The sequence below is a fragment of the Streptomyces sp. NPDC094448 genome, from assembly GCF_044763775.1.
In the GTDB taxonomy this organism is placed as follows: Bacteria; Actinomycetota; Actinomycetes; order Streptomycetales; family Streptomycetaceae; genus Streptomyces.
The window spans coordinates 633427-748019 of record NZ_JBIWGU010000001.1 but is presented as its reverse complement, the minus strand read 5'-3'; the positions used below and the strand labels follow the sequence as shown (position 1 = coordinate 748019).

The 114593-nt window shown below is 72.7% G+C and carries 92 protein-coding genes, 1 tRNA gene and 2 pseudogenes (2 of these 95 only partly in view); 37 read left to right on the top strand and 58 right to left on the bottom strand.

The window, feature by feature from the left end; translation table 11 throughout:
- The 3 genes from ACIQ9E_RS03055 to ACIQ9E_RS03045 all read right to left on the bottom strand — a co-directional run.
- Positions 1-1210, bottom strand: the 5' portion of a protein-coding gene (locus ACIQ9E_RS03055; RefSeq protein ID WP_403701344.1) for an ROK family protein. The gene continues 11 nt to the left of window position 1, outside the view; the window shows 1210 of its 1221 coding nt (coding positions 1-1210); its start codon is at positions 1208-1210; its stop codon lies off the left edge, out of view.
- Between the two features lie 312 nt (positions 1211-1522).
- The gene (locus tag ACIQ9E_RS03050) at positions 1523-2062 is read right to left on the bottom strand and encodes a toxin-antitoxin system, toxin component (RefSeq protein WP_403701341.1); all 540 of its coding nucleotides are present in this window, start codon (positions 2060-2062) and stop codon (positions 1523-1525) included.
- A gap of 127 nt (positions 2063-2189) precedes the next feature.
- Positions 2190-2873 (bottom strand): helix-turn-helix domain-containing protein, encoded by a 684-nt coding sequence (locus ACIQ9E_RS03045; RefSeq protein ID WP_403700974.1) that lies wholly within the window; start codon positions 2871-2873, stop codon positions 2190-2192.
- A 341-nt stretch (positions 2874-3214) separates the two neighbouring features.
- Between ACIQ9E_RS03045 and ACIQ9E_RS03040 the strand changes: the two genes are divergently transcribed.
- Positions 3215-4198, top strand: a complete 984-nt coding sequence (locus ACIQ9E_RS03040; RefSeq protein WP_403700971.1) for a transcriptional regulator — start codon at positions 3215-3217, stop codon at positions 4196-4198.
- A gap of 517 nt (positions 4199-4715) precedes the next feature.
- On the opposite strand, the gene ACIQ9E_RS03035 is transcribed toward ACIQ9E_RS03040, so the two are convergent.
- Positions 4716-5009, bottom strand: a complete 294-nt coding sequence (locus ACIQ9E_RS03035) for a hypothetical protein (protein ID WP_130584730.1) — start codon at positions 5007-5009, stop codon at positions 4716-4718.
- A gap of 263 nt (positions 5010-5272) precedes the next feature.
- Positions 5273-5764, bottom strand: coding sequence for an ATP-binding protein (locus tag ACIQ9E_RS03030; RefSeq protein ID WP_403700968.1), 492 nt, complete (start codon positions 5762-5764; stop codon positions 5273-5275).
- A gap of 126 nt (positions 5765-5890) precedes the next feature.
- Here ACIQ9E_RS03030 and ACIQ9E_RS03025 point away from each other — a divergent pair, with 126 nt between their 5' ends.
- The 7 genes from ACIQ9E_RS03025 to ACIQ9E_RS02995 all read left to right on the top strand — a co-directional run bounded on the left by ACIQ9E_RS03025 (position 5891) and on the right by ACIQ9E_RS02995 (position 13528).
- A complete protein-coding gene (locus ACIQ9E_RS03025) occupies positions 5891-6751 on the top strand; it encodes a helix-turn-helix domain-containing protein (protein ID WP_403700964.1) in 861 nt (286 codons plus the stop codon).
- Complete coding sequence (locus ACIQ9E_RS03020; protein ID WP_006345481.1) at positions 6752-6988, top strand: DUF397 domain-containing protein; 237 nt, start codon at positions 6752-6754, stop codon at positions 6986-6988. It begins immediately after the preceding gene.
- A 254-nt stretch (positions 6989-7242) separates the two neighbouring features.
- Complete coding sequence (locus ACIQ9E_RS03015) at positions 7243-8025, top strand: sulfite exporter TauE/SafE family protein (protein WP_403700961.1); 783 nt, start codon at positions 7243-7245, stop codon at positions 8023-8025.
- Positions 8026-8085: 60 nt separating this feature from the next.
- Positions 8086-8751 (top strand): isochorismatase family protein, encoded by a 666-nt coding sequence (locus ACIQ9E_RS03010; protein ID WP_403700958.1) that lies wholly within the window; start codon positions 8086-8088, stop codon positions 8749-8751.
- A 223-nt stretch (positions 8752-8974) separates the two neighbouring features.
- Positions 8975-9532, top strand: coding sequence for a glycoside hydrolase family 25 protein (locus ACIQ9E_RS03005; protein ID WP_403700956.1), 558 nt, complete (start codon positions 8975-8977; stop codon positions 9530-9532).
- 181 nt (positions 9533-9713) lie between these two features.
- Entirely contained in the window at positions 9714-13058 is a 3345-nt protein-coding gene (locus ACIQ9E_RS03000) for an NACHT domain-containing protein (protein WP_403700953.1), read from the top strand.
- Positions 13059-13090: 32 nt separating this feature from the next.
- Positions 13091-13528 (top strand): YchJ family protein, encoded by a 438-nt coding sequence (locus ACIQ9E_RS02995; protein ID WP_403700951.1) that lies wholly within the window; start codon positions 13091-13093, stop codon positions 13526-13528.
- 18 nt (positions 13529-13546) lie between these two features.
- On the opposite strand, the gene ACIQ9E_RS02990 is transcribed toward ACIQ9E_RS02995, so the two are convergent.
- Both ACIQ9E_RS02990 and ACIQ9E_RS02985 read right to left on the bottom strand, forming a co-directional pair.
- A complete protein-coding gene (locus ACIQ9E_RS02990) occupies positions 13547-13804 on the bottom strand; it encodes a hypothetical protein (RefSeq protein ID WP_403700948.1) in 258 nt (85 codons plus the stop codon).
- 203 nt (positions 13805-14007) lie between these two features.
- Positions 14008-15633 carry an FAD-binding oxidoreductase gene (locus ACIQ9E_RS02985; protein WP_403700945.1) on the bottom strand — a complete coding sequence of 542 codons (1626 nt, stop codon included), beginning with the start codon at positions 15631-15633 and terminating at the stop codon, positions 14008-14010.
- 333 nt (positions 15634-15966) lie between these two features.
- Between ACIQ9E_RS02985 and ACIQ9E_RS02980 the strand changes: the two genes are divergently transcribed.
- Together ACIQ9E_RS02980 and ACIQ9E_RS02975 are read left to right on the top strand one after the other, a co-directional pair.
- A complete protein-coding gene (locus tag ACIQ9E_RS02980) occupies positions 15967-16437 on the top strand; it encodes a cation:proton antiporter regulatory subunit (RefSeq protein WP_403700942.1) in 471 nt (156 codons plus the stop codon).
- Positions 16438-16440: 3 nt separating this feature from the next.
- Complete coding sequence (locus ACIQ9E_RS02975; RefSeq protein WP_403700939.1) at positions 16441-17721, top strand: cation:proton antiporter; 1281 nt, start codon at positions 16441-16443, stop codon at positions 17719-17721.
- A 193-nt stretch (positions 17722-17914) separates the two neighbouring features.
- Here the strand turns inward: ACIQ9E_RS02975 and ACIQ9E_RS02970 are convergent, their stop codons facing one another.
- The 6 genes from ACIQ9E_RS02970 to kdpF all read right to left on the bottom strand — a co-directional run bounded on the left by ACIQ9E_RS02970 (position 17915) and on the right by kdpF (position 26339).
- Complete coding sequence (locus tag ACIQ9E_RS02970; RefSeq protein WP_403700936.1) at positions 17915-19699, bottom strand: ABC transporter ATP-binding protein; 1785 nt, start codon at positions 19697-19699, stop codon at positions 17915-17917.
- Positions 19696-21642 (bottom strand): ABC transporter ATP-binding protein, encoded by a 1947-nt coding sequence (locus ACIQ9E_RS02965; RefSeq protein ID WP_403701338.1) that lies wholly within the window; start codon positions 21640-21642, stop codon positions 19696-19698. Before ACIQ9E_RS02965 ends, ACIQ9E_RS02970 begins: the two co-directional genes overlap by 4 nt.
- A 126-nt stretch (positions 21643-21768) precedes the next feature.
- Positions 21769-22446 carry a potassium-transporting ATPase subunit C gene (locus tag ACIQ9E_RS02960; protein ID WP_403700933.1) on the bottom strand — a complete coding sequence of 226 codons (678 nt, stop codon included), beginning with the start codon at positions 22444-22446 and terminating at the stop codon, positions 21769-21771.
- Positions 22447-22451: 5 nt separating this feature from the next.
- Entirely contained in the window at positions 22452-24557 is a 2106-nt protein-coding gene (kdpB, locus tag ACIQ9E_RS02955; protein WP_403700931.1) for a potassium-transporting ATPase subunit KdpB, read from the bottom strand.
- Positions 24554-26242, bottom strand: a complete 1689-nt coding sequence (kdpA, locus tag ACIQ9E_RS02950) for a potassium-transporting ATPase subunit KdpA (protein ID WP_403700928.1) — start codon at positions 26240-26242, stop codon at positions 24554-24556. Before kdpA ends, kdpB begins: the two co-directional genes overlap by 4 nt.
- A 7-nt stretch (positions 26243-26249) precedes the next feature.
- On the bottom strand, positions 26250-26339 hold the full coding sequence (gene kdpF, locus ACIQ9E_RS02945; RefSeq protein WP_146483195.1) for a K(+)-transporting ATPase subunit F: 90 nt from the start codon (positions 26337-26339) through the stop codon (positions 26250-26252).
- Between the two features lie 21 nt (positions 26340-26360).
- Here kdpF and ACIQ9E_RS02940 point away from each other — a divergent pair, with 21 nt between their 5' ends.
- The 3 genes from ACIQ9E_RS02940 (at position 26361) to ACIQ9E_RS02930 (ending at position 29863) form a co-directional block, all read left to right on the top strand.
- Positions 26361-26504, top strand: a complete 144-nt coding sequence (locus tag ACIQ9E_RS02940) for a hypothetical protein (protein WP_403700925.1) — start codon at positions 26361-26363, stop codon at positions 26502-26504.
- A 149-nt stretch (positions 26505-26653) separates the two neighbouring features.
- Positions 26654-28645: an amino acid transporter gene (locus ACIQ9E_RS02935; RefSeq protein WP_403700923.1), complete on the top strand. Its 1992-nt coding sequence runs from the start codon at positions 26654-26656 to the stop codon at positions 28643-28645.
- Between the two features lie 228 nt (positions 28646-28873).
- Positions 28874-29863, top strand: coding sequence for an endonuclease/exonuclease/phosphatase family protein (locus ACIQ9E_RS02930; RefSeq protein WP_403700920.1), 990 nt, complete (start codon positions 28874-28876; stop codon positions 29861-29863).
- On the opposite strand, the gene ACIQ9E_RS02925 is transcribed toward ACIQ9E_RS02930, so the two are convergent.
- Together ACIQ9E_RS02925 and ACIQ9E_RS02920 are read right to left on the bottom strand one after the other, a co-directional pair.
- Positions 29853-31091: a hypothetical protein gene (locus tag ACIQ9E_RS02925; protein ID WP_403700918.1), complete on the bottom strand. Its 1239-nt coding sequence runs from the start codon at positions 31089-31091 to the stop codon at positions 29853-29855. The genes ACIQ9E_RS02930 and ACIQ9E_RS02925 overlap by 11 nt on opposite strands.
- On the bottom strand, positions 31092-32165 hold the full coding sequence (locus ACIQ9E_RS02920; RefSeq protein ID WP_403700915.1) for a radical SAM protein: 1074 nt from the start codon (positions 32163-32165) through the stop codon (positions 31092-31094).
- Between the two features lie 577 nt (positions 32166-32742).
- Between ACIQ9E_RS02920 and ACIQ9E_RS02915 the strand changes: the two genes are divergently transcribed.
- Positions 32743-33582 (top strand): hypothetical protein, encoded by an 840-nt coding sequence (locus tag ACIQ9E_RS02915; RefSeq protein WP_403700912.1) that lies wholly within the window; start codon positions 32743-32745, stop codon positions 33580-33582.
- 46 nt (positions 33583-33628) lie between these two features.
- Positions 33629-34471 (top strand): hypothetical protein, encoded by an 843-nt coding sequence (locus ACIQ9E_RS02910; protein ID WP_403700909.1) that lies wholly within the window; start codon positions 33629-33631, stop codon positions 34469-34471.
- Positions 34472-34675: 204 nt separating this feature from the next.
- Here the strand turns inward: ACIQ9E_RS02910 and ACIQ9E_RS02905 are convergent, their stop codons facing one another.
- Together ACIQ9E_RS02905 and ACIQ9E_RS02900 are read right to left on the bottom strand one after the other, a co-directional pair.
- Positions 34676-34990 (bottom strand): hypothetical protein, encoded by a 315-nt coding sequence (locus ACIQ9E_RS02905; RefSeq protein WP_403701368.1) that lies wholly within the window; start codon positions 34988-34990, stop codon positions 34676-34678.
- Between the two features lie 125 nt (positions 34991-35115).
- Positions 35116-35382: pseudogene (locus ACIQ9E_RS02900) on the bottom strand (IS5/IS1182 family transposase); the annotation flags it as partial.
- Positions 35383-35432: 50 nt separating this feature from the next.
- Between ACIQ9E_RS02900 and ACIQ9E_RS02895 the strand changes: the two are divergent.
- Together ACIQ9E_RS02895 and ACIQ9E_RS02890 are read left to right on the top strand one after the other, a co-directional pair.
- Complete coding sequence (locus ACIQ9E_RS02895) at positions 35433-35897, top strand: GNAT family N-acetyltransferase (RefSeq protein WP_403700907.1); 465 nt, start codon at positions 35433-35435, stop codon at positions 35895-35897.
- 88 nt (positions 35898-35985) lie between these two features.
- Positions 35986-36188, top strand: a pseudogene (locus ACIQ9E_RS02890) (hypothetical protein); the annotation flags it as partial.
- Between the two features lie 141 nt (positions 36189-36329).
- Here the strand turns inward: ACIQ9E_RS02890 and ACIQ9E_RS02885 are convergent.
- Complete coding sequence (locus tag ACIQ9E_RS02885) at positions 36330-39098, bottom strand: hypothetical protein (protein ID WP_403700905.1); 2769 nt, start codon at positions 39096-39098, stop codon at positions 36330-36332.
- Between the two features lie 503 nt (positions 39099-39601).
- Between ACIQ9E_RS02885 and ACIQ9E_RS02880 the strand changes: the two genes are divergently transcribed.
- Positions 39602-40960, top strand: a complete 1359-nt coding sequence (locus ACIQ9E_RS02880) for a cytochrome P450 (RefSeq protein WP_403700902.1) — start codon at positions 39602-39604, stop codon at positions 40958-40960.
- A 127-nt stretch (positions 40961-41087) separates the two neighbouring features.
- On the opposite strand, the gene ACIQ9E_RS02875 is transcribed toward ACIQ9E_RS02880, so the two are convergent.
- Positions 41088-41771, bottom strand: a complete 684-nt coding sequence (locus ACIQ9E_RS02875; protein WP_403700899.1) for a DsbA family protein — start codon at positions 41769-41771, stop codon at positions 41088-41090.
- Between the two features lie 426 nt (positions 41772-42197).
- Between ACIQ9E_RS02875 and ACIQ9E_RS02870 the strand changes: the two genes are divergently transcribed.
- A complete protein-coding gene (locus ACIQ9E_RS02870; protein ID WP_403700896.1) occupies positions 42198-43268 on the top strand; it encodes a fatty acid desaturase family protein in 1071 nt (356 codons plus the stop codon).
- A 68-nt stretch (positions 43269-43336) separates the two neighbouring features.
- The gene (locus ACIQ9E_RS02865; RefSeq protein ID WP_403700893.1) at positions 43337-44467 is read left to right on the top strand and encodes a glycosyltransferase family 4 protein; all 1131 of its coding nucleotides are present in this window, start codon (positions 43337-43339) and stop codon (positions 44465-44467) included.
- Between the two features lie 257 nt (positions 44468-44724).
- Here the strand turns inward: ACIQ9E_RS02865 and ACIQ9E_RS02860 are convergent.
- The 17 genes from ACIQ9E_RS02860 to ACIQ9E_RS02780 form a co-directional block, all read right to left on the bottom strand.
- Positions 44725-44812, bottom strand: a tRNA-Leu gene (locus tag ACIQ9E_RS02860).
- 227 nt (positions 44813-45039) lie between these two features.
- Entirely contained in the window at positions 45040-46203 is a 1164-nt protein-coding gene (locus tag ACIQ9E_RS02855) for a sugar phosphate isomerase/epimerase family protein (protein ID WP_403700890.1), read from the bottom strand.
- A 2-nt stretch (positions 46204-46205) separates the two neighbouring features.
- Entirely contained in the window at positions 46206-47621 is a 1416-nt protein-coding gene (locus ACIQ9E_RS02850; protein ID WP_403700887.1) for a nucleotide pyrophosphatase/phosphodiesterase family protein, read from the bottom strand.
- Positions 47618-48790, bottom strand: a complete 1173-nt coding sequence (eboE, locus tag ACIQ9E_RS02845; RefSeq protein ID WP_403700884.1) for a metabolite traffic protein EboE — start codon at positions 48788-48790, stop codon at positions 47618-47620. The genes ACIQ9E_RS02850 and eboE overlap by 4 nt, the downstream gene beginning before the upstream one ends.
- Before the next feature lie 19 nt (positions 48791-48809).
- Entirely contained in the window at positions 48810-49658 is an 849-nt protein-coding gene (locus ACIQ9E_RS02840; RefSeq protein ID WP_403700882.1) for a TatD family hydrolase, read from the bottom strand.
- 4 nt (positions 49659-49662) lie between these two features.
- Complete coding sequence (locus ACIQ9E_RS02835; protein ID WP_403700879.1) at positions 49663-50418, bottom strand: EboA domain-containing protein; 756 nt, start codon at positions 50416-50418, stop codon at positions 49663-49665.
- Positions 50412-51269, bottom strand: coding sequence for a sugar phosphate isomerase/epimerase family protein (locus tag ACIQ9E_RS02830; RefSeq protein ID WP_403700876.1), 858 nt, complete (start codon positions 51267-51269; stop codon positions 50412-50414). The genes ACIQ9E_RS02835 and ACIQ9E_RS02830 overlap by 7 nt, the downstream gene beginning before the upstream one ends.
- Positions 51270-51510: 241 nt before the next feature.
- Positions 51511-52776: a UbiA family prenyltransferase gene (locus tag ACIQ9E_RS02825; protein WP_403701335.1), complete on the bottom strand. Its 1266-nt coding sequence runs from the start codon at positions 52774-52776 to the stop codon at positions 51511-51513.
- Positions 52777-52913: 137 nt separating this feature from the next.
- Positions 52914-54116 (bottom strand): inositol-3-phosphate synthase, encoded by a 1203-nt coding sequence (locus tag ACIQ9E_RS02820; RefSeq protein ID WP_403700873.1) that lies wholly within the window; start codon positions 54114-54116, stop codon positions 52914-52916.
- 190 nt (positions 54117-54306) lie between these two features.
- Positions 54307-58029, bottom strand: a complete 3723-nt coding sequence (locus tag ACIQ9E_RS02815; RefSeq protein WP_403700870.1) for a ThuA domain-containing protein — start codon at positions 58027-58029, stop codon at positions 54307-54309.
- A 338-nt stretch (positions 58030-58367) separates the two neighbouring features.
- On the bottom strand, positions 58368-59372 hold the full coding sequence (locus ACIQ9E_RS02810; protein ID WP_403700868.1) for a sugar phosphate isomerase/epimerase family protein: 1005 nt from the start codon (positions 59370-59372) through the stop codon (positions 58368-58370).
- Between the two features lie 140 nt (positions 59373-59512).
- A complete protein-coding gene (locus ACIQ9E_RS02805; RefSeq protein ID WP_403700866.1) occupies positions 59513-60715 on the bottom strand; it encodes a Gfo/Idh/MocA family protein in 1203 nt (400 codons plus the stop codon).
- Positions 60716-60761: 46 nt separating this feature from the next.
- Positions 60762-61811: a substrate-binding domain-containing protein gene (locus ACIQ9E_RS02800; RefSeq protein ID WP_403700864.1), complete on the bottom strand. Its 1050-nt coding sequence runs from the start codon at positions 61809-61811 to the stop codon at positions 60762-60764.
- Between the two features lie 73 nt (positions 61812-61884).
- Positions 61885-62925, bottom strand: coding sequence for an ABC transporter permease (locus ACIQ9E_RS02795; protein WP_403700861.1), 1041 nt, complete (start codon positions 62923-62925; stop codon positions 61885-61887).
- Positions 62922-64445, bottom strand: a complete 1524-nt coding sequence (locus ACIQ9E_RS02790; RefSeq protein ID WP_403700858.1) for a sugar ABC transporter ATP-binding protein — start codon at positions 64443-64445, stop codon at positions 62922-62924. The genes ACIQ9E_RS02795 and ACIQ9E_RS02790 overlap by 4 nt, the downstream gene beginning before the upstream one ends.
- A 546-nt stretch (positions 64446-64991) precedes the next feature.
- The gene (locus ACIQ9E_RS02785; protein WP_403700855.1) at positions 64992-66173 is read right to left on the bottom strand and encodes an ROK family protein; all 1182 of its coding nucleotides are present in this window, start codon (positions 66171-66173) and stop codon (positions 64992-64994) included.
- Between the two features lie 203 nt (positions 66174-66376).
- On the bottom strand, positions 66377-66859 hold the full coding sequence (locus tag ACIQ9E_RS02780) for an NUDIX domain-containing protein (RefSeq protein WP_403700852.1): 483 nt from the start codon (positions 66857-66859) through the stop codon (positions 66377-66379).
- A gap of 170 nt (positions 66860-67029) precedes the next feature.
- Between ACIQ9E_RS02780 and ACIQ9E_RS02775 the strand changes: the two genes are divergently transcribed.
- Positions 67030-67434: a hypothetical protein gene (locus ACIQ9E_RS02775; RefSeq protein WP_403700849.1), complete on the top strand. Its 405-nt coding sequence runs from the start codon at positions 67030-67032 to the stop codon at positions 67432-67434.
- Positions 67435-67471: 37 nt separating this feature from the next.
- Here ACIQ9E_RS02775 and ACIQ9E_RS02770 read toward each other — a convergent pair whose 3' ends face one another.
- On the bottom strand, positions 67472-68434 hold the full coding sequence (locus ACIQ9E_RS02770) for a beta-ketoacyl-ACP synthase III (RefSeq protein WP_403700846.1): 963 nt from the start codon (positions 68432-68434) through the stop codon (positions 67472-67474).
- Positions 68435-68751: 317 nt separating this feature from the next.
- Between ACIQ9E_RS02770 and fdhD the strand changes: the two genes are divergently transcribed.
- The 5 genes from fdhD (at position 68752) to ACIQ9E_RS02745 (ending at position 74613) form a co-directional block, all read left to right on the top strand.
- On the top strand, positions 68752-69612 hold the full coding sequence (fdhD, locus tag ACIQ9E_RS02765) for a formate dehydrogenase accessory sulfurtransferase FdhD (protein WP_403700843.1): 861 nt from the start codon (positions 68752-68754) through the stop codon (positions 69610-69612).
- 343 nt (positions 69613-69955) lie between these two features.
- A complete protein-coding gene (locus ACIQ9E_RS02760; RefSeq protein WP_403700841.1) occupies positions 69956-71779 on the top strand; it encodes an AMP-dependent synthetase/ligase in 1824 nt (607 codons plus the stop codon).
- Between the two features lie 94 nt (positions 71780-71873).
- Entirely contained in the window at positions 71874-72923 is a 1050-nt protein-coding gene (locus ACIQ9E_RS02755) for an LLM class flavin-dependent oxidoreductase (protein WP_403700838.1), read from the top strand.
- Positions 72924-73163: 240 nt separating this feature from the next.
- Entirely contained in the window at positions 73164-73991 is an 828-nt protein-coding gene (locus ACIQ9E_RS02750; protein WP_403700836.1) for an aldo/keto reductase, read from the top strand.
- A gap of 166 nt (positions 73992-74157) precedes the next feature.
- On the top strand, positions 74158-74613 hold the full coding sequence (locus ACIQ9E_RS02745) for an RICIN domain-containing protein (protein ID WP_403700833.1): 456 nt from the start codon (positions 74158-74160) through the stop codon (positions 74611-74613).
- Positions 74614-74661: 48 nt separating this feature from the next.
- Here ACIQ9E_RS02745 and ACIQ9E_RS02740 read toward each other — a convergent pair whose 3' ends face one another.
- Both ACIQ9E_RS02740 and ACIQ9E_RS02735 read right to left on the bottom strand, forming a co-directional pair.
- A complete protein-coding gene (locus ACIQ9E_RS02740) occupies positions 74662-75570 on the bottom strand; it encodes a class I SAM-dependent methyltransferase (RefSeq protein ID WP_403700830.1) in 909 nt (302 codons plus the stop codon).
- Between the two features lie 26 nt (positions 75571-75596).
- Positions 75597-76628, bottom strand: a complete 1032-nt coding sequence (locus ACIQ9E_RS02735; RefSeq protein WP_403700827.1) for a cupin domain-containing protein — start codon at positions 76626-76628, stop codon at positions 75597-75599.
- A gap of 81 nt (positions 76629-76709) precedes the next feature.
- On the opposite strand from ACIQ9E_RS02735, the gene ACIQ9E_RS02730 reads away from it, so the two are divergent.
- A complete protein-coding gene (locus ACIQ9E_RS02730; protein WP_403700824.1) occupies positions 76710-77648 on the top strand; it encodes an NmrA family transcriptional regulator in 939 nt (312 codons plus the stop codon).
- 16 nt (positions 77649-77664) lie between these two features.
- Here the strand turns inward: ACIQ9E_RS02730 and ACIQ9E_RS02725 are convergent, their stop codons facing one another.
- Complete coding sequence (locus ACIQ9E_RS02725) at positions 77665-79230, bottom strand: ATP-dependent DNA ligase (protein WP_403700821.1); 1566 nt, start codon at positions 79228-79230, stop codon at positions 77665-77667.
- A 406-nt stretch (positions 79231-79636) separates the two neighbouring features.
- Between ACIQ9E_RS02725 and ACIQ9E_RS02720 the strand changes: the two genes are divergently transcribed.
- Positions 79637-80266 (top strand): hypothetical protein, encoded by a 630-nt coding sequence (locus ACIQ9E_RS02720; RefSeq protein WP_403700819.1) that lies wholly within the window; start codon positions 79637-79639, stop codon positions 80264-80266.
- Between the two features lie 85 nt (positions 80267-80351).
- The gene (locus ACIQ9E_RS02715; RefSeq protein WP_403700816.1) at positions 80352-81158 is read left to right on the top strand and encodes a helix-turn-helix domain-containing protein; all 807 of its coding nucleotides are present in this window, start codon (positions 80352-80354) and stop codon (positions 81156-81158) included.
- A gap of 92 nt (positions 81159-81250) precedes the next feature.
- Here the strand turns inward: ACIQ9E_RS02715 and ACIQ9E_RS02710 are convergent, their stop codons facing one another.
- From ACIQ9E_RS02710 to ACIQ9E_RS02695, 4 genes are all read right to left on the bottom strand, one after another.
- Positions 81251-81676, bottom strand: a complete 426-nt coding sequence (locus ACIQ9E_RS02710) for a hypothetical protein (RefSeq protein ID WP_403700813.1) — start codon at positions 81674-81676, stop codon at positions 81251-81253.
- A 206-nt stretch (positions 81677-81882) separates the two neighbouring features.
- Positions 81883-82074: a hypothetical protein gene (locus ACIQ9E_RS02705; RefSeq protein ID WP_403700810.1), complete on the bottom strand. Its 192-nt coding sequence runs from the start codon at positions 82072-82074 to the stop codon at positions 81883-81885.
- 121 nt (positions 82075-82195) lie between these two features.
- Complete coding sequence (locus ACIQ9E_RS02700; protein WP_403700807.1) at positions 82196-82555, bottom strand: hypothetical protein; 360 nt, start codon at positions 82553-82555, stop codon at positions 82196-82198.
- A gap of 183 nt (positions 82556-82738) precedes the next feature.
- A complete protein-coding gene (locus ACIQ9E_RS02695) occupies positions 82739-84949 on the bottom strand; it encodes a phage holin family protein (protein ID WP_403700804.1) in 2211 nt (736 codons plus the stop codon).
- A gap of 477 nt (positions 84950-85426) precedes the next feature.
- Here ACIQ9E_RS02695 and ACIQ9E_RS02690 point away from each other — a divergent pair, with 477 nt between their 5' ends.
- Both ACIQ9E_RS02690 and ACIQ9E_RS02685 read left to right on the top strand, forming a co-directional pair.
- A complete protein-coding gene (locus ACIQ9E_RS02690) occupies positions 85427-86197 on the top strand; it encodes an MBL fold metallo-hydrolase (protein WP_403700802.1) in 771 nt (256 codons plus the stop codon).
- Between the two features lie 41 nt (positions 86198-86238).
- Positions 86239-86862, top strand: coding sequence for a DedA family protein (locus tag ACIQ9E_RS02685; RefSeq protein ID WP_403701332.1), 624 nt, complete (start codon positions 86239-86241; stop codon positions 86860-86862).
- A 337-nt stretch (positions 86863-87199) separates the two neighbouring features.
- Here the strand turns inward: ACIQ9E_RS02685 and ACIQ9E_RS02680 are convergent, their stop codons facing one another.
- Positions 87200-88411 (bottom strand): aminotransferase class I/II-fold pyridoxal phosphate-dependent enzyme, encoded by a 1212-nt coding sequence (locus ACIQ9E_RS02680; protein WP_403700799.1) that lies wholly within the window; start codon positions 88409-88411, stop codon positions 87200-87202.
- Between the two features lie 355 nt (positions 88412-88766).
- Here ACIQ9E_RS02680 and ACIQ9E_RS02675 point away from each other — a divergent pair, with 355 nt between their 5' ends.
- The 3 genes from ACIQ9E_RS02675 (at position 88767) to ACIQ9E_RS02665 (ending at position 91668) form a co-directional block, all read left to right on the top strand.
- A complete protein-coding gene (locus ACIQ9E_RS02675) occupies positions 88767-90251 on the top strand; it encodes a bifunctional phosphatase PAP2/diacylglycerol kinase family protein (protein ID WP_403700796.1) in 1485 nt (494 codons plus the stop codon).
- A gap of 179 nt (positions 90252-90430) precedes the next feature.
- Entirely contained in the window at positions 90431-91237 is an 807-nt protein-coding gene (locus ACIQ9E_RS02670) for a methyltransferase domain-containing protein (protein WP_403700793.1), read from the top strand.
- A 74-nt stretch (positions 91238-91311) separates the two neighbouring features.
- A complete protein-coding gene (locus tag ACIQ9E_RS02665) occupies positions 91312-91668 on the top strand; it encodes a VOC family protein (protein ID WP_006345561.1) in 357 nt (118 codons plus the stop codon).
- A gap of 229 nt (positions 91669-91897) precedes the next feature.
- On the opposite strand, the gene ACIQ9E_RS02660 is transcribed toward ACIQ9E_RS02665, so the two are convergent.
- From ACIQ9E_RS02660 to ACIQ9E_RS02650, 3 genes are all read right to left on the bottom strand, one after another.
- Positions 91898-93874, bottom strand: a complete 1977-nt coding sequence (locus tag ACIQ9E_RS02660) for a DUF5107 domain-containing protein (protein ID WP_403700789.1) — start codon at positions 93872-93874, stop codon at positions 91898-91900.
- Between the two features lie 620 nt (positions 93875-94494).
- A complete protein-coding gene (locus tag ACIQ9E_RS02655) occupies positions 94495-95037 on the bottom strand; it encodes a GNAT family N-acetyltransferase (protein ID WP_403700786.1) in 543 nt (180 codons plus the stop codon).
- A gap of 162 nt (positions 95038-95199) precedes the next feature.
- Positions 95200-95460, bottom strand: coding sequence for a LapA family protein (locus tag ACIQ9E_RS02650; RefSeq protein ID WP_403700783.1), 261 nt, complete (start codon positions 95458-95460; stop codon positions 95200-95202).
- Positions 95461-95636: 176 nt separating this feature from the next.
- Here ACIQ9E_RS02650 and ACIQ9E_RS02645 point away from each other — a divergent pair, with 176 nt between their 5' ends.
- Both ACIQ9E_RS02645 and ACIQ9E_RS02640 read left to right on the top strand, forming a co-directional pair.
- Positions 95637-96383, top strand: a complete 747-nt coding sequence (locus ACIQ9E_RS02645; protein WP_403700780.1) for a GntR family transcriptional regulator — start codon at positions 95637-95639, stop codon at positions 96381-96383.
- A 78-nt stretch (positions 96384-96461) separates the two neighbouring features.
- Positions 96462-97532: an adenosine deaminase gene (locus ACIQ9E_RS02640; RefSeq protein WP_403700777.1), complete on the top strand. Its 1071-nt coding sequence runs from the start codon at positions 96462-96464 to the stop codon at positions 97530-97532.
- 321 nt (positions 97533-97853) lie between these two features.
- On the opposite strand, the gene ACIQ9E_RS02635 is transcribed toward ACIQ9E_RS02640, so the two are convergent.
- From ACIQ9E_RS02635 to ACIQ9E_RS02595, 9 genes are all read right to left on the bottom strand, one after another.
- Complete coding sequence (locus tag ACIQ9E_RS02635; RefSeq protein ID WP_403700774.1) at positions 97854-98828, bottom strand: LD-carboxypeptidase; 975 nt, start codon at positions 98826-98828, stop codon at positions 97854-97856.
- On the bottom strand, positions 98825-100834 hold the full coding sequence (locus tag ACIQ9E_RS02630; RefSeq protein WP_403700771.1) for a prolyl oligopeptidase family serine peptidase: 2010 nt from the start codon (positions 100832-100834) through the stop codon (positions 98825-98827). Before ACIQ9E_RS02630 ends, ACIQ9E_RS02635 begins: the two co-directional genes overlap by 4 nt.
- Before the next feature lie 374 nt (positions 100835-101208).
- Positions 101209-102576: a M20/M25/M40 family metallo-hydrolase gene (locus ACIQ9E_RS02625; RefSeq protein WP_403700768.1), complete on the bottom strand. Its 1368-nt coding sequence runs from the start codon at positions 102574-102576 to the stop codon at positions 101209-101211.
- Positions 102569-103411 carry a M55 family metallopeptidase gene (locus tag ACIQ9E_RS02620; RefSeq protein ID WP_403700765.1) on the bottom strand — a complete coding sequence of 281 codons (843 nt, stop codon included), beginning with the start codon at positions 103409-103411 and terminating at the stop codon, positions 102569-102571. Before ACIQ9E_RS02620 ends, ACIQ9E_RS02625 begins: the two co-directional genes overlap by 8 nt.
- Positions 103412-103504: 93 nt before the next feature.
- A complete protein-coding gene (locus ACIQ9E_RS02615; RefSeq protein ID WP_403700762.1) occupies positions 103505-104263 on the bottom strand; it encodes a class I SAM-dependent methyltransferase in 759 nt (252 codons plus the stop codon).
- Between the two features lie 219 nt (positions 104264-104482).
- Positions 104483-105625, bottom strand: coding sequence for a ricin-type beta-trefoil lectin domain protein (locus ACIQ9E_RS02610; protein WP_403700759.1), 1143 nt, complete (start codon positions 105623-105625; stop codon positions 104483-104485).
- Positions 105626-105906: 281 nt separating this feature from the next.
- A complete protein-coding gene (locus ACIQ9E_RS02605; protein ID WP_403700756.1) occupies positions 105907-108399 on the bottom strand; it encodes a SpoIIE family protein phosphatase in 2493 nt (830 codons plus the stop codon).
- A gap of 210 nt (positions 108400-108609) precedes the next feature.
- Complete coding sequence (locus ACIQ9E_RS02600; protein ID WP_403700753.1) at positions 108610-111084, bottom strand: MFS transporter; 2475 nt, start codon at positions 111082-111084, stop codon at positions 108610-108612.
- A gap of 792 nt (positions 111085-111876) precedes the next feature.
- Positions 111877-112323, bottom strand: coding sequence for an SRPBCC family protein (locus tag ACIQ9E_RS02595; RefSeq protein ID WP_006345576.1), 447 nt, complete (start codon positions 112321-112323; stop codon positions 111877-111879).
- 189 nt (positions 112324-112512) lie between these two features.
- On the opposite strand from ACIQ9E_RS02595, the gene ACIQ9E_RS02590 reads away from it, so the two are divergent.
- Positions 112513-113562, top strand: a complete 1050-nt coding sequence (locus tag ACIQ9E_RS02590) for an Rv2578c family radical SAM protein (protein WP_403700750.1) — start codon at positions 112513-112515, stop codon at positions 113560-113562.
- A gap of 39 nt (positions 113563-113601) precedes the next feature.
- Here the strand turns inward: ACIQ9E_RS02590 and ACIQ9E_RS02585 are convergent, their stop codons facing one another.
- Positions 113602-114593, bottom strand: partial view of a helix-turn-helix domain-containing protein gene (locus tag ACIQ9E_RS02585; protein ID WP_403700747.1) — the 3' portion only. It continues 658 nt past the right edge of the window; the window shows 992 of its 1650 coding nt (coding positions 659-1650); its start codon lies beyond the right edge, outside the window; it ends in the stop codon at positions 113602-113604.

The window sequence follows — 114593 nt, the reverse complement described above, 5'->3', positions numbered from 1 at the left end:
ACGCCCGCGGGCCGTAGGCGAGGGGATCCGTCAGAACGTCCTGGACGACCATCGCCGCCGCGCCGCGGACCGCGTCCGTCGCCGGGGACGCCGCGCGCAGCCGGGACGCCGCCGCGGGCCAGAGACCGGACACGACCCGGGCCGAGAGTTCACGGGAGGCGGGCGGCGCGAGCCATGGGCTCAGCGGGCGGTAGATACCGCCGAGGACGACCGCGTCCGGGTCGAAGAGGTTGACCGCTCCCGACAGCACCCGGCCGAGCATGGTGCCGCCGCGGGCCAGGGCGAGCAGGGCCCGTTCGTCGCCCGTCCGGGCCCGGTGGATCAGTTCGGAGACGGCGTTCGCGCCGTCGGACTCGTCCAGGCCGGCGGCCCGCAGCAGCGCCGCCTGGCCCGCGTACTGTTCGAGACAGCCACGGGACCCGCACCGGCATTCGGGGCCGTCCGGTGCCACCACGGCGTGCCCGATCTCCCCGGCGAAACCGTGTGCCCCGCGCAGCAGTTCGCCGCCGAGCACCAGCGCGCCGCCGACCCCGATCTCCCCACTGACGTACAGGAACGTCCGGACGTCCCCGAGACCGCCGAACCAGAGTTCGGCCAGCGCGGCGAGGTTCGCCTCGTTCTCGGCGCGCACCGGCAGCGCGGCCCGCTGCGGGCGCTGGGCGGTGAGGGCCTCGGCGAACAGGTTCTCGGCGAGCACCCGGCTCCAGCCGAGGTTGGGCGCGGAACGGACCGTACCGGACGACACCAGACCGGGCAGGGCGAGCGCCGCGCCGACCGGGCGCAACTCCTGCTCGTCGGCGAAGGCCAGCGCGCGGGCGGCGATCCTGGCGGCCCTGGCCAGCACCCGGGAGGGCGCGCCGCCGCGATTGTCGAGGTGCTCCACGAGCCGGACCCGGTCGGTTCCGGCCAGGTCGACGACGCAGACGGACACATAGTCGATGTTGATCTCGACGCCGAGTCCGGCGACCCCGGTTCTGGCCATTTTGAGGACCGTGCCCGGCCGGCCCGCGTGCCCGCTGAAGGTCTTCCCGGACTCGGAGAGGAATCCGGCCTCCAGCAACTGCTCGACGAGGGAGGAGATGGCGGCCCGGGTCAGGCCGACCCGGGCGGAGATCCCGGCCCGGGTGGTCTCCCCGGCGTCGCGCACCGCGCGCAGTACCAGGCTCAGATTGTGGCGCCGTACGGTGTCCCGGCCCGCTTTCGGCTCCAGCGGATCACGGCCGGGACCCGGCGCCGGACGCCCGGCGGGAGGCCGGGGGCGGGGAGCCGCGGCCGCGTTGAAGGGGTCGGGCGTCTGGGCCGTACCGAGGGCGGCAGGGGGCCGGTCGGGGGCGGACCGCGGCGCCGTGACCGCCGCCGGTCGGAGCGGACCGGCGGACAGTGGATCCCCACAGCACCCGTCCGTGGCCGGGGCCGCCGGAGACGGCTGATGGGTGGGAACAGCCGGAGGGGTCGGCGGACGCTCCTCAGGACGCTCGGCGTGATCGGCCCGCGCGGCGCGCGCGGTTTCGTCCATACGGCGTCAGCCCTGGGGTCCGCGGTAACCGAGGGACGCCTCGATCCGGCCGGCCAGACCGTCCCGGGGCCGCGGGCCGCGGGCCGCGGACCCGGAACCGGCCAGCCAGGTGCGGCAACGGCTGCCGAGGAGGACGCCGAAGCTCTCCGCCTCGTTCTCCTCGGCCTGGTCGAAGCCGGTGCGCGCGGCGACCCGGAGGACGGTGTCCCGCAGGTCCGCTTCGTCCGAGAGCAGACGTGCGGCGACCGCGGCGCCGTCGACGTGGTGGGTACAGTGGCCCGCTTCCATATGCCACAGCTCGTGGCCGAGGATGACGAGTTGGTGCGCCGGGGCGGTGCGCTCCTCGATGACGACCAGATCCTGGTCGGTCATGTCGAGCCAGAGCCCGCTGGCGGTACCCGCGGGAAAGGCTGCCGTACGGTAGCGGACCGGACGGCCGCGGTGGGCGCTCATCGCCTGGCAGAGCGCCGAGTAGAGGTCGTCGGGCCGGGCGGCGGGGGCGGGCAGGTCGATCGCACCGACCAGCTCGCCGCAGAGCCGACGCATCCGCTTGCCAATGCTCACCGTTCTCCTCCCCTCCCGGACGGCTCCCGTCGCCGACGGCCGTGTTCGCACGGCGTCGCCACCGGCTCCGTACTCCCTATCGTCGCGCGGAAGGGGGCCGGGGCTGAAGTCACGTTTCCGTCTGGTTCGCGCCGCCGGGGGCGCCGGAATCGGCCGATTCGCTCGCGCGGGTGGGCTTGACGCTCTCCAGGAGCATGTCGAGCCATTCGGTCACCTTGTCGCGGTGCTTGTCGGTGGGCAACTGGGCGGCGCGCCAGGCGATCCCGCGGACACCGTGGTCGAGGAGGAGCCGTTCCAGCGGATCGCCGTCGCCCGACCAGTCCTTGAGGAGCTTCTGTTCGGTACGGAGCAGGGCGCCGTTGAGCGCCTCGGCGTCCTCGGCCGTCAGAAAGCCCGCATGGACGCCGAAGAACCGCTGGATCGCGTCACAGTGTTCCATCGTCGGGCGGCGGTCGCCGTTGATGAGGGCGCCCGCCTGCTGCCGCGACATCCCGGCGCCGTCCGCGATCTCCTGCTGCGTGTGGCGGCGGCCGTTCGGCTTCAGCCGGGTGGAGCGGAGCAGGTCGAGCCGTTGCAGGAAGCGCGCCTGGAGATCGGGCTCCCCGGCCGGGCGCCCGTCGAGGAGCGCGGCGACCACTTCGGCGGGGACACCGGAGGCCTCCGAGAGCTGCTGGACGTCGAAGACCCCGCCGTGGCTCATTCCCAGGCGGTCCGCGAGTTCGGCGACCCGGGCCACCGACGCCGCCAGAGTGTCAGCGGCTGCCGGACCCGGAACCGAGAAGCCGTCTGTCACCAGTAGGTCTCCTAGATCACGCGAGAGGGCTCCGCACACAGTTGGCTGCCCGGAGATTAACTGTTCCGGAGCCGGGCAACCAGCTTTTGCCACATCTGTGGCGAGAATCCTACGGTCGGGGGCGCGGAATGCCACGATAGTTGACATGATCTGCCGTGCAGGAGCAGGATCGCGGGGCGGGGTGAAGATCAGCAGACGCCGCCGCAGCGGGAAATTCGAGAAGGGTGGCGTTCTCGATGACACATGAGACGGGAGCCGACCGTCCTGGTGTCCACGGGCGTCGGGGGTGCACGGCGGCCGGAGGCCGCGGCACGCTCCGCGCGAGGAGATTCGCCGATCTGGTGCGGGGGCGCCGTGAGGAGCTGGGGCTCAGCGTGGCCGACGTGGCGGCGCGGCTGGAGATCAGCACCCGGACGTACGGCTCCTGGGAGCGCACTCCGGCCAACGAATGGTCCGAGGAGCGGCTCCATGCGCTGGTGAAGGCGCTGGAGATGACGGACCAGCAGGGCGGCTGGCTGTTCCGGCTCGCGGTGGACCGCGAGATGCCCGCGCCGGTGCACGCACCGCCGGCCCGCAAGAAGGACGTCCTTCCGCTGGGTCCCGCGCGGCCCTCGGGCGCCGCCTTCCCGCGCCGGACCCCGGTCGGGCCGCTGCTGCCCTTCCCGCCGTCCACCACCTCGCTGCCGAAGGCCGCCGCGCCGGCACCGCCCGGCGACCCCGCCACCCAGGCCTATCTGCGGGATTACGCGGTCATGATGGACGCGGTGCCGCTGCCGTCGGTGCTCTTCGACCGGCGCTGGGACGTGGCCCATGCCAACCCGGCGTACCAGGAACTCTTCCGCGACGTGAGCCTCCATCCGACGGCCATGCCGGACCAGAACTTCCTGCGGTTCGTGCTCTTCCACCCCGACGCGGGCGCCGTCCTCGGCGACCGGGAGACCGGCTGGTGTCTGCCGCTGCTCGCGCAGTTGGAGACGGCGCTGGAGCGGTACGCCGACGACAGCGTGCTTCAGGCCATTCGCCAGGAGATCGAGGACGACCCGATCATGGACGCCGCCTACCGGTGCGGGCTGCCGCACTGGGTGCGGGCCACCGGTGCCGCCGCGGTCCACCACGACGGTGCCGTCAGGACGGTGTACCACCCCGACCCGCGCTGGGGACGGGCCGAATGCCGGATCGTCGACGAGACCCCGGCGACACTGGAGGACTGCGGCTTCACCCGGATGACGATGGTGCTGCGCGAGCAGCGGACGCCGACGCCCGGCGCCCCGGAGGCCCGGCGCAGGGCGGCCAGGCCCCATCTGCGGGCCGTCGGGGGCGCCTGACCGGATCAGGGGGCGCGCCGAGCAGTCCGGTGCGCCCCCTGATCCGGCGACGGAGGGGCGCATGCACCGGAACGGTTGAAGCGGCCGGCCCGGATGTTCCGCAAGGTGTACGGGAGAGCCCCCGGCCCTGATGGGGCGTCTCCCGGACCGGAGAAAACCGGAATTGGACGTTCCGCAGGGCTCGGGCCTTGTCACGGCCGGGCCCGGCCGCGAACATGACCCGCATGCCTCAGCAGCCCCCCGCCGCAGTGGTGCGCGCCCGCCGGGCGGGGCGGTCCGGACCGGAGTCCACCGGGCGCTCGCCGAGTAGGCGGACCCTTCGGTGCTCGCCGGGCCCTGTGCCGTCCGGCGTCCGCCGCGTGGACAGGGCGCTTGGTTCCCGCTGTTTCTCCGAGGTCCAGGCCCCCGTCTTCCCCAAGCAGGGGCCTGGACCTCTCCCCCTTCCCCATTTCCCCCGTTCCCCCCGTCCGCTGCGGTTCACCGTGTGCCCCCGGGCGCCGTCGTCGCCCGGGACGGTTCATCGCAGCGAAGCCACGGCCCATTCCGCGGCGAGCACCAGGGCGACCCCGGCGCCGAGGACCGCCGTGGCGACTCTGGTCCGTCCGGCCTTGCTGAGTACCAGTGCGCTGCCCGACATGATCAGCGCGACACCGTAGAAGCCCATCGTCAGTACCGAGTGCGTACTGCCGAGACGCAGGGCCAGAACGGCTCCCACCAGAGCCATGATCACCGTGGAGAGGACGATCCGGACCCGGCGTGCCTGGCGTGGTGTGAGCCCCTGTCGTTCCGGGGCCGAATTGGCTTCCGACATGCGCGGAAGCCTATCCGTCCGGCTTTCGGCCGGGGGCTCGTCGGCCGGATCCGTGGCAATCACCGGTGAGATCGCGGGGGCGGCCACGGACCGGGCCCGCATCCCGCCGGCCGGAGCGACCGGGCCGATCCGGCGGGGCGTCCGCAGCGGACCGGCGCCCCGGTTCCGGTCCGGCCCGGGGCCGTGGGGATCATGGTGGCCATGAGTGACGATCCTGCTGCGCAGGCTCCCGTGGCCGTCCGCACGGAGGGCCGTGGAATGCCTCAGCACTGCGCCTCCGAACCCCGCGGGAAGGAGACTCCGTACGGGATGCTCGCATGGGCCAGCTCGGCCCAGACGGTCCGGCCCGAGCCGTACAGGGCCGAGTGCGCGCCCCAGGCGCGGGAGACCGCCTCCACGAGCAGCAGGCCCCGCCCCCGCTCCTCCGCGTCCCGGGCATGGCAGACGTGCGGCCCCGAGGGCGCGCAGCCCTGGTCCCGCACGCTGATCCGCAGATGTTCGACGTCGTTGAGCAGCTCGCAGGCAACGAGATGGCTGCCACTGTGCACCACCGCATTGGTCACCAGCTCGGATATCACCAGCATCGCGGTGTCGTGCGTATCGCCGCCGATACCCCAGCAGCGGAGCCGGTCACGGGTGAGCCTGCGGGCTCTGGAGACGTACTCGACGCGCGCCGGCACCTCGAAGCCGTACCGATGGTGGTCGGCCTCCGAGCACGGATCCAGGAGGGGGACATGGCGCGTGTCGTGGTTCACACCAACACTGTCGCGCTGCAATCGACATTTTGGCAAGGGTCACTGTGAACTTTTCAGAGTGGGCATATTCAGCGACACTGAGTGCGTGGCACACTGCTCGCACCAGCACGTGGGGAGGTCTTCGAAGTGAGTGAACCGCGGTCCGCCCCCACGGTGGGGCAGGTCGTTCTCGGCAAGCGCCTGCAGGATCTGCGCGAGCGCGCCGGTCTCAAGCGCGAGGAGGCCGCCAAGGTCCTTCGCGTCGCCGCGGGCACCATTCGCCGCATGGAGACCGCCGAGGTCGCGCTGAAGATCCCGTACGTCCAGCTGCTCCTGGACGCCTACGGCATCAGCGAGGAGGAGGCGCGCGGGTTCATCGAACTGGCCGAGGAGGCGAACAAGCCCGGCTGGTGGCAGCGCTTCCACGACGTCCTGCCCGGCTGGTTCAGCATGTACGTGAGCCTGGAGGGGGCAGCCAGCCTCATCCGGGCCTACGAGCCGCACTTCGTCCCCGGTCTGCTCCAGACCGAGGACTACGCCCGCGCCATCATGCTCAGCGGCGCCATCGGGCAGACCGACCCCGAGGACATCGAGCGCCATGTGGCGCTGCGGATGGAGCGGCAGTCCCTGCTGCTCCAGCCCGATGCTCCCCGGCTGTGGGTGATCATGGACGAGACCGTGTTCCGCAGGCCCGTCGGCGACCCCGGCGTCATGCGCGAGCAGATCGACAAAGTACTCGAAGGCGCCGAGCTGCCCCATGTGACCCTCCAGATCGCGGAGTTCGCGTCCGGACACCACCCCGGCACCTACGGGCCGTTCGTGCTGTTCCGGTTCGCGGTCCCCGAGCTCCCGGACATGGTGTACAGCGAGTACCTCAGCGGCGCCGTCTATCTCGACGCCCGCCCCGAGGTCGCCTCGCACCTTGAGGTCCTGGACCGCATGGCGGCCCAGGCCGCGACTGCACAACGCACGAAGGAGATCCTCAACGATCTCCGCAAGGAGCTGTGAATGGATCACATATACAACGGCATGCCGGCCACCGAGCTGGGCGAAGCGGGCTGGCACAAGCCGTGGAGCGGCGGGAACGGCGGAAACTGCTTCGAGACGATGAAGCTGGCCGACGGCCGGGTGGCCGTACGGCAGTCCGCGGATCCCGACGGTCCGGCGTTGATCTACACACCCGGGGAGATCGCCGCGTTCATCCAGGGCGCCAAGTCCGGGAAAGCGGACTTCCTGCTGACCTGAGCGGACGCGCCCGTCGACGGTGTACGCGGCCCGTCGACGGCGGCAGCGGCCCTCGGCGAGGGCAGGGGAACAGTGCGGACCGTCCCGTGCGGAACGGGCGGATCAACGGCGTGCGGGCGACAGCCCCGCACGCCGTTCGTCGTGCGTCGTGCGTCGTGCGTCGTGCGTCGTTCCAGGGCGGGGACACCCCCCGGCGCGCGTCCACTCCCCGGGCGGGGCGGATGGCCGGTGCAGCCATCTCTTAGGGTCACTCCGTGCCCGACATATCACTGACCACACTGGTGCTGCTCGCTCTCGCCGCCGCCGCGGCCGGCTGGATCGACGCGGTGGTGGGCGGCGGCGGACTCCTGCTGCTGCCCGCGCTGCTCCTCGGGCTGCCGCAGACCCCGGCCGCCCATGTCCTCGGAACCAACAAGGCCGTGGCCATCGTCGGGACGACCGGCGCAGCGGTGACCTATCTGCGCCGTGCCACGATCGACGTGCGGACGGCGGTACGGATCGGTCTCGCCGCCCTCGCCGGGTCGATGGCCGGGGCCTTCTTCGCCGCCGGGATCAGCAGTGAGGTGCTGCGCCCGGTCATCATGGTGGTCCTGCTCGGTGTCGCCGCGTTCGTCCTGCTGCGGCCCCGCTTCGGCAGTGCGCCCGACGAGCCTCGGCCCGAGGTGACCCGGGCCCGGACAGTGGCCGCGATCGTCCTGGTCGGCGGCGGAATCGGGTTCTACGACGGGCTGATCGGGCCCGGCACCGGGACCTTCCTGGTGCTGGCGCTGACCGCCGTACTCCATCTCGATCTGGTGGGGGCCTCGGCGACGGCCAAGGTGGTCAACGTCTGCACGAATGCGGGCGCGCTGGCGATGTTCGCCTACCAAGGCGCGGTGATCTGGCAGCTCGCGGCGGTCCTGGCGGTGTTCAACCTCCTCGGCGCCACCGTCGGTGCCCGGATGGCCCTCAGCAAAGGCAACGGCTTCGTCCGCGGGGTGCTGCTGACGGTGGTGCTGCTGCTCGTCGCGAGGATGGCGTTCGACCAGTGGGCCTGAGCGGCGGATCCGGAGTTGTCCACAGGCCCGCACCGCCCGCCGGGGTTCCCGTACGGTGGGGTGATCGTCGAACACGAGGTGGTGTCGGACATGGTGGAACCCTCACAACCCGGGCCGTCCGGGAGCGGCTTCGTCCAGGCGGGGGTGTGGCATTCCGTTCCGCGCCGGGACGTACCGACCGCCCCGGCCGAGGCCCTGCTCCTCGTCGACGTCCAGACCGCTTTCCTCACCGGCCCGGACGCCGTGCCGGACGCCCCGGGGCTGACCGCGAGACTGGGCGCGCTGCTGGAGCGGGCGCGAGCGGCGGGCGCCGTCGTGGTCCATCTGCGGAACGACGGTGAGACGGGCGCACCCGACGAGCCGGGCAAGCCCGGCTGGCAGCTCCGTCTCCCGGTGCGCGAATCCGCCCGGGAGACGGTGGTGTCGAAGGAGAGCGACGACGGCTTCGACGGCACCGCCCTCGGCGCGCTGCTGGACGGGCACGGGGTGCGCAGTGTGGTGATCGCCGGGGTGCTGTCGGAGATGTGCGTCGCCGCGACGACCCGCGGCGCACTGGACCACGGCCTGCGCGTCGTGCTGCCTCACGACACCCATACGACCTACGGCCTCGACGAGCTGCCCCCGGCCGTTGTGTCGAAGGTCGCGGAACACACCCTGGGCCCGGACCCCGAGTTCGTGGCCTCGGCCGCCGCGGTGGCCTTCACCGCTCCCGGAGGCGGCCGGTAGCCGGCGGTGCCACCGGACCCGTGTCCCGGTGCCCCCGATGGCGTACGCCGGTGGCACTGAGTGCCGAGCGGACCGGCCCGTACGATCCCGCTCGTCTCCGTGCGCCGGGCGGACGACCGAACCAGCCGCGCCGTCCCCTCGTTTCCCTGTACGGGGTTCCCGAATTCCCCAACGGAACAGGAACCGCGGATCAGGGCAGCGGACCAAGGGCAGAGGAGCGGTCATGACCGTCAGGGGCGTGGATGTGTCGGCGTTTCAGCCGACCTACGACGCGAGCGGGCTGGGCTTTGTGTTCGTCAAGGCCACCGAGGGACACACCTGGACCAGTCCGGTGCAGGCCAAGCAGGCCACCACGGCCCGCGACGCGGGTGCCGTCGTCGGCTTCTACCACTTCCTGTGGCCGGGGCAGATCCCGGCCCAGGCGGCGTACTTCGTCGCACAGGCCGACAGCCGTCCCGGCGACGTCCTCGCCTGCGACTGGGAGACGACCGCGGACGGCACCGCGGCGAGCTGCGCGGAGAAGGACGCCTTCCTCGCCGAGGTGCAGCGGCTGCGGCCCGGACACCGCACGGTGCTGTACTGCAACACCGACTTCTGGCTGCACCGCGACACCACCTCCCGGTGCGGCGACGGGCTGTGGATCGCGGACGTCACCACGGCGGGACAGCCGCGTATCCAACACGCCTGGGTGTTCCACCAGTACGCGATCTCCGGCGGCCTCGACCGCGATGTGGCGAACTTCGCTACCACCGCCGCCCTGAGGACCTGGGCGACCGGCTGACCGGGCGACCGAGGACGTCCGACGGCCTGCTCGCCGAGAACCCGCGGCCACTCGCCGCCCCGCCCGGGTCCGCGTCGTCGGCACCGGCAACGCGGCGGATCCGGGCAGACGTTCGGCGGAGCGCACGGCCTCGTGGTAGACCGGACCCGGACAACGGGGCGGGTAGATCGACGGGGGATCCGTGCGGGGACGACGGCAGCTCAACTACCGGGACGCGGTGGCGATTCTGACCGGGGACGGCGCCGGTCTCGCCGCCGCGGACCGGGCGCTCGGGGGCGTGCTCTCGGTCGCCACGGGCGGCGTCAGCGACGCCGTGCTCAATCTCCTCGACGCCCAGGGGCGCGTGCTGCGGCTCGGCCGCGATCTGACGGCCGGGCTGCGCGGCGGACTCACCGAAGCCGACCGGGCCGGCCGGTCGGACCGGATCGTCGCCGCACACACCGTGATCACCATCACCGCCTGGTTCGAGGCGCTGGGCGAGACCGAACTGCCGTACCGGCTCCAGGATCTGGAGCTGACGGGCCGGGAGCAGGTGGCGATCACCGGCGACGGCGCACCGCCCGGCACCGGCTTCTTCGGCGCCCTGGTGGACTACCCGGTCCGGCCGCCCGCGCCCCATCTGCCGTACGAGGAGAACCTCGTCCGGGTCCGCGCCCGCTACACGGACTTCTCGAACGCCCTCGGTGACTTCGTCCGCGGTCTCGCGCTCTACGAGGCCCTCGACGAAGACGCCAGAAGCCGGGTGGGCGGGGCCGACGCAACGCTGGTCGCGCGCGCCACCGACCGCTATGAGGAGTTGTACGCCCGGCTGGCCCAGGACGTACCCGAATTCGGCTTCTGGTCCGGCCAGATCGACCACCAGGCCACCCGCAGCAGCATCCGCCGGTCCCTGAGCGGTATCGAGTCCGCGCTCACCGGGCTGAGTGCCGCCGCGGCCCCCCGCCATGCCGCCGCCGCCCTCATCACGGGCTACCGGGCCGCCCTCGACCGGCCCATCCTCTCCGAGGGGAACGCCCCCGCCGGGGTGACCCTGCCCAGCCTGGCCGAGGGCTATATCGACCCCCTGTTCCGGCTCCGCGAGGTCGTCCCCGGCCCCTCCGGACCCGCGGACGAGGACTGGTGGTCGGGGATCCCGGTCCGTTCCGATCTCACCGAATGCCTGGCCGCGCTGCTCACCCAGCCCTCCTGCACGCGGACCCCGCTGGTGGTCCTCGGACAGCCCGGCGCGGGCAAATCCGTGCTGGTCAAGATACTCGCGGCCCGGCTGCCGTCCGCCGGATACCTGCCGGTCAGGATCCTGCTGCGCGAGGTGCCCACCGATGTCGACGTCCAGGACCAGATCGAGTACGCGATCCGCGCCGCCACCGGTGAACGCGTCACCTGGCCGGAGCTGGTACGCGCCGCCGGTGACGCCGTACCCGTCCTCCTCTTCGACGGCTACGACGAACTCCTCCAGGCCACCGGCGTCAGCCAGTCCGACTTCCTCACCCGCGTCACCCGCTTCCAGCAGCGCGAGGCCGATCAGGGCCGCCCGGTCTACGCGGTGGTCACCAGCCGTACCGCCGTCGCGGACCGCCCCCGCTATCCGGAGGGCACGCTCGCGCTCCGCCTCGAACCCTTCAGCGCCGGACAGGTCGAGCTGTGGCTCGGCTGGTGGAACCGGATCAACGCCGACTACCTCGCGGCCCGAGGTCTGAGCCCGCTGCCCGCGGAGGTCGCCGTCCGGCACGGGGAGCTGGCTTCCCAGCCGCTGCTCCTGCTGATGCTCGCCCTGTACGACGGCGCCGAAAACGCCCTCCAGCGGGCGACCGACGGCACGGCCCCCTTCGACGAAGCCGCGCTCTACGAGGAGCTGCTGACCTCCTTCGCCACCCGCGAGGTCCTCAAGTCCGCTCCCGGCATCGGCGGGCGCGCCCTGGCGGACCGGGTCGAACAGGAGCTGCAACGGCTCTCCCTGATCTCCTTCGGTATGCTCAACCGCCGCCGCCAGTGGCTCACCGCCCAGGAGGCGGAGGCCGATCTCGCCGCCCTCCTCGGCCGGGTCGCGCCCGCGGGCGACGACTTCCAGGCACCGCTGAACCAGGGCGAGATCGCCCTCGGCCGGTTCTTCTTCGTCCAGCGCGCCCAGGCATACCGCGACGCGGAACGGCTCGCGACGTACGAGTTCCTCCATGCCACCTTCGGCGAGTACCTCGTCGCCCGGCTCGCCGTGCAGCTCCTGGAGGGGCTCCTCGGCCACCGCCCGGCGCTCGCCGTCGGCCGTACCCGAGTCGACGACGACCTGGTGTACGTCCTCCTCTCGTACGCCACCCTCGCCTCCCGGCAGGTCGTCCGCTTCGCCGCATCCCGGATCGCCCTGATCCCCGGGCCGGACCGGGAACGGCTCGGTGAACTGCTGCTGACCGTCCTCACCGACCACCGCACCCGCACCGAGCACCGCTACGCCGACTACCGCCCCGAGGTCCGGGCCACCTCCTCCCGGCACGGCCTCTACTCCGCGAACATCGTCCTGCTGACGGTCCATGTCACCGGCCGGCTCAAGGGCCACGAACTGTTCCCCGGCGCCGACAAGCCCGAGGCGCTCTGGCACCGCAGGGCCCTGCTCTGGCGGGCCGCGTTCCGGGAGGGCGAGTGGACGGACTTCGCGATGGCGCTCCGGCTGCGGCAGTCCTGGCACGGCGACCGGCAGGACCTGGAGATCGAACCGGCGTACGGAGACGGCCCGGAGCCGTCGGCGGTGGACGTGAACTGGCTGTTCAACCGGAACGCCCGTGAAGCGGAAGGGGAAGCCCTCGGGTTCATCCGCTCCCGCCCCGGGCAGATACGGCACAAGATGGTGGTTTCGGGCGGCGCCGGGGACGCCATCGTGCTCCATGCCGCCGATCCGTACTTCGAGATCCTCCCGGAGGCGGTGACCACGTTCATCGGCTCCGGCGGCGGACCCGCGACCTCACTGGCCCACCGGCTGACCAGGCTGGTGCTGCTCGGCGGCCTGGAGGGACACGACGAGGAGCTGGCGGAGGAGTACCGGCGGATCGCCGGATATCTGGACCCCGGCGCCGGAATCTCCGTCGACAGCACGGGCCGGGCAGCAGCCCGCGTCCTCGTCCTGCGCCAGTTGGAGCGGGATGTGGCCCGGATACCGGCGTCGACGGTGCTCCGGCTCACCGACCTCCACAGCATCGGCGCGAACATCGACGACATCCACGGGGCCCGGGTGCTCCTGCGCGGGTTGGAGACCCACCAGCGCCTCCGCCGCTACCGGGCGGCAGTGGCCGAGGCGCTCCTGGACCTGAAGCACAGGGACTGGGCAGAGGTGATGGACTTCTGCGAGGAGCCCCATGCGCCGCAGGCCCGTGCCCTCCTCCGCGACCTGCTGATCCGCAAGCTCGACCTGTACCGTCCGCCCCCGGCACAGGACGGCACGGCGCATCCCTTCACGGCCCGCGCGGAACGCTTCATCGAAGAGAACCGCCTGCTGACCACCCCCGCCGACCAGGCCCCGCCCCGCACCCCCGCCGATTAGTCCCCCGCCCGCCCCCGCCCGACAATGGACCCATGGCCCCACGACCTGCGCGCCCCCGGCGCGCCCCCGCCCCCGGCGCGCTCACCGCCGCCACGCCCTGTCCCTGCGGGCTGCCCGCCGCCTACGGCGAGTGCTGCGGACGGTTCCACGCCGGGAAGGCCCAGGCGCCCACCGCCGAGCTGCTGATGCGCTCCCGCTACAGCGCGTTCGTCGCCGGGGACACCGGGTATCTGCTGCGGACCTGGCATCCGGCCACCCGGCCGCCGGAGCTGGAACTCGACCCCCTGATGGTCTGGGAGGGCCTGGAGATCACCGCGACCACCGACGGCAGCCCCTTCCACACCGACGGCACGGTCACCTTCCGGGCCCGCTACCGCCACCGGGGCCAGCGCGGTGAACTGCACGAGCGCAGCACCTTCGGACGGGTGGACGGTGCCTGGGTGTACATCGACGGGACCTTCATCGAGTAGCGCCGGGACGGCCCGGGGTCAGTAACCGCTGCCCGGCAGGACCATCAACCGCGGGTTGTACGCCGCGAGCACCTTGTTCGCCCGAGCCACCTCCGACAGCAGCCGCTCCCGGTCCGCCGCCTGTTCGCCGTGGAGCGGACTGAGGAGCGTCCCCATCTCCCGGGCCGCGCTGTCCGCCTCCATCTCGGCCATCAGCACCCGTTCGGGCATACAGGAGCCGATCAGTGCCGCGACACGGTCGGGAATCGGTACGGGAACGAGCGGCGACGCGGTCACGGTGTCCAGTCCTTCTTCAGCTCCGGCCGTCACCGGCCGCCCCATGGAATGCCCCCTCGCCCGCGCGTGATCCGGCGCCTGGTGTGTGAGGGAGGGTTGCGTACGGCCGGTGCGCACGGCGGAGCTCGCCGCCCGGGCCCGTGCCATCGGCCGTACCGGCGACATACCTTACGACAATGTGCAGCGCACACCCGAATTGATCATCATACGACGTCGGGGAGTTGACCGCCAAAGCCGCCGCGCCCCGGGGACCGGCGGCCCGGAACCGAGAGAGTGTGGCGGAATACCCCGAGCGGATCCCACCGGGCCTTGACCCGCCGCAACGCGGCGGCGTTGTCCTTGAAATAGAGGGTCTGCCAGTCGATGCCGGAGGTGTTGAGCCCGGGGTCGGCGAGATCGCTGTCCGCGTAGTTGATGAACGCGCCGTCGCTGTCGCCGCCCGGCGCCGGGACTCCGCCGGTGTCCGCGTACACATCGCGGTACAGCGCCCGGATCCAGTCGAGGTGCGCCGCGTCGTCGGCCGGATCGTTCCAGGCGGTGAGGTAGAGGAGCTTGAGGACGGAGTCCCGCTGCGCGGCGGCCGTGGCGGCCGGGCGGACCGCGTTGACCTGCCCGCCGTAGGTGTTGAGGGTGACGCTGCCGTACACCGCGGTGTCGGTACGGCTCAGATGGTGGTGAACGGCAGCGAGCTGACGGGCCGTGAAGCGCCGTCGCAGATAGCCGGACTTGACCTTGATCCGGAGATCGCCGACCGCGTTCTCGCCGGAGCCGCGCAGGGCGGCCGTCAGCCACGGCATCCGGCGGGAGGTGACGGACACCGGCCGTACCGTGCCCTCCGACACCGCGGCCACCAGGCCGTCCAGCAGCCGGCCGGCCTCGGGGCCGTCCAGGGTGACCTGACCGAACAGTGACGGGCCGCCACCGGCGCTGCGGCGCCCCAGCGAGAACTCGGCGTACAGCGCGGCGGCGGGCGAGCCGGGGGCCGCGTTCCGCTCGGCCCAGCGGCCGTAGTTGTCGGCGAGGCGGACGAAGGCGGTCTCGTCGAGCGCGCCCCAGTCCCACTGCGCGCTGAAGGTGAGCGCGGTCGCGGGCGGAACCGGCAGCAGGCGCTCCGGCGGGGTGGCCGCGGTGGTACCGGGTGAGCGGAACCAGTAGCGGGTGGCGATGCCGAACGTACCGCCGCCCCCGCCGGTGTGCGCCCACCACAGATCGCGGGCCGGATCGCCGGGATCCCGGCGGGCGATCACGGCACGGGTCCGTCCGCCGCCGTCGACCACGACCGTCTGCACCGCGTACAGATGGTCGGACAGCAGTCCGTACAGCCGGCACAGCGGGCCGTACGCACCGCCGGGCACATGACCGCCCATCCCCACGTCGGGGCAGTAGCCGCCGGGCACGGTCACACCCCAGCCCAGATACAGCAGGCGGTGCACCTCTTCCAGGGTGGCCCCGGGCTCCACCGCGAAGGCGTGCAGCTCCGGGTCGTACGACACCGAGCGCATCCGCGCGGTGTCGACGAGGACCCGCACCCCCGGGTGGTCGGCGAAGTCCTCGAAGCAGTGGCCCCCGCTGCGGACCGCGATCCGGAGCCCGTCCCGGACCGCCTGCCGGACACAGCGGACCACCTGTGCCGTGGACTCCACCGGGCGCACTTCGCCGGGGGTGCCGCGGAAACGGTTGGCGCCGCGGCTGACGAGATGGCCGTACCGCGGATCGGCGGGGGTGACCCGGGGGGCCTCGGGGGCCGTCGGCGGGTGCGGGCCTGCCGCCCGCGCGGAACCGGACGGGAGGATCGTGCCCGCTGCCGTCAGGGCGGAGGCACCCAGCACACCGCGGCGACCTGGAAGCCCCCGGTCCGCTCCGGTCGCCGTCACGATGTCCGTCCCCGGTACCGCCGGGCCGGGCGCCGTAACGCCCCTTCGACGGCGCACTTCCGCTCGACCGCACCCGGCATCGGGCCTCCCCTCGGCACCCGGCACCATAGACCAACCGGGCAACAGGGGAAAGCACGCGCCCGGCATCCCGCCAGGGCGGGGCCCTTGCCGCACCGCGCCCGTGGTGGCTTGTCACGTACACCGTAAAATGCCGGTGTACAGCACATTTTCCGCCGCTCATCGGCACTCCGGCCGTTGGGCGGCTCGGTCACGCCCCGGGAGGCGACCATGGGCACTCGTCGGACCCCATTGCCGGGAGTCGGTACGCAATTCGACTTCACCACCGAGGCGGGTCGGCACATCTCCGTCGTCGTCCACCACGACGGCCGCCGGTTCCTGGGCTTCTACAAATCGGACGATCCCGACGCCTGTGTGGTGGAAGTCCCCCTCTCCTCGGAGGAGGCCACCGCGCTGGCGCACCTCATCGACCCCGAGCCGATCGACGCCGTCCGGACCGACGGCATCGACCTGGTGACGGAGCACATCCAGGTCGGCACCCGCTCCCCGTACATCGGGAGTCTGCTCGGGGAGACCAGGGCGCGTTCGCGGACGGGCGCCTCGGTCGTCGCCGTACTGCGGCGGACCGGTGCCCACCCGTCGCCCGCGCCGGACTTCCGGCTCGCGCTCGGGGACACCCTCGTCGCCGTCGGCACCCGTGAAGGCGTGGACGCCCTCGCCCAGCTCATCGCGGAAGGCTGATTCGTGCACGAGACCACGACCCTGCTGATAGAACTCGGCGCGATCATCCTCGGGCTGGGGCTGATCGGCCGCTTCGCGGGCCGGATAGGCCTCTCCCCCATCCCGCTGTATCTGCTGGTCGGACTCGCCTTCGGCACCGGCGGACTGCTGCCGATGAGCGCGAGTGAGGACTTCGTCGCCGTGGGCGCGGAGATCGGCGTCATCCTGCTGCTGCTTCTGCTCGGCCTGGAGTACAGCGCCTCCGAGCTGGTCGGCAGCCTCAAAACGCAGTATCCGTCCGGTCTGGTGGACTTCGTCCTCAACGCGCTGCCGGGTGCCGCGGCCGCGCTGCTGCTGGGCTGGGGCCCGGTCGCGGCGGTCGCGCTGGCGGGTGTCACCTGGATCTCGTCGTCCGGTGTGATCGCCAAGGTCCTCACGGATCTGGAGCGGCTCGGCAATCGCGAGACCCCCGTCGTCCTCGGGATCCTGGTGATGGAGGATCTCGCGATGGCGGTGTATCTGCCGCTGCTGACGGCCCTGCTGGCGGGCGTCGGTCTCGCGGGCGGCAGCGTCACCCTCCTCATCGCACTGGGCACCGTCGGCATCGTCCTCTATCTGGCGCTGCGCCACGGACGGATCATCAGCAAGGCGGTGAACTCCGACAATCCGGAGATGCTGCTGCTGGTGGTCCTCGGGCTGACCCTGCTGGTCGCGGGTGTCGCCGCGGAGTTGAAGGTGTCGGCGGCCGTCGGCGCGTTCCTGGTCGGTATCGCGCTCTCCGGGGAGGTCGCGGAGGGGGCCCGGAGGCTGCTGACACCGCTGCGGGACCTCTTCGCGGCCGTGTTCTTCGTCTTCTTCGGGCTGTCGACGGATCCGACCGAGATCCCGCCGGTGCTGCTGCCCGCCCTGCTGCTGGCGATCGTCACCGCGGCGACGAAGATCGCGACCGGCTGGTACGCGGCCCGCCGCGCGGGCATCGGCCCCAAGGGCCGGCTGCGGGCGGGCGGCGCGCTGGTGGCGCGCGGGGAGTTCTCCATCGTGATCGCGGGACTGGCGGTGGCGTCGGAGCCGAGGATCGGGCCGATCGCCACGGCGTACGTCCTGATCCTGGTGATCCTGGGACCGCTGGCCGCGCGCTGGACCGAGCCGCTGCTGCTGCGGTTCACCGAGTCCGGTAAGGCGTCCGTGGTGAAGGAGGTCCCGGTCGCGGCGGCGGAGCCGCACGCGCACCCGGTCGCCGTGGAGGACCCGGTGACGGGCCCGGCGGTGGATCCCGACCCGAAGTCCGCGACCGAACCGGCGTAGTCCGCGGGGCATCCCGGATGCAGACCGCCGTCTCCGGCCGGGGGCGGCGGTCTTCGCACGCCCGGGGCGGCGGGGCCGCCGCTCTCCTCCTGTCGGGACCGGGGGCTGCCGCTCGGGGCCGCCGCTCTCCTGCCGGGACCGGGGGCTGCCGTTCGGGGCCCGCCGTGCCGGGTCTCCCGCCCGCGACCGGGGGCTACCGCTCGGGCCCGCCGTGCCAGGTCTCCCACAGGGCCGCGTAGGCGCCGCCCGCCGCGACGAGTTCGTCGTGGGTGCCGAGTTCGGTCAGCCGGCCGTCCTCCATCACCGCCACCCGGTCGGCGTCGTGGGCGGTCTGAAGGCGGTGGGCGACGGCGATGACGGTACGGCCGCCGAGGACGGCGGCCAGCGCCCGTTCGGTGTGGCGGGCGGTGCGCGGGTCGAGCAGGGCGGTGGCCTCGTCGAGTACCAGGGTGTGGGGGTCGGCGAGCACCACCCGGGCCAGGGAGAGCTGCTGGGACCGGGCGCCGTCGAGGGTGTGCCCGCCGGGGCCGAGTTCGGTTCCGAGGCCGTGGGGCAGGGCGTCGGCCCAGCCCGCGGCGCCCACGGCGGCGAGGGCGGCCCGCAGCTCGTCGTCCCCGGCGCCGGGGGCGGCGATCCGCAGATTGTCGCGGACGGTGCCGAGGAAGATGTGGTGTTCCTGGGTGACGAGCGCGATATGGCGGCGGAGCTGCGCGGGGCCGAGTGCGGAGACCGGTACCCCGCCGACCGTGACCGAGCCGCGGTGCGGCGCGTCCAGACCTGCGAGCAGCCGTCCGAGGGTGGTCTTTCCCGCGCCGGACGGGCCGACGACGGCCAGGTGTTCGCCGGGGCGTACGGTCAGTTCGACGCCCTGTACGACGTCTCCCCCGCCGTCGTACGCGAAGTGGGCTCCCGCCACCACGATCCGCTGCCCGTCGGGATCGGGCGCCTCGCCGTCCCGGTCGGTACGGGGGATCAGGCCGAGGCCCTCGACCCGGGCGAAGGCCACCCCGCCGCTCTGGAGCTGCTCGACCCTCATGAGGAGGGCATCGAGCGGCTGGGCCAGCCGGTGGAGATAGAGGGTGGCGGCCACGGCGGCACCGAGGGTGACGGTCCCCGTTTCGACGAGGACGGTGCCGAGCAGCAGGACGACCGCCACCGGGACGAGGTAGGCGATATCGATACCGGGGAAGAAGACACACCGGAGGTAGAGGGTCCGGAAGCGGGTGCGCAGACAGTCCCGGACCGCGGCCTCGGCCGCTTCGGTGCGCTCCCGCTGGAGCCCGAGGGCCTCGACGGTCCGGGATCCGGCCGCGGTCACGGCGAGTTCCTCCGCGAGTGCCGAGTTCGCCGTGCCCTCCTCGTGATAGGCGGTTCCGGCGCGGCGCAGATACCAGCGGGTGGCCAGCCAGACCCCGATCAGGCTCAACAGGCCGACGGCGCCGAGCAGGGGGTCGAGGGCGAAGACGGCGCCGATGACGAACAGCGACTGGACGCCGTTGACGAGGGCGTCGGGGACGGCGTCGCGCAGGGTGACGCCGACGATCGCGATATCCGTGGTGCCACGGTTGGTGAGATCGCCCGTACCGGCGCGTTCGACAACGGACGCGGGGGCGGCGATGGCGCGTTCCGCGTACTCCTCCCGGACCCGGGCGAGGCTCCGTTCGCCGAAGCGGTGGCCGGCCAGCCCGGCCCAGCGGACCAGCAGGAGCTGTACGGCGGCGAAGCCGACGATGGCGAGGGCCAGCCGGTCGACGGTGGCGACCCCGGCTCCGCCGCGTACCTCGTCGACGATCCGGCCGACCAGCCAGGGGGCGGCGAGACCGGTCCCGGCGGCCAGGAAGTTGAGGAGCAGCACCACGGCGAAGGCGCGCCGGTCGGCATGGATCAGGCGCAGGCCCGCCCGGAGGACTTGGGCGCCGGTGGCGACGGGCAGTGCGGATGTGTCCTCGGGGGCGGCGATCCGGAGGGGGACGCTCATCGGGCGGCCCCGGTCCGCTCCGGGGCGCCGCGTCCGCCGGGCCGGGGCCCGGTTCCTGTCCCTGTCCCTGGTCCCGTTCCTGTCCCTGGTTCCGGTGCTGTCCCTGGTTCCGGTGCTGTCCCTGTCCCTGTCCCTGTCCCTGTCCCGGTTGCTGTCCCTGTCCCTGGTTCCGTTGCTGTCCCGTCGGGTTCTTCCGCTCCCCGGGCCACGAGCGCCCGGTATCCGGCGTGGCGGGCGAGGAGTTCGCGGTGGCTGCCGGTGGCGGCGACCGTGCCGTCGACCAGATAGTGCACGGTGTCGGCCCGGTCGAGCAGCAGCGGGGAGGTGGTGGTGACCACGGTGGTGCGGCCCTGCCGGGCGGCGGCGAGGCCGGTGGCCGCGGCGGCTTCGGTGTGGGCGTCCAGCGCAGAGGTGGGTTCGACGGCGATCAGGACTTCGGGTTCGGCGAGGAGGGCGCGGGCGAGGCGGATCCGCTGGCGCTGGCCGCCCGAGAGGTTACGGCCGCCGGACCGGACCGGGGCGTCCAGTCCGCCGGGCAGCCCGCGGACGATGTCATGGGCGAAGGCAGCCTCCAGCGCCTGGGTGATCCGGTCGTCGGCGCGGTCGTGGCGGCCGGAGAGCACCTTCCGCAGGGGTCCGGCGAAGAGTGCCGCGTCGTTGTCGGCGACGAGGATCCGCTCCCGTACGGCAGCGAGGTCGATCCGGTCGAGCCGGACGCCGCCCCAGGTGGTGGCGGAGCCGGTGAACCCGGCGATACGGTCCGCGACCAGGGCCGTTTCGGCGGGCCGGTCCGAGACGAGTGCGGTGAAGGTGCCGGGGGCGACGGTGGCCCCGGAGTCCGGGTCGTGGAGGGCCGCGGGCCCGTCGGGCGGCGGCAGCGCGGCACCGGGTTCGGCGTGGCGGGTGTCGGGTTCGAGGGCGAGGAAGCCGAGTACGCGGCGGGCCGCGACAAGGCCCCGGCTGATGTCGTCACCGCATTCGATGAGGTACGAGACGGAGATGTTGAGGACCGCGGTGTAGCCGTAGACGGCGACGAGTTCACCGACGGTCAGCCGGCCCTGGGCCGTCATCCGGGCGGCGATCCAGGTGATGACGGCGAGGAAGAGGGTGGGCAGTCCGACCGCGAGGGCGCCGATCCAGCTCGTGACGGCCCCGACGCGGTAGCCCTCGTCGCGCAGGGCGCGGGAGCCGTGCCGGTAGCGGGCGGCGTACTCGTCCTTGCCGCCGATGGCGTTGAGGACGTGCAGTCCGCCCGCGATATCGCCGAAGCGGGCGGCGAGTTCGCCCTGCCGGGTGCGGTAGACGGCTTCGGTGCTCTGGAGGCGGCCGAGGAGGGGGCCGACGCAGAGCGCTATGACCGGAACGCCGAGCAGGACGACGGCGGCGAGCGGCGGGGAGACGGCGAACAGCAGGAAGGCGACGAGGCCCAGGGCAATCAGGCTGCCGATGCCGGGGCCGAGGAAGGTGAGGGTGTTGCCGATGGTGGCCGCGTCCCCGAGGCCGACGGTGACGATCTCCCCGGCGCCGACGCGCCGTTGCAGGGCCGCGCCGAGTGCGGTGGAGTGGCGGACGACGACGCGTACGGTCCGGAAGGCGGCGTCGATCCGGACCCGGGCCATGGTGCGGTGGCGCAGGGTGCCGAAGAGGGCGGTGAGCGCGCCGGCGGCGAGGAGGGCGGCGACCCAGGCCGCGGTGGTGCCGCGGTCGCCGCCCTCCAGTCCGTCGTCGACGGCGCGGGACATCAGATACGGCATCAGGATCAGTCCGCCGAGCCAGAGGGTGGCGAAGAGGGCTCCGGAGGCGATCCGCCGGGGCTGCCGGGCCGCGGTCCAGCGCAGATAGCGTACGGGTCCTTCGCGGTCGCGGGCGCCCGGACTCCCGCCCGTACCGAGCCCCGCCGCGGCCTTCCGCTTTCCGTCCCCGGACCGTCTGCTTCGGCGCATGCGCATGGGGACACAGTAGAAGGCGGGGATATGGGGGTACGAGTCGATTTCACCGCCGTCGGAAACCCGTCACCGGAGGTTGCGGGTGCTGCCGGGCAGCACCCGCAACCGTGCCGGGGGCGCCCGTCAGCCCTGCCCGGCCAGCTTCTTCAGGGCCGTGTTGAGTTCGAGGACGTTGACCCTCGGCTCCCCGACGAACCCGAGGATCCGGCCGCTGGTGTGGTCCTTCACCAGTTTCTCCACCCGGTCGGCGTCGAGCTTGTTGCGTTCCGCGACCCGCTGGACCTGGAGGTCCGCGTACTCGGGAGAGATATGCGGGTCGAGACCCGAACCGGAGGAGGTGACGGCGTCCGGCGGGATGTCCGAGGGCTTCGGGCGGTAGCCGGGGGTGGTGTTGTCCGCGATGACCGCCGCCTTGGCGTCCTTCACCCACTGGAGCAGCTCGGTGTTGTTCCCGGCCCGGTTGGTGGCGCCCGAAAGGATCAGCGAGTACTGGGTGTTGACGCTGTTGCTGCCGAGGCCGTTGGCCGGGCGGGGCTGGAACCAGCGCAGGTCGGGGCGGGGTGCCTCGTCGGGATCGTCGGGGTTCTGCTTCGGCAGGTGGTACTGCTGGCCGATCAGGGACGAGCCGACGACCTTGCCGTCGGACGTTATCTCGGAGCCGTTGGCCTGTTCCTTGAAAAGAGTCTGGGCGACCCCGGTGACGGCGAGCGGGTAGAGGACGCCGCAGACGACGGTCAGGACGAGGAGGGCCCGCAGGCCGGCCGAGAGGAGCCGTCCCGTGTTCCGTACGGAGGTGTTCATGGTCGTCACCCGATGCCAGGGATAGCGGAGATGATGAGGTCGAGGAGTTTGATGCCGATGAAGGGGGCGATCAGTCCGCCGAGCCCGTAGATCCCGAGGTTGCGGCGGAGCATCTTGTCGGCGCTGGTGGGCCGGTAGCGCACCCCGCGCAGGGCGAGGGGCACCAGGGCGATGATGATCAGCGCGTTGAAGACGACGGCCGACAGGATCGCGGACTCCGGCGAGTCGAGCCGCATGATGTTGAGGGTGTCGAGGCCGGGGTAGGCGGCCGTGAAGATGGCCGGGATGATCGCGAAGTACTTGGCGACGTCGTTGGCGATGGAGAAGGTGGTCAGCGCGCCCCGGGTGATCAGCAGTTGTTTGCCGATCTCGACGATCTCGATGAGTTTGGTGGGGTTGGAGTCCAGGTCCACCATGTTCCCGGCCTCCTTGGCGGCCGAGGTTCCGGTGTTCATCGCGACGCCGACGTCGGCCTGGGCGAGTGCCGGGGCGTCGTTGGTGCCGTCGCCGGTCATGGCGACGAGCTTGCCGCCCGCCTGCTCCCGTTTGATGAGGGCCATCTTGTCCTCGGGGGTGGCCTCGGCGAGGAAGTCGTCGACGCCCGCCTCCTCGGCGATGGCCCTGGCCGTCAGCGGGTTGTCGCCCGTGATCATGACGGTTTTGATGCCCATGCGGCGCAGTTCTTCGAACCGGTCGCGCATGCCTTCCTTGACGACGTCCTTGAGGTGGATGACGCCCAGGATCCGGGCGCCCTCCCGGTCCTCGACGGCGACCAGCAGCGGCGTACCGCCCGCGCCGGCGATCTCGTCGGTGAGCCGTTCGGCGTCCTCCGCGACCTCGCCGCCCTGTTCCTGTACCCACTTCACCACCGATCCGGCGGCACCCTTGCGGATCTTGCGGCCGTCGACGTCGACGCCGGACATCCGGGTCTGCGCGGTGAAGGCGATCCACTCGGCGTGGTCGAGTTCGCCCCGGTGGCGCTCGCGCAGTCCGTACTTCTCCTTCGCGAGGACGGTGACGGAGCGGCCTTCGGGGGTTTCGTCCGCCAGCGACGACAGCTGGGCGGCGTCCGCGAGTTCGGCGGCGGTGCAGCCGCGGACCGGGACGAACTCGGCGGCCTGCCGGTTGCCGAGGGTGATGGTGCCGGTCTTGTCGAGGAGCAGGGTCGACACATCGCCCGCGGCCTCGACGGCCCGTCCGGACATGGCGAGGACGTTCCGCTGGACGAGCCGGTCCATGCCGGCGATGCCGATGGCGGAGAGCAGGGCGCCGATGGTGGTCGGGATGAGGCAGACCAGCAGCGCGCTGAGCACGATCATCGACGTCTGCTCGTCGGCGCCCGCGTGGACCGCGAACGGTTTGAGGGTGACGACGGCCAGCAGGAAGACGACGGTCAGCGAGGCCAGCAGGATGTTGAGGGCGATCTCGTTGGGCGTCTTCTGCCGGGAGGCGCCTTCGACGAGGCCGATCATCCGGTCGATGAAGGTCTCGCCCGGCTTGGTGGTGATCCTGACGACGATCCGGTCGGAGAGGACCTTGGTGCCGCCGGTGACCGCGCTGCGGTCGCCGCCGGACTCCCGGATGACGGGCGCGGACTCGCCGGTGATGGCGGATTCGTCGACCGAGGCGACGCCTTCGACGACATCGCCGTCACCGGGGATGACGTCCCCGGCCTCGCAGACGACCAGATCCCCGATGCGCAGGTCGGTGCCGGGTACCTGTTCCTCCGTCGTACCGGTGATCCGGCGTGCGACGGTGTCGGTCTTCGCCTTGCGCAGGGTGTCGGCCTGGGCCTTGCCGCGCCCTTCGGCAACGGCCTCGGCGAGATTGGCGAAGATCACCGTAAGCCAGAGCCAGCCGGTGATCGCCCAGCCGAACCAGTCGCCGGGGTTCGCCAGGGAGAGCCCGGTGGTCAGTACGGAGCCGATCAGCACCACGAACATGACCGGGGCCTTGACCATGGTCCGCGGGTCGAGTTTGCGCAGCGCGACGGGGAGGGAGACGAGGAGCTGCCGGGGGTCGAAGAGGCCGCCGCCGACCCGGCCGCCGGGCGGCTGATGGCCGGTGGGCACGTCCGCGTGGGGCGCCCTGGAGGGAGTTATCGTGCTCATGACGCAAGCCCTTCGGCGAGCGGGCCCAGCGCGAGGGCCGGGAAGTAGGTGAGTCCGGTGAGGATGAGGATCGTGCCGACCAGCAGCCCGGTGAAGAGCGGTTTCTCGGTACGGAGAGTGCCCGCGGTGGCGGGTACGGGCCGCTGCTCGGCCAGCGAGCCGGCCAGGGCGAGGACGAGGACCATCGGCAGGAACCGGCCCAGCAGCATCGCGATGCCGATGGTCGTGTTGAACCATTCGGTGTCGGCGTTGAGTCCGGCGAAGGCCGAGCCGTTGTTGTTGGCGCCCGAGGTGTAGGCGTACAGGATCTCGGAGAATCCGTGCGCGCCCGAGCCCGCGACCGCGTTGGCCGCGGTGTTGGTCATCGAGTCCGGCGGGGTCGGCAGGGCGATCGCGAGGGCGGTGAAGCCGAGGACCAGGACCGGGGTGACGAGGATGTAGCAGGCGGCGAATTTGATCTCGCGGGTGCCGATCTTCTTGCCCAGGTACTCGGGGGTCCGGCCGACCATCAGTCCGGCGATGAAGACCGCGATGATCGCCATGATCAGCATTCCGTACAGTCCCGAGCCGACGCCGCCGGGGGCGATCTCGCCGAGCTGCATGCCCAGCATCGTGATGCCGCCGCCGAAGCCGGTGTAGGAGGAGTGGAAGCTGTTGACCGCTCCGGTGGAGGTGAGGGTGGTGGCCACGGCGAAGATCGCCGAGCCGCCGATGCCGAAGCGGACCTCCTTGCCCTCGTAGGCGCCGCCCGCCTCCTGGAAGGCCGGGCCCTGGTGGGCGAACTCGGTCCACATCATCAGGGCGGTGAAGCCGACCCAGATGAGCGCCATCGTGCCGAGGATCGCGTACCCCTGCTTGACGCTGCCGGTCATCCGGCCGAACGTCCGGGTGAGGGAGAACGGGATCAGCAGGATGAGGAAGATCTCCAGCAGGTTGGAGAGCGGGTTGGGGTTCTCGAAGGGGTGGGCGGAGTTGGCGTTGAAGTAGCCGCCGCCGTTGGTGCCCAGCTCCTTGATGGCTTCCTGGGAGGCGACCGCTCCGCCGTTCCACTGCTGGCTGCCGCCCATGAACTGGCCGACGCCGTGGATTCCGGAGAAGTTCTGGATGGCGCCCAGCGCCACCAGGACGATCGCGCCGACCACGGAGATCGGCAGCAGGATGCGGACCACGCCGCGTACCAGGTCGGACCAGAAGTTGCCCAGTTCACCGGTGCGGCTGCGGGCGAAGCCGCGGACCAGGGCGACCGCGACCGCCATGCCGACGGCTGCGGAGACGAAGTTCTGGACCGCGAGGCCGCCCGTCTGGACGACGTGGCCCATGGCCTGCTCGCCGTAGTAGGACTGCCAGTTGGTGTTGGCGACGAAGGAGGCGGCCGTGTTGAACGCCTGGTCCGGGTCGATCGACTGGAAGCCGAGGGATCCGGGCAGCGAACCCTGCACCCGCTGGAGCAGGTAGAGGAAGAGGACCGATACGGCGGAGAAGGCCAGGATCCCGCGGAGGTAGGCGGTCCAGCGCATCTCCGTGTTCGGGTCGGCGCCTATGCCCTTGTAGATCCACTTCTCGACCCGCAGATGCTTGTCGGAGGAGTAGACCCTGGCCATGTAGTCGCCGAGGGGACGGTGCACCAGCGCGAGCGCGGCGATCAGCGCCAGCAGCTGGAGTACGCCGGCAAGTACGGAACTCATGTCGGGGCTAGAACCTCTCCGGGTACAGGAGGGCGAGGACGAGATAGCCCAGAAGGGCGACGGCGACGATCAGGCCGACGATGTTCTCGGTGGTCACAGCTTCGCCACCCCCTTGGCGATGACGGCCACCAGCGCGAACACCGCGATCGTGGTGACGACGAAGGCCACATCGGCCATCGTGAGCTCCTGTTTTCTGCTCGAACTGCTCGGTTTCGGACTGTTCGAGGAAACCCCGTTTCGGACGGTTCGCGGTCTTCGTTGACACGTCCCTTACGGCGCGGTGACCGCTCTTGACGCGTCCTGTACGGAGTCCGTACGCGCTGCCGGGAACAGAGGGCCGGGTGAGGATGACAGGAACCACACGGCGGGCCGCGGAACGTCACAATCCGGCCGGAGAGTCCTGGAGCACGGATGAGCGGAGCGGGTACGAGCGGACCGGAGGCCCCCGCCGGTGCGCCGGGCGGCAGCGGTACGGCCGCCGCCCGCTGCCGTGCCTGGCTGCTCAGCGGACTCAGCGAGCAGACCGCCCGCCTGCCGGGACCGCACGGCACGCCGCCCGCCGACGGCGGGGGCCACCGCTGGTACCGGGTGATGTGCCTGACCGGTGTCGACTACTTCTCCAGCCTCGGCTACGCCCCCGGCATCGCGGTCCTCGCCGCCGGTCTGGTCTCCCCGCTGGCGACCCTGGTGCTGATCGCCCTGACCCTCTTCGGCGCCCTCCCCGTCTACCGCCGGGTGGCCCGCCGGTCACCGCACGGCGAGGGCTCCATTGCCATGCTGGAGCGGCTGCTGCCCTGGTGGACGGGGAAGCTGCTGGTCCTCGTCCTGCTGGGGTTCGCGGCCACCGACTTCATCATCACCATCACCCTGTCGGCCGCCGACGCCTCGGCGCATATCGTCGAGAACCCGTACGCCCCGTCCTTTCTGCACGGCGAGAACCTCTGGATCACCCTGGGCCTCATCGGTCTCCTCGGCGTGGTCTTCCTGAAGGGCTTCCGCGAGGCCATCGGGGTCGCCGTCCCCCTGGTGGCCGTCTATCTGCTGCTCAATCTGGTGGTGGTCGTCGCATCGGCGGCCCGGATCCTGACCGAACCCGTCGTCGTCGGCGACTGGTGGCACGCGATGCTCGCCGAGCACTCGTCGCCGCTGGCCGCGGTCGGGGTGGCGCTGATCGTCTTCCCGAAGCTGGCGCTGGGGATGTCCGGTTTCGAAACCGGCGTCGCGGTGATGCCGCAGATCAAAGGCGCTCCCGGCGATACGTACGAGAATCCGGCCGGACGGATCCGCGACACCCGCAAGCTGCTCACCACCGCCGCGCTGATCATGAGCAGCTTTCTGCTGCTGTCCAGCCTGAGCACGGTGATGCTGATCCCCGAGCCGGCCTTCGAGTCCGGTGGCCCGGCGAACGGCCGCGCCTTGGCCTACCTCGCCCATCAGGAGCTGGGCGAGGTCTTCGGGACGGTGTACGACGTCTCGACGATCTGCATCCTGTGGTTCGCCGGTGCCTCGGCGCTCGCCGGGCTGCTCAACCTGGTCCCCCGCTTCCTCCCCCGCTACGGCATGGCACCCGAATGGACCAGGGCGGTCCGTCCGCTCGTGCTGGTCTTCATGGCCATCGCCACCGGCATCACGCTCTACTTCGACGCGAACGTCGACAAGCAGAGCGGGGCGTACGCCACCGGGGTGCTGGTGCTGATGCTGTCGGCCGCCCTGGCGGTCACCGTCTTCGCCCATCAGGCCGGGGACCGGCGGGCGGGGATCGGCTTCGGCGCCATCACCGCCGTCTTCCTCTACACCACGGTCACCAATGTCATCGAACGCCCCGACGGCATCAAGATCGCCGGGCTGTTCATCCTGGCCATCCTGGTGACGTCCTTCGCCTCCCGGGTGCACCGGGCGTTCGAGCTGCGGGCGGCGGACGTCGTCTTCGACAGTACGGCGGAGCGCCTGGTCCACGAGGCCGCGGCGAAGGGCCCGCTGCTGATCGTGGCCAGCGACCCGACCGAGCACACCAAGGCGGAGTACCGGGCGAAGGAGTACCGCAAACGCGAGGAGACCCATATCCCCAGCAAACGGCCGCTGCTCTTCCTGGAGGTCGTCATCAGGGACTCGTCGGACTTCACCGAGGAGCTGGTGGTCCACGGCTCCGAGCGGTTCGGGATCCGGCGGCTCCGGGTCGCGGGCCCGACCGTACCGAACACGATCGCGGCGGTCCTGATGCGGCTGCGGGACGAGACCGGGGGGATCCCCCACGCGTACTTCACCTGGACCGAGGGCCATCCGGTGAGCCATCTGCTGAAATTCCTGGTCTTCGGCGAGGGCGAGACGGCCCCGGTGGTCCGCGAGGTCCTCCGCCGCGCGGAACCGGACCCGGCCCGCCGCCCCAGGGTGCACGTGGGCTGAACTCCGCCCCGGCCCCGGATCCGACATGAGCTGAACCCCGCCTCCGGCGCCCCGGGGTCAGGGTTCCGAGGCCGCCCGGCATACGAGGCGGGCCGCTCGTCCCACCCCGCCTGCCGCTCACCGCACCCCGCGGCCCGCGACCACCCCCGCCCGCACCGCCGGGAACCGCACGTTCGTACGATGACGTCGTCCCCGGGGATTCCACACTCCCCCGACAAGGAGCGGCGCATGACACCCGACGGTACGGCCCCGGAAGCCGCCGCCCGGCAGCACCGGCGCCGCCGGCCGGACCCCGGCCGCCGGCGCCCGGCGCGGACCGTCCTGATCCTCGCCGCCCTGCTGGCCTTGGTGTCCCTCTACCCCGACCCGGTCCCGAACGCCGGGCCGCGCCTCGGCAGTCTGCTGGAGACCTTCCAGCCGTGGCTGCCGCTCGCGGCCCTCCCGCTCGCCGCCGTGGCCCTGTGGCGCCGTTCGGTACCGGCCCTGGCCGCCTGCGCCCTGCCGGGCGCGGCTTGGCTCATCGCCCACGGCGGCGCCCTGTTCGCGGACGAGGACACCCCGTACGACCTCACCGCCCTCCAGCACAACGTGAGCGACGTCAACCCGGACCCGGCGGGCACCGCGCGGAAACTCGTCGAGGCGGAACCCGATCTGATCGCCCTGGAGGAGGTCACTCCCGCCGCCCTGCCCGCCTACCGGGAGATCCTCTCCGCCACCCATCCGCACAGCGCGGTCGAAGGCACGGTCGCCCTCTGGTCCCGCCACCCCCTCACCGAGGTCAGCCCGGTCGATATCCGCCCCCAGGACGTGCCCCGGGACTGGCGGCGCGGTCTGCGTGCCACCGCGCACACCCCGAAGGGCGCGATCGCGGTGTACGTGGCGCACCTCCCGTCCGTCCGGATGTCACCGACCGAGGGCTTCGGCACGGCCCGCCGGGACGAGAGCGCCCGCTATCTGGGCCGGGCCATCGAGGCCGAGGAGACGGACCGGGTACTCCTGATGGGCGATCTGAACTCCACCGTCGCCGACCGCGGTCTGTCGCCCGTCACCTCGCAGCTCCACGCCCCGGCGGGTGCCCTGGCGTTCAGCTGGCCGGCGTCGCTGCCGCTGGCCCGGATCGACCAGGTCCTGGCCAGGGACGCGAAGATCGTCCATATCCGTGCCCTGGGCAGGACCGGCAGCGACCATCTGCCGGTCCTGGCCGGGGTCAGGTTCTGACCCGGGTGGCAGTCGTCCGCCCGGGTCCGGCCGCCAGGGTGATGCGCTCGAACCACCAGGTCAGGGCGGAGCCCACCAGACCGATGACACCGAACGCGATCAGCAGGGCGTCCGCGGTGCCCGCCGCGAGGAACAGGGCGCTGATGCCACTGGCCACCGTGAAGCCGACGGCCCCCCACGAGTAGAGCAGGGAGAAGCCCACGGGCCAGTCCTCGGCGGGAAGTACCTCGGTGACCGTGAGGCTCCGTGACGTGGTCGCGGCAGCATGGAAGAAACCGCAGGCGGTGACCAGGACGACGGTGACGACCGGCGAGGAGATCAGGCCCGTGGCGGTGACGATCAGGGCGAACACCACGGACAGCACCAGGGTGTGGTGGTGCGGGCGGCCGCGCCAGCGCCGCAGGCCGTAGAGGAAACTGCCGACGATGCTGGTGACCGCGAGCCCGGAGAGGGCCAGTCCGGCCCAGGCGGGCGGCCCGTCGCGGTCGCCGATGATGCCGGGCAGGGCGACCTCCAGCACGGCTTGGAGCATCAGCACCAGCGTGGCGACGACCAGGGACGGCCAGATCGCCCGGACGACGGCCGAGGTCGGCGGGCGGGCCCGCCCGGGCCGTCCCCCGCCACCCTCCCCGGCGCTGAGGGACTCCGGGAGTTTGACGGCGGATGCGGCGGCGATCAGCAGACCGCCGCAGACGATCAGCAGGGGTACGTCGGCGGTCCAGGCCACGGCCAAGGCGGCGGCCAGCGCGGGACCGGCGATCTGGCAGAGCTGATTGACGATCACATCGAGTGCCAGCGCCTTCTCCCGTGAACCGGGGGCAAGATGGACGATCAGGGTCCGCAGTCCGCCGAAGGTCCCGCTCGCCGCGGCGCCGCCGACGGCCGCGAGAGCCGCGGCGGCGAGGGGGATTCCACGGGACAGCGTGACGACCATGGCGACCAGCGCGACGGCATGGACCACCGAGACGCCCGCCAGCTCCCGGCGGAGCGGCCGGTGCTGGAAGCGGGCGCCCATCCGGGGCGCGCCGATCGCCTCACCGCCCGCGAAGGCGCAGGCGATGACGGCGCCCCAGGCGTAGGAGCCGGTGTGCTCCTCGGCGGCGAAGACGACTCCGAGGGGAATCGTGCAGACGGCGAGCCGGGTGCCGACGGTGGCGACCAGCCACCATCCCACCCGGCTGTTCACCAGCAGGGTCCGGTAGTCCGTCACCTGTCGGTACGGGGGCACTCAGCCGACACCGTCGACGTACCGCACGTCCAGCGTCCCCCGGGCGCTGACGGTCGCCGCGTCCGGCAGCCGGTAGCCCGGATTCCAGTACTGCCGCTCGTCGAGCCGGTACTCGGTGCGTACGGTCAGCAGGCCGTCCCGGTCGTCGAGGATGCTGTCCTCGTAGAGGACGACCTTCCCGACCGCCGTCATCAGCGCGTACATCGGCTTTCCGAGCCCGCTGATCCGGCCGTTGGCGGTGAGCTGCCGGGCCAGGTCCAGCCCCCGGGCGACGGAGGTCCGGAACTCGTCGGTTCCGACCATCGGCACCGCGTGGAAGAGGTAGTGGGGTATCACCCGGAGCGTCCGGAGCTGGTCGTACAGCTCCGTGAGGGTCTCCAGATCGTCGTTGACCCCCTTCAGCAGGACGTTCTGACTGTAGACCCGGACCCCGCAGCGGCTCAGGTTCCGCAGGACGTCGACCGCCTCGGGCTGAAGCTCGAAGGGGTGGTTGATCTGGACCGCGATATCGAAGGAGAAGCGGTCCGCGTGGCGGCGGAAGATGTCATAGGTGTTCTCACGGAAGGCGGCCGGCTGCTGGACGGGCAGCCGGGTGCCGATCCGGATCACCTGGATACCGGGCGCCTCGGCCGCGATCGCGTCCACCAGTTCACCGAGCTTCTTCGGCGAGATCAGCGGGTCCCCGCCGGTGATCAGCACCTCGCGCAGATGCGGGTCACCGGCCAGATAACCGACGATGGCGGAGAGTTCGGATCCGCTGCGGGTGTGCGGATCGTACAGTCCGCGAATGCAGAAGACGCATTCACTGGAGCAGGCGGAGAGCAGGTCGACCACCACGACCCGCCGGTACAACCGCTCCAGCCCCGCCGGTAAGTCCCCCAGCGCGTCGTAGTGCCGCTCGCTGAGCGCGGCACCCGGCACTTGTGCGGGCATCCGGAAGTACTGGTTGTGGATTCCCCGGTACGCCCCCGAGTCCGCACCGTGCAGTGCCTCCGCCTTGGCGAGCAGCTGCCGGATATACGGGTGGACTCGCGGTTTCTGCGTTGCCGTCAGGACATTGAGCAGTCCGGCCATCGCCGACTCCTTCGGGGTGGAAGTGAAGGGTGGGGCAGTCTCGCGGAGCTTCGGATGCGTCCGTGCCGCCTCCACCTTCGAAAGATGCGGACAGCAACGGCGTGATGTCCGACTTCGCCCCACCGTAGATTGTCATGAGCATGAACGTAAGAGGCCGTCCCGAAGTTTTATGAGGTCGACAAAATGCCTGTTCAGAGCGGCATTGAGGGCCTCCTACCCGGCCGGTCGGGCCCTCAGGCCGGTCTCGGCCCAGACGGTCTTGCCGCTGGGCCCGTACGGCTCCCCCTCCCAGCGGTCGGCGAGCGCGACCACCAGCAGCAGCCCGCGCCCGCTCTATCCGTCACCGTCCACACCCTGGGGCGGCACCTCCGGCAGCCGCTCCCCCTGCGCGTCGGTGACCTCGCCCCGGGGCGTCGGGTCTCCGGGGCCTGCACGGCCTGCCGCATACCGCGTTGGCGAACCTCCTTCGACCTCAACTGCCGCTCAGCCGACTGTCGTTGCTCCGATCGCCCTGGAATGATGACGATGGGCGCCGAATGCGTACAGGGCCGCCGGTCGACAGCGAGGGGACGCAGTGATGGGGTGGGTGCCCGACGAGGGGCGATTCGCGGTCTGGTGGTTGCTCGGGTTCGCGACGGTCAATGCGGGGCTGGGCCTCTGGTGCCTGATCCGCGGGTGGGGCGACCGCGTCACCATCCGGCGGATCAAGCGGGAGGGGATCGGGCCGGTCGAGGCGGCGTGGCAGGTGGGCGAGGAGCGGAAGGCCGCGCGGACGGCGGTCGGGCTCCTCGTACTGCAAGGGGCCGTCAGGGTTTCGGACGCGGGCGTGGTCACGGCCGTGGCCGACGCTCCCGAACCGGCCGACCCGGTGCTGTCCGCGCTCTTCCAGGGCATCCGGCGGCGGGGCGCTCAGGGCGCCCGGCTCTACGAGATCCTGGACGACGACGATTTCGCCCCGTACCGGAACCGGCTCGAACCGCGCGTCCCCCCGGTGCGGCGGTACGCGGAGCCCGGTCGGACCGTCGCCGCCTTCGCCGCCTGCGGTATCAGTTTCGGTATGAGCGCGCACGGCCTGGCCGCCGAGGTGCGCCTCCCCTTCCTGGGCGGGGACCCCGCGCTGTGGGTTCTGGTGTGGTGGCCGGTCGCGGGTCTGCTCTGGCTCTGCACACTGGCGTGGCCGGACGAGAACACCCGGCGCTGGCGGAGCTTCAACCGGTACTGCGGGCAGCGGGTGGACGCCGCGCTGGAGGGGCTTCCGGACCGGACCCGCAAGGCGCTGGGCAGGACGGCGTCCCGGGCCCGGCAGGGGCCGAGGCCGGTCCGTCCGGAACGGCGGGGCCGGAGATCCCGTGACGGCGGCTGGGCCGAAGAAATCGGTGCGGAATCCTGCGGAGGCGGCTGCGGGGGCGGCGACTGATGCCGCGGACACCCGGTCGCCGGTCGGGAGCAAGGGGGACGCCCCGATGGGATGGGTGATCGACGAGACGCTCTTCGCAGTCTGGTGGCTGCTGGGCTTTGTCGCGGTCAACATCGCGCTGGGCTGCTGGAGCCGGGCCAGAGGGCGGGCCGACCGTGCCGTCATCCGCCGGATCAGGCGGGAGGGCATCGGGCCGGTGGAGGCGGCGCGGCAGGTGGGTGACGAGCGGCAGACCGCGCGGACGGCCGTGTACCTGCTGCAGCTGCGCGGGGCGGTGGAGGTTTCGGAGGAGGGCGTGCTCACCGCCGTACCGGACGCTCCGGAACCGGCCGATCCGGTGCTGTCCGCGCTCTTCCAGGGCATCCGGCGGCGGGGCGCTCAGGGCGCCCGGCTCTACGAGATCCTGGACGACGACGATTTCGCCCCGTACCGGAACCGGCTCGGCCAAGGGGTTCCCGATGTACGCCGTTACGCCGAGCGCACCCGGGCCGTCGCGCTCTCCGCCGCGTTCGTGGTGAGCGTGGGAATCAACATGCACGGGGTGGCTTCGCAGACGCCGTTCCCGCCGCTGGGCAGCGACCCCGTCTGGTGGATCCTCCTGTGGTTTCCCCTCTGGGCGGTGCTGTCGCTCTCTGCCGCGGCGTGGCCGGGCGAATACTCCCGGCGCTGGCGGAGCTTCAACCGGTACTGCGAGCAGCGGGTGGCGGACGCTTTGGGCGAGGGCCCGCCGTACCCCGTCCGCGCCGCGGTGGACAAGGGCGCATACCGGCCGACGCCCCCGAGCCCGCGCCGGCAGGGCGGCTCGCCCTCGGCGGAACCCGGCGCTCCCGGTGACGGCGGGAGCGGCTGGGCCGACGATGCCGGTGCGTCCTCGTGCGGCGGCGACTGAACGGCCGGGCCTGTTCGGCGGATCGTGCCGGACAGGCCCGGGAGTCCCGGGTCAGGGCTCAGCGTTTGAGCAGGAAGGTGAAGTCCCCGGAGCGCTTGGCGCCCAGCCGGACCGCCGAAACGAGCTTCCCCGTTCCACCGGATGTCGGGTGCCGCGGGAACCGGGCCCCGGCGCCGGATGTCATCCAGGGGACGTCAGCGCAGTTCAGCCCTGTACGGATGTCCTGACGAGGTCGTTTGCGGCGATGAGACCGAGTCCGGGGACGGCCTCGCGCAACGCTTTCACGGCGCGTACCTGGTCGCGGGCCGGGTCGATGTCCGCGTCGCGCAGGGTCCGCCGGACCCATTCCGCCGTCCGCTGCCGGTCCGTCGGCAGCCGGTGCTGTTCCACCCTGCGCAATGCCTCCTGGAGGCCGGGCCGCAACGACGGGTCGTCCGTTTCCAGCGCGGCGAGGAGATCCGCGTGGACGGCGTCGACATCGTGGAGGACCACGACGGGAGGGGTGCGCTTGGTCGCCATGGGGTGATCGGTCCCTTCACCAACGGGTGCGATGAAATCCTGATATTCACCACCCTACGGCTTGTCCCGTAGAGATCTCCTGGTCGATGCGAGCCGGGCCGGCAGGGTCCGGCGTGCCTGCTCGTCCCCACGAGGGCGAGGTTGCGCAGGCCGGCGATCCCCCTCATCGCGTGATGGACGCCGCCGCCCTTCAAGCGGCAGTCGTGGAGGGTCTTCCTGGACTTCACGCGGGCGGTGGCGTTCCCGACGCGAGCGCGGACCCTGCGGTGGGAAGCGTTGTGTTCTTCCTTCCAGGCAGGCAGGTCGCTCTGCCCGCGCTCGCGGCGGTGCGGGACGACCGGGCCGGTGCGGCGGTAGCCGCCGTCAGCGATCACGGTGGTCCGGCCGACGGCCTCCTGGTGCCGCATCAGGCAGGGTCCGACTCGTCTGACAGACTGCCGGGATGATTGTCAGACTCGCGCGAGAGCAGGACTTTCCCGGGATTCTCGGCTTGGCGTCCCAGGTCGAGCACTGGTTCGGCCCCATGGTTGAGGATCCCGGCTTCCACAGCGCCGTGAGAGAGCACCTTCGCCGGTCCACTGCGCTCGTCGCCGTCTCCTCGGGATCTGATGTCCTCGGCGGACTGCTCTTCGGCGCCAAGCCCCCGGACTACCACGTCGACTGGCTCGTCGTCTCCGGGCAGGAACGCGGGAAGGGTATCGGTCAGGCACTGATGGCGGACGCAAGGCGCAGGTTCGTGCTGGGTCCGGGCAGGATTGAGGTGGTCACCTTCGGAGCCGACCACCCCGGCGCCGTTGCCAGTGGTGCCCGCGTCTTCTACGAGCATCTCGGTTTCACCCCGGCCGAGGCCACCGGTCCAGGCCCGGACGGCGGCTCACGGCAGATCTACCGTCAGGCCGTTGCCTGACTCGGGCGACGTCGGCCCTGTTGACGACCTTGCGCAGGTGTTCGTCGGTCGTGGTCGTACTACGGGTACGGGTACGGGTTCAACCTGAGGGCTCTCGTCACAACGGCGTCCCCTCCGGGTCCGGGTCCCCCCTGAGCACGGACGAACCCTGCTCCAGCTCGGCTTCGAGCTGTGCCGGGCCACCCCATGGATGGACGACGCCAATGGGTGGATCGCACCGGCCCCGGGCCTCCGGAACTCCCCTTCGTCGGCGTCGGTGACGCACTGCTCCACAAACGCCCTGACGGAGTCCGGGACAGTCCTTGGACGTGCTCCGGCCGCGGTCGGCTCCGTACGCCGTGCGCAGGGCCCTTGTGCCGATGGCACCGGCCCCCGGGGCGGGGGCCGGTGCCATCGGGCGGAGTGGTGCGTTACTGCACGGAACCCCTGGTGTCAGCGCTGCTGCGGGTCGGTGACCCGACCGGTGACGATCTGGCCGTCCGTCCACGTACCGTCGTGCGGCTGGTAGACACCCAACTGCATCCGGACGGACTCCGCCGGCTCGGTCAGCGCGTCGGTGATCGTGGGCACGGGCACCTCGACGCTGGTCTCACCCGCGGGAACGGAGACCCAGACCCAGGGACCGGCCTCCGACAGGGGCAGCTCCGGATCGGGGCGTGCACCCTGAAGGGCCAGCCACTCCGGGTCGACGTCCTTGGTGGACAGCTCCGGTGCCCCGCCGGTCGGCAGGAAGAGGAACCGGGTCTCGAAGCGGGTGTCGGCGGGTGCGGACAGCTGAACCTTCCACCTCAGCGGCGCGCCCTCGGTGACCGAGTCCGCGACCGGGGCCGCGCTGATCTCCGGCTCGGGGTCGTCGTTCTCGACCAGGACGCCGCCGATGGCGCCGCCGACCGCCCCGCCGCGTACGGCCTTGGCGGTCACTTCGTAGTGGACGTCCTCGGAGAAGCGGGTGTTGCCGTTGACCGTGACCGGCACGGTCACCGGGGCACCGGCCTTCACCTTCACGGTGCGGACCGCGGTCTCGTACGTCTTCAGGTCGAGAACGCCGAGCTTGACCACGCTGCTGCCCTTGCCGCCGGCCCGGAGGGACACCTGGTGGGTACGGGTGCCGGAGTCCCCCTCCTTGACCGTCCGCATGCTGACGTCCAGCCGCGGGAGCGGTACCGGATTCACTGCCGGAGTGCCGGGACGCCAGCCCCAGGCGTCCACCAGCCACAGACTGCCGGTGGTGCTGCGCGGAGTGAGTTCCACCGACCGGATCCGCTTCACGTCGACACCGGCCGCCGTGGCCGCCTTCAGCGGGACGCGGAGTTCACGCGCCCAGTGCGAGGACGTGGCACCGGTACCGGGGACGCCGTCGACGGCGACCCGGCCGAGGCGCACGCGCTTGCCGGAGGTGTCGGTGACGGCGATGTCCAGGCGGGTGCCCGAGCTGTTCGGCGGTACGGCCACCCGGAGCGCGAGTGCCTCGGAGCCCGCCAGGGAGAAGGCGCGCCCCGGCGCCAGCTTCACCGGGGTGCCCGGCCCGGTCCAGTCCGCCCGGACCGCCTTGCGGCCCGGCTCGTCGGCGGCGAACCCCCACTGGGCGAAGTGCGGCGACACACCGGTCTCGGACCGCCGCAGACAGGCTCGGGCGCTGTCCGAGGTGATCTGGTCGCAGACCCGCCCGTTGGTCACCGACAGCGGGGCGTCGGGCAGGATCGCCGCGGTGCGGTTTCCGCCGACGGCGTGGGTCAGCACCCGTGCCGGGTCGGCGGAGGGCGCACGGCGGTCCGAACCGTCGAGGAGCGGGCGGACCCGGTCGTCGCCCGCGAGGAACAGGCGCGCCGCGGCGGCGATATAGGTGCTGCCGGCGGTCTGCTGCTGTCCGGCGGTCAGCCGGGACTTCGCCTGGGCCGAACAGAGCGGGTCCTGGTCGTCCCAGACGTCGTCGTGGGCCGGTGCCTCGGTCTGGCCCGGAGTCCACTCCGAGTTGAAGTAGTTGTGGTTGGCCCCGACCATGTACACCGCGCTGTGCAGCGCCTTGCCGCGGCCGATGCCCCGGGCGGCGTCGAGGTACATCTGCCCCTGAAGATCGGACACATCGCCGTCGCAGCCCGGCAGGATCGTCATGGAGGGCACATCGGGCGCCGGGTTGTGGCCGAAGATCGTAGGGCCGATCAGCACGGTGCCGCGGATCCGCCAGCTCACCGGGCCCCGGTAGCCGTCCTCGGCGGGGGGCGCCGGGGAGACGCTGTCGAAGGCCGCCCGGTTGACGCCCTCGCCACCCCGGGAGTGGCCGACGAGCAGGACCTTCGAGAGATCGGCCGCCTTCGTCGCACGTACCGCGGCGGGCGCCGTCGCAGGCTTCGCACCCCACTCCGCCCAGCGGGCCAGATGCCGGCGTACCAGGGACGAACGGGCCTGCGCCCCGTGGTCGGGCTTCCAGCCGTCCTGCGCGTTGACGCCGTTCGCGGAGATGGAGACCGTCACATAGCCCTGGGAGGCCAGAAGCCTCTGGTCGTGCAGATAGCCGCGGTAGCTCGGTATCTCCTTCTGCCCCGGCGGGCACGGCCATATGAGGTTCGGCATCTCCGAACCGGGCTCGTAGCAGGTGGCGTGGCGGCCGTGGAGGAAGAGCGCCAAGGGGCGCTTGCCGGGAGCGTCCACCGGGCCGACGACCGTGGCGCGCATCTCCACAGGCTCCTGGTAGCCGGGCAGCCCGACCGGCTTCAGGGCATACTCGCCGCTGGTGGTGCGGTACTTGCCCGCGACACCCGGGTCGACCCCGGCGGGCAGCGGGGCCGGGGTGGTGACGGCGTCCGGTGCGCGCCGCCGGTCGGCGGAACGATTCTCCGCAGCGGCGTCCAGCCGCCGTGAACCGGCCTTCACCTGAAGCTCGTCCACCGGCCCGATCGTCGAGGTGTCGATACGGAGCCGGAAGGTCCGGTGGTCGGGGGAGGCGGCCGGAACACCGAGGGTCCGCTCCCCCGACCGGAACTCGACCAGGGCGCCGCCCATGCCCACGGGCACGGGCGAACTCCAGACCAGTTCCCCGCTCCCCATCCGCCAGCCGTCCGGCAGCCGTTGATCCGCTGCGGCGCCCGGAGGCGCCCCGGGTATCGATGCGGCGGTCGGCTGCGCATGCGCCGACCCCGGCGCACCCGCCGCCAGCGCCACGGCCACGGCGGCAGCCGTCAGCGCACGTGAGACCAGTCTCACGATCGTGTCTCCTCGTCGTCGGTGAAACTTCGGCACCCCGGAGTCCCCAGGGGCACCCCCCGTCACGGGAGAGGGTGACGCACCGTCATCGGTTGCCTCACCGGCGCCATTGCGGAGAACCGTCCGGCATGACCGGCCGTTCGGCCGGTTCGGTGGTTCGCACCGAATACGCACGGAAAAACGTGAGGTTCCCGCCATACCGACGGGTAACCGCGCGTCCTTAAGGTGATGCCCCGCGCCCCGGGAAAAAGCTGTCCGGGGCGCGACGCGCCAGGAACGTGCGCCCCATTCCGCTGAACCGGAAACCCCTTGGGGGTGGCATGGCTACAGCCTTTGCTCCCCCGGCCCCACGGCCACAGCGGCCCCGCCCCGCCCCCTCCCCCGGCTCTGCTCCACCGGTCCCGGCTCATTCCGGCCCGCCGCGCTCAAGGACCTCCGGACCCCTCGGGGCAGCCGGTTGCACCCCCGGGCGCGGCGTGGCCGATGACCCTCCAGGAGGCTCCATGTCCACGGCAATCCCCCGTACGCCCGGCAGGAATCCGGCTCCCGGCGCGCTCCCGCTCCTCGGGCACGCAGCGAGCATGCTCAAGGACCCGCTGGGATTCTTCGCCGCGCTGCCCGCCCACGGTGACCTCGTCGATATCAAGATGGGGCCGTTCAGGGCCGTCGTGGTCACCACACCCGAACTGATCCATCAGGTGCTGATGGACGACAGGACCTTCGACAAGGGCGGCCCGGTGTACGAGCGGACCCGCGAGGTCTTGGGCGACGGGGTGGTGACCTGTCCGTACAGCGAACACCGCCGGCTGCGGAGAGTCGCCCAGCCGGCCTTCAGCCCGGCCCGTCACACGGCCTACGCCCGGATCATGTGCGAACAGACGGCCCGGGTGACCGACGCCTGGTCCGACGGGCAGGAGATCGACATCCTGGCCGATATGACGACCGTCGCCGCCCGGACCGGCGTCGCCGCCTTCTTCGCCGGGCATCTGTCGTCGCCCTCGCTCGTGAAAACCCCGAGGGATCTGGCCACCGTCAGCCGCGGCGTCTACCGCCGGATGCTCCTCCCCGCACCGCTCGACCGGATCCCCACCCCCGGCAAACGACGCTACGACCGCAGCAGGGCCCGGCTGCGCAGCACCATCGACGGTGTCATAACCGAGTACCGGCGCACCGGGGAGGACCACGGCGATCTGCTGTCGATGCTGCTGGCCACCACCGGCGAGGGTCTCACCGACACGGAACTCAACGACGCAGCGATCACGTTCTTCTTCGGGGCCACGGACACCATCGCCATCACCATCTCCTGGGCCCTGCACCGCATTTCCACGGACCGGCGGATCGAAAGGGCCTTCCATGCGGAGGTCGACAGCGTCCTGGGCGGCCGGACCGCGGTCGGGTACGGCGATCTGGACCGGCTGGCGCTCACCCGGCGGATCATCACCGAGACCCTGCGCCTGTACCCGCCGATCTGGCTGTTCACCCGCAAGGTCAGTACGGATACCGAGCTGGGCGGCCACCTCGTCCCGGCCGGCACGAATGTGGTGATCAGCCCCTACCTCGTCCACCGCTCCGGTGAACTCCACCCCGATCCCGGGCGTTTCGATCCGTCGCGCTGGGAGAACAAGGGCCTGGAGCCGGTCCGCAGGGGCGTCCTCCCCGCGATCCTCCCGTTCGGCGGGGGCGCCCGTGGCTGCATGGGCGAGACCTTCGCGATCAACGAGATCACCATGGCCCTGGCGAACATCGCGGCCCGCTGGCGCCTGCTGGCCGTGGACCCCTCGGCGGTCCGCCCGGCCTCGGGCGCGATCCTGGGCCCGTCGGGGCTGAGGTTGCGGGCCGCCGCCCGGCACGCGGGGACCTGATGACCGGTCCGTGGGACCCCCCGGCGGGGAGCCGGACCTCATGAACGGGGACTCCCGGCCCGGATCCGTCCGGACCGGGAGATCCGCGGTACGCCACCCGGGACCCGCCGCCGGGAGGCGAGATCGCCTACCCCCGGGTCAGGATGGGGTCGAGCAGGTCCCAGTCGAAGATCGCGTCGAAACGCTCCCCGGAGACCTGCTTTCCGTTGACGGCGACCGTGGGAGTGCCGGGTCCGCCGGGTTCGTCGCGGTAGGCGGACTCGTAGGCCGCCTGGGAGCGTACGACGAAGTCCCGGTGGCTCATGCCGGTGACGGCGGCATCGAACTTCTCGCTGCGCAGACCCGGTACCTGATCGGCCAGTTCCAACAGGTACTCCGTGGTGTACCCGCCCGAGGACTCGGCCTGGGCCCGGTGCCGGAAGACCACCTCGTGGTACTCGGTGAACAGCTTCGCGTCCAGCGCCGCCCGCAGTGCGTTGACCGCCCGCTTCGACCCGTCGCCCCCCAGCCTGTCGTCGCGGAACGACGCCAGGGTGTACTCCGTCTTCACCCGGCGCTCACGGGTCCGGCTCCGCAGCACCTCCGCACCGTCACTCAGCTCGAACCTCTCGACCACCGGGCACCGGGGATCCACATACACCTGGACGGCCACCCCGGCACCGGGATCGCCCACGGTGATGGTCGTACCGTCCGCACCCAGACTCTCCGGCAACTCGTCGTCGAAGACATAGGCAGGCGGCAAGTCCTCGGCCCGTACGGGCTCGACCCGGTCCGCCCGGACACAGCCGACGAGCAGCAGCGCCCCCGTCACAACCGCGACGCCCGTCCGTCTCGCACCCCGAACTCCCATAGTCCCCCACTTCATACGCCGACCGGGCGGACTATATGACCTTCCGGCCTCCTGGTGCCCGGATTTTCGGCCACACGGTGGAAACCCGGATCCGCAGGCCGCGTTGAGAAGAGTTCGGAACTACGGACCCCTGCTCGCCGGAGCGGCGAAACAGCGCCAATCCGGCGCCGCGCACTTGACGCCGGCTCGACGCCGCCCGATACGGTATTGAGTCGCTTTCCCGTACGGGCTCCGAGTGGCGCCAGGGCAGATACCTGCTCATGCGTAAAAGTGGAGCTAGTCATTCCAGGTTTTGGTTCCGCGGTCACGGCGGTCACAGCAGTAACGGCAATCACCGCGATCGCCGTCCGCCGAAGCGTCCACGGAGCCCAGAGGGGGGATGGTGGCATGGCCGGTCCGGACACCGTCGGCGCGGGCACTGCCCGGCACAGCGATTTCACCGAGCTGCACCGGCGGATTGCCGACGCCGGCCTGCTGCGGAAGCGTCCGCTGTACTACGCATGCCGGACCGCCGGGCTGCTCGTCGCCCTGGTCGCGCTGCTGACGGCTTTCGTGGCGGTGGGCGCGAGCTGGTGGCAGCTCTGCCTGGCGCCCCTGTTCGCCCTTCTGCTCGGCCAATGGGCGCTTCTCGGCCATGATGTCGCCCATCGCGCGGTGTTCGCCGACCGGCGCAGGGGAGACCTGGCGGGCATCTTCCTCGGGAACCTGATCGTCGGTATGAGCTACGGGTGGTGGGTGGACGACCACAACCGGCACCACGCTCACCCCAACCGCGAGGGGCACGATCCGGCCGCCGACTCCATCCTCTTCGTCCGGACCGCCGAGCAGGCGAACCGGACCACGGGAGTCAGGCGTCTCGTCGCCAGATACCAGGCGGAGTTGTTCTTTCCGCTGCTGACCTTGCAGGCGCTGGGGCTGGCCGTCGCCACCTGGCTGACCCTGACCCGGGGGTCGGTGCGATATCCCGTCCTGGAGCGGACTCTCGCCGTACTGCACTACCTCCTGGCAGCGGTGCTGCTGCTCGTCGTCCTGTCACCGCTCCAGGCACTGGCCTTCGTCGCGGTGTGCGCAGCCGTACTCGGCGTTTACCTGGGGTGCGTCTTCGCGCCCAACCACAAGGGCATGCCGATGACCGGCCCGGACGCGGTGCCCCCGGACTTCCTGCGCCGGCAGGTCCTGCCGTCGCGGAATCTGCGGGCCGGACGCTTCGTGCACTTCGTGTTCGGCGGCCTCGGCTACCAGATCGAACACCACCTCTTCCCGTCCATGCCGGTGGTGGCCCTGCGTCCCGCGTCGCGCATCGTGCGCGACTACTGCGCGGAGATCGGCGTGGAGTACTGCGAAGCCGACCCGGCCGACTCGTTCCGGGAGATCCTCCGGGATCTGCGTGCCGTCGGCCGGTCGATCGACCCGGGCCCGGCCCGCCCGGCGGCCTCCGAAGCCGGGAGCGCCGGGTGACCCAGGCGCTGCCCGGGGCCGCGGGGCCTGCCTCCGGGGTCCCGGCATCCGGGAACAGGCTTCGTGTCGTGATCGTCGCCGAGTCCTTCGCGCCACAGGTCAACGGTGTCGCCCACAGTGTGCTCCGGGCGGCCGAACATCTCGTGGCCCGCGGCCATGTCCCGCTCGTGGTCGCTCCGGCCGCCCGGCGCCGCGGGGGTACGCGCCCCGAGGAGGTGTCCGGCTACGAGGTGATCCGTGTTCCGTCCGTACCACTGCCCGGTTATCCGGAGGTACGGATCGCACTGCCCGGGCGGCAGGTGGCCGGCGCCATCGCACGGCACCGTCCTCATGTGGTCCACCTGGCCGCCCCGTTCGTGCTCGGGGCGGCCGGCGGGGCCGCGGCCGGGCGGGCCGGAGTCCCCGTCGTGGCGGTGTTCCAGACGGATCTGGCCGCCTACGCCCGGACCTATCTGCCGCTGGCACGCCAAGCCGGAGCACGGCTGGCCTGGTGGCAGCTCCGGCGCGTCCACGCGGCCACCCGGACGCTGGCGCCCTCCCGGGCGTCGCTCCGCGCCCTGGAGGCACACGGTGTTCCCCGGGTCCACCTCTGGCCCCGTGGCGTGGACTGTGTACGGTTCCACCCCCGCCACCGCGACGAGCCCCTGCGCCGCCGCCTCGGCCCCCACGGGGAGGTGCTGGTCGGGTACGTCGGGCGGCTGGCCGCGGAGAAGCAGATCGACCGGCTGGCGGAAGTGTCGCGGATCCCGGGCGTACGGCTGGTGATCGTCGGAGAGGGGCCCTGCCGGTCCCGGCTGGAAGCCGCACTCCCGGAGGCGGTCTTCCTGGGTATCAGGACCGGGCAGCAACTCGCCCGCCTCTACGCCTCGTTCGACGTATTCGTCCACGCGGGCCCGTTCGAGACCTTCGGCCAGACCATCCAGGAGGCCATGGCGAGCGGCCTGCCCGTCGTCGCCCCGGCGGCCGGCGGCCCGCTGGACCTCGTCCGTCCGGAACACACCGGATTACTGGTCCCGCCCGGTGCGGCCGGAGAATTCCGGGACGCGGTGGAAAGGCTCGCCCGGAACCGGGACCTACGGCTGGAGCTGGGCCGGGCGGGCCGCGCCGCGGTGGTGGAACGCAGCTGGGAGGCGATCGGCGACCGGCTCATCGACCACTACCGGCTGGCCATCGCGGAGACGTCGGGGCCCGCGCGATAGCGGATCGGCGGCCGGGCGACGACGGGTCGCGACCCGGTGCAGGGCGTTCCCGTCCGGATCTCTCCCCACACCTGCCCCGACCGTTCCTGAGCGGGCTCGGGCAAGGTACGGCCGCGCCCGGGTGCACCGCTGCCCGTAAGGAACGGCCTGCCGGCAACTGACGGCCGTCTCCCCCTGCCCGCCTTCCCCACGTGGCGGCCATTGCTCACACCTCGGCTGAAAAACGCGAAAAACCCCAGGTCAACTGGGGTTTTTACTGGTGTCCGAGGGGGGACTTGAACCCCCACGCCCGATAAAGGGCACTAGCACCTCAAGCTAGCGCGTCTGCCATTCCGCCACCCGGACTCAGGTGACCGCCCCGGGGGTCTCTCCCCGTGGCGACAGAGACAACAATACCAGGGGTTTGACGTGCTCATCGACCGCGTTTTCCGTGGTCAGTGCGGTGCGGAGACGGGAAGCGGGGGCGGGACGCCGTGTCCAGAGGGCGTCACGGTCGGTGATCGGGTGCGTGCGGGCGGCCGGTCCCGGGCCGGGCGCCCGCACGCGGTGGGGCGGGGGTAAACGCGCGGGCATCAGCGGCGGCGGAGGGCCGCGAGGTTGTCGTAGCCGGTGCGGGCGTAGTCCAGGGACTGGCCGGGGGACGTACCGCTCGGGGCGTTGTCCTGTTCGACCATCGGGTTGTGGTGGTTCATATTGCCGACCCGGGTGAAGAAGGTGCGGTAGTCGATATCGCCCGTGCCGAAGGGGACCATGTCGTAGCCGTTGCCGCTGTTGGTGTTCACCACGCCGTCCTTGGCGTGGAACAGCGGGTACCGCTTGCTGTTGCGGGAGACCAGACGGGCCGGGTCGAAGACGCTGCGGACCGGGGTGCCGTCGTGGGCGGTGTAGGTGTGGAACTTGTAGCGGGCCACATGCGCCCAGAAGATGTCCATCTCCAGCCAGACGTTCTTCGGGTCCGTGCACTTCAGGAAGTACTCCAGCTTGCGGATGCCGGAGCTGCGGGTCGGGCGGCCCTGGGCGTCCGCGGGGCCGCCGTCCAGGAGGAAGTCGTAGGCCGTGTCGTGGTTGTGGGTGTAGAGCTTGATGCCGGCGCGGCGGGCGATCGCGCCCATCGCGTTCCACTTGTCGGCCGCCGCGTCCCACTCGGCCTTGGTGGAGCCCCAGGTCGGGTCGCCGCCGGTGCCCATATGGTCCATGCCGAGGATGTTCGCGACCTCCAGGGCGTGCTTGAAGCGGTCGAGGTCGGGGGTGCTCAGCGGCCAGGAGGCGGGGATGAAGCCGTGGCTGCCCTGGGCCCGCAGGCCGTAGTCGTCCAGCCAGCAGCGGAGCAGACGGGCGCCGGCCACGGTGTCCAGATTGGCGCCGCCGGGGGCGTTGGCGTGCTGGCCGTAGCCCGCGAACTCGACCTGGCGGTAGCCGTAGCGAGAGAGCGTACGGAAGACCTCCCGGAAACCGGAGGGCAGGTCGCTCGCGCCGGGGTCGCGGCCGATGGCGTCGCGCACGGTGTAGAGGATCAGGCCCCGCTTGTGGGACGGGACCAGTTCCTTGCGGCCGTGCCCGTGCCCGTGGTCGTCGTCCCGGCCGCGGCCGTGGGCCAGGGCGGGGGACGCGCCGAAGACGGGTGCGGCTATCGCCGCGGCGCCCACCGCCGTACACGTCGAGAGGAAGCGTCGGCGCTCGACGCCCAGGGCGCGGCGCAGGGAGTCGTCGGATCCGGATGATCTGAAGAAGGACACGGTTACTCGCTTTCGGGCGGGGTGCGGTCGTCGGCGGGCAGGCCGGCGAGCCGCAGCAGCAGGGACTTCACATCGGTGGCCGCGATCCGGTCACCGACGGCGCGGGGGGTGGAGCACAGGAGGAGCGGACCTTCGTCGTCGCTCGCGGGGAGGCGGCCGTGGCTGCCCCGGACCGGGGACGGGTCGAGGGGGACGACCGCCATCCGGTAGCGCATACCGAGCTTCTTGCGGGCCAGCGCGCCCGCCGCCCGGAGGCGTACATACGGATCGTTCGGGTCCATGAAGAGTTCGACCGGGTCGTAGCCGGGCTTGCGGTGGATCTCGACGAGCTGCGCGAAGTCGGGGGCGCGGGCGTCGTCCAGCCAGTAGTAGTAGGTGAACCAGGCGTCCGGCTCGGCGATCGCGACCAGTTCGCCGGAGCGCGGATGGTCGAGGCCGTGTTCCTTCTTGCCCTCGTCGTCGAGGAGGCGTTCGAGCCCGGCGAGGCCGGTGAGGGCCTCCCGTACCGCCGGAAGGTCTTCGGGGCGCTTCACATAGACGTGCGCGATCTGGTGGTCCGCGACGGCGAAGGCGCGGGAGGCCATCGGGTCGAGGTACTCCATACCGTCCTGGGTGTGGACCTCCAGGAGCCCGGCGCGGCGCAGGGCGCGGTTGATGTCGACGGGCCGGGAGACCCGGGTGATGCCGTACTCGGAGAGCGCGACCACGGTCCGGCCCGCGCGGCGGGCGTCGTCGAGGAGCGGGGCCAGCGCCGTGTCGAGTTCGGCGGCGGCCCGGTGGGAGCGGGGGTCGTCGGGGCCGTACCGCTGGAGGTCGTAGTCGAGATGCGGGAGGTAGGAGAGGGTCAGATCGGGCCGGCGGGTGGCCATGATGTGCCGGGTGGCGTCGATGATCCACTGGCTGGAGACCAGGTCCGCGCCCGGGCCCCAGAAGCGGAACAGGGGGAAGGTGCCCAGCTTCGAGGTCAGCTCGTCGTGGAGGCCGGGCGGGCGGGTGTAGCAGTCGGGTTCCTTGCGGCCGTCCGCGTAGTACACCGGACGCGGAGTGACCGTGAAGTCCGTGTCGGCGCCCATCGCGTACCACCAGCAGATGTTGGCGACCGTATAGCCGGGGTGGGCGCGGCGGGCCGCATCCCACAGCTTGTCCCCGGCCACCAGCCCGTTGTGCTGGCGCCAGAGCAGGACGTCGCCCAGTTCGCGGAAGTACCAGCCGTTGCCGACGATGCCGTGTTCGGCGGGGAGCGCTCCGGTGAGGAAGGTGGACTGGGCGGCGCAGGTGACCGCGGGCAGCACCGTCGACAGGGGCGCCCGGGAGCCCTCCTCACCGAGTCGGCGCAGGTGGGGCATGTGCTCCAGGAGGCGCGGGGTGAGGCCGACGACGTCCAGGACGAGGAGCGGGGTGGGCTGCGGGCCGGTCACGGCAGCTCCTTCAGGCCGAGGTCGGTGAGGAGGTCGCGGGCGAGGACGAGTTCGGCGGCGATGCCCTCGGTGAGCTGGGTACGGCTGCGGGGGCGCAGTTCGGGCGGGAGCGCCTGCCAGGTGTACGTCTCGACCTCCAGATGGCGGGTGAGGGGTTCGGCGCCCACGAGGTGGGCGAGTGCCTCGCGCAGGACCGGGAGGGTGGAGGCGAGCGGGGGCGCGGGCGGGCTGTGCAGCGGTACGTGGAAGTGGGAGCGCCAGGGGCCGGTCACGGGCAGCGGGCCGTCCGGCCGTACCGCCTCGTCGAGGTCGTCGGTGCCGTGCAGCAGGCCGTCCGGGGTGCGGGTGCGGGTCTGGTGGAGGAAGCGCGGTTCGGTGAAGGCGGCCAGGGCCTCCCGGACGCCGGGGAGGTGGGGTGATTCGGCGTGCAGGGCGGCGGAGAGCTGGGCCTTGGGGACGGTGATCCCGGCGGCGGCGACGGCGGCGAAGGCGACCGCCGGGTCTTCGAAGGACGTGGCGAGATGACACGTGTCGACGCAGAGGCCGATCCGGGGGGAGCCGATCGCGGCGAGCGGGGCTATCGCGTCGGCGGTGGTCTCCACGGTGCAGCCGGGCTCGGGTTCGAGGGCGATCCGGATCGCCTTTCCGGTCAGCTCCTCCAGCGCGTCGAGCCGCTCCGCGAGGGTGCCGAGGGCCCGGTGGGCGGTGTCGGCGGCGGCGGCGTCGAAACCGGTGCGCCAGGCGAGCGGCAGGGTGGAGATGGTGCCCTCGGTGACGTCGTCCGGCAGCAGCGCGGCCAGCAGCCGGGCGAGGTCGGTGGTGTGGGCGAGGCGTTCGGGCTCGGTCCAGTCGGGCCGGTAGACGCGGTACTTCACCTCCTCGGCGCCGAAGCCCTCGTAGGGGAAGCCGTTGAGGGTGACGACCTCCAGACCGCGCCGGTCCAGTTCCGCGCGGAGTCCGCGCAGCGCGGCGGGGTCGGTGACCAGGGCGCGGGCGGCGTCCCTGGCCAGCCAGAGGCCGATGCCGAGCCGGTCCCGGCCGAGGCGCCGGCGGACCGGTTCGCAGTGGTCGCGGAGCTGGGCGACGACGCCGTCGAGGGTTTCGGCGGGGTGGACGTTGGTGCAGTAGGCGAGGTGGACGGTGGAGCCGTCGGGATGGCGGAAGCGCACGTGACGTCGGCCCCCTTCCCTATTCCCCGCCGCGCAGGACGGAGTTTCCCTCGTGGAGGGCGCCCGGCGCGGGGACGTCCAGCCGGAGCCGGCCGCTGAGTCCGTAGAAGGCGACGGGGTTGCGCCACAGCACTTGGTCGACGTCGGCGGCGGAGAATCCGGCCGCGAGCATCGCCTCTCCCACCCGGCGGGTTTTCAGCGGGTCGCTCCTTCCCCAGTCGGCGGCGGAGTTCACCAGCATCCGGTCGGTTCCGTACGTGGTGAGGACGGCGACCATCCGGTCCTCGTCCATCTTGGTGTCGGGGTAGACGGAGAAGCCCAGCCAGCAGCCGCTGTCCAGGGCCTCCTCGACGGTGTTCTCGTTGAGGTGGTCCAGCAGGACCCGGCCGGGCGGCAGGTGCGACTCCCGGACGACGTCGATCGTGCGGCGCAGTCCGGTGAGTTTGTCCCGGTGCGGGGTGTGGACCAGCGCGGGCAGTCCGTGTTCGGCGGCGAGCTGGAGCTGGGCGGCGAGCGCGGTGTCCTCGGCGGGGGTCATCGCGTCGTAGCCGATCTCGCCGACGGCGACGACGCCGTCCTTGACGAGATAGCGCGGCAGTTCGTCCAGGACGGGGGTGCAGCGCGGGTCGTTGGCCTCTTTGGGGTTGAGGGCGATCGTGCAGTGGTGGGCGATGCCGTACTGGGCGGCGCGATACGGCTCCCAGCCGAGGAGCGCGTCGAAGTAGTCGTAGAAGCTGTCGGGCGAGGTGCGCGGCTGGCCCAGCCAGAACGCGGGCTCGACGAGGCCCCGGACCCCGGCCTCGTACATCGCCTCGTAGTCGTCGGTGGTGCGGGAGGTCATATGGATGTGGGGGTCGAAGATGCGCATGGGGTCAGACCTCCTTCGACGGCACGGCGACGCCGGTCAGGGCGAGCGCGTGCGTCAGGTCGGGGGGTACGGGGCGGCCCGCGGCGGTCCGCTCGGCGGCGTAGTGGTCGAGCATCCGGGCGAGTTCGGTATCGCCGCGGGCGCGGCGGGCCAGCCCGTCGACGGCGGCCAGCGGGACCCCGGTGAACAGGCATTTCAGTACGGCGTGCCGCCAGGCGTGCGGGGTGAGGTGGGCTGCGGCGTACGGGCCGAGGGCGGCGGCGACGAGCCGGGTGTCGTTGGTACGCAAGGCGTCCTCGACCAGCGGCAGGGCGGCGGCGGGCTCCGGGGTGCCGAGACGGGGCAGGGCGAGGAGGACGGCGCGCCGCTCGTCGGCGGTGCCGCGGTGGTAGAGCCGGGTGAGGGTGGTGAGGTCGGCGGCCGCGGCGAGGAGGAGCAGAACGCGGCCGGTGTCGGCGTGTTCGGGGCCGAGGTGCCGTCCGGCGGCGGAGAAGGAGAGTTCCCAGGGGTCGACGGGGCGGGGGCGGCGGCCCGGGGCGGGATCGAGACCGGGCCGGGTGGCGGGGGCGGGCGGCGGTACGGCGGCCGCAGCGGACCTGGCGTGTGCGAGGGCCGTCCTCAGCCAGGCGCGTGCCGTCGCGTCGAGCGCGGCGCCGAGGGCGGCCTCCTGCTGCCTCTGGCTCTGGGCCTGAGTCTGGTCCTGGGTCTGGTCCTGGTTCTGGTCCTGGTTCTGGTCCTGGTTCTGGTGGGAATTCAGCATGCCGCCGCCTCCCGGATCGCGGTGCGCAGGAACTCCAGGGACTTGCGGGCCTGCTCGGGGCCCGCGTGCGAGTGGCGGGGCAGCTCGACGACCGTCAGGCCCGGGTAACCGGTGGCGGCGAGGGCGTCGAGCACGGGCGGGAAGTCGATCTCGCCCTCCCCGAACGGCAGATGCTCGTGCACTCCCCGGCGCATGTCCTCGATCTGTACGTGGCGGAGCCATGGCCCCGCGTCCCTTACGCACTCGGCCGGGCTCCGGTCCTCCAGACACCGGCAGTGTCCGATGTCGAGCGTGAGTCCGAGCGGCTCCGGGTCGCCGAGGAGGCCCCTGAGATGGTGGAAGTCGGCGAGGGTGGCGAGCAGATGGCCCGGTTCCGGTTCGACGGCGAGCGGAATGCCCGCGGCACCGGCGGCCTCGACGACGGGCGCGAGGGAATCGGTGAGCCGCCGCCACGCGGTCGCGCGGTCCGTGCCGGCCGGGGTGATGCCGCTGAAGCAGTGCACCGCCGTCGCCCCGAGGTCGGCGGCGATCCGCACCGCGGTGACCAGCAGTCCGGTGCGGGCGGCCCGGCCCTCGGGCTCGGGGTCGACGAGGGAAGGGCCGTGCTTGCGGCGCGGGTCGAGGACGTACCGTCCGCCGGTCTCGACGGCGACACCGAGCCCGTGCCGCCCGAGGAGCGCGGCGGTCTCCGCGGTACGCGCGGCCAGCCGGGGGCCGAGCGGGTCGAGGTGCATATGGTCGAGGGTCAGCCCGACGCCGTCGTAGCCGAGGTCGGCGAGGACGGCGAGGGCGTCCGGGAGACGGAGGTCGGTCAGTCCGTTGGTGCCGTATCCGAGGTTCAGCCGGGTCATGGGGTGCTCGCCTTCGGTACGGGGGCGGTCGGCGCCGCCGGGGCAGCGGGGCGGGCGGGGCGCATGGCTGGAGGGCCGGGGCGGGCGGAGGCGATGCGGGTAGCCGCGAGGCCGGGGCGGGGAGAGGCGGGGTACGTGCCCACGGGGCCGGGGCGGACAGGCGCGGGGCGCGAGGGCGCGAGGCCGGGGCGGGCGAGAGCCTGGCGCATGGCCGCGGAGCCGGGGCGGGCCGGGGCCGGTGTCATGTCGGGCTCACCTTCCGTGCGAGGGAGCGGGCGAGCGGGACGAAGGCTGTCAGCGCGAGCCCGGTCGCCGTTCCCGCCGGGTGCCCGGCGCGGGCCGCGATCAGCGCCTGGAGCGGGATGACGGCCCTGATCCCGCCGCCCACGGCGCGCTCGGTGAGCGGCGGGGACGGGTTGAGCGCGGCGTGGGCGAAGGGGACGGCGGCGGTACGCAGGTACGCGCCGCCCAGCGCGGTCGTCAGGGCCCGCCCGTCCCGTACGGCCGTACCGCCGACCGCCGTGACCAGGGCGAGGGCGCCGAGCGGGGCGCGTACGGAGCCGCCGTGCACCTCGTGCCGGGAGACGGCGGTGACGGCGTAGGTGTGCGCCCCGAGCACGGCGGCGGCCCGCACCACCCGGGCGGGGCCCGGCGGCACTCCCCCGCGGGCCGGTGCGGAGTGCGGTGTGCGGAGGTTCTGCGCCGGCCGCCGGAGGACCGGGGCTCCCCCGGAGCCGGCCCCGGTCGCCGGGCCCGCGGCGCGCCCCGCCGGGAGAGGCCGCGAAAAGCGCCCGGGATCCGGTACGGCCGGGTGCCGAGGGCTGCGCGCCGGTGCCGGAGACCGCCGGGGACGACCGGCTTCCCATCCGGCGGGGGCCGGACCCACCGCCCCGGCGCGCGCCGCCGTCGCCGTCGCCGTTGCCGTTGCCGTCGCGCCCAGGACGAGGTCCAGGGCGCGGGCCGTGGCCATCGCCGCCGGGCCCAGGGCCGTGTGCTTCAGCCGGAGGTCGTACGCCCACACCGTGGCCGCGAGCGGCACGGCGACCGCGAGCGCCGGGCGCCCGGCGCGGGCGGCGAGGGCGAGTCCGGTCGTGGTCAGGACACCGACCGCGGCCAGGGCGGCGGCGGGGCTGATCCGGCCCGAAGGGATCGGGCGGTGGGGGCGTTCGGCGGCGTCCTCGTCGCGGTCGGCCCAGTCGTTGAGCGCCATCCCCGCCTCGTACAGGCAGAGCGAAGTGCCGATGGCGAGCAGGGTGCCGCGGTTCGGTCGCAGTCCGCGGGCGGCGGCACCCGCGAGGGCGTCGCCGGGGACGGAGAGGACGGCGGAGACGCGCAGCAGCTCGGCCCAGGCGCGCAGGCGCGCCCCGGTGGACGGCCGACCGTCCCGGGAGCGCGCCGACCGCGCCCCCGGGACGGGGCCACCGGCCGCCGGGCGGCCGGGGTCGGGGGGCGCGGCGGCACCTCGCGCCGGGCGGTCCGGGCGTACGGCGACGGCCGCGGGGGCCACCGGTGTCGCCGGGCCCCGGGATGCGGCCGGCAGCAGACGGCGGAGCCCGGCCGTGACCTGCCGGCCAGGGACGAACAGGGCGCGCAGGCGCGGCCGTCCGGCCGGTTCCCCGGCCCGGCCCAGCAGGGTCGCCGGGGTCACCGCGGGTCCCGCAGCGTGTCCGCGAAGGACAGCAGCTCCGTGAACTGCTCGGCCAGCGCGGACGAGCCGCCGTCCGGGTCCTTGAAGTAGAAGCCGAGCTGGGGCAGCGGACCGGACAGGCCCCGTTCATGGGCGCGGGCCACCAGCCGGGCCAGGTCGAGCACCAGCGGTGCGGCGAGCGCCGAATCGCAGCCCTGCCAGATCGTCTGGAGGATCATCCGGGAGCCGAGGAAGCCGTCGAAGGCGATATGGTCCCAGGCCGTCTTCCAGTCGCCGAGCGCGGGCACGTCGTCGATATGGACCTCGCCCTCGGGTGCCGTACCGAGGACATCGGCGAGGACGCGCTCCTTGCCCGCGTTCTTCGCCGCGGCCGCCGCCGGATCGGCCAGGGCCGCCCCGTCCCCGCCGCCGAGCAGATTCGTCCCCGACCAGGCCCGTACGGTCAGGGCGCGCTGGACGAACATGGGGGCGAGTACGGAGCGCAGCAGCGTCTGGCCGGTTTTGCCGTCGCGGCCCGCGTGAGGAAGTCCGCGGGCCGCGACGGCGGCCAGGAGACCGGGGGTGTTCAGCCCGGTGGAGGGGGTGAAGTTCACGAAGGGGCAGCCGGCCCGGATCGCGGCGGTCGCGTAGAGGGAGCTGGGGGCGAGCCGGGCGGCGCCGGGGGCGGGCAGCGGTTCGGTGGAGGAGACGTTGACGACGACGACCCGGGCCAGCCGGTGCCGTTCGCGGAAGGCAACGATGTCGGCGGCGAAGGCGGTGATGAGTTCGTCGTCGCCCCGGATGTCGCCGGGCTGGGGGCCGCCGGGGCGGATCTCCGCGTCGGCGGCGGCCAGATCGGCCCGGACGGCGCGGGCCAGACCCGGCGGGAGCACCCCGGCCGTGGTCAGCTCCTCGGCCCGTTTGGGCAGGGGTACGCAGGCGATGTCGTGGCCCCCGAAGACCAGGGCGCCGGGGGCGGGCAGTCGGGCGGCGGCGAACGGCGGGGTCTCGGTGACCATGCCGGTCGGCGGGTGCAGTCCGGCGGTGACCGCGGCGCAGCCCGCGACGGCCGTCGTGGCGACGGAGCCGCGTGCGCCGATGAACCAGACGCCGGTGCGCGCCGGGGGGTGGGGGCCGTGGCCCGGGTCGCCGTGGGCGGGGGAAGCGGTCGCGAGGGGGTCGGTCGAAGGGGATGCGTGCGGGGCGGATTCCTGCGGCACGGGCTGCCTCCTTGCGTCGTTCCTGGTGCCGGGGCGCTGAGGGGTACCCGCACCGTCGGGCGCGGGTGAAGAGAGGGGCGGGGCGAAGGCGCCGACCGGCCGGAGCCGGTGGTGCGGCGCCTCCCCGTGAGGGACGGCGGGCGGGGGTACGGCGCCTCCCCGCCCGCCGCCGTTCATGGCTGCCGTACGACTACTGCGGCAGTTCCTTGAGGGTGATGTTCCGGAAGGACACCTTGTCCTGCGGGCCGTGGTTCTGGAGCCCGATGTAGCCGTCCTTCAGGCTGCGGGCCGGGTTGGTGTTGGTGAAGTCGTTGATCTTGGCGCCGTTGAGGAAGACCTGGAGCCGCTCCCCCTGGACCTTGATCTCGTAGCTGTTCCACTGGCCGGGCGGCCGCAGGACCCGGTCCCGGGCCTTGAGGTCGGCGGACTTGAAGCCGTAGACCGAGCCGGTCGTCCGCGCCGGGACGTCGGTGGCGTCGATCTGGATCTCGTAGCCCTTGTTCACGGCCGACCAGGGGTCGTCGGAGGCGGGGAAGCCCACGAAGATCCCGGAGTTGTCGTCGCCCGTGAGCTTCCAGTCCAGCTTCAGGGAGTACGAGGACAGCTCCTTGGCCTGGTACCAGAGGAGGCCCATGCCGCCCTCGGAGCGCAGTTCGCCGTCGGTGACGTTGAACTTGCCCGGTCCGGCCTGCTTCCAGCCGTCGAGGGTCTTGCCGTTGAAGATCGGGCGCTCGCCCTTCTGCGGGGTGCAGTCGGCCTTGACCTGGCCGGACGCGGTGCGCAGTCCGCCGAGGAGGTGCTCGCGGAAGGCGGGCTCGGCGTACGACTCCTTGGTGTGGCCGCCGCCGGTGTAGAAGGAGCGTCCGCCCTCGTAGGTCCGGCACCAGGCGATCGGGTGGTCGCCCTTCATGGTGCCGCCCTGGAAGGTGGTCTCGTCGAGGGTGGCGAGGACCCGGACCTTGTCACGCGGGTTGGTGCGGTAGTTGTACCACTCGTCGGTCCGGATCCACTCGGCGCCGAGGTGCTGGGTCGCGGGGTGGGTGCGGTCCTCGGTGCGGACGGTCGCGGACTGGATCTGCGGGTGGCCGGAGAAGTAGGCGCCGACGAGTTCGCCGTAGAACGGCCAGTCGTACTCGGTGTCGGCGGCCGCGTGGACGCCCATGTAGCCGCCGCCGGTGCGGATGTAGTTCTCGAAGGCCTGCTGCTGTTCGGCGTTGAGGACGTCGCCGGTGGTGGAGAGGAAGACGACGGCGTCGTAGCGGGCAAGGTTGCTGGTGGTGAACTGGGCCGCGGACTCGGTGGAGTCGACGGTGATGTTGCTGCCCTTGCCGAGTTCCTTCAGGGCCGCGGTACCGGCGGCGACGGAGTCGTGCCGGAAGCCGGCCGTCTTGGTGAAGACCAGGACCCGCTTGGCGGTGCGGTCCGGCGGGCTGCTGGAGAACTCGAAGTCGTCGAGGTCGTACAGCGCCCCGGCGCCGCCCTTGAAGACGAGGAACAGTTCGGTGGACGCCTTCGGGACGCCCCGCAGCGGGATGTCCACGTCCTGGAAGACCTCCCAGCCGCCGGTCACGGGGATCGGCCCGGAGCCGAGGATCTTGCCCGTGGGGGAGCCGGTGCGGACCTCCAGGAAGCCGCCCGCGCCGCCGGAGGAGATCCGGGCGGTGAGCTTGGTGGACCCGGCGAGGCTGTAGGGCTTGAAGGAGATCCAGTCGTCGTTGTCGATGTCGCCGACGGTCTTGCCGCCGTTGGCGGCGGGCTTGTCGTAGGTACGGATGCCGGACTGGGCGCTGAAGTGCTCGGCCTGCCGGTGGCGGGGCTGGAGCATCAGCTCGTCCTTGGCGGGCAGGGCCTCCTGGCCGCCGCCGCCCTGGTCGGTGTACTCGGCGACGAGGACGCCGTAGATGTTGGCGTTGGGGTCGTGGCCGCCCTCACCGGGGGTCTTGATGGTGCCGGAGCAGCCCTTGGCGCTGGTCAGCTTGTGGGCGTGGCTGTCGTGGCCGAGGAAGTAGCTGACCTCGACCTTGGAGCAGTCGACGCCGCCCGCGGCGTCGTCCTCGGGGTCGGTGACCTTCACCTTGAAGGGGACCTCGTCGCCGAAGGCGAACAGGGCTCCGTCGGCGGGCGCCTCCAGGACGACCTTGGGGGCGGTGTTGCCGACCACGACGCGGACACTGGCGCCGCCGATGCGGCCGGTGGGGTCCTTCACCGTGAGGGTGGCGGTGTAGGTGCCGTTCTTGCGGTAGGTGTACGTCGGGTTGGGCTCGGTGGAGGTGCCACCGTCGCCGAAGGCCCAGGAGTAGGTGAGGGCGTCGCCGTCGGGGTCGGTGGTGCCGGCCGAGGAGAAGGCGACCTTCAGCGGGGCCTTGCCGGAGGTCCGGTTGGCCTTGGCCTCCGCGGAGGGCGACCGGCCGCCGGTGGCGTTCTCGATGCGGTAGAGCGCGGAGTGTTCGTTGCCGCCGAACCAGGCGGTGCCGTAGTCGAGGACGTACAGGGCACCGTCCGGACCGAACTGCATGTCCATGACCTGGGTGCCGCTCCACGGGAACGGGTTGATCTTGGCGACGGTGCCGTCGGCGTTCTGCTCGACGCGCTTGATCCAGCGGCGGCCGAACTCACCGGCGAAGTAGTCGCCGTCGTACGCCTCGGGGAACTTCACCGGGGACGGGTTGTCCTTGTCGTAGCGGTAGACCGGGCCGCCCATCGGGGATTCGCCGCCGGTGCCGAACTCGGGCACCGAGCCGCCGTCGTAGGGGATCCACGCCTTCTGCGCGGGCGGCAGGTCGACGAGTCCGGTGTTGTGCGGCGACTCGTTCTTCGGGGCGTCGCAGTCGAAGGTGGCGCCGGGCTGCTTGGTGGCGAAGTCCCAGTCCACATACGGCTGCTTGAAGGTGTTGCAGTACGGCCAGCCGAAGTTCCCCGGCTTGTCGACCTTGACGAAGCCGACGGCTCCGGCAGGGCCCCGCTTGGGGTCGGCGGTGGCCGCGTCGGGCCCGTAGTCGCCGACGTACGCCGTACCGGTCTTCTGGTCGACGCTGAACCGGAACGGGTTCCGGAAGCCCATCGCGTAGATCTCGGGGCGGGTCTTCGGGGTGCCGGGCGCGAAGAGGTTGCCCTCGGGGACCGAGTAGGAGCCGTCCTCGTTGACCTTGATGCGGAGCAGCTTGCCGCGCAGGTCGTTGGTGTTGCCCGAGGTGCGGCGGGCGTCGTAGGCGGGGTTGCGGCCCGGCCGGTCGTCGACCGGGGTGTAGCCGTCGGAGGCGAAGGGGTTGGAGTCGTCGCCGGTCGACAGATAGAGGTTGCCCTGCGCGTCGAAGTCGATGTCACCGCCGACGTGGCAGCAGATCCCGCGGGTGGCGGGGACGTCGAGGATCTTCTTCTCGCTGGCGTTGTCGAGGGTGCCGTCCGCCTTCAGGACGAACCGGGAGAGCCGGTTGACGCCGTCCCACTTGGCGAACTCCTCCGCGGTGCCCTCGTTGGGGGCGTCACCCGCGGGGGTGCTCATCGGGGGTGCGTAGTAGAGATAGACATAACGGTTCTGCGCGAACTTCGGGTCCAGGCCGATGCCCTGGAGCCCCTCCTCGTCGTGCGAGTAGACGGGGATCCGGCCGACGATCCGGGTGGCCCCGGTGAAGTCGGTCATCCGCAGCTCGCCGTTGCGCGAGGTGTGCAGCACGCTGCGGTCCGGCAGGACCGCCATGGACATCGGCTCGCCGGTTTCGGCGGCGCCCTTGGCGAGGGTGATCTGCTGGAAGGAGTCGGCGGCCGGTTCCGCGGCCGACTGCCGGGACTGTCCGGGCCCGGCCGCGGCGGCGGACTGCGGGGCGCCGAGGGTGAACGAGGTGGCGGCGAGCAGGGCGCCGGTCAGAAGCGCGAGGGCTCTGCGCGCTCGTGGTCTGCTTCGGTTCGGGTGCACGAATCTCCTCCGGTAGGGACCGGTCGAACGGGCGGGACGCCGTAGCGGCGGGGGAACCGGAGTGCGCCGTCACACCGGGGACCACCTGGGTCGCTTCCGGTGGCTCCGGTCCGGCACTGGTCCGGACCCGGGGCCTCGGATGCTCCCCGTGGGCTGTACACATCTGGGACGGTAGTTGCGTTCGTCCCAAACGGAAAGCCCTTGCGCAGAAAGGAAGTTGAACTTTCCCCAGGGACGGGACAAAGCCGGTTGAGGGCAGGTCTGACCGGCTCGTCGACTCCGATCGCCACCGGACCGACGAGACCGTTCCCACCTGCGGCTCCGCCGCCCTGCTGGGGTCAGTCGGCGCTGCCGAAGGCCGCGTCGAAGGAGGCGGCGGGCGGCTCGAAGTCGTACTGCTTCAGCGTGGCAAGCGCTTGTGGCGCTCCGGTGAGCCGGTCCATCCCGGCGTCCTCCCACTCGACCGAGACCGGGCCGGAGTAGCCGATCGACCGGAGCATCCGGAAGACGTCCTCCCACGGCACGTCGCCGTGTCCGGCCGATACGAAGTCCCAGCCGCGCCGCGGGTCGCCCCAGGGCAGATGGGACCCGAGCCGGCCGTTGCGGCCGTCGAGCCGTTTCCGGGCGTCCTTGCAGTCGACGTGGTAGATCCGGTCCCGGAAGTCGTAGAGGAAGCCCACCGGGTCCAGGTCCTGCCAGACGAAGTGGCTGGGGTCGAAGTTGAGCCCGAAGGCCGGGCGGTGGCCCACGGCGTCGAGGGCCCGCCGGGTGGTCCAGTAGTCGTACGCGATCTCGCTGGGGTGGACCTCGTGGGCGAAGCGGACGCCCTCCGCGTCGAAGACGTCGAGGATCGGATTCCAGCGTTCGGCGAAGTCCTCGTACCCCCGGTCGATCATCGCTTCGGGGGCGGGCGGGAACATCGCGTTCAGATACCAGATCGACGAGCCGGTGAAGCCGACGACGGTGTCGACACCGAACGCGGCCGCGGCCCGCGCGGTGTCCTTCAGCTCGGCCGCGGCCCGCTGCCGTACGCCTTCGGGCTCGCCGTCGCCCCAGATCCTGGCCGGGACGATGGCGCGGTGCCGCTCGTCGATGGGATGGTCGCAGACGGCCTGGCCGACCAGATGGTTCGAGATCGCCCAGCACTTGAGGCCGTACTTCTCCAGCAGGGCGTGGCGGCCCTCGACGTACGAGGGGTCCGCCAGCGCCTTGTCCACCTCGAAATGGTCGCCCCAGCAGGCCAGCTCCAGCCCGTCGTAGCCGAAGTCGCGGGCGTGCCGGCACACCTCCTCCAGCGGCAGATCGGCCCACTGGCCGGTGAAGAGCGTGAACGGACGTGGCATGGCGTCTCTCCTGACCTTTCCTGTGCTGTCCTGATCAGCGAGCGGGGTCGGGGGTACGGGGTGCGGGACGGGCCGCCCGGGGCGGACGCGGCGCGGGGGGCGGACGGGTCCGCCGGGGGCCTCCCGAACCTTCTTGCCGGTTACACGGGGGTGTAGACCGCATCCTGCGCGGCGCTGCGCTCCACGGCCGAAAGCACCCGCTGCACCTGGAGTCCGTCGGCGAAGGACGGTGCGGCCGGGGCACCGGCGGCCAGCGCCTCGACCAGGTCCCTGGCCTGGTGGGTGAAGGTGTGCTCGTAGCCGAGGGCATGGCCGGGCGGCCACCAGGCCGCCAGATAGGGGTGGTCGGCCTCGGTGACCAGGATCCGCTTGAAACCGGAGGACGACGCGGGCTCGGTGTGGTCGTGGAAGGAGAGTTCGTTGAGCCGTTCGAGATCGAAGGCGAGGGAGCCGAGTTCGCCGTTGATCTCGAACCGCAGGGCGTTCTTGCGGCCCGCGGCCATCCGGGTCGCCTCGAAGGACGCCAGCGCCCCGGACGGCAGCCGCCCGTTGAACAGGGCCGCGTCGTCGACCGTGACCCGGCCGTAGGCGGGCTCACCGCCGCCGGACCCGCCGCCCGAGAGCCCGGCGGACGCGCCCGCGAGCAGCGGACGCTCGGTGACGAAGGTCTGCGCCAGGGCCGAGACCCCGAGCAGCCTCTCCCCCGCCAGATACTGGGCGAGGTCGACGATATGGGCGCCGAGATCGCCGAGCGCGCCGGAGCCCGCGTGCTCCTTGAGCAGCCGCCAGGTCAGCGGGAACGCGGGGTCGACCAGCCAGTCCTGGAGATAGGTGAAGCGCAGATGGCGCAGGGTGCCGAGGCGGCCGGCGGCGATCAGCTCCCGGGCGTGGGCGACGGCCGGGACCCGGCGGTAGTTGAAGCCCACCATGGCGAGCTGGCCGCGGGCGGCGGCCGCCTCCGCGGCCGCCGCCATGGCCTCGGCCTCCGCCACCGTGTTGGCCAGCGGCTTCTCGCACAGCACGTGCTTGCCCGCCTCCAGAGCGGCGATCGCGATCTCCGCATGGGAGTCGCCCGGGGTGCAGATGTCGACGAGCTGTACGTCGTCCCGGGCGATGAGGTCGCGCCAGTCGGTCTCGGCCGCCGCCCAGCCGTGGCGGTCCGCGGCGGCTCTCACCGCTGACGGATCGCGTCCGGCTATCGCGGCGAGCACCGGCCGGACCGGCAGGTCGAAGACGCGGCTCACATTGCGCCACCCCTGGGAGTGGGCGGCGCCCATGAACGCGTATCCGACCATGCCGACGCCGAGCGTCGGCGCTGCGGCCTCACTTTCCTGCTGTGCCATGCGGAATCCTCCTCGTCGGTCTGCTCGGTGGGGGCGGGCGTGCCGGTCAGATGAAGCCGGTGGGCAGGTACTGGTCGACGTTGTCCTTGGTGACGACGGCCGAGTAGAGGGTGATCGAGGCGGGGATCTCCATCTCGGCCATGCCGCCCACCCCCTTGCCCTGGGCGACGGCGCGCGCGATGTCGATGGCGGATGCGGCCATCGTCGGCGGGTAGAGGACGGTCGCCTTCAGCACGCTGTTGTCGGCTTTGATGGCGTCCATGGCGGATTTGGCGCCGGCGCCGCCGACCATGATGAAGTCCTTGCGGCCCGCCTGGGCGATGGCCCGCAGGGCGCCCACGCCCTGGTCGTCGTCGTGGTTCCAGAGGGCGTCGAACTCCGACTGGGCCTGGAGCAGCTGGGCCATCTTGGCCTGCCCGGACTCGACGGTGAAGTCGGCGGCCTGGCGGGCGACCTTCCGGATGTTGGGGTAGTTCTTCAGGGCGTCGTCGAAGCCCTGGGTGCGCTGTTTGGTCAGTTCGAGGTTGTCCACCCCGGCCAGTTCGACCACCTTGGCGTTCGGCTTGTCCTTCAGCTGTTCGCCGATGTAGTTCCCGGCGTTCAGGCCCATGCCGTAGTTGTCGCCGCCGATCCAGCAGCGGTAGGCCTGGGGCGATGCGAAGATCCGGTCCAGGTTGATCACCGGGATACCGGCCTTCATGGCCTGGAGGCCGACCTGGGTCAGCGCCTTCCCGTCGGCGGGGAGGATGACGAGGACGTCGACCTTCTTGTTGATCAGGGTCTGCACCTGCCCGATCTGGGCGGCGGTGTCATTGGACCCCTCGGTGATCTCCAGGGTGACGTCGGAGTACTTCTTCGCCCGCTGCTTGGCGTTGTCGTTGATGGCGTTGAGCCAGCCGTGGTCGGCCTGCGGTCCGGCGAAGCCGATGGTGACGGCCTTCCCGGGGGAACCGTCGGTGACCGGGGCGTTGGCGGGGGCGGCGGAGTCCTTCTTTTCGGGCTCGTTGCTGGTGCAGCCGGTGATCAGGGCTCCGGCGGAGAGGGCTGCGGTTCCGAAGAGGAGGCCTCTGCGGGAGGTCGATGAGATTTCGGGCATGACGATCGGACCCTTCGGCTCGGCGGATGGTGAGGGTGGGCAGGTCGGTTGGTACGAGGCCGGGCGGGGCCGGTCAGGTCTCCCCGCGGCGGCGCAGCGTGTGGTGCTGCACCAGGACCGCGACGACGATGATCGCGCCCTTGGCGATCTGCTGGACCGCGGTCTCCAGGTTGTTGAGGGCGAAGATATTGGTGATCGTGGTGAAGATCAGGACTCCGAGGACGGAGCCGACGATGGTGCCGCGGCCGCCGCTGAGCAGGGTGCCGCCGATGATGGCCGCGGCGATCGCGTCCAGCTCGTACAGATTGCCGTTGGTGTTCTGGCCGGAGCCGGAGAGCACGACGAGCATGAACGCGGCGATACCGCAGCAGAGTCCGGAGAGGACGTAGAGGTAGAGGCGCTGGCGGCGGACGTCGATCCCGGCGAGCCGGGCGGCCTCCGGGTTGCCGCCGACGGCGAAGGTGCGGCGGCCGAAGGTGGTGCGGTTCAGCACCAGCCAGCCGATGACGACGACCGCGGCGAAGATCAGCACCAGCGGCGGGATACCCAGGACGTAGGCGTCCTTGACCCCGAGGTCGAGCACCGAGTCGACGGTCACGATCTGGGTCTTGCCGTCGGTGATCTGGAGGGCGAGACCGCGGGCGGAGGCGAGCATCGCGATGGTCGCGATGAAGGGGACGAGTCCGCCGTAGGCGATCAGCACCCCGTTGACCAGTCCGCAGCCGACGCCGACGACGATCGCGGTGAACAGGATGCCCGCGAAGCCGTACTCCTGGGTGGCGAGCGTGGTGGCCCATACGGACGCCAGGGCCACCATCGCGCCGACCGACAGGTCGATACCGCCGCTGGTGATGACGAAGGTCATGCCGACGGTGACGACCCCGATGATCGACGCCTGGGTGAGGACCAGCTGGAGATTGCTGACGGCGAGGAACTCGTCCGGTTTGGTGAAGCCGCCGACCACGATCAGGGCGGCGAGCACCCCGAGCAGCGACAGATTGCGGAGGTCGAGCCGGAGCCCGAAGGCGGGGCCCGCCCCCTTCGGTTCCTTCTGCTGCGGTGTCTTCACCAGGCCGGGCGCGTCCTGGCGCGCCGCGGATGCGGGCTGCGTCATGCCGTCGGGTTCCCTTCCATCACAAGGTCGAGGACGCGGTGCTCGTCGAGGTCGCGGGCGTCGGCCGTGTGCACGACGCTGCCCTCGCGCAGCACCAGCACCCGGTCCGCGAGGCCCAGCACCTCGGGCACCTCACTGGAGACGAGGAGCACGGCCAGCCCCTCGTCGGCGAGCCGCCGGATGACGGCGTACAGCTCCGCGCGGGCCCCGACGTCCACACCCCGGGTCGGCTCGTCCAGGAGCAGCACCTTGCAGCCGCGCAGCAGCCAGCGGGCGAGGACCGCCTTCTGCTGGTTGCCGCCGGAGAGGGTGCGCACGGCGGCGTCGGGGTTGTCGGGGCGCAGGGAGAGTTCCCGGGTCGCGGCGCGGGCCGCGGCGCGCTCCGCGGACCGGTCGATCCAGCCCAGGCGGGCGAAGCGGGAGAGCGTGGAGACCGAGACGTTGCGGGTGACGGATTCGGTCAGCAGCAGGCCCTGTGCCTTGCGCTCCTCGGGGGCGAGCCCGATACCGGCGGCGACCGCGGCCCGGACACTGCCGGGCCGCAGCGGCCGGCCCTCGACCAGGACCCGGCCGGAGTCGGGGCGGCGGGCCCCGTAGACCGTCTCCAGGATCTCGGAGCGGCCGGAGCCGACGAGCCCGGCGAGGCCGACGATCTCCCCGGGGCGCAGCTCCAGATCGACGGGGGCGAACTCGCCCGCGCGGCTGAGCCCCTCCACCCGCAGTACCGGTTCTCCGGCCGCCCGGGCGGGTCCGGTGGGCCGCTCGGGGAAGATGTACTCGACCTTCCGGCCGGTCATCAGGGAGACGACCTCGTTCGTCGGGGTCGAATCGGCGGGCAGTCCGCGGGCCACGGCCCGGCCGTCCTTGAGGACGGTGACCCGGTCCCCGATCCGGCGGATTTCCTCCAGCCGGTGCGAGATGTAGACGACGGCGACCCCGTCCCCGGTCAGATCGGCGACGATCCGGAAGAGGTTGTCGACCTCGTCCGGGTCGAGGGCGGCCGACGGTTCGTCCATCACGATCAGCCGTACGTCGTGGGAGAGGGCGCGGGCCATGGAGACGATCTGCTGCTGGGCGGCGGAGAGTTCGCCGACCGTCCTGGCCGGGTCGATCTCGGGGTGGCCGAGCCTTCGCAGCAGCGCGGCGGTGGCGGACCGGGCCGCGGCGGCGCGGACGACGAACCCGGCGGTGGTGGGCTCGTGTCCGAGATGGACGTTCTCGGCCACCGACAGGCCCTCCACCAGGTCGAGTTCCTGGTAGATGGTGGCGATACCGAGCCGCATGGCGGCGATCGGCGAGCGCAGCGCGACGGGTTCGTCGCGCCAGGTGATGGTGCCGTCGTCGGGCTGATGGGCCCCGGCGAGCACCTTGATCAGGGTGGACTTGCCCGCGCCGTTCTGGCCGAGGAGGCAGTGGACCTCACCGGCCGCGACCTCCAGGTCCACGCCGTCGAGCGCGCGGACCCCGGGGAACGACTTGGTGATGCCGGACATGGTGAGCAAGGGAGGTTCTGGTGCCATGGCTGTTCCCCTCGGCGGGTGCGGCCGTCCGGCGGCACGCCGGACGGGGCCCGCGGACTCGGCCGCGGGCGCGCGGAGGCGCGGTGCGGTACGGCAGGCGTCTGTGACGGGTGGGGGGAGCTGATGGTGTGCGCTGAAGGTGTGCTGATGGTGTACGGGGTGGGCGCGGCGCCGGAAGCGGGGCGCGCGGCGGTATGTGCCGGACGGCGAAAAGCCTGGTGGCATCTGCGTGGTGGCACGTGTTACCTACGGCACGGCCGGAGCGTTCCGGTGGTGCGCGCGGGGTGTGCGGCGGGGTGTCGTGGGTGGCGGATCGGTGGGTGAGGGTGGGTGGGTGAGGGTGGAGGAACGGTGCGTCGTGCGTCGTGCGTCGTGCGTCGTGCGTCGTGCGTCGACGATGGTGCGGGTTGGTGTCCGGCGGTGCGGCCGCGCCTCGTACCGGGTGGTGCCGGTGGTACTCGGCGGTGCGGCCGCGCCCTTGCGATGACGAGTGGTGCGGAGGTGCTCGGTGGTGCGTGCGGTGGTGCGGTGGTGCCGCCGGCTCTGTCAGGCCGGCGAGAACAGGTGGTCGCTGATGAGCCGGGCGGCGCCGATGACTCCGGCGACGGCGCCCAGTTCACCCAGGACGATGGGCAGGTTTCCGGTGGCCAGCGGGAGCGACTGGCGGTAGACCTGGGTCCGGACGGCGGCCAGCAGCGTATGACCGAGGCCGGTGACCCCGCCGCCGATCACCACCAGACCCGGATTGAAGAAGCTGACGAGACCGGCGACGACCTGGCCGACGCGGTTTCCGCCCTCGCGGATCAGTTCCAGCGCGGCGGTGTCCCCGGCGGAAGCGGCGGCCGAGACGTCCGCGGCGGTCAGTCTGCCTGCCGCCGCGAGCCGTTCGGCCAGTTCGGGCGAGCGTCCGGAGCGGGCCGCCTCCTCGGCGTCACGGGCCAGTGCCGCACCGCTGAAGTGGGCCTCCAGACAGCCCTTGTTGCCGCAGGCGCAGGCCCGGCCGTAGGGGTCGACCTGGATATGGCCGATGTCCCCGGCGCTGCCGGTCGTACCGCGGTAGACCTCGCTGCCGACGACGATGCCGCAGCCGATCCCCGTACCGATCTTGACGCAGAGGAAGTCGGCGACCGAACGGGCCACTCCGGCGTGCTGTTCGCCCATGGCCATCAGGTTCACGTCGTTGTCGACCATGACCGGGCAGCCGAGGTCCTGGCTGAGCGCCTCCCGGACGGGGAAACCGTCCCAGCCGGGCATGATCGGCGGGGCGACCGGGACGCCCTCGGGATAGCGGACCGGGCCCGGGACGCCGATGCCGGCGCCGTCGAAGCCCTCGGCGAGTCCGGTGGCCTTCAGCTTGGCGGCCATCGCGAGGACCTGCTCGAAGACCGCGACGGGTCCTTCGCGGACGTCCATCGGGTGGTTGAGGTGTCCGAGCACCTCCAGTTCGGCATTGGTGACCGCGACGTCCACGGAGGTGGCGCCGATGTCGACGCCGAGGAAGCGGAGTTCGGGGGCGAGCCGGATGTTGTGGGAGCGCCGTCCGCCGCGGGAGGCGGCCAGACCGTCCGCGACGACCAGCCCGGTCTCCAGCAGTTTGTCGACCTCGACGGCGAGTTTGGAGCGGGAGAGGTCCACGAGATCGCCGAGCTGGGCCCGGGAGCTGGGCCCCCCGTCACGCAGCAGCTTGAGCAGCTTCGCCTGGTGCGCGTTCGCGGGTCGAGCGGTCATGCGTCTCATTTCCCCTCCCTTCCCCCGGCCGTCGGCGTGGGGACCCCGGTGGCTGATCCGGCTTTCGAGGGGAACGTAGCAGCGCTTTCCCCGAGGGGGAAGAACTTGCGCAGAGTTCTATGACAACTTCTTCCACAGTCTGGACAAAGATGGGGCGGTACGAGGACGATCGCCGATGAGAAGGGGCTCAGCCCGGACAGGGCCTACGCGCGGCCCGTGCCGTCCGCCGTCAGCTCGGCCAGCTTGTCGAGGAATGCGATTTGCCCCTTGACCAGCAGCCGCCGGGCCGTCGGCAGGTCCGTCCAGGCCACCCGGTCGAGTTCCGGGAACTCCTGGATCCGGCCGGACCGCGGGGGCCACTCCATGCGGAACAGCCCCGGAACCACCCGATCGGGGTCGAGTTCGCCCGCGAGGGCCCAGAGCGTGACGAGCTTCCCGTTCGGCTGGCGTACCTCGCCCAGGGGCTGCCAGGGGCCCTCGGGCGGGGCGAGACCCAGTTCCTCCTCGAACTCGCGCCGGGCCGCGGCCTCGGGCGTTTCGTCGTCGCCGTACTGCCCCTTCGGGAACGACCAGGCGTGCTCGTCCTTGCCCGCCCAGAGCGGACCGCCCATATGCCCGATGAGGACCTCGGTCCCGCCGTCGCGCTCGCGGTACAGCACCAGCCCCGCGCTCCGAATCGCCGCCATGCGCCCAGTCTGCCCGGCGCCGGTCCGCCCGGCACCCGTTCGAGCGGACCGGACCCGTAGCCCACCGTCGCCGATCGCACGCTCTCCGTGTTGCGCGGTCCGGGGTGCCGTGCTGCGCTGGGCAGCAGGGGCGGGGGCCGGCAAGCCCATCGACCGAGGAGCACCCGCCCGTGAGGACGACGCGCCGAACACGCCCGAGCCGTACCGTCGCCCTGGCCGCCGCAACACTGGCGCTGGCACTGGCCGGACCGGTCGCCGGGGCGCAGACCCTGCGGGCCGCCGACCCGGCCGAGGCAGCGGGGCAGCCCGCCGCAGCGGCTCCGGCTCCGGCGGCACCGGGTGGCTGCGGTGAGGCGGCCGCACGGGCCGGGGTCGCCGCACCGAGGTGCCGGGCCACCAGCTGCCCCGCCTGTCACACCTGCCATCCCCTCAGGGGATGCGTCCTGGTGCGCTGCCCCGCCGGGTCGAAGTGCGACCCCGAGCTCAACCTCTGCCTTCCCGATCGGCTGCTGTCCGACGGCGGGACGCCGCCGTTCGCACCGGCGTCCGCGGCCCTGCTCGCCGCCGGGCCCTGACCGGCCGGGGCCGCGGCCGCTTCTCTCCCGTGCCCCCTCAGGGGCAGCGGACGATCTGGCCCGCGTACGAGAGGTTGCCGCCGAAGCCGAAGAGGAGCACCGGGGCGCCCTTCGGGATCTCGCCGCGCTCGACGAGCTTGGAGAACGCCATCGGGATCGACGCGGCCGAGGTGTTGCCCGATTCGACGACGTCCTGGGCGATCACCGCGTTGACCGCGCCGATCTTCCGGGCCAGCGGCTCGATGATCCGCAGATTGGCCTGGTGCAGGACGACCGCCGCCAGATCGGCCGGGTCGACGCCGCCGCGCTCGCAGACCGAGCGGGCGATGGGCGGCAGCTGGGTGGTGGCCCAGCGGTAGACGGTCTGCCCCTCCTGGGCGAAACGGGGCGGTGTGCCTTCGATCCGTACGGCATGGCCCATCTCGGGCACCGAACCCCAGACCACCGGCCCGATACCGGGAGCCGGCGCCTCGTCGTGGCCCTCGTACCCGGCCGCCTCGACGACCGCCGCGCCCGCGCCGTCACCGGTGAGCACGCAGGTCGTACGGTCGGTCCAGTCCGTGATCGCGGTCATCTCGTCGGCGCCGACGACCAGGGCCCGGCGGGCGGAACCGGCGCGGATGGCATGGTCGGCGGTGGCCAGGGCGTGGGTGAAACCGGCGCAGACCACATTGAGGTCCATCACGGCGGGCGAACCCATGCCGAGCCGGGCCGCGACCCGGGCCGCGGTGTTCGGGGAGCGGTCGATCGCCGTGGAGGTCGCGACCAGGACGAGGTCGATATCGCCGGGGGTCAGCCCGGCTCCGGCCAGGGCCTTCGCCGCGGCGTGCGCCGCCAGCTCGTCCACCGGCTCGTCGGCGGCGGCCCGGTGCCGGGTACGGATGCCGACCCGCGAGCGGATCCACTCGTCGCTGGTGTCCACCAGGGCTTCGAGGTCCGCATTGGTCAGGACGGACGCCGGCTGGTAGTGCCCCAGTGACGTGATACGCGATCCGATCATGGCCGGGTTTCCCTTTCCGCGGACGTACGAACTCCCCAGTGTTCGCGGCTACCCCCTGGTACGGCGGCGGGTGACCCAACAGGATTCGCCCCCTGTTTTCTGTAGCTTTCCGGTGGAGCCGAGGGGGCCGGTGTGGCATGGAGGTACGCGGGGAGGGCGTCCCGCGCCTTCCCGGCGGCCGGGGAACGGGCACGGAACGGGCCCGGCACCGGCACCGCGAGCCTGCGCCGGTACCGGAGAATGGGTCCGCCGCCGTACGGCCCGACCGGGCCGTACGCCACCGGGCGGCGCCGCCGAAGAACGGGATGTGATCACCGATGGGACGGGTGACCGAGCGCCGCCGCACCCTCCGGATCAGGGACGGCGCGGTCTCCGACCGCCCGGACACCCTGGTCGTCGAGGAACCGCTGGAGATCCGGCTCAACGGCGAACCGCTGGCGATCACCATGCGCACCCCGGGCGACGATTTCGCCCTCGCCACCGGTTTCCTGGTCAGCGAGGGCGTGATCGGGGCGGCCGACGACGTCCGGCAGATCCTGTACTGCGCGGGGGCGACCGCCGAGGGTGTGAACACCTACAACGTGGTCGATGTGAAGCTGGCGCCGGGCGTACCCGAACCCGAGACCGATCTGCGGCGCAAGGTGTACACCACGTCCTCGTGCGGGCTCTGCGGCAAGGCCAGCCTCGACGCCGTACGCACCCGGACCCGCTTCCCCGTCGCCGACTCCCCCGGGCTCCGGCTGTCCCCGGAGCTGCTCGCCGGGCTCCCGGACCGGCTGCGCGCCGCGCAGCGGGTGTTCGACCGTACCGGCGGACTGCACGCGGCGGCCCTCTTCTCGGAGGGCGGTGAGCTGCTGGACGTACGGGAGGACGTGGGGCGGCACAACGCGGTCGACAAGCTGATCGGCCGGGCGGTGCAGAACGGCGGTCTGCCGCTGTCGCGTGCCCTGCTCCTGGTCTCCGGCCGGGCCTCCTTCGAGCTGGTCCAGAAGGCCGTGATGGCGGGGATCCCGGTGCTGGCGGCGGTCTCCGCGCCGTCCTCGCTCGCGGTGGACCTGGCGGCGGAGTCGGGGCTGACGCTGGTGGGTTTTCTGCGCGGCCCGAATATGAACGTGTACACGGGCGCGGAGCGCATCACCGCCGCCGGGAGCGCGGCGCCGGACGGCGCGGACGCCTGAGGTCACGGGCTCCGCCCGGAAGCGCCTTTGCGCCGAGCGTGCGCGCTGCTCCGCGCGCCGTCTTATATGCCGTTGTGCGCCCCAACGGGAGGTAAAGTTCGGCAAAGTAGACGTGTCCTGACGGGTCGGATTTGATGGAGATCCGACTCCGCGGGCCGTCCGCCCCGCCCCGGTTCCGGGGGCCGGCCTCCGCCTTTTGTCCCCTCAGCGCCTCTGACCTGTGGCGATGCCGTTCATCGCCCTGCGTGGCCATTCCTCCAATAGTTCTGCAACGGTGTCCCGCGGGGCTTCCCGGTGGGGTAGCGTCGCGCGCGCTGTGCGGAGCGCCACAAGGAGCAGGCCATTGCGCGAGTTCACTGTCCCCCCGCTGGACGCGCCCCCTCTCGTCGGCGGACTGGCCGACGCGGTGTTCCACCGCGCCGGACGGTTCCCGGACCGGGTCGCCCTGAGTCGCAGAGGCGCGAGCGGCGACTGGGAAGAGGTGACCTCGGCGCGCTTCCGGGACGAGGTACTCGCCCTCGCCAAGGGCCTGATAGCCGACGGGGTCCGGTTCGGCGACCGGGTCGCGCTGATGTGCCGTACCCGCTACGAGTGGACCCTCTTCGACTTCGCCCTGTGGACGGTCGGCGCCCACTCCGTACCGGTGTATCCGACGTCCTCGCGGGAGCAGGTGTTCTGGATGCTCCAGGACGCCGAGGTGTCCGCCGCTCTGGTGGAGCACGAGGACCACGCCATGACCGTGGGTTCGCTGATCGGCGGGCTGCCGCTGCTCAAACGCCTGTGGCAGCTCGACGCGGGCGCGGTCGACGGTCTGATGGCGGCCGGTGAGCGGATCGACGACGAGGTGGTGCACCGGCACCGGCGGGCCGTCACCCCCGATTCCACGGCGACCGTCGTCTACACCTCGGGTACCTCCGGCCGCCCCCGGGGCTGCGTTCTGACCCATGCCCATCTGATGTTCGAGTGCGACACGCTGAACGACCACTGGGAGGCGGCGCTGCGCGGCCGGCCCGGCGAGGACGCGTCGACGCTGCTGTTCCTGCCGCTGGCGCATGTGTACGGGCGGACGGTGCAGATCGCGGCGGTGCGGAGCGGGGTGCGGCTCGCCCATCAGCCCGCGGTCGCGGGCGATGAGCTGCTGGCGGATCTGGCGTCTTTCCGGCCCACGTTCGTCCTGGCCGTGCCGTACGTCTTCGAGAAGATCTACGCCGAGGTGCGGCGGACGGCGGAGCGGGACGGGAAGGCGGGGAGCTTCGAGAAGGCGGCGGAGGCGGCCGTACGGTACGCGGAGGCGCTGGAGCAGCGGGCGTTCGGCCGGGGGCCGGGCCCGTCGGCGGCGATGCGGGTGCAGCACCAGCTCTTCGACCGGACGGTCTACTCGCGGGTGCGGGAACTGTTCGGTGGCCGGATGCGGCACGCCATGTCCGGCGGTTCGGCCATGGACCGGCGGCTCGGGCTCTTCTTCGAGGGCGCGGGCATCACCGTCATGGAGGGGTACGGACTGACCGAGACCGCGGGCGCGGCGACCGGCAACCCGCCCGGCCGGACCAAGTTCGGCACGGTCGGACCACCCGTACCGGGCACGACCGTCCATATCGCGGACGACGGCGAGATCTGGCTGCACGGGCCGCAGGTCTTCGCCGGATACCACTCCGACCCGGCGGCCACCGCCGCCGTCCTCCACGACGGCTGGCTGGCCACGGGCGATCTCGGGGCACTGGACGAGGACGGCTATCTCACCATCGTGGGCCGGAAGAAGGAGGTCCTGGTGACCTCCGGCGGCAAGAGCGTCTCGCCGGTGCCGCTGGAGCGGCGGGTGTGTGCGCATCCGCTGGTGGCGCAGTGTCTGGTGGTCGGGAACGACCGGCCGTTCGTGGCGGCCCTGGTCACGGTGGACCAGGAGGCGGTGGACCACTGGCTGGCGATGCTCCGCCGGCCCGCGCTGGCCCCTGGCGAGCTGGTCCGCGACCCGGAGCTGGAGACGGAGATCCGGCGGGCGGTGGTGCAGGCGAACGCGCAGGTGTCGCAGGCGGAGTCGATCCGTACGTTCCGGATACTGGCGCATCCCTTCACGGAGGAGCACGGGCTGCTCACCCCGTCCCTGAAGCTGAGGCGGCGGGCGATCGAAGAGGCGTACGCGGCCGAGGTGGAGGCACTGTACCGGTGACGGGCCGGGCGCCGAAGCCGGGGACGGACGGGAAAACCGTCCGAAAATCGTCGTAGTGGGCGTCAGGGGGACCTCCGTGCCCCACAATGCCCGCATGAAATTCAGTTACGCATTACTCCCCGACCACCCTGTCGCGGAGGCTGTCGAGACCATCGAACTCGCGGACGAGCTGGGGTTCTACGCTTGTTACGCGACGGACGAGACCTGGCACAAGGATCTGTGGGTGCTGTTCGCCGTGGCGGCGACCAGGACCCGGTCGATCCGGCTGGGCCCCAGTGTCACCCCGGTCCTGCTGCGTGAACCGACGCTTCTGGCCCAGGCCCTGGCCACCTTGGACGAGGTGTCGGGCGGACGGGCCGAGGCCGTGCTGTCCAGCGGAAACACGGGTCTGCTGGAGCAGTACCGGATCAACCCCGCGGGAATGAAGCCGCTCTCCCGCACCAAGGAGGCCCTGCATGTGGTGCGGACCCTGCTGGACGAGGGGGCCATCACCTTCGACGGCGAGTTCCACACGTACGACGGGCTGTTCACCTTCGCCCGGCCGGTGCAGGAGCGGGTGCCGCTGAAGCTCGGCGGGATGCGCGGGCCGCGCACCTTCGAGGCGGCCGGGGAGTTCTCGGACGGCTGCCATCACGCGCTGAGCTATACCCGGGAGGCGTACGAGTACATGGTCCGGCATGTGCGGGCCGGTGCCGAGCGGGCGGGCCGGGACGTGGCGTCGCTGGACATCGGGGCCTGGGTGGTCGTCGCCACCGCGGAGGACTCGGCGGCGGCGCGCGAGGCGGCCCGCAGCATGGTCGGGATCTACGCCTCGTCGATGTCCGACGAGCAGATCCGGCGCAACGGGGTGGACCCGGCGGAGCTGAAGCCGGTGGTGGACGCCATCAGGGCGGGAGACCTGGCCCGGGGCATCGAGCTGACGTCACCCGAGGTCACCGAGCGGCTCTCGGTGTCGGGGACGCCAGAGGAGTGCGTCGAGAAGATCCGGGACCAGATCGCCGCGGCCGGGGTCAACCATCTGATCTGCGCGGTGACCGACCGGACCCTGGTGAATGCCTTCACCGGGCGGGATCTGCCGCAGGTGCCGGGGGCACAGGAGCAGCTGCGGCTGATCCACGACCGGATCATGCCCGCGTTCGCCTGACCGGCGGCCGCGGGCCGGACCCGGCTGGGCGTCCCCGGCGCGGGTGACCGTGGCCGACCACGGACCGGCGGCCGCGGGCCGGACCCGGCCCGGGGGCCGAGGGCGGGGGGCGGGGATGCCCGATCGGTCCCGACGGCTTTTCATGGAGACAGGCGTCCGTCCGACGGCGCCCCGGTGAAACCGGGTCGCCGTCCCGGGCGCCTGCCCCCGTGTCTGCCGATCAGAGAAGGACGCACCCCCGTGAGCAAGGTCCCCTCCCTCACCCTCAACAACGGCGTCGCCATGCCGCAGCTCGGCCTCGGCGTCTGGCAGGTCTCCGACGACGAGGCGGTAGCGGCGGTCTCCACGGCCCTGGAGGCCGGCTACCGCAGCATCGACACCGCCGCCGCGTACGAGAACGAGACCGGCACCGGCCGGGCCGTCGCCGCTTCGGGCATCCCCCGCGAGGAGCTGTTCCTCACCACGAAGCTGTGGAACAGCGACCACGGGTACGACAAGGCGCTGCGCGCCTTCGACGCCTCGCTCGCCCGGCTCGGCACGGACTACGTCGACCTGTATCTGATGCACTGGCCGGTACCGCGGCGGGACGCGTACGTGGATACCTGGCGGGCGTTCGAGAAGATCCTCTCCGACGGCCGGGCCCGTGCCGTCGGTGTGTCGAACTTCCTGCCGGAGCATCTGGACCGGCTCATCTCGGAGACGTCCGTCGTACCCGCGGTCAACCAGATCGAACTGCACCCCCAGTTCCAGCAGGCGGAGTCGCGGGCCGTGCACCGGCGGCACGGCATCGTCACCGAGGCCTGGTCCCCGCTGGGCCAGGGCCGGGGGCTGCTGACGGTGCCCGCGGTGGCCGCGGTGGCCCGCAAGCACGACCGTACGCCCGCACAGGTGGTGCTCCGCTGGCATCTGCAGACGGGGAACGTCGTCATCCCGAAGTCCGTGACGCCCTCCCGGATCCGGGAGAACATCGACGTCTTCGACTTCGCACTGGACTCCGACGATCTGGCGGCCTTCGCGGCGCTGGACGAGGGGCGGCGGCTGGGCCCGGACCCGGCGGACTTCGGCTGAAGGAGTCCCGGGGCACGCGTGCGGCGGCGCGCCCGGCTTCTCGTACGATCGTTTATCGGACCGCGGACGGCGTGATCGGCGAAGCCGACGGGACCGGCGGAGACCGGCCGGGGCCGGCGGGGAACGGCAGTGTCGCCGAGTACGGCGGGAACAGGGAGTACGGACGGTGAGCGGGGCTTTCACACCGGGCCGCTATCTGGTGCGCAATATCGCCAGTGGGCTGGTCCTGGAGGTGTACGGCGGCGTCAAGAGCAGCGGCGCCATCGTGCAGCAGGCACGGGAGACGGGGGAGGCGGTCCAGCAGTGGCGGATCGAACCGGTGCCGAACGGCAGCGGGCTGTACCACTTCGTGAGCGTCTCCAGCGGTAAGCGGCTGGACGTCGCCGACGCTTCCACCGAGAACGGCGCCCGTATCCAGCAGTGGCGGCCCAACAACTTCGGTGCCCAGGAGTGGGTCATCGAGTCGCTGGTGGACGCGCCCGGCGCGTACGCCGTGGTCAGCTTTGTCAGCGGGCTGCTGCTGGAGGTGGCCGACGGCAGCAAGGAGCCGGGGGCCCGGGTCCAGCAGTGGGAGGACACGGACGGGGCGCACCAGCAGTGGCGTCTGGAGTCCTGCGGCTGAGGCGCCCGTTCCGGCCGGCCCGGTCGCACCGGGCCGGCCGGGAGTCGCTCAGGCGCGGCGGCCCGTGTGCACGGTGCGGGCGGTGAGCAGATGGAGGTCCGGGCGGCGGGCCAGCGACCGCGGGTCCGCCGGGTCGAGGAGACGGTCGAGTGCGGCGATGTCGTCGTCCGCGAGCAGCCCGTCGGCGGACTCCCGGCGGCGGGCGAAGACCGCCGTCACCTGCTCCCGGGCGGCTTCCGGCAGCGGAGCGGGCAGATCGAGGAGGAACGAACGGGTCGCGGTGTCGGTCAGTCCGACCGCGGTCAGCAGCGCCCGCCAGTCCTCGACCTCCTCCTTGGCCCCGGGCAGCTCGGCCCGCATCCGGCTGAACCAGTCGGTCTGCACGGCGTCGATCCGGGCTTCCAGACCGGGCCGCCCGATGCCGATATCGCGCGGCAGATGGCGGGTGGGCAGCCCGCCCTCGACGAGCGCGAGCAGCCCGCCCGGCCGCAGCAGACCCCCCAGACCGTCGAGCATCGCGCGCTGGTCTCCGATGTGATGGACCGAGTCACCCGCCCAGACCAGATCGGCGGTGCCCAGGGCGCCGAGGTCGCCGGGGAGTTCGGCGCGCACGGCCCGGAACCGGTCGCCGACCCCCGCCCGAGCGGCCCGGTCGGCGGCCCGGTCGAGCAGTTCGGGGGTGGCGTCGACGGCGACCACTTCCGCGTACGGGAACACCTCGGCCAGCAGGACCGTGAGCACGCCGGGACCGCTGCCGACATCCAGGACCCGGCGGACCGCGGCGGCCGGGATCTGCGCGGCGAGCCAGTGCGCGGCGTCGCGGTAGAGGGTGCTGTGGAGTTCGGCGCCGCGCTCCAGCAGGGGCGCCATCTCCTCCCAGTCCAACGCGTGGCCGCCGTGGGCGTGGGTGTGGGTACGGTCGGCGGGAGCAGCGTGGTGATCATGGTGACGGGTCATGGCCACAGGGTGACCCGCCGGGGCCGTCAGTGCGAGATTTCTTGCGGCTCCGGCAAAACAGCAACGGCACCGCCGGCACCGCCCTCGGCAGGCGCGGCGGCACCGGCTTCGCCTTCGGCCCGGTAGCCGCGTCGGGTGCGGTGCTCCTGGGGGCTGATGCCCCGGACCCGTTTGAAGGCGGCGCTCAGCGCGAAGCCGCCGCTGTAGCCGACCCTGCGGGCGATCGACTCGACCGTCGCGTCCGTCTCCCTCAGCAGATCGGCCGCGAGGTCCAGCCGCCAGCGGGTGAGGTACGCCATCGGGGGCTCCCCCACCAGATCGTGGAAGCGCCGGGCCAGCGCGGCGCGGGACACCCCCGCCCCGGCGGCGAGGGACGCCACCGTCCAGGGGCGGGCGGGTTCGTCCTGCATCAGCCGGAGCACGGGGCCGGTGACGGGGTCGCCCATGGCCCGGTACCAGGCCGGGGCGCTGGACTCGGGCCGGGAGAACCAGGAGCGCAGCGCCACCACCAGCACCAGGTCCAGGATGCGGTCGAGCATCACGCTCTGCCCCGGCTCGTCCTTGGCGATCTCGTCCTCCAGCACCGGGAGCAGGGGGCAGGCCCACTCCCCGGCGCGGAGGTGCACCAGCGGCGGGAGAGCGTCCAGCAGCCGCCCGCTGACCTCGCCCTCCATCAGATAGGTGCCGACCTGCATCACGGCCGAGCCGCCGGGGTCGTTGCCCCAGGTCCGTACCCCGTGGAGCAGTGACTGCCCGAGCGGTTCGCCGTTCAGGGTGCGGCAGACCCCGCCGGGGCCGACGAGTGCCTGCGGCGGACTCCCGGGATCGTCGGCGATGGTGTACGGATCGGGGCCGCGGGCGATGGCGACGTCGCCGGGCCGCATCAGCACCGGCTCCCCCCGGTGGGGAACGAGCCACGCTTCGCCCTCGGTCATGCACATCAGCGACAGGGGCGCCCGGTCCTCGACCCGGACGGACCACGGCGGCTCCATCACCATGCGCAGCAGGAACGCGCCCCGGGCACGGGGGCCGTCGAGCAGACCGCCGAGTACATCCATACGGTGCAGCGTAGACGACCGCGTATGGGGCTGAGCCTGTGGCGCATGGAGAGTCCAGCGCCCGGCTGTGAGCCTTGAGGCATGACGGAACAGAACACCACAGAGCACCGGTCCACCACGAACACGAAGAGCACGGCGGACACGAAAGACACGAGGGACACGAGGGACACGGCGGACACCGCGGACACGCAGCACGCGGCGGGATCCCGGGCGCTGACGGTGCTGGTGACGGCGGCGACCGGGAAGACCGGACGGCGGGTCGTGGAGCGGCTGACCGCGGCGGGCCTGCGGGTGCGGGCGGGCTCGCGCACCGGGGAGACCGTCTTCGACTGGGAGACACCGGACACCTGGGGCCCCGCGCTCAAGGGCGCCGATCTGGCCTATGTGAACTACTTCCCCGATCTCGCCGCGCCCGGCGCGATCGCGGCGATGCGCGCCTTCGGGCAGGAGGCCGCCGCGGCCGGGGTCCGCAGGCTGGTGCTGCTCTCCGGCCGGGGCGAGCCGGAGGCGGTCTTCTCGGAGGTGGCGCTCGCGGACGCGGGCGTCCCGGTCACGGTGGTCCGCGGGGCGTTCTTCGCGCAGAACTTCAGCGAGGGGTGGCTCGGGGAGGGCCTGGAGCAGGGTGAGATCGCCTTCCCGGCAGGGGAGACCGGGGAACCCTTCGTGGACGCCGAGGACCTCGCGGACGTCCTGGTGGCTGCGCTCACCGACGAGCGGCACGCGGGCCGCACCTACGAGATCACCGGCCCGCGGGTGGTCACCTTCGCGGAGGCGGCAGCGGAGATCTCCCGGGCGATCGGGCGCGAGATCCGCTATATCCCGGTGTCGCGGGACGAGTACCGGGCAGGTCTTGAGGCGTCGGGACTCCCGCCGGCGGAGGCCGCCTGGCTCACCGAGCTGTTCGGGATGCTGCTGGACGGGCACAACGCGAGTACGACGGACGGCGTCCGGGAGGTTCTGGGCCGGGAGCCGCGCGATTTCGCCGAGTTCGCCCGGCGGGAGTGGGGCGGCGGGAACTGAGCGGGACGGCGGCCGGTCACGGGGTGTCGCCCGGGTTGCGGGAGCGGTACTCGTCGAGGACCCGGGCGACCGTATCGGCTTCGGCCGCGGTCTTGTCGGGCCGGTAGCGGACGACCCGGGCGAACCGCAGCGTGACCCCGGCCGGGTAGCGCGGCGAACGCTGGACACCGTCGTACGCGATCTCCACGACCAGTTCGGGCCTGACCCGTACGGTGAATCCGTCGTCGGCGACGGCCACTTCGCCGAGCTGCCGGGTCTGCCATCGCAGCAGTTCGTCGCTGAGGCCTTTGAAGGTCTTGCCGAGCATCACGAAGGTGCCGTCGTCGGCCCGGGCGCCGAGGTGGAGGTTGGAGAGCAGCCCGGTGCGGCGGCCGTGGCCCCGTTCGGCCGCCAGGACCACCAGGTCGAGGGTGTGGACCGGCTTCACCTTGAGCCAGGAGCGGCCGCGCCGTCCGGCGGCGTACGGTGCGTCGAGCGCCTTCACCAGGACGCCCTCGTGCCCGCGGGCCAGGGTGTCGGTGAGGAACGATTCGGCGGCGGCGAGCCCACCGGGGTCGGCGGGGTCGGGGACCACCAGGCGGCGTACCCGCTGCGGTTCGGCCAGGAGTCCGGCGAGTACGGCGTGGCGTTCGGCCCCGGGGAGGTCGAGCGTCTCCTCGCCGTCCGCGGCGAGAACGTCGAAGAAGACCGGGGTGACCGGCAGTGCGGCCCGGGCCGCGGTCACATCGGCGCGGGAGCCGACCCGGGAGGCGATCCGCTGGAAGGACACGGGGCGGCCGGTCGTCCCGTCCACGGCGATGACCTCGCCGTCGAGGACGAACCGGTCGCCGGACGCGGCCCTGGCCACGGCGACGACCTCCGGCAGCCGGTCGGTGATGTCGTCCAGGGAGCGGGTGAAGACCCGTACCGTATCGCCGTCGCGGTGCACTTGGACGCGGATGCCGTCGAGCTTCTCCTCGACCGCGCAGGCGGCGCCGACGGCCGCGACGGCCTCGGTCACCGAGGCGGCGGTATGCGCCAGCATCGGCAGGACCGGACGGCCGACCCGCAGTCCGAACCGGCCGAGCGCGGCGGGGCCGTCGGCGAGCAGCGCGGCGGCGACCCGCGGCAGGGAGCCATCGAGCATCACGGCCCGGCGGACGGCACCGGGGTCGGCTCCGGTGGTCCGGGCGACCGCCTCCAGGGCGATCGCGTCCAGCGCGCCCTGCCGGACCTCCCCGAGGAGCAGCCCGGTAAGAAAGGCCTGTTCGGCGGCGGTCGCGGCGCCCAGCAGGGTATCGAGGGTCCGGGCGCGGGCGGCCTTCGACCCGGGTCCGGCGATGGCGGCGAGCGCGGTCAGTGCGCGGTCGGTGGCCGTGACCGTCAGTGCCGGGGCCGCGGCGGGCGGCGGCGGGTCCTTGAGGGCGCTCCAGCCGACTCCGATCCGGCCCTGGGGGAGCCGTCCGGACAGATAGGCGATGACCAAGGGGGCCTCGGCGGGTTCGGTCTCCGCGAACACCTCCGCGAGCAGGGCGGTCTTCCGTGACCGCGCGGAGGCGTCGGCCACCGCCAGGGACGCTTCGGCGAGCCGTGCCAGCAGCATGCGGTCATCGTGCCCCCGGGCGGGCGGCGGCGCACCCGGGGCGGACCTCCGGCGGGGACACGTCCGGTGCGCCGGGAACGGCGAGCGGGGTCGGCAAGCTTCTCGGGCTCTCCGGCTCGCCGGCTTTCCGGCTTCGGGCTCTCCGGCCTTCGGGCTCTCCGGCTTGCGGGGCGACGGGGCGACGGGGCGACGGGGCGACGGGGCGATCCGTTTCCGTGGGCGGGCTCTCCCGTGCTGACCTGGCAGATTGTGCAAGAACCTTGTCCAAAAAATTTGCAACCCGCCCGGGATCCGGTACGTGTGTGCGAAACCGTGGGTACGGTGTGCTGCCGGAACCCCGGCGGCCCCGGCGGAACGCGCCGAGGGCCGCCGCCGAACGCCACGGTCGTCGAGCGGAGGGAGCCCCGTGGGCAGCAAGAGCACCCGGAGTGCGATGCGTGAACTCCGTGACGATCTGGCCCGTACCCTCGAACGGGCCCGCCCCGAAGGGGCCGATGAGGTATTCGACGCCCTCTGCGACCGATTGGGCGAGCGCCGGGGACGACCGGTGGTGCTCCGGCTGGTGGATTTCCCGCCGGGAACCGCGAGCGGGCTCTATCTCGACCTGGGCGACCGGGATGTCATCTGCGTCCAGACGAACACCCAGCCGCTGCATCAGCTGGTGATATTCGGTCACGAGGTATGGCACATGGTGGCCGGGCACGGTGTGCGGCATCCGGCGGAACCGGCGTCCGAGGCGCGCCGGGATCCGGCTCCCGACGGGCTGCGGGAGCGGGCCGGAGGGGTTGTCACCGTTCCCGCCCGCCTTCCGGTGACCGCGGACGTACCGGCGGGCGCGGGGGTCGCGCACTCCGCCGTGCAGAGCCTGGCCGCGCGGACCGACTTCCGGCAGCGGGAGGAGTCCGAGGCGGAGACCTTCGGTCTGGAACTCGGCTCCCACCTGCGCGGATGGCTGGACGGGACGCGTCCGGCGGCCCCGAGCACCGGCCTCGCCGGACGGATCCGGACCTCCCTGGGGAACCATCGCCTCCACTGACCCGGGACAGTGGACCGCCCCGGCCCCGGGGTGCCCGCCGGGGTGCGGCGGCGCCTGCCCCGTGCGGCGTACTACCGTCTCGGCTATGACAACTCCTGTGACTGCCCCGGGTGTCGGTCCGCTGCTGCGCGGATGGCGTGAGCGCCGCGGGGTGAGCCAGCTCGACCTGGCCCTGCGCGCCGATTCCTCGGCCCGTCACATCAGCTTCGTCGAGACCGGGCGCTCCCGCCCCAGCGAGGAGATGATCCTCCGGCTCGCCGAGCACCTCGACGTCCCCGTACGGGAACGGAACGCGCTGCTCCTGGCGGGCGGCTACGCGCCCCGCTTCCCGGAGACGCCTCTCGACGATCCGGCGATGGGGGCGCTGATGGAGGGCATCCAGCAGCTCCTGCACGGCTACGACCCCTATCCCGCGGTGGTCGTCGACGGTCTGTACAACGTCGTCGCGGCGAATCTCGGCATGACCCGGCTGCTCGAAGGCATCGCGCCCCATCTGCTGACTCCGCCGCTGAACGGGATGCGCATCACGCTGCATCCGGAGGGGCTGGCGCCGCGGATCCGCAATCTGCGGGAGTGGCGGCACCATCTGCGCCACCAGATGGAGCGGCAGCTCGCGCTGGTCCGCTCGGAGGAACTGCGGAAACTGTACGAGGAGGTGTCCGCCTATCCGGTGCCCGAGGGTCCGGGGAACGGGGCGGAGGCCGAGGAGCAGCCCCCGTACCCGTTCTTCGCGCTGCCGATGGTCGTCGAGCACGAGGGGCATGTGCTGTCCCTGGTCTCGTCGATCTCCACGTTCAACACGCCCATGGATGTGACCGTCTCGGAGCTGGCGATCGAAACGTTCCTCCCGGCCGATCCGGAGACCGTCGCCTATCTCCGGTCCCTGGTCTGAGTACCCGCCGCTGCCCGGTTCCGGAATCGGAATCGGAACCGGGCGGCGGGAAGCGGGAAGCGAAGGGGTACGGCGGGCCCGGGGCCGGTACGTCAGCGGTGGGCGGCGCCGGACCGGAGGGCGGACCACTGGACGGCGGCGAAGCCGGCGACCGTCATGGCCTGCATCGGGATCCACACGGCTCCGGCGGCGGTGGGGTCGAACCACAGGACGACCGAGAGCAGGCTGACGACGGTCCAGACGATATTGGCGTCGACGACGGCCTTCACGGCGCCCGGTGCGGGCTGCGGCCGGGAGCCGATGAGCCCGACTCCGACGGCGTAGGCGACCAGGAAGACGCCGAGCCCCAGCAGCAGGCCGCTGTCGACTCCGAGCAGCCGCCCCACCGGCCCCGAAGCAGCCAGGTAGACCAGCCCGTTGGCGCCGGTGACGACGGCGTCGGCGGCGAGGAACCGGCGGAGCATCCGGGTGGTGTCGCCGGTACGGGCAAGGCCGGCGAGCAGAGCGGTTGCGGTCATGGGGATCAGCCTCCATCAGCGGCGGACGGCCATCGGGCCGGGTTTCGTCTCCCGGAACCGGGCGGAGTGCGCCGCCCGGTTCCGGTAGGAGAAGACTGCCGCCGGGGGTCCGGCCGGGTCGATTACGCAGGAGGTAATGCCGCCGGAGTGGGCGCGAGGCGGTGGCGCGGGGGCCGGCCGGGAGCGGGCCCCGGCCGGCCCCGGTGTCAGGACCTGCTGTTGTCGCGGCTGCGGGCCAGGGCGGGTCCGGGTTCGGACCGGGGTTCGGGTTCGTCGCGCTTACCGCTGTCGTCGGCGGGCTGCTGCTTCTGCGAGCCGGCCCGCTTCTCGGCGAAGTCGGCCCGCGCGGCGTCGGCGCGCAGCATGGCGTTCAGGGCGGCGAAGGGGTCGATGGGCATGACGGTGCACCTCTGCTGTGGGAAGGGGACACGCCGCGGCCCTTCGGTGAGAGAGGGACGGAGCGGCGGTCTGCGGTCCGCTGACGCGGCCGGACCCATCGGGCCGGGCCGCGCGGCACCGTCAGCAGCGCAGCACCACACACCGGAGTACGGCGGGCGGCCGGGGCGCCGGGGGCAGCGCCCTCCCCGGGGCCGGGACCGGCACTGCCGCAAGCGTCGCGGGGCAACGGCCGGGCGGCCGGGCGGCGGACCTGGCACGGGAGACCGGGGCGGTCGCCCCGACGGCCTCTTCGAGCTGTCCCTCCGGGGCGGCGTCTCCCATGAAGGAGACCGGGGTACGCACCTCGGCCGCCTCGGCCGGCTGGGCGCCCGCGCCCAGAGAGAGCCCCGCCAGCGCGAGCAGCGCGACCACGGCCAGCAGACCTCGCCGGACCACGGCACAGCGCGAACGGCGGTGCGGGGCGACCGGCGGCTGGTTCATGGGGCGCGACCTCCTGGACATGCATCCAGTCCCCGCAATCCACCCCGACACGGCAGCAGCCCGTCAGGATCCCCTCTCCCGGGGGACGCGCATTAGCCCGATTCCCGCTGCGAGCGCGCAGCCCGGGAGCCTCCGGCGGTAATCGGGGAGGCATACGAGCCCGGCGAGGTACGGCAGCGGAACCTATCCGCGGGCCGTCGCGCCCGTGTCGCCCGGTGTACCCGGGACACCCGGGACACCCCGAACGCCCGGAACACCCGGAACACCCGGAACACCCGGGACACCCGGCCCGCCCGGTGTGCCCGGCGTGCCTCCGGCGGCCGGGGCCCGGTTCGCCTCGGCACGGGCCGCCTCCGCAGCCTCCGGTATCCGCGGCTCCTCGCACTCCCGCAGCCACCGGCGCAGCACCCGGTGCACCCGCTCCGCCCCCACCAGTTCGGCGCCGTCCGCCACAGGCGGCGACAGCTCCAGCGGCGACAGCAGGAACGGCTGGGACTGCTCTCCTCCGAGCCCGCCGTGGGAACCGATCTGCTCCTCGAAGGCGTGCACCCGGCCGGTGCCGCTGTCGCACATGGAGTTGATCATGATGTCGGCGACGTGCGGGAAGGTGTCCGTACGCCGCACGGCGTCCGCCGCGCCCCGCCCGAACGGCGCCAGCGGGCCTTCGTCGGCGAGTTCGGCGACCGGGATCTCGGCCCCCGCCGGGCCGAGGACGACCGAGCCGTGCTCTTCGCTGCGCACCAGCAGGAATCCGATACCCGGATGGTTGGCGAGGGTGCTCAGCAGCGCCGGGTGTCGGGCGTCGATCTGCTCCTTGCTGAGCCGCTCCGGCAGATCGCAGAAGGACACCAGCCCCAGATTCCCCGAGGCCAGGACCATCGGCTCGGCGCCCGGTACGGGCGGCTCCTCCGGGCCCGCCGCCGGATCGCGGTGCAGCGCGGTGAGCAGCGCCAGCCGCGCCGCCTCCCGCGCCTCGGCCCCGCTGCTGGACCGCTCGGCCTTCCGCGGCACGGGCAGGCCGCACCCGGCCCGCACCAGGTCCTTCAGCGTGAGCCCGTAGGCCCCTTCGAAGGTCTCGCCCGGACTCTGGCCGTGGTCCGAGAGCAGGACGAGGTGGTAGGGGCGGGGCGCGTGCTCGGCGGCCTTGGCGATCAGCGCCAGGGAGCGGTCGAGCCGCTCCAGCACCTGCGCCGCGTCCCGGCTGTGCGGCCCCGAGTGGTGCGCCACTTCGTCGTAGGCGACGAGGTCGGCGTAGACCGCGGTCCGTCCGGCGAGCATGTCGCCGATGACCGCCGCGACCACCACGTCCCGCTCCACGACCGTGGCGAAGGCGCGGATCAGGGGGTAGAGGCCGCCGCGCCGCACCCGCGGACCGTCGTCCCGCAGTCTGGCGCGGACGGACTGGGCGACTTCGCGGCCGACCTCGGCGACGAACGACACGGCGGTGCGCACGGCGTTCGCCGGATCGGAGAAGTAGGCGAAATACCCGGCGCGGGAGCGATTGGCCCGGCCGCGCCGGACGGCGACGGAGAGCACCAGCGCGACCTGCTCCGCGCCTCCGCTGAAGAGATTGCCCCGGCTCGCGCCGTCCCTCACCAGCAGCCCGCCGTGCCCGGCCCGCTCGACGGCACGGCGCTGGAGTTCGACCGCGCCCGCGGGGCGGTTGCTCACCATCAGCCGGCCGGTGTCCTTCTCGTACCACCGGAACGCGGGGACGTCGAAGGTGGAGCCGTGGAGGATGCCGAGCTGGCTGGCGCCGGTCTGGCTGGACCAGTCGGTGCGCCACGGGGTGATCCGGTGGCTGCTGCCCAGCCAGCTCGCGACCGTCGGCATCAGCCCGTCCTTGGCGGCGCGCAGCAGCACCTCGTGGCCGACGCCGTCGAGCTGGAGGAACACCGTGCCGTGGCAGTCGTCGCAGACGTCTCCGCCGCGTCGTCTGCGACGGGTCGCCAGCCGGGACAGCCGTCGGCGGTAGGCGTTGTCGTCGCGGACGGCGAGGGCTGTGGACGTCGCCGACGCGACGGCGGACATCACCGCGGCGACGACGACGGCGGTCTCCGGACCCAGCGCGCCCCGGCCGTCCGGGACGAACCGCAACGCGAGCAGCAGCAGCGACCCGTTGAGGAAGAAGACCAGCAGACCGAGGACAAGCGCCGGGACCAGCAGCAGCGCCCGCACCAGCAGCGGCCACACCAGCGCCGACAGCAGCCCGAAGGCGCCCGCGCCCCAGGCGGCGGTGAGCGCCGTCCGGGTCAGGCTGTCGCCGTCCGGCGACTGAAGCCGGAAGTCGGGCAGCGCCCCGGCGAGCGCCAGCATCGTCAGCGTGGACACCGCCCACACCACGATCACCCTCAGCAGAGCGCCGCCCGCCCTGTGCCATCGGCCTTCGGTCACGCCCTGCTCACCCCGTACTCGTACGTGCTGTGCTGTGCTGTCCGCACCATCCCCGGACATCCGGATATCCCGGCGAGGGACGTCCGCATCCGGCGGACGTCCGGCCCCGCACCGGCTCCCACGCCGGATCTCCAGACTGGCACAGCCCGGGGCCCGGCCCCGTCCCCCCTGTGGATAACCGGCCGGGCGCACCGAAGATCACACCGGGCACCTGTGCAACGGCAGTAGTGTGGGCGCCGGGACCCGGCGGTGCCGGACGGCCGGATGGCCGGACGGCCGGACGGCCGGACGGCCGGACGGCCGGACGGCCGGCCCGGACCCGACGACCGGCCGGACCGTCCGCGGCAGAAGGTCCGTCCGGGCCGGAAGGAACAGCCGGACCAGAAGGAACGCACGGAACGCACAGCACGGACGGAACAGGTGGACCGGCAGGTCAGGAGCCTCGGTTCGGCCGGCAGGGCCGGGAAGGAGGGGCGCGTGGCGGTCGAGGTCACCTGGTGGGGCCATGCCACCTGCACCGTCGAGGATTCCGGTACGCGGGTGCTGACCGACCCCCTGTTCGTGCGCCGGCTCGCGCATCTGCGCCGCCGGCGCGGAGCCCTGCCGCCGCCGGAGGCAGCCGTCGCGGACGCCGTCCTCGTCTCGCATCTGCACTCCGACCATCTTCATCTGCCGTCGCTGGCCCGGCTGGCACCCGGCACCCTGCTGGTGGTGCCGTACGGAGCGACCCGGGCCGTTCCCGCGCTCACCCGTCTCGGACTGCGGATCACGGAGGTCGCCCCCGGTGACGAGACGACCGTCGGCGGTCTGACCGTGCGGGCCGTCCCCGCGCTCCACGACGGCCGCCGACTGCCCGTCGGCCCGCGCCGCTCCCCCGCGCTCGGGTTCGTCGTCGAGGGCGCCGCACGCACCTATTTCGCGGGCGATACCGGGCTCTTCGACACCATGGCCGAGGAGGTCGGGCCGGTCGACGTCGCGCTGCTGCCGGTCGGCGGCTGGGGCCCGTTCCTCGGCCACGGCCACCTCGACGCGGGCCGTGCCGCACAGGCGCTGGCCGCTCTCGGCCCGGCCGCCGCCGTACCCGTCCACTACGGCACGTACTGGCCGATCGGTCTCGACCACGTCCGCCCGCACGAGTTCCACTCCCCCGGCGACGAGTTCGTCCGCCACGCGGCCCGGCTCGCGCCCGCCGTGTCGGTGCGCACGCTCGCCCACGGTGAACGGTTCAGACCGGGGGGCGAGCGGTGAGTTCACCCCTGTCGGAGCTGTTCGGGCGGGTCTCGGACGCGATGGCGCAGCTGCCCCCCGAGTCCACCCAGCAGGCCGTCGGCTATCCGTCCCTGTTTCTGCTGGTGACCCTGGGCGCGCTGGTGCCCGTGGTCCCGACGGGTGCGGTGGTCAGCTCGGCGGCGGTCGTCGCCTTCCACCAGACCGATCCGCCGGCGCTGCTGTACGTCTTCGCGGTGGCGTCGCTCGCCGCGCTCCTCGGCGATGTCACGCTGTACTGGCTGGGGCAGCGCGGGGTGCGCTCACGCAACGGTTCGCGCTGGCTGGCCGAGCTGCAGTCCCGGGCGGCGCCGGAGCGCCTCGCCCTGGCCGAGGAGAAACTGGACGAGCACGGTGTGGCGGTCCTGGTGCTGTCCCGGCTGGTGCCCGCGGGCCGGATCCCGGTGATGCTGGCGTGCCTGCTGGCGCGGATGCCGCTGCGGTCCTTCGTCCGGGGCGACATTCCGGCGTGCCTGGCCTGGGCGGCAACGTACGGGCTCATCGGCATCCTCGGCGGTTCCCTCTTCGACGAACCCTGGCAGGGCGTGGTGCTCGCGGTGGGGCTGACGATCGTCGTCAGCGGGGCGCCGGCACTCTGGCGCAGGCTGCGGCACGGCAGGCCGGGCTCGGCGGGCGGAGCCGCGTAGTCCGCCGGAGACGGACCGGCGCGGTGGCAGGCAAGGTCCACTGGCCCATGGCGCCCGGCACGGCACTCCCCCTGGGGCCTGCGGCCCGCATGGGAGCGCCCCCGGGCAGAGCCCAGGCGGAGGCACCCCCGGCCGGTAGTTCAGGGGGAGAGGGCCCCCACGGCCGCGTTGCCGGAGCACGCAGGTACTCCCCCGCGCCCCTCCGGGCGGGTAGCCCAGAGGGGTACCCCCATGTGTACACATGCCGTGGCCCCCTCCGCGCGATGGCCGTCCCGGGCCGAAGGCCTCGCGGGCGGCGCCCTCCCCGCCAGGCGCCTCTGCGCGGTTCGCGGGCGCCTCAGCGCAGTTCGTCGAAGGCCGTGCCCAGCTCCGACAGCGCCGCCGCGACATGCGGCAGCTCCAGGGGCGCGGGCGAGACCAACGACTCCTCCCGTTCCTGCGGGCCGGGCCCGGCCAGCGGTGCCGTCGGCAGCCGGGCGCGCAGGGCACCGAGTTCGTCGCCGAAGCGGTGACCGCCGGGTACGGGGGTGCCGAGCCGGGCCGTCAGATACTCCTCCAGCTCCATGGAGTCGCTCACCCCCCGCGCGGCGAGCCCGGCGCGCAGCGGCCCCAGGTCCACATAGAGATGCCGCCCGGCCTGCGGCGGCCTGGCCAGCGCCCCGGACGCAGTGACGGCCAGATGCGCGGCCTGGGCCAGAGCCCCGTGCAGCGCCGCGGCACGTTCGGCCCGCTCGACGACCGGCGGCGGTTCGTCCAGTGCGGTCGCCGCGGCAGCCGCTACGGGCTCGGAGATGCCCGCGCCGAGCACCGTGAGCACGTCGAGCACCCGTTCCCGCCGGGCGCGTTCCGCCGCCGGGAAGCGGGCGATCGCGGCGGGCCAGGCCGACGGCAGCAGCGCGCCCGCGAGATCGGCCACCACCGTGACCTGGTCCGGGCACATCTCCGCCGGGCTCACCAGCACCGATGCATGCGGATCGTGGAGCGTGTCCCGCCAGGTCTCGTCGCTGACAATGTGCAGGCCCTCGGCAACAGCGGCCTCACACGCCTCCCGTACGAGTTCGGGCGGGGCGACCGTCGCGGTCGGATCGTCGGCGACGGAGAGCAGCAGCAGCTTCGGAGCGCCGCCCTCGGCGCGTACCCTGCGCACGGCTTCCAGCAGCGCGTACGGATCGGGCACACCGCCGGACTCCTCGGAGGCCGGTACGTGGTACGCCGCCCGCCGCAGCAGGCGCGCCAGCGGGGTCCACCAGGCGGGGCTGGGGCGGGGCATGAGGACGTCGCCGTCGTGCGCCGCGATCAGGGCGCAGAGCAGGGCGGGCGTGCCGTGGGCCGCGACGGAGCCGGTGGCGGTGGTACGGAGTCCCCGGCGCGTCCAGTAGCCCGCGGCTGCTTCCCGCAGCTCGGGCGGCCCGCCCGGGGGGCCGGTCAGCGCGCGGTCCGCCGCGGCCGCGGCGACGGCCCGCAGTTCGGGGAGCACGGGCAGCCCGCTCTCGGGGGCGGGCGGGGCATGCCGTACGGTGCCGGGGTCGTCCGGTGGGCTGCGGTCCATGTCCGCGGTACCTCTTCTCGTCGCGCACTCCCCCTCCGTTATACGGAGCCGGGTACCCGCCCGCACCCGATCACCCCCCTCCGGGCCCCCGCCTGCACCCGATCGCGCTCTCCCGGGTGCCCGGATACACCTCCGTACCCCCACCGCCGTCCCCGGGCCCCGGGTCTCCGGCCCTGTCCGCAGACTCCCGTCCGGCCCACGGCACCCGGCCCGCAGCCCCACGGTCGTCCAGGTCGTCCAAGTCGACAGGTCGGACAGGTCGCCCAGGTCGGACAGTCGGCCGTCCCGGCTCCGGAGACCGCCGAATGGGCGCGGGGGAGGCGTGACGCGGGCGGTGCCGGGGTAACCGGGGGGAATGACGGATGCCGTGCGAAAGTCCTGGTTCAGCCGATGGGACCGGCGAGTGTTCCACCATGTCGCCGAACATGCCTGGCCCGCCGCCGAACCGGTGCTGCCGCGGCTGAGCCGGGCCGCCGACCACGGGGTCCTCTGGTTCGGGATCGCCGCCGGAATAGCCGCCGCGGGGCGCAGTGCCCGGACCCGGCGGGCGGCCGTCCGGGGCGTGGCCTCGCTCGCCGTCGCCTCCGCGGTCATCAACACGGTCGGAAAGCGGAGCGTCCGCCGCAGCCGTCCCCTGCTGGACGCCGTACCCCCGGTCCGCAGACTGCGGCGCCAGCCCTTCACCACCTCGTTCCCCTCGGGGCACGCCGCATCGGCCGCGGCCTTCACCGCGGGCGTGGCGATGGAGTCCAGGGGCTGGGGTGCCGTCGTCGCGCCGGTCGCCGTATCGGTTGCCTTCTCCCGCGTCTATACGGGGGTCCACTATCCGGCCGATGTGGTGGCGGGGGCGGCCCTCGGCATCGGTGCGGCCCTCGCCGTGCGCGGAATCGTTCCGGCACGGTCGCAGCTCGTACCGCCCGTGGCGCGGCCGGTGGATCCGCCCGCCCTGCCGGACGGCGCGGGTCTGGTCGTGGTGGCCAACCGCCGCTCCGGTTCCGCCGCCCTGACGGGCCTGGTCGGCGCCGCCCTGCCGCATGCCGAGGTCGTGGAGTGCGAGCCCGCCGAGGTCACCCGGGAGTTGGCGAAGGCGGCCGCCCGGGCGCGGGTGCTCGGGGTGTACGGCGGGGACGGGACGGTCAACGCCGCCGCCACGATCGCGGTCTCCGAGGGCATTCCGCTCGCCGTGTTCCCCGGCGGCACGCTCAACCACTTCGCGCACGACCTGGGGATCGAGTCCGTCGACGACACCTGCCGCGCGCTGGCGTCCGGGGATGCGGTCAAGGTGGACCTGGGCCGCTTCACGCCCGGCCCGGTCACGGCCTCGGGCGACCGCGCGCCTTGGGGGTACTTCGTCAACACGTTCAGCCTCGGGGTGTATCCGGAGCTGGTGACGTTCCGGGAACGCTGGTCGCCCCGGATCGGCGGCTGGACCGCGCAGGTCCTGGCCGCGGGCAAGGTGCTGCGGCACGGCCGGCCGCTGGAGGCGGAGGTCGACGGCAGCAGCCGGCCGCTGTGGCTGCTCTTCGCGGGCAACGGGATCTATCAGCGGCCGGGTCCCGCGCCGGGCAACCGGCAGAATCTGGCGGACGGTCTGCTGGACGTCCGGATCGTGCACGGCGGCGCCAATCCGGGGCTGCGGCTCGTCGCGGCGGCCTTGGCAGGCCCGCTCAGCCGGTCCCCGGTCCATGCGGCGCAGGAGCGGCGCCGCGTCCATATCGCGGACATCGCGGCGGGCACCCCGATGGCGTACGACGGCGAGATCACGGCCGCGCCACCGGAGCTGCTGGTCGACAAGGTGCCGCAGATCCTTACGGTCTATCGGCCCCGCACCCTGCTCTGACCTGGGCGAACGGTCCGGCAGTCGGGCGGTCGGCGCCGCGTCCGCGGGCCGGGGCCGCCCGCGGGCCGGGGCCGCCCCGACAACCCGGCTCTGACCATATAGCGAGACGGGTATCCCGACATGCGATATGCACGTTCTAGGCTGGAGGGACCGACAGCAGCTCTTCCGGGAGGTTCCCCGTGCGCGAAACCGCCGTCTACACCCATGGCCATCACGAGTCCGTCCTGCGCTCCCACACCTGGCGCACGGCCGCCAACTCCGCCGCCTACCTCCTGGGCGAACTCCGGCCCGCCATGCGGATCCTGGACATCGGATGCGGCCCCGGGACCATCACGGCCGATCTGGCGGCGCTGGTCCCCGAGGGCCGGGTCACCGGCGTCGACCTGGCACCGGAGATCGTCGACCGGGCGCGCGAGCACGCGGCCGAAAGGGGCCTGCTCCATACCGAGTTCGCCGTCGCGGACGTCAACGCCCTTGCCTACGAGGACGATTCGTTCGACGTCGTCCACGCCCATCAGGTGCTCCAGCATCTCGGCGATCCGGTCGGCGCACTGCGCGAGATGCGCCGGGTCTGCCGCCCCGGCGGTCTGGTCGCCGTCCGCGACAGCGACTACGGGGCGTTCAGCTGGTTCCCGGCCGTGCCGGCGCTCGACGCCTGGCAGTCGCTCTACCGGAAGGTCGCCCGCGCCAACAGGGGCGAGCCGGACGCGGGCCGCCGACTGCTGTCCTGGGCCCGCGAAGCGGGTTTCACCGACATCACGCCCGGCGCGGGCATCTGGTGCTTCGCCACCCCGGAGGACCGCGCCTGGTGGAGCGGGCTCTGGGCCGACCGCACGGTCTCGTCCTCGTACGCCGGGATCGCGGTGGACGGCGGCCATACGACGGACGAACAGCTCGCGGAGATCGGACGCGGCTGGCGCGAGTGGGGCGCGCACGAGGACGCGTGGTTCACCGTGCCCCACGGCGAACTGCTCTGCCGCGCCTGACCCGCCCCACCGGCCGGCCTCCGGCCGGTCCGTCCGGTTCCCGCGGCGACCGGACCCCAACTACCCTCCCGGGTATGGAAATTCTGGGAACGACTCTCCGCATCTGCGTCGACGACCTCGACACCGCCACCGACTTCTACGCGAAGCTGACGGGCGCCACCCCGCAGCGTTTCGACCGCGGCGGCGTTTCGGCGGCCGCGGTCGGCTGTTTCCTGCTGATGAGCGGCCCGGAGCGGGAGCTGGAAGTGCTGCGGAAGGTGACGGCGACCATCGCGGTGGACGATGTGGACCGGACCTACGCCACACTCTCCGAGGTCGGGGCGAAGGTCGTCGCCGGGCCGGTGGCCACGCCGATCGGCCGCAATCTGCTGGCCGTCCACCCCGATGGGTCGATCTTCGAGTACGCGGACCGCAGGACGACGGCCGACTGAGCCCGGGGACGCACCGGGACGGACACCCTGACGTGGCGTGAACTGCCGTGAAGTGCCATGACGGCGGTCCCGGCCCGGTGCGTCCGGCCCGACCGGGAGGCCCGGTCGGGCGGTAGACCATGGCCGGTGCACGACAGCCCGGAAGCGATGGCCGGTGAACGACGGCCGGCGGACGGTGGCCCGTGAACGAACGCCGGCGGACGGTGACCCGTGAACGACTGCCCGGAAGCTACTGTTCGGTGTGCGGCCGCATCCGGTACTCGTACGCGTCCGGCAGCGGCTCGTCGCTCAGCTCGGCCCACACCTCGCCGAGGATCTCCGAACCCTCCCGCAGATCCGCCACCTCGAACCCCCGGCCGAAGACCGCACGGGCTTCGTCCCGGTTCCCCTCGGCGATCAGCAGCCTGGCGTGCAGCAGTTGGAAGCGCCCGCGCCGCCGCACCGCCGGGAGCAGTCCCGCCCAGACGGTCCGGGCGTCCGCGGTACGGCCCACGGTGAGCAGCGCCTCCACCGCTTCCCGGCCCAGCGCGGCGGTCGCCGCCGTCCAGCTGTCGCCGTCGTCACGGCGCTCCTGGCAGAGGTCGGTGAAGGCCTCCAGCCAGCGTTCGGCGGCGCGTTCCGGATGGCCGCCCTCCTGGTCCGCGACCGCGAGGCAGCGCAGCAGCGGCCAGCGCGACGGTGCCAGGGCGAGGCCGCGCTCCCAGCTCCGTACCGCCTGTGCCCGGTCGTCCGCCTGCCACTGGGCGATCCCGAGGTGGTACTCCGTCAGCGGATCGGCGGGCGCGGTCTCCAGCATGTCGCGCCAGGCCGGGGAGGTCAGGGAGGGGCCGGGCGGGACGACCCGGCGGGGGCGGGGCAGCGCGCCGGTGGAGAGTAGTTCACGCCAGGGCGCCTGCTCCTCCCCCAGAGTCGATTCGGCGAACGGCGTGCCGGGCAGCTTGATCCCGCTGCGCAGCACTTCCAGCGCGCCCCAGCCGGAGCCGGTGGCCAGTCCGCGGACCGGTTCGGTGTCGGCGGCCGTCAGCCACTCCTCGTACGCGGCGTCGACGCCGGCCCTGGGCAGGGCCCGCTCCAGCCTCCCCTCGACCTCCGCGAGCGCCGCGGCCCAGTTGTCGCCGTGCACGGTCCCCGCGTCGGCGGCCAGCGGCCCGTACGCCTCCAGCCAGCTCAGCTCGGCGCCCGCCTCCAGTCTGACGTGTTCCATCTGGGTGCGGGCGAGACCGGCCTGGATCTCCGCGTACCCGGCCGTGCCGGGTTCGGTGAGCCACTGCTGCCAGCGACGGCCGCCGCGCCCCGCACCCCAGACGAACAGCTTCCGTCCGCGCAGGGCGTCGGTGGACGTCTGGACGAGTCCCCGCCCGTGCTCGTCGAGCGACGTGATCCACTTCCGGGCGGCGGCCGGGACCTCGTAGAAGTAGTCGGCGGGGTACTCGGCGCGCAGGGGGTACGTACGGTCGGCATCGCGGTAGTCGGGGACCGGGATCCGCCGCAGCGACCGCTCGTAGCCGTGGTACCAGGCCTCGTCGGCGGGGGCGAGGACCCGGGTCCTCGGGTGTTCGTCGACGGCGATGTTGGACCACCAGTAGACGGGCACGGCGCGTTCGTGCGGATTGCGGATACGGACGCCGACCCGGAGGAAGTCGGAGTCTGCGGGCAGCCAGAGGTCGACCTGGAACGGCAGGTCGCGCAGGCGCTCCCACTCCCACAGCCGGACCATCTCGCCGCCGTCGGGCGCGGGCACGACCGCCGCGTGGAGTGGTGCGCACGACAGGGTGGTGTGGCCGGTGGCGCCGATGTTCCACTCGATGCCGCCGGAGAACCAGGCGCCGTTGAGGGCGAAGGCGGCGGGCTGGAGGACGGGGTTGCGGTAGAGGAGTTCCCGGCCGGACGGTTTGTGGTGCAGGGAGTGGATCCGGCCGCCGAGTCCGGGCAGCACGGTCACCCGCAGCCGGTCGTTCTCGATGACGACGGCGTCGAGGCCGGTGGGTGTCCGCTCGCGCCCGTAGCCGTCCAGCATCCGGACCGGCAGTACGGTTCGCAGCGCCCCGTAGCCGATCTGCCGGGCCATATCGCGCGGCAGTTCGCGGCGGGTGCGCTCGTCGACCGTGTGCACCCGGCCGAGGGGGCGGAGCGCGGGCAGCGGGTTCGGGGAACCCAAGGGGGCCGCGGGCAGGGTCAGTACGGTACGCCGCACGGTCGTGGCCAAGGCATCCTCGTTTCGTCCGGATCGTTCACGCGTGCTCGGGGGCACCTCCGGCTCGCGCCGAGGCCCCGACGACCATGGAACAGCCTGATGCCCCGGCCTGCCAGGGCCTCGGCACCAGCTCTTCGGCAAAGCCCGCGGGGCCCTGCCTGCGGCGCCGTGGTGGGAGAGGCCGACCGGCTCCGGGCCGACGTAGGCCACGGTGCGCCGCCCGGCCGCACCCGGGCCGAGTGCGATGCCGTACGCCGGGGCGCGACCACCGCCGCCTCACCACCCCGCCGCACCCCCGCACCCCGGCCTACTGCCGTGCCGTGCGGCGGGACCCGGCCACCGCCCCCACCGCCCGTGCAATGCGCCGCCCGGCCCGCGCACAGCCCGGGGCGCCGTTGGACGCCGCCCCGTGGCCCGCCCGTATCCGGAGCGGCACGGCACGGCACGGCACGGCACTCAACGGGCCGGGGCGGATTCGGTACGGCGTCCGGGCATTCGCTCGTACGGTCCCGGACACCGCTCCCCGGCCGTCGGACCGCCTGCTCCGGTCCACGCTCCCCGGACGGCCGTGGCGCCACGGATCCGGTCCATCCACGGATCCGGTCCATCCACGCGGACGGGTCGGCCGCCGGTCAGCGGACCTGCCGTTCCTCCGCCGTAATGGCCCAGCGTTCGTGGTCGCGCCAGTCGCCGTCGACGTGCAGGAAGCGGGGCGAGTAACCCTCCAGCCGGAAGCCCGCCCGCTCGACCAGGGCGATGGACGCGGAGTTGCCCGGCTGGATGTTGGCCTCCAGCCGGTGCAGGCCCATCGCCGGGCCGAAGGCGTGGCCGATGACCAGTCCGAGCCCCTCCCCCATCAGACCGCGCCCGGCCGCGTGCGCGAAGGCTCCGTAGCCGAGGGCGGCACTGCGGAAGGCTCCGTGGACGATGTTGTTGACCGCGATGAACCCGGCGATCCGGCCGTCGTCGGCGAGACCGCAGACCAGGAATCCGGCCGGGCCGGACTCCTGGCCGAACCGGCCCGCGTACCGCGCGTACTCCTCCGCGGTCCGGGGCGGGAAGAGCCACGGCCGGTGCAGCCCGGTGGAGGCGCGGGCGGCAGCCGTGAACTCGTCCCCGTCGGCGGGGGTGAAGGGCCGGATCGCGACGCGCCGGCCGGTGGCGAGATAGGGCATCGGCCCAGCCTGCGGCCCCGGCGGCGCGGGGCGCAACCGCATCAAGGTGTACGACCCGGCGGGGCGCTTCCGCCCGGCGCGGTCGCGGCGCGGCAAGGTTCCCGGCCCGCGGCCTCAGCACGGGGCTCGGCCGCTTCCGGACCAGGCTTCCCGCCCACGGCCTCAGCGCGGCTGCTTGCGGCGGAAGAACAGCCCGCCGCACAACGCACCGATCACGAACATCAGCAGCAGCGCCAGATACAGCGGCATGGTGACCAGCGGGATGATCAGCCGGATCCGGACCTGCTCGGTGTTCTCCGCCATGAAGACGATCGCCAGAGCGACCAGAACGACGAGCGCGGTCCGCGCCGGGGTGAACCAGCCGGTGAACCCGCCGCCGCCCCTGCCTCGTCTCTGCACCCGCGGTGCGTCCTTCGGACTCATGGCCCCAGGATGGGACCCGCCCGGCCCGGAGACCCGGCGGACAGGGCCGTACGGGTGACGCACCGAATCCCCTACCCTCTCCCCGAACCCTGGCTGTCTGACAAGCTGGCCCCGCAGTGCCCGTGCCCTACCGACCCGTGCCCTACCGACCCGTGCCCCTACCGAGGAGGACCCGCGTGACGACCAGCCACCGGCAGCGCCGACCCGTCGTCGTCCTGTACGAGCGGATCGCCGACGCGATCCACCGGGGCGTCTGGCCGCCCGGATCCACCCTGCCGTCCGAGCCCAGGCTGGCGGCCGAGCTGGGGGTGAGCCGTCCCGCACTGCGCGAGGCGCTGCTGCTGCTCCAGGAGGACGGGCTGCTGTCGGTACGGCGCGGGGTGGGCCGTACCGTCAACGACGCCCCGCCCCGGCGCGGCTACGAGCAGCTCCAACCCCTGGAACAGCTGCTCGGCTCCGGCACCCCGCTGCGGGTCAGGCCGGTCGCCCGAGCCGAGGAGGAACCGACCGACTTCAGCACCCAGCATCTCCACGCGCCGACAGGTACCGAACTGCGCTTCTGGGAGTCCGTGCTGGTGGCGGAGGGGGTCGCGGCCGCGCTCAGCCAGGAGTGGGCGGCACCCGACGGGGTGCTGGAGACGGCGCACCCGGCCTTCGCCCGCGCCCTGCGGGAGCCGGCGGCACCGGAGGGCTCGATGCTTGCGGTGCTCTCAGCAGCCTCCCGCGAGGTGCCGCTGACCGCGCACAGCGGGGTGACGGCGACCCTCCTCGGGCAGCGCCGGGGCGAGGAGCTGGGCCGGGCCGCGGACACCCCGGCGGTCCTGGTGACCCAGGTCGTCAGGGCCGGTGACGTGCCCGTCATGGCGGCCAAGCACATGCTGCCGACGGGTTCGCCCGCGCTCCCGGTGCTCCAGTCGAACTGAGCCGCGGCACCCGGGCCGGACGACCGTGCGACCGGCCCGGGCCCACCACCGGGCCGGTGTGCCGTACACTCCCACCGCATGCACTTGTCTGACATCCTCCGCGCACCCAAGGTGGTCCTCCACGACCACCTCGACGGCGGTCTGCGCCCCGCCACGATCATCGAACTGGCCCGGGAGTGCGGCTACCGCGATCTGCCCACCGAGGACCCGGTGGAGCTGGCGGTCTGGTTCCGCGACGCCGCGGACTCCGGCTCGCTGGAGCGGTATCTGGAGACCTTCGCCCACACCTGCGCGGTGATGCAGACCCGGTCGGCCCTGGAGCGTGTCGCCGTCGAGTGCGCCGAGGACCTGGCGGCCGACGGTGTCGTGTACGCGGAGATCCGCTACGCCCCGGAGCAGCACCAGGAGGCCGGGCTGAGCCTGGACGAGGTCGTCGAGGCGGTGAACGCCGGCTTCCGCGAGGGCGAGCGCCGGACCGGCGGCCGGATCACGGTCCGCGCCCTGCTCACCGGCATGCGCCACACGGACCGGTCGCTGGAGATCGCCGAGCTGACCGTCGCGCACCGCGCCGACGGTGTGGCGGGCTTCGATATCGCGGGCGGCGAGATAGGCAACCCGCCGGCCCGCCACCTCGCGGCCTTCCGGCATCTGCGGCAGCACAACTGCCACTACACGATCCACGCGGGCGAGGCCGTCGGCGCGGAGTCGGTCCACGAGGCGGTCCAGGTCTGCGGAGCGGAGCGGATCGGACACGGGGTGCGGATCACCGACGACATCACCGTCCACGACGACGGTACGGCGGTGCTCGGCCCGCTGGCCGCGTACGTCCGGGACAACCGGATCGCACTGGAGGTCTGCCCGACCTCCAACCTCCAGACCGGCGCCGCGAAGGACTACGCCACCCACCCGATCGACCTGCTCCGCCGGACCGGCTTCCGGGTCACCCTCAACACCGACAACCGGCTGGTCTCGGGGACGTCGATGAGTGAGGAGTTCGCCCATATGGTGACCGCCTTCGGCTACGGTCCTGACGTCTTCGAGGAGTTCACGGTCGCCGCGGCCGAGGCGGCGTTCCTGCCGCTGCCGGAGCGCCGCAGGCTGATCGACGAAGTCATCCGACCGGGGTACGCGGCCCTGCGGGACGCCTGACGGATCCGCCGGGGCGCCGAGCGCGGCGGCCGGACCCGGTGCGGTCCCGGCCGCGGGCTCCCGGCGCCGTCCGGCCCGGCCCCTCGGCCGCCGGCCCGGGTCTGGTGGGTCTTCGCGAACCGCGGCACCCTGGACGGCTATCCCAGCCACTCGGACGCCTGTCCCAGCAGCAATATCCCGCGGCAGTGGCCCAACTGGATCCCCGCCTGATCCCGGTCCTGGGCCCCCGCGCCCGCCCGGTCCGGACCCGGCGGATACCCGGACCCGGACCCGCGGAAGCCTGAACCCCACCCGGGCCCGGACCCCGCGCGGCAGCCCCCGTCACACCAGCGCCGGCTCCTCCAGAGTCAGCGTCGCCGCCTCCGCGTCCGCGTCGAGGACGGCGGGGACACCGAGCGGGATCGTGAGATTCGTCGGACCGTGGCCGAAGCCCAGCTCCTCGACGACCGGGACGCCGAGATGGCCCAGCCGGTCCCGGAACAGCTCGCGCAGCCGGTCCCAGGAACCGCACTCCGCCCAGGAACCGAGGGCGATGCCCGCGACACCGTCCAGCCAGCCGCTGCGGATCAGCTGGGTGAGGATCCGGTCGAGGCGGTAGTCCTGTTCGTCCACGTCCTCCAGGAGCAGCAGTCCGCCGGCTGTGCCGGGGCGGGCGTGCCGGGTACCGAGGTCGGAGGCGAGCAGACTGGCGCAGCCCCCGAGGGTGACGCCCCGGGCCCGGCCGGGCACCAGGGCCCGCGCCGTCGGCAGGGCCAGGGTGAGCCGGGACTCGGGCTCGAAGAGGGTGGCCCGCAGCGACTCGCGGGTCGCCTCGTCCTTCAGGAACGTCACCGCGCCCGGCATCGGCCCGTGCAGGGTGGCGAATCCGGCGCGTACCGCGAAGGCCTCGTGGAGTGCGGTGACATCGCTGTAGCCGACGAAGACCTTGGGCCCGGCGGCCCGGATCGCGGCCCAGTCGACGAGATCGGCCATCCGCTGGGCGCCGTAGCCGCCGCGGGCACAGAACACGGCCGCGTACGCGGGGTCGCACCAGGCCCGGGTGAGATCGGCCGCCCGCTCCTCGTCGGTGCCGGAGAGATAGCCGAACTCCCGGTGGGTGCCGCGTGCGTGCGGCATCACCACGGGCTCCAGGCCCCAGGCCCGTACCGGGGCCAGACCCTCGTCGAGGGTGTCGCCGGGGACCGGCCCTGCGGGGGCGACGATCGCGACCCGGTCGCCGGGGTGCAGCTTCCGGGCCCTGGCCAGCGGCCGGACGCCCGGCGCGCCCGCGGGGGTGAGGGGGTTGTGCCAGGTCATGGGGTCAGCTCCAGCGCGGGGACATCGGGCCGTTCGAAGCCGAAGGTCCGGGCGTACAGGGAAAGTTCCGCCTCCAGGGCGCGGACCATGGTCTCGGCGCGGCGGAAACCGTGGCCCTCGCCCTCGAAGGCGAGATAGGCGTGCGGGACACCGCGCCCGGCGATTCGCTCCAGGAGCGCCTCGCACTGCTCCGGCGGGCAGATCGCGTCGTCCAGGCCCTGGAGGAGCAGGAAGGGCGCGGTGATCCGGTCGGCGCGGTGCAGCGGCGAACGCTCCCGGTAGCGGTCGGGGACCTCGTCGACGGGCCCGATGAGGGAATCCGTATAGCGGGATTCCAGATCGTGGGTGCCGCCGTCGGCCCAGGCCAGCGGGTCCAGTACGGGGTAGACGATGGTGCCGCAGGCGTACGGGAACTCCTCGGGCCTGGTCAGCGACGCGGCCGCGGTCCAGCCTCCGGCACTGCCGCCGCTGACGGCGATCCGGGCCGGGTCGGCCGCTCCCTCGTCGGCCAGTGCCCGGGCGACGGCCGCGCAGTCCGCGACGTCCGCGGCGCCCCAGTTGCCGCGGAGCCGGTTGCGGTAGGCCCGCCCGTAGCCGGTGGAGCCGCCGTAGTCGACCTCGGCGACACCGATGCCCCGGGAGGTGAAGTAGGCGACCTCCAGATCGAAGGCGAGGTAGTAGCGGCCGGTGGGGCCGCCGTGGGCGCGTACCACGTACGGCGGCCGTTCGCCGTCGGGCCCGGTGTATCCGGGGTGGTGCGGCGGATGGACGATGGCGTGGATCTCCCGCCCGTCGGACCCGGTGAAGGTACGGACCTCGGGCCGCGGGTAGTAGGCGGGGTCGACCGGATCGTGGTGGGCGGCCCCGGTGACCCGGGTGTGGCCGGTACGGGTGTCCAGTTCGACGATCTCGTAGCCGCGGTCCGGCCCGGCGGCCACGCCGGTCACCCGCTCGCCCCGGACGACGAGATCGGGCGCCCATTCGGTCCACGGCCCCACCACGTCGACGACGTCACCGCTCGCCGGGTCGAGAATGCCGAGCACCGCGGTGCCCTTTCCGTGGACGACGGCGATCAGCCCGTCGGCCAGGGGAGCGAACCAGCGCATACCGGGCTTCCACAGGGCGCTGCCGAACTCCTCGCCGCGCCCGGGGCAGAGCGCCCGCGGGCTCTCCTCACCGGGCCGCAGGGAGTACGGCTCCCACCAGCCGGCCGCGTCGGAGACGTACAGCAGGGCACCGTCCGGGGCCCATTCGGCCTGGCAGACGGACTCCTCGGGCCCTCCGGCCACCACCCGGACGCCCTCGATACGGCCGTCGTCCGTGACGGAGCCGGTGAGGAGTTCGGTGCCGTCCCACGGCATCCGGGGATGGTCCCAGACGATCCAGGCGACCCGGCTGCCGTCCGGCGAGAGCCGGGGACCGGTGCTGAAGCGGTGCCCGTCGCCGGTCAGTTCGCGGACCGCCGTACGGTCGTCCGCGGCCGAGCCGTCGAGGGGGACGGCGGCGATCGTCCGGCGGACATCGGTGGGCGCGGGCCCGGTGAACTCCTCCAGGACGCACCACACCTCGCCCCGGTCGGGCAGGATCACCGGATCGGCCCAGCGCAGCCCCCCGCCGGTGCCGGAGACCGGGGTCAGGGGCCGCGGCGCGGCGCCGGGCTCATCGGGCTGCCAGCCGTACAGCCGCTGGTCGGGGAAGTGGACGAAGACGACGAGCGGACGGCCGTCCGTGCCCTGCACCCCGGCCCAGGGGCAGCCGCCGTACTCGGTGAACCCGCTGCGCACGTTCCACGGCGGCGGGAGGACGGACTCCTCGGCGCCGTCCGGGCTGCGGCGGACCAGGGTCCGGCGGCCGCCCTCGGCGGGCCGGGGCGCGGTCCACCAGATGTCCTCGCCGACGGCGCCCAGGAATTCGGGGCGCCCGTCGTGCGAGGCGGCGAGCGCCGCCCCGACCGGTGAGGGCCAGGTGCCGTAGGGGGCCGTGGTGACGGTCGTCATGGACGACATGGCTGCATTCCTTTCCCGTTCCCGTTCCCGGTGTCCCGGTTCCGGCTTTCGGTTCTCGGTCCGCGGACCGGCCGGCGGGCCGGGTCCGCGGAGCGGCGGCGGGTGTCACGGGCCGGGCGGGAGCGTGACATCACGGCCCGGGGCCGCACTGGGTTCCGGCAGTACGGCCGGACCGTACCGCCGGAAATCCGCTCGGCCCGCGTGCGGCCGCGCGATGCCGCCGGCGCGCCCCGGGCCGCCTGCCGGGCCGGTACGGCTCTCCCGGCCAACGCCGGGAGTACGCGTCCCTTCGGGCCCAGGGCGGGGGTACCAGCGGGCGGAGCCCGGGAGGCGTGCCCCCGCCCGCTGATCCGGCCCGGTCCACCGGAGGCTCCTCAGGCGGACCGCAGATAGTGGTCGAGGACGTCGACGCCGAAGTGGAGGGCCTCGACGGGGACGCGTTCGTCGACGCCGTGGAAGAGGGCCGCGTAGTCGAAGCCCTCGGGCAGCTTCAGCGGCGAGAAGCCGTAGCCGGTGATGCCGAGGCGGGAGAACTGCTTGGCGTCGGTACCGCCCGCCATGCAGTACGGAACGACGTGCCCGTCGGGATCGAAGCGTTCGACCGCGGCCTTCAGCTTGGCGAAGGTCGGCGAGTCGACGGGCGCCTGCAACGGCACCTCCCGGTGCTGGAACTCCCATTCCACGTCCGGGCCGGTGAGCCGGTCCAGCGTGGTGCGGAACTCCTCCTCGCCGCCCGGCAGCATCCGGCCGTCGATATGGGCGGTGGCCTGCCCCGGAATGACGTTGATCTTGTATCCGGCGTCCAGCATCGTCGGATTGGCGCTGTTGCGGATGGTCGGCTCGACGAGCGCCGCGGCCCGCCCCAGGGCGGCGACCAGCGCGTCGGGGTCGAAGCCCTCGGCGTACGGATCGGCGTCGATACCGTGCAGCCGGGCCAGTTCGGCCAGGGCGGCGCGGACGGTCGGGGTGAGCCGGACCGGCCAGGTGTGCTCGCCGATCCGGGCGACGGCCGCCGCGAGCCTGCTGACCGCGTTGGAGCGGTTGACCTTGGAGCCGTGACCGGCCCGGCCGTGTGCGGTGAGCTTCAGCCAGGCGGTGCCGCGCTCCCCGGCCCCGACCGGATACAGCGTCATACCGTGGTCGGCGTGGAAGCTGAAGGCGCCGGATTCGCTGATGCCTTCCGTACAGCCCTCGAAGAGCCCCGCATGCCGGTCGGCGAGGAAACCGGCGCCGTCGACGGCGCTGGCCTCCTCGTCGGCGGTGAAGGCGATAACGATGTCACGGCGGGGTGCGACACCGGCCCGGGCCCAGGCCCGGACCACGGCCAGGATCATCGCGTCCATATTCTTCATATCGACCGCGCCCCGGCCCCAGACGACGCCGTCGCGGACCTCCCCGGAGAAGGGGTGCACACTCCAGTCGGCGGCCTCGGCGGGGACGACGTCGAGATGGCCGTGGACCAGCAGCGCCTCGGCGGACGGGTCGCTGCCCGCGATCCGCGCGACAACGTTGGTACGGCCGGGTACGCGCTCCAGCAGGACGGGTTCGAGCCCGGCGGCGGCGAGCCGTTCGGCCGCGTACTCGGCGGCGGGCCGCTCGCGGCAGTCACCGCCGCCGCGGTTCGTGGTGTCGATACGGATGAGGTCGGAGGTGAAGTCCACGACCTCGTCGTAGGCCACCTTGTCCACCGGGGACTCCCCGCCCCCGGTGGCCGTTCCCCCGGTGAGCTGCTGCTCAGCCATACTGCTCCTCCGTCGCGGCCGATACGACGGTCGTGACCGCCTTGAACGTCCGAATGGCTTCGTACATCGTCGGGCTGGTGTAGGCGACACGGCGCGCTCCGCGCGGCCCGGTCGGCTCGACCCCGGGTACGACGGTGGCCGAGCCCGCCAGATGTTCGGCGTCGAACTCCAGCTCCACGGTGAAGGGTCCGGCGGCGGCCGGAGCACGGCGGACGGCGAGCGCCGTGGCCTCCTTGGCGGCCGCCCGGATATCGGCGGCGGTCCTGGCCGGGGTCCGGCAGATCGCCGCATACCGCGACACATAGTCCTTCACGGCCACCTTGCGGGCCTCGGGCGCGTACCCGTCGGCGTCCACACAGGTCAGATCGTCGCCGGTGACAAGGACGACGGGGACACCGTATTCGGCGACCACATGGGCGTTCAGCCAGCCCTCGCTGGCCCGATCCCCGTTGAGCCGGACCTCGGTGATGGAGTTGGCCAGATACGTATGGGCGAGGACGCCCTCGGCGCCCGCTCCCGTGTGGTAGCCGATGAAGGCGATACCGTCGACGTCGCCGTGCTGGACGCCCTCCACCATGGCGAGCGCCTTATGGCGGCCGGTGAGCATCTGCACCCGCTCGTCGAGCTGCTCCAGGAGCAGATTCCGCTGGGTCCAGTGGGCTTCGTTGACGAGGACCTCGTCGGCGCCCCCGTCGAAGAATCCGAGCGCCGCGGCGTTCACGTCCGAGGTGAACATCGACCGGCACCGCTCCCACTGGGGAGTGCCGGGCAGTACGTCCGCCGGCCAGGTCACTCCGGTGGCGCCTTCCATATCGGCGCTGATGAGGATCTTCATGGCTCAATCTAACCCCACGGGGTCAACCCCCCACGGGTCGTCCCCTCCGGGCGCGCCCCTCCGCGGCCGCGGGCGCGCCGACCGGCCCGGCGTTCACCGCTCGCGGCCGACGACCAGCCACTTCGACGGCAGTTCGATCCGGGAGCCGTCCGGTTCGTACTCCGTGGTCATCAGCGGCAGCTCGCCCCCGGCGAAGGAGGTCAGCCCGGCGGCCCCGAAGACTTCGGCGAAATCGGAGTCGGCGACGGCCCCGGGCACGATGCCGTGCCGGAAGACGGGCCGGACTTTGGGCGGCGGCCCGCCGAGGGCTTGGGCAAGCCGGGCGAGGCGGCGGCCCGCGCCCTCGGCGAGTTCGACGACGAAGGCCCGGCCCCGGTCGCCGACGAGAGCGGCGATCCCGTCTGCGAGGGCCTGGCGGTCCTTCGGGTCGGTCTGGTGGAGCACCCCGCGCATATACACGTTGCAGTCGCCGGTCTCGTCGCGGAGGGCGGCTACGGCCGCCGGGTCGGTGGCGTCGAGCACCCCGAACCGTACGCTTCCGGCCGTACTGCCGTCGGGCGGGGTCTCCCGGGCGGCCAGCGCCCGGTTCGCCAGCGCAATCGCGGAGGGCGACAGATCGACACCGACGACCGTCGGGAAGCGGCCGGCGAGACAGAAGGTCTGGGTGCCGTTGCCGCAGCCGAGGTCGACCAGGGGCAGACCCGGGACGTCGACCAGGGGTTCGTACAGGGCCAGATGCAGACCGGAGGTGAGGGCCGGTTCGGCGTCCCACAGCACCTCGCCCGGCTCCTCGCCGGGCACCTCGCTCCAGAAGCTCTCCCAGGCATCCCGGTACCGGCTCGTCACGCTCATGAACGCTCCCCCATCCCCCGGGTCGACCGGTGGTCGGTCAGCCGGCCCGCGCCGGCGGCACTGGTGGCACTGGTGGCACCGTGCCAAGATCGGTGTATCGCGCTCCGGTTGAACCGGCAAGCAGAAAGACAACACTTTTCGTACGTTTTTGACTGACCCCGACCGGTGGGTGCACCGGGGCCGGGCCCGGTGCACCCCGCCGCCCCGGCGGTACTCGTCTCAGCCGATCTGCCACTTCTGGTTCTTGCTGCCGTCACAGGCCTGCAGCTGGAGCCGGAACCCGGTCGAGCCGCCGAGGTCCACGGGCTCGACACACTTGCCGGACTCCGGGTTCACCAGCGATCCGTCGGTCCGGAGCTTGAAGGTCTGGGACGGATCGGACGAGCAGTCGGCGATCCGGATCGGCGTACCGTCGCTCTTCGCGCCTCCGGACACATCCATGCACGTCTTCTTCTGATAGAGCGTCCACACCTTGCCGTCCGGGCGGAACTCGAACCGCTGACGCGCCTTGCCGGAGCAGGCGTCGAGCCGCAGAGGCGTGCCGTGGGTGACATCGGCGCCGACGATGTCCAGGCAGCGGTTCACGGCGAAGCCCATGACCGGGCCTTTGACCTTGCCGTCGTCGAGCTTCGGTGGGCGGGGGATCTCCGCGCCGCCTTCCTTCGCCGGGGCCTGCGGGGCCTTCGCGGTCCCCGGTTTCCCCGCCTTGGCCCCGCCGCTCGCGGGCGGCTCTCCGTCCGCCGCGCCGGATCCGCTCGCCGCCCCGGAGCTCGATCCCGGGTCCGATCCGGAGCCGCCCGTCCCGGTATCGGACCCCTTGTCCGGTGACGTACCGGTTTTCGGGCCCGGTCCGCTTGCGCCCCCGGTGGTGACGGAGCCCTCACCGCCCGCTGCCGATGCGTCGCCGTTCTCCCGGTCCTCCGTGGTGACGCTGTCGGCCGGACCGCGGTCTCCCGGCCCACCGCTCTCCCCGGCGGCGCCGGTGTTCTCCGTCGCCTCCGAGCCGGATCCGGGCTGGTTCATCAGCGGGATCGTCACCAGCACGAGCCCCGTCACCGCGGCTGCGGCGGCAAGGGCGATCCACCCCCGCTTTCCCGGCTTCAGACTGCGCCGGGGCTGCGACGGATCCGGGCCGACGAGCGGGGCGAGTTCTTCCGGTTCTTCCGGACGCGCGTCCCCCGCCGGAGGGACCTGCAGCGGCGGGCCGAACCCCTGCGGCGATTCGAAGGGTTCCGCAGGGTCGAGACGTTCCGAAGGCTGGAAGCGCTGCGAGGGCTTGAACGGCTTCGACGGCTTGAACGGCTCGAAGGGCTCGGACGCATCGGACGGTTCGGACGATCGGCTGTCGGGCTCGGGCGGCACATCATCTCCGTTGGGGTACGACTGCGGTGACACGTGACGGCGGAGCGGCGGCCCCGGCCCGTCCGCACGGCTGCGCGTCCCGGACCGGCCTCGCCACCGTGGCATGCCCGGAAACCACCGCCGGGCGCGCGGGTGAAACGAGTGACACCAGCTCACATCCGTTCCCTAGGATGCGTTTTCCCGCCCCGAGGATCCGGATCCGGATGTGACGTTCGCATCCGTGGTCCCGCAGCGACCCGGGACGGCCCGCACCCGGCCCCATGGCGGACTTCCGGCCCGGGTCACTGGCGGAGACCGGTCTCGAACCAGACGGTCTTCCCGCCGTGGGTCCGGCCGCTGCCCCACTCCCGGGCCAGCGAACTGACCACCCGCAGCCCCCGCCCCGACTCGTCACCGGGGCCCGTGTCCCGCAGGACCGGCAGGGTGTGGTCCTCGTCCGAGAGTTCGCAGAGCAGGGTCTGCGCCCGCACCAGCCGCAGTTCGGCGCGGCGTCCCGAGGCGTGCTGCACCGCGTTCGCGACGATCTCGCCGACCAGCAGTTCCACGGTGCCCGTGATGGCGTCCAGGCCCCAGTGCCGCAGCCGGCCCCGGACCAGCCTGCGGGCCCTGGCCGCCTCACGGGGTTCCAGCGACAGCTCCCAGACGGCGACCGACTCGTCGGGGATGCCGTTGAGCCGGGCCATCAGCAGGGCCACGTCGTCCTTGCGTCCGCCCCGGGTGTTGAGGGCGCGGATGATGGTGTCGCAGGCGTCGTCCATCGACGCGGCGGGGTGGGCGGCGGACTCGCAGAGGGTGGCGAGCCCGACCCCGATGTCCTCGCCGCGCACCTCGACCAGCCCGTCGGTGCACATCACGAGCCGGTCACCGGGGGCCACCCGGATCCGGCGGCTCTCGAAGGGCACTCCGCCGACCCCGATGGGGGCGCCGGTCGGCAGGTCGAGCAGTTCGCTGCGGCCGTCGGCGGCCCTGACCAGCACCGGCGGCACATGCCCGGCGTTGGCGATGACCAGTTCGTGGCCGATGGGGTCGTAGACCGCGTAGAGGCAGGTGGCGAGGTAGTTCTCGCCGAGGCGCTGGGCGAGGTCGTCGAGATTGCGCAGCAGTTGCGCGGGCGGTACGTCGAGGGCCGCCATGGTCTGGACGGCGGTACGCAACTGGCCCATCATGGCGGCCGAGTTCAGCCCGTGGCCCATCACGTCGCCGACGACCAGGGCGACCCGGGAGCCGGGGAGTTTGACCGAGTCGAACCAGTCCCCGCCGACCCGGCCGAGCAGGGTGCCGGGCAGATAGCGGGTGGCGGTGTCGCAGCCCGCCATCCGCGCGGGGACCTGCGGCAGCATCGAGTCCTGGAGGGTTTCGGCGACATTCTCCTGATACGTGTACATCCGGGCGTTGTCGAGGACGAGACCGGCCCTGGCGGCGAGCTCGGCGCCGGTCACCCGGTCCATATCGTTGAACTCGTCCCGCTCGGGATGGCGGAGCAGGATCATGAAGCCGAGCACGACGTTGCGCGCCTTGAGCGGCACCACCAGCATGGACCGGCCGTTGATCAGCGGCCGGATGTCCCGTTTCTCGAACTGGGAGGCGATGGCGGTGCCCATCTGCTCGCTGATCCGCGGCACCAGGACGGGGTCGCCGGTGGTCATGCACCGGAAGAACGGGGTGTGCTCGGGGAACGGCATGGACTCCCCGACCGGGACGACATCGTCCCAGCGGCCGGGTTCGTCGACGTGTTCGACGGCGACCCGGTGCCACAACGTGGTGGCGTCGGGCGGTCCGTCGGGGAAGCCCTCGCCCGCGACGACCTGCTCCCGCAGATAAGTGCCCGCGACATCGGTGAAACGGGGTACGACGGCGGCGCTGACCTCGTGGATCGTCCGGGTCAGGTCGAGGGAGGAGCCGATGCGCCCGCTGACCTCGTTGAGGAATTCGAGGCGTTCGCGTACGGCGGCGTACTCCAGGTCCTCGGCGAGATCGGCCCTGGCCTCGTCGTCCAGCGTGTGCCCGGCGGCGGCAGCGGCCTCGGCGGCCCGGCGGCGGGCCCGGCGCTCGGCGCGCCGGGGCACTCCCCAGTCGGCGGTGACGGGCACCCGGTCGTGATGACTGAACTCCAGTACCGGATAGCCGAGTTCGAGGATCTGGGAGACGATCCGGGTCGCCTCGGTGACGCTCATACTGGGGAGGATCTCGGGCAGTCGCCGGGCGAGTTCGTCGGCGCCGGGGAAGTCGGTGTGGAGGGCGAAGGCGGGGCTGATGCGTTCGACACCGTCCGCGGCGGTCCGGGCGGCGGAGTCTCCGCCGTCTGCGCCCCCGGTGAACTGGGCGGCGCCGGCGGCCAGCACGATCAGCTTCTCCGGGCCGGGCCCGACCATGGGGTAGGCCCACCACAGCACGTCGATCCGGTCCCGGCCGGGTTCGGAGAGCCGGGCCCGGCCCGCGGACGGGTAGGAGCCGCGGCCGGTGAGGGAGGCGCGGAGCCCGGGGCCCGCGAAGTCCTCTGCGCCGCCCGGCTCGTCGAGCCCGGCCGGATCCGCCGGCCCGTCGAGCCCGTCGTCCCCCACCCCGTACGGATGGTCCGCCAGCGCACCCGAGACGGGGAGTAAATCGGCCGCGGCCCGGCCGACCGCCTCCTCCCGTCCGGGGCCGAACAGCCGTCGCGCACCGGTCGACCAGTGGGACACCAGGCCGTCACCGTCCACGACGACCACGGCCAGCGGAATCCGGCCGTCCACGGCATGCTGCCGCGGCACTCTCGGCGGAACACCACTGTCCATGGGTGGGAGGCTCCTTCCGCGCCGCGGGGCTACGCGGCCTGTGACCACCGTACGGCGCACAGGACTCCGTGCGTGGCGCAACGGCCGAATCGGTCGTGCGCCCGCGCGGATCCGGCGTGCGGCGCGCTCTTGCGCGAACCGGTACCGGGAGTCGCGACCCCGGGCACACCGGTGCCGCCGGACCGGCACGGCCCGGCGGCACGGAAGGAATCAGTCCGCGTGGCCCAGTTGGAGGTCGCGCTCGGTCCGGCCGCCGCCTGCGACCTGGAGCACCGTCGCGACCGGCGGGTAGCCCGCGGCGATCACCGTGTACTCACCCGACGACAGATCGACGAACCGGAAGGTGCCGTCGGCTCCGGTGGTGAGGGTGTCGACCACATTCCCGGCGGCGTCCAGCAGCGTCACCCGGGCCTCCTCGACGGGCCGGCCGCCCCCGGCGCGCACGGTGCCGCGCAGCACCGCGCCCCCGGCCAGTTCGATGTCCTGCCGGGTCTCGCGGGAGGCCTGCACGCTCACCGCGAGCGCCGTGGGCCGGAACGCGGGGGCGCTGGCGGCCAGGGTGTACTCCCCGGCGACCAGTTCGGCCATCACATAGCCCCCCTCGCGTCCGCTGCGGGCGGTGGCGACGACGTCCCCGCGGACATCGGTGAGGGTGACGGTGGCGTCGCGTACCGGAATGCCGTCGGCGGTGCACACCGAGCCGGCGAGCCGTCCGGCGCCACCGAGCACGACGTCGAGTTCGACGGGCCGCTCCCCGACGGTGACGGTCACGGCCTGCGGCTGGTGGCCCCCGGCCGCCGCGATCATGACGTACGAGCCGGGGCCGGGGACGCTCAGGGCGTAGCGCCCGTCGTCACCGCTGGCACCCCGCCCGATCTGCTGCCCCCGGACGTCGATGAGGGTGAGGGCGGCGCGCGGCACGCTCGTACCGTCGTAGTGCTGCACGGTCCCGCAGACCGGGACGCCGAAGGGAGCCGGCTGCGCCGGGGCGCTGCGGGCCGGTGGCACGGATGCGACGGTGGCATCGTACGAGTCGGACCGGTCGTACCGCTCGTACGGAAGGCTCTCGGTGGTCTCGGCGAGGGGGACGTTCTGGGACACCAGGGGTTTCTCCTTGAGGAAGCAGGCGATCAGGAGGCCGAGCAGCAGGACGGGCACCAGATAGAGGAAGATCCGCGGCATCGCCTCGGCATAGGCGGCGATGTACGCGTCCCGGACCTCGGGGGGCAGCCCGTGGACCAGTTCGGGCGTGACCGATTCGGGGTCGATTCCGGCCGGGAGCCCGGTGGCGCCGGGCAGTCTGCCGGCGAGGGCTTCGGTGAGCCGCTGCGCGAACAGGGTTCCGAAGACGGCTGCGCCGACGCTGCCGCCGATCTGCCGGAAGTAGGTGTTGGCGCTGGTCGCGGTGCCGAGGTCGGCGGGGCGTACGGAGTTCTGGACGGCCAGGATCAGCACCGGCAGTACCAGTCCGACGCCGATGCCGAGGACGGCCTGCCAGATGCCGTACTCCCAGCGGGGGGTGTCGGCGTCGAGCCGGGAGAGCAGCCACATGCCGACGGCGGCGACCAGCGAGCCGACGACGGGGTGGGAGCGGTAGCGGCCGGTGCGGCTGATGAGCTGTCCGGAGACGATGGACGCGACGACGATGCCGCCCATCATGGGCAGCATCAGCAGCCCGGACTCGGTGGCGGAAGCCCCGTCGACCATCTGGAGGAAGGTCGGCAGATAGCTGCCGGCGCCGAAGAGCGCGATGCCCGCGGCGGCGCCGACGAGTCCGGTGATGTTGAAGACGGAGTCGCGGAAGAGGCGGAGCGGGATGATCGGTTCGGGGGCGTACGCCTCGACGACGAGGAAGAGCAGGGCCGTTACGGCGGCCCCGGCGGCCAGTCCGATGATCGTGGGCGAGTCCCAGGCGTGTTGTGTGCCGCCCCAGCTCGTCAGGAGGACGAGGCAGGTGGAGGCGGCGGCGAGCAGCAGGGTGCCGAGGATGTCCAGCCTGCCGCGCCGGTCGGGCCGCGGCAGTTTCAGTACGGCGCTGACGACCAGCAGGGTGACGATGCCGAACGGCACATTGAAGTAGAAGCACCAGCGCCAGGAGACATGGTCGGTGAAGAAGCCGCCGAGCAGGGGTCCGGCGACGGAGGCGAGTCCGAAGGCGGCGCCGATGAGGCCCATGAAGCGGCCGCGGTCCCGGGCCGGGACGATGTCCGCGATGATCGCCTGGACACCGATGATCAGTCCGCCCGCTCCGATGCCCTGGAGGGCGCGGAAGGCGATGAGCTGGTCCATGGAGCGGGACCAGCCCGCGAGGGCGGAGCCGATGACGAAGACGACGATGGCGAACTGGAAGACGCCCTTGCGGCCGTAGAGGTCACCGAGCTTTCCGTAGACGGGCAGGGTGATCGTCGAGGTCAGCAGATAGGCGGTGATGGCCCAGGACATCCGGTCCAGGCCGTGGAGTTCGCCGACGATCTTCGGCAGCGCGGTGGCGACGATCATCTGTTCCAGGGCGGCGAGGAGCAGCGCGAGGAGCAGCCCGAAGAAGACCAGGCGCACCCGGCGGGGGCCGAGCGCGACGCCGGGGCCGGGCGGGGGCGCGGGAGGTCCGGGCGGTTCGGGAGGTCCGGGCGCGCCGGGGACCGGTGGCGCGGCCTGCTCGCCCTTCATCAGAGTGCTGCCGCCCACGTGTCCGCTCCCCTCGATCAACGCCTTGCGCGGCCGTCAGTCTGCGGGGTCGCGGGAGGGGGGAGGGGTGGGCGGGCGGCGCGGAGAGGGGTGCGGGCCGTGGGGGTCCGGGGTCAGGCCGGGGCGCACGTCGGGCGCTCATCAGCGGCTTTCCCTGGGGGCCGGGATGCGCGGGGCGCACGGGCCGGCCGCTCCGGAAACCACCCGATCCGGTGACGGCCGCGGCACGGGTCCGGGCGGGTGACGGCCGCGGGACGGGGCCGGATGGCCGAACGGGGGTGGGGCGCGGGGACCGGGTGGCCGGACGGCGGCGAACCACCGGGAGCGCCTCCCCGGCGGCTGCCGGACCGCGGGGCCGGTGCCCGGCACGCGGTCCACCGTCCGGCCGGGCGACGGGCCGCCGGGAGCACCGCCCCGGCTGCCGGGCCCCGGCCCCGGTATCCACTGTGCGGGTCACCGCCCGGCCGCCCGGTCCGGAGGCGCGGGCCGTACCGGCACAGGACCCGGCCGCCGGGCCGCTTCAGGGCCCTCGCCGGGGAGACCGGTACGGGTGCCCGGGTTCGGCCGCACGCGGTGGGACGGGGTAAGGCGACGCGGCGGTCGGCACCGGTGGCCGGTGGCGGGCTGCGGAGCCCTGGCCGGGCGGTGCCGTTCCGGTCACCGTGGCGCGCCGCCCGCCCCGGACGGGGGCCCTGCGGGGGAACACGGCGGCCCGCGGCCGCCGGGACCGGGCGGGTGCGCCCCGCGGCCCCACCCGGTAGCACAGCGTGGCGCGTCGCCCGGCCGCCGGGGTCAGGCCTTCTCGACCTCCGCCGCGAGCCGGGCCAGGACGCCGTCGTAGATACGGGCGAGGCCCTTGGGCGCGAAGGTGCGCTCGAAGAAGCCGCCGATTCCGCCCGCGCCGTTCCAGACCGTGACCACCACGGCCTTGGACTTCCCCTCGCCCGCGGGGGTGACGGTCCAGGTGGTCACCATGGACGAGTTGCGGTCCTTCTCGACGAGCTGACCGTCCGTCGGCTCGGTGACCTCCAGCAGGCAGTCGCGGACGCGCTTGCTGGTGGCCTGGAGCCGCCAGTGGACCAGGGTGCCCTCGCCGTCGCCGCCCTCCCGGACCTCGTATTCGCTGAAGTGCTCCGTCAGCAGCTTCCCCCGGCTGTTCTCGTAGTCGGCCAGGGTGTCGAAAACGTCCTCTGCCTTCGCCGCGATGATGCGTTCCGTCGTGGCCTCGACCTGCGCCATTGCCGTTCCTCCAGCATTCGGTTGTTCGGGGGTGGCGCTAGCCAACCACCTCGTCCGCACGGGCCCAAATCCGGGGGGCGGCATACGGCACACCACCCCGGGCGCGACGGGCGCACCGGCGCGGCCCCACGGCGATCATGGGAACACTTGTTCTATTGTGTGTTTCGAGCACCGCCGAGGAGGCCGACCATGCGCTGGGACCATCTGGCCGACGACACCACCCCCGCCCGGGGCATCGCGAACCCCGCCCTGTTCGGTACGGAGGCGGTGACCACCCGGACCTTCGACACACCCGAATTCCGGGGCATCACCTTCCACGAGGTGCGGGCGCGTTCGATCGTCAACCAGGTGCCCGGGGCCTCCCGGATGCCGTTCGAATGGACGGTCAATCCCTATCGGGGGTGCACCCATGCCTGCGTGTACTGTTTCGCCCGGAAAACGCATAGTTATCTGGACCTGGACACCGGACTCGGCTTCGACTCCCAGATCGTGGTGAAGATCAACGCCCCTGAGCTGCTCCGCCGACAGCTCGGCTCCCGGCAGTGGCACGGCGCCCATATAGCGATGGGCACCAATGTGGACTGCTATCAGCGCGCGGAGGGACGCTACCGGTTGATGCCCGGCATCATCGCGGCCCTGCGCGACCACGCCAACCCCTTCTCCATCCTCACCAAGGGCACCCTGATCCTCCGCGATCTGGAGCTGCTGCGGCAGGCCGCCGAGGTCACGGAGGTCGGTATCTCCGTCTCCGTCGGCTTCCTCGACGACGAGCTGTGGCGCACGGTCGAACCCGGCACCCCTTCGCCCGAACGCCGGCTCGACGTCGTTCGAACCCTCGGCGGCCACGGCATCGGCTGCGGAGTGCTGATGGCGCCGGTGATTCCCTTCCTCGGCGACCGCCCCGAGCAGCTGCGCGCCACCGTGCGGGCGATCGCGGCGGCCGGGGCGACCTCGGTGACCCCGCTCGTCCTCCATCTGCGGCCCGGCGCCCGCGAATGGTTCATGCAGTGGCTGGCCGAGCACCATCCCCGGCTGGTCCCGCGCTATGAGCGGATGTACGGGGCCGGGGCCTGCGCCCCCACCTGGTACCAGCGGCGGATCACCCGCCAGGTGCACGAACTGGCGGCGGAGTTCGGCATCGGCCCCGCGGACCGGGGGGCGCCCCGGCGGATCACCCTCTCCGAGCCCGAGCCCGCCGCGGCGGCGGCTGCCGGATCGACGCAGCTGACCCTCCTGTGAGATCACCACAGGACGAGGCCGGGGGCCTCAAAGGGATTGCTACGAACGGGCGGGATTCCTTCCGGACGGCGGCGATGCACCGTTCGCGGTGGGCGGCGCGGAAGTGCGGTACGCCCGCGGGCTCGGCCCCGTAAAGCCCTCGCTTCCCTCGTATCCGTCGTATCCCTCGTATCCCCCGTGGCCCTCAGTGCCGGGGCCGTCGGAGGTCGCGTTCGGGCCGGAGCCTTCGGCGTTCCAGCGCCGGGCCCCGGGGTCGTACTCGTACACCGGCCGGCCCGCGACCGCACTCGTACGGAAGGGGCGCCCGCCGTCGTCGATCCGGACCACGCCCCGGCGCCCGGCGCTGCTCCACTCCAGCTCCAGGTACCAGTCGCAGTCGCACTGCGCGGCGTTCGCGACGACCAGCAGCACCTCGGGGTCGCGCAGCGACACCCGGTAGGGGAACGACACCGCCGGGATCGGACCGTTCTCGCCGTGCCCGGCGACGGAACGGGCCACCGGGCGCCGCCGGTCCAGGTCCACCTCGAAGAGGCGGGGGGTGAGCACTCCCCCGCAGCCCTGGTCCATCCGGTAGACACCGCCCGTGCGGGGAGGTTCGCGGCGGGCCGCGGTACGCACCTGGAGCCCGTGGAGCACGACCGCTTCCTCCCGGGTGCCCTGCACGGTGATCCGTACCCGGGTCTCCCCGCCGTGCACCGCGCCGATGGCGCCCGCCCAGGCCGGGGCGTCGGCCTCGACGGGCGGCGGGGGTACGGCGGACGGCGGCCGCGCCACCAGATACTGGTGGCCGCAGCCGTACGTCCACTGGTGGTCGTCGGCATCGACGGTGAAGGGGGCACCCGCGACCGGGGTCGCCGCGGAGGACCCCGGGCCCGCGGCCCGGTGCGGCGGGCGGGCGGACACGGCAGGCGGGGTGCCGGGCGGACGTGACGGTGCGGCACCCGTGGCGGCCGAAGGCCGGACGGGCGGCACCCCGCCGTCCCGGCCGCCCGCCTGCGCGACGGGTTCGCCGCCGTCCGGCGCCGCCGTGG

Excerpts from the sequence above, each read along its gene's own strand:
- kdpA (WP_403700928.1), bottom strand. The coding sequence starts at position 26,242 with ATGAGTTCCGTACTTGCCGGCGTACTCCAGCTGCTGGCGCTGATCGCC.
- kdpB (WP_403700931.1), bottom strand. The coding sequence starts at position 24,557 with ATGAGCACGATAACTCCCTCCAGGGCGCCCCACGCGGACGTGCCCACC.
- ACIQ9E_RS02920 (WP_403700915.1), bottom strand. The coding sequence starts at position 32,165 with ATGGCCGGACTGCTCAATGTCCTGACGGCAACGCAGAAACCGCGAGTC.
- ACIQ9E_RS02700 (WP_403700807.1), bottom strand. The coding sequence starts at position 82,555 with ATGAACCAGCCGCCGGTCGCCCCGCACCGCCGTTCGCGCTGTGCCGTG.
- ACIQ9E_RS02625 (WP_403700768.1), bottom strand. The coding sequence starts at position 102,576 with ATGGCTGAGCAGCAGCTCACCGGGGGAACGGCCACCGGGGGCGGGGAG.
- ACIQ9E_RS02740 (WP_403700830.1), bottom strand. The coding sequence starts at position 75,570 with ATGACCCGTCACCATGATCACCACGCTGCTCCCGCCGACCGTACCCAC.
- ACIQ9E_RS02995 (WP_403700951.1), top strand. The coding sequence starts at position 13,091 with ATGGCCCCACGACCTGCGCGCCCCCGGCGCGCCCCCGCCCCCGGCGCG.
- ACIQ9E_RS03020 (WP_006345481.1), top strand. The coding sequence starts at position 6,752 with ATGGATCACATATACAACGGCATGCCGGCCACCGAGCTGGGCGAAGCG.
- ACIQ9E_RS02930 (WP_403700920.1), top strand. The coding sequence starts at position 28,874 with ATGACACCCGACGGTACGGCCCCGGAAGCCGCCGCCCGGCAGCACCGG.
- ACIQ9E_RS02800 (WP_403700864.1), bottom strand. The coding sequence starts at position 61,811 with ATGCCCGAAATCTCATCGACCTCCCGCAGAGGCCTCCTCTTCGGAACC.
- ACIQ9E_RS02770 (WP_403700846.1), bottom strand. The coding sequence starts at position 68,434 with ATGATCGGATCGCGTATCACGTCACTGGGGCACTACCAGCCGGCGTCC.
- ACIQ9E_RS02905 (WP_403701368.1), bottom strand. The coding sequence starts at position 34,990 with ATGGCGACCAAGCGCACCCCTCCCGTCGTGGTCCTCCACGATGTCGAC.
- ACIQ9E_RS02830 (WP_403700876.1), bottom strand. The coding sequence starts at position 51,269 with ATGACCCGGCTGAACCTCGGATACGGCACCAACGGACTGACCGACCTC.
- ACIQ9E_RS02615 (WP_403700762.1), bottom strand. The coding sequence starts at position 104,263 with ATGAGCGTGACGAGCCGGTACCGGGATGCCTGGGAGAGCTTCTGGAGC.
- ACIQ9E_RS02795 (WP_403700861.1), bottom strand. The coding sequence starts at position 62,925 with ATGACGCAGCCCGCATCCGCGGCGCGCCAGGACGCGCCCGGCCTGGTG.
- ACIQ9E_RS02650 (WP_403700783.1), bottom strand. The coding sequence starts at position 95,460 with ATGAGTCCGAAGGACGCACCGCGGGTGCAGAGACGAGGCAGGGGCGGC.
- ACIQ9E_RS02735 (WP_403700827.1), bottom strand. The coding sequence starts at position 76,628 with ATGGATGTACTCGGCGGTCTGCTCGACGGCCCCCGTGCCCGGGGCGCG.
- ACIQ9E_RS02715 (WP_403700816.1), top strand. The coding sequence starts at position 80,352 with ATGACAACTCCTGTGACTGCCCCGGGTGTCGGTCCGCTGCTGCGCGGA.
- ACIQ9E_RS02665 (WP_006345561.1), top strand. The coding sequence starts at position 91,312 with ATGGAAATTCTGGGAACGACTCTCCGCATCTGCGTCGACGACCTCGAC.
- ACIQ9E_RS02605 (WP_403700756.1), bottom strand. The coding sequence starts at position 108,399 with ATGGACAGTGGTGTTCCGCCGAGAGTGCCGCGGCAGCATGCCGTGGAC.
- ACIQ9E_RS02895 (WP_403700907.1), top strand. The coding sequence starts at position 35,433 with ATGATTGTCAGACTCGCGCGAGAGCAGGACTTTCCCGGGATTCTCGGC.
- ACIQ9E_RS02915 (WP_403700912.1), top strand. The coding sequence starts at position 32,743 with ATGGGGTGGGTGCCCGACGAGGGGCGATTCGCGGTCTGGTGGTTGCTC.
- ACIQ9E_RS02840 (WP_403700882.1), bottom strand. The coding sequence starts at position 49,658 with ATGCGCATCTTCGACCCCCACATCCATATGACCTCCCGCACCACCGAC.
- ACIQ9E_RS02790 (WP_403700858.1), bottom strand. The coding sequence starts at position 64,445 with ATGGCACCAGAACCTCCCTTGCTCACCATGTCCGGCATCACCAAGTCG.
- ACIQ9E_RS02965 (WP_403701338.1), bottom strand. The coding sequence starts at position 21,642 with ATGCGCCGAAGCAGACGGTCCGGGGACGGAAAGCGGAAGGCCGCGGCG.
- ACIQ9E_RS02960 (WP_403700933.1), bottom strand. The coding sequence starts at position 22,446 with ATGAACACCTCCGTACGGAACACGGGACGGCTCCTCTCGGCCGGCCTG.
- ACIQ9E_RS02705 (WP_403700810.1), bottom strand. The coding sequence starts at position 82,074 with ATGCCCATCGACCCCTTCGCCGCCCTGAACGCCATGCTGCGCGCCGAC.
- ACIQ9E_RS02630 (WP_403700771.1), bottom strand. The coding sequence starts at position 100,834 with ATGTCGTCCATGACGACCGTCACCACGGCCCCCTACGGCACCTGGCCC.
- ACIQ9E_RS02785 (WP_403700855.1), bottom strand. The coding sequence starts at position 66,173 with ATGACCGCTCGACCCGCGAACGCGCACCAGGCGAAGCTGCTCAAGCTG.
- ACIQ9E_RS02870 (WP_403700896.1), top strand. The coding sequence starts at position 42,198 with ATGGCCGGTCCGGACACCGTCGGCGCGGGCACTGCCCGGCACAGCGAT.
- ACIQ9E_RS02725 (WP_403700821.1), bottom strand. The coding sequence starts at position 79,230 with ATGCTGCTGGCACGGCTCGCCGAAGCGTCCCTGGCGGTGGCCGACGCC.
- ACIQ9E_RS02835 (WP_403700879.1), bottom strand. The coding sequence starts at position 50,418 with ATGCTGAATTCCCACCAGAACCAGGACCAGAACCAGGACCAGAACCAG.
- ACIQ9E_RS03035 (WP_130584730.1), bottom strand. The coding sequence starts at position 5,009 with ATGTCGGAAGCCAATTCGGCCCCGGAACGACAGGGGCTCACACCACGC.
- fdhD (WP_403700843.1), top strand. The coding sequence starts at position 68,752 with ATGGGACGGGTGACCGAGCGCCGCCGCACCCTCCGGATCAGGGACGGC.
- ACIQ9E_RS02805 (WP_403700866.1), bottom strand. The coding sequence starts at position 60,715 with ATGGCACAGCAGGAAAGTGAGGCCGCAGCGCCGACGCTCGGCGTCGGC.
- ACIQ9E_RS03050 (WP_403701341.1), bottom strand. The coding sequence starts at position 2,062 with ATGCGTCGGCTCTGCGGCGAGCTGGTCGGTGCGATCGACCTGCCCGCC.
- ACIQ9E_RS02640 (WP_403700777.1), top strand. The coding sequence starts at position 96,462 with ATGCACTTGTCTGACATCCTCCGCGCACCCAAGGTGGTCCTCCACGAC.
- ACIQ9E_RS02620 (WP_403700765.1), bottom strand. The coding sequence starts at position 103,411 with ATGAAGATCCTCATCAGCGCCGATATGGAAGGCGCCACCGGAGTGACC.
- ACIQ9E_RS02675 (WP_403700796.1), top strand. The coding sequence starts at position 88,767 with ATGACGGATGCCGTGCGAAAGTCCTGGTTCAGCCGATGGGACCGGCGA.
- ACIQ9E_RS02680 (WP_403700799.1), bottom strand. The coding sequence starts at position 88,411 with ATGGACCGCAGCCCACCGGACGACCCCGGCACCGTACGGCATGCCCCG.
- ACIQ9E_RS02595 (WP_006345576.1), bottom strand. The coding sequence starts at position 112,323 with ATGGCGCAGGTCGAGGCCACGACGGAACGCATCATCGCGGCGAAGGCA.
- ACIQ9E_RS02780 (WP_403700852.1), bottom strand. The coding sequence starts at position 66,859 with ATGGCGGCGATTCGGAGCGCGGGGCTGGTGCTGTACCGCGAGCGCGAC.
- ACIQ9E_RS02935 (WP_403700923.1), top strand. The coding sequence starts at position 26,654 with ATGAGCGGAGCGGGTACGAGCGGACCGGAGGCCCCCGCCGGTGCGCCG.
- ACIQ9E_RS02710 (WP_403700813.1), bottom strand. The coding sequence starts at position 81,676 with ATGACCGCAACCGCTCTGCTCGCCGGCCTTGCCCGTACCGGCGACACC.
- ACIQ9E_RS02980 (WP_403700942.1), top strand. The coding sequence starts at position 15,967 with ATGGGCACTCGTCGGACCCCATTGCCGGGAGTCGGTACGCAATTCGAC.
- ACIQ9E_RS02685 (WP_403701332.1), top strand. The coding sequence starts at position 86,239 with ATGGCGCAGCTGCCCCCCGAGTCCACCCAGCAGGCCGTCGGCTATCCG.
- ACIQ9E_RS02940 (WP_403700925.1), top strand. The coding sequence starts at position 26,361 with ATGACGGCCACCAGCGCGAACACCGCGATCGTGGTGACGACGAAGGCC.
- ACIQ9E_RS02655 (WP_403700786.1), bottom strand. The coding sequence starts at position 95,037 with ATGCCCTATCTCGCCACCGGCCGGCGCGTCGCGATCCGGCCCTTCACC.
- ACIQ9E_RS02910 (WP_403700909.1), top strand. The coding sequence starts at position 33,629 with ATGGGATGGGTGATCGACGAGACGCTCTTCGCAGTCTGGTGGCTGCTG.
- ACIQ9E_RS03005 (WP_403700956.1), top strand. The coding sequence starts at position 8,975 with ATGACCGTCAGGGGCGTGGATGTGTCGGCGTTTCAGCCGACCTACGAC.
- ACIQ9E_RS02635 (WP_403700774.1), bottom strand. The coding sequence starts at position 98,828 with ATGACCTGGCACAACCCCCTCACCCCCGCGGGCGCGCCGGGCGTCCGG.
- ACIQ9E_RS02810 (WP_403700868.1), bottom strand. The coding sequence starts at position 59,372 with ATGCCACGTCCGTTCACGCTCTTCACCGGCCAGTGGGCCGATCTGCCG.
- ACIQ9E_RS02970 (WP_403700936.1), bottom strand. The coding sequence starts at position 19,699 with ATGAGCGTCCCCCTCCGGATCGCCGCCCCCGAGGACACATCCGCACTG.
- ACIQ9E_RS02590 (WP_403700750.1), top strand. The coding sequence starts at position 112,513 with ATGCGCTGGGACCATCTGGCCGACGACACCACCCCCGCCCGGGGCATC.
- ACIQ9E_RS02730 (WP_403700824.1), top strand. The coding sequence starts at position 76,710 with ATGACGGAACAGAACACCACAGAGCACCGGTCCACCACGAACACGAAG.
- ACIQ9E_RS02880 (WP_403700902.1), top strand. The coding sequence starts at position 39,602 with ATGTCCACGGCAATCCCCCGTACGCCCGGCAGGAATCCGGCTCCCGGC.
- ACIQ9E_RS02755 (WP_403700838.1), top strand. The coding sequence starts at position 71,874 with ATGAAATTCAGTTACGCATTACTCCCCGACCACCCTGTCGCGGAGGCT.